Origin of the sequence: Streptomyces sp. ISL-43 (genome assembly GCF_018614195.1) — a bacterium.
Classification (GTDB): Bacteria; Actinomycetota; Actinomycetes; order Streptomycetales; family Streptomycetaceae; genus Streptomyces.
On record NZ_JAGGOT010000010.1, the window covers coordinates 1 to 112797 of the forward strand.

Annotated in this window: 104 protein-coding genes and 5 pseudogenes (1 of these 109 only partly in view); 46 read left to right on the forward strand and 63 right to left on the reverse strand. The window is 72.1% G+C overall.

Going from position 1 to position 112797, the window contains the following annotated elements; translation table 11 throughout:
• Positions 1-669 precede the first annotated feature (669 nt).
• Positions 670-1667 (forward strand): annotated as a pseudogene (gene trpS, locus J7F03_RS05815) (tryptophan--tRNA ligase).
• Positions 1668-1728: 61 nt separating this feature from the next.
• Here trpS and proC read toward each other — a convergent pair.
• The 5 genes from proC to J7F03_RS05840 form a co-directional block, all read right to left on the reverse strand.
• Complete coding sequence (gene proC / locus J7F03_RS05820) at positions 1729-2538, reverse strand: pyrroline-5-carboxylate reductase (protein WP_214947574.1); 810 nt, start codon at positions 2536-2538, stop codon at positions 1729-1731.
• Positions 2539-2655: 117 nt separating this feature from the next.
• Entirely contained in the window at positions 2656-3393 is a 738-nt protein-coding gene (locus tag J7F03_RS05825; protein WP_214947575.1) for an ABC transporter permease, read from the reverse strand.
• Positions 3390-4223, reverse strand: a complete 834-nt coding sequence (locus tag J7F03_RS05830) for an ABC transporter ATP-binding protein (RefSeq protein WP_214947576.1) — start codon at positions 4221-4223, stop codon at positions 3390-3392. Before J7F03_RS05830 ends, J7F03_RS05825 begins: the two co-directional genes overlap by 4 nt.
• Before the next feature lie 72 nt (positions 4224-4295).
• Positions 4296-4844: a hypothetical protein gene (locus tag J7F03_RS05835; RefSeq protein ID WP_214947577.1), complete on the reverse strand. Its 549-nt coding sequence runs from the start codon at positions 4842-4844 to the stop codon at positions 4296-4298.
• A gap of 94 nt (positions 4845-4938) precedes the next feature.
• The gene (locus J7F03_RS05840) at positions 4939-5241 is read right to left on the reverse strand and encodes an SH3 domain-containing protein (protein WP_214947578.1); all 303 of its coding nucleotides are present in this window, start codon (positions 5239-5241) and stop codon (positions 4939-4941) included.
• A gap of 106 nt (positions 5242-5347) precedes the next feature.
• On the opposite strand from J7F03_RS05840, the gene J7F03_RS05845 reads away from it, so the two are divergent.
• Positions 5348-7468, forward strand: coding sequence for a serine/threonine-protein kinase (locus tag J7F03_RS05845; protein WP_308379130.1), 2121 nt, complete (start codon positions 5348-5350; stop codon positions 7466-7468).
• 72 nt (positions 7469-7540) lie between these two features.
• On the opposite strand, the gene ilvD is transcribed toward J7F03_RS05845, so the two are convergent.
• From ilvD to J7F03_RS05865, 4 genes are all read right to left on the reverse strand, one after another.
• On the reverse strand, positions 7541-9391 hold the full coding sequence (gene ilvD / locus J7F03_RS05850; RefSeq protein ID WP_214947579.1) for a dihydroxy-acid dehydratase: 1851 nt from the start codon (positions 9389-9391) through the stop codon (positions 7541-7543).
• A gap of 137 nt (positions 9392-9528) precedes the next feature.
• Positions 9529-10152 (reverse strand): TetR family transcriptional regulator, encoded by a 624-nt coding sequence (locus J7F03_RS05855; RefSeq protein ID WP_214947580.1) that lies wholly within the window; start codon positions 10150-10152, stop codon positions 9529-9531.
• On the reverse strand, positions 10149-11018 hold the full coding sequence (locus J7F03_RS05860) for a sugar phosphate isomerase/epimerase (protein ID WP_214947581.1): 870 nt from the start codon (positions 11016-11018) through the stop codon (positions 10149-10151). Before J7F03_RS05860 ends, J7F03_RS05855 begins: the two co-directional genes overlap by 4 nt.
• A 36-nt stretch (positions 11019-11054) precedes the next feature.
• Entirely contained in the window at positions 11055-11993 is a 939-nt protein-coding gene (locus J7F03_RS05865; protein WP_214947582.1) for a Ppx/GppA phosphatase family protein, read from the reverse strand.
• Between the two features lie 63 nt (positions 11994-12056).
• Between J7F03_RS05865 and J7F03_RS05870 the strand changes: the two genes are divergently transcribed.
• On the forward strand, positions 12057-12956 hold the full coding sequence (locus J7F03_RS05870) for a hypothetical protein (RefSeq protein WP_214947583.1): 900 nt from the start codon (positions 12057-12059) through the stop codon (positions 12954-12956).
• An 83-nt stretch (positions 12957-13039) separates the two neighbouring features.
• Here the strand turns inward: J7F03_RS05870 and J7F03_RS05875 are convergent, their stop codons facing one another.
• The 3 genes from J7F03_RS05875 to J7F03_RS40850 all read right to left on the reverse strand — a co-directional run bounded on the left by J7F03_RS05875 (position 13040) and on the right by J7F03_RS40850 (position 16072).
• Positions 13040-13408, reverse strand: coding sequence for a hypothetical protein (locus J7F03_RS05875; protein WP_214947584.1), 369 nt, complete (start codon positions 13406-13408; stop codon positions 13040-13042).
• Positions 13408-14064, reverse strand: a complete 657-nt coding sequence (locus tag J7F03_RS05880) for a DUF6232 family protein (RefSeq protein ID WP_251071487.1) — start codon at positions 14062-14064, stop codon at positions 13408-13410. The genes J7F03_RS05875 and J7F03_RS05880 overlap by 1 nt, the downstream gene beginning before the upstream one ends.
• Before the next feature lie 127 nt (positions 14065-14191).
• Positions 14192-16072, reverse strand: a complete 1881-nt coding sequence (locus J7F03_RS40850) for a hypothetical protein (protein ID WP_308379135.1) — start codon at positions 16070-16072, stop codon at positions 14192-14194.
• Positions 16073-16254: 182 nt separating this feature from the next.
• On the opposite strand from J7F03_RS40850, the gene radA reads away from it, so the two are divergent.
• Complete coding sequence (gene radA / locus J7F03_RS05890; RefSeq protein WP_214947585.1) at positions 16255-17670, forward strand: DNA repair protein RadA; 1416 nt, start codon at positions 16255-16257, stop codon at positions 17668-17670.
• A gap of 241 nt (positions 17671-17911) precedes the next feature.
• Complete coding sequence (disA, locus tag J7F03_RS05895) at positions 17912-19036, forward strand: DNA integrity scanning diadenylate cyclase DisA (protein ID WP_214947586.1); 1125 nt, start codon at positions 17912-17914, stop codon at positions 19034-19036.
• 77 nt (positions 19037-19113) lie between these two features.
• Here the strand turns inward: disA and J7F03_RS05900 are convergent, their stop codons facing one another.
• A complete protein-coding gene (locus J7F03_RS05900) occupies positions 19114-19908 on the reverse strand; it encodes a hypothetical protein (RefSeq protein ID WP_214947587.1) in 795 nt (264 codons plus the stop codon).
• A gap of 161 nt (positions 19909-20069) precedes the next feature.
• On the opposite strand from J7F03_RS05900, the gene J7F03_RS05905 reads away from it, so the two are divergent.
• From J7F03_RS05905 to J7F03_RS41930, 7 genes are all read left to right on the forward strand, one after another.
• Positions 20070-20678, forward strand: coding sequence for a phosphatase PAP2 family protein (locus J7F03_RS05905; RefSeq protein ID WP_214947588.1), 609 nt, complete (start codon positions 20070-20072; stop codon positions 20676-20678).
• A 63-nt stretch (positions 20679-20741) separates the two neighbouring features.
• Positions 20742-21734 carry an A/G-specific adenine glycosylase gene (locus J7F03_RS05910; protein ID WP_251071488.1) on the forward strand — a complete coding sequence of 331 codons (993 nt, stop codon included), beginning with the start codon at positions 20742-20744 and terminating at the stop codon, positions 21732-21734.
• 87 nt (positions 21735-21821) lie between these two features.
• Entirely contained in the window at positions 21822-22382 is a 561-nt protein-coding gene (locus tag J7F03_RS05915; protein ID WP_053678383.1) for a SigE family RNA polymerase sigma factor, read from the forward strand.
• A gap of 38 nt (positions 22383-22420) precedes the next feature.
• The gene (locus J7F03_RS05920) at positions 22421-23077 is read left to right on the forward strand and encodes a hypothetical protein (RefSeq protein ID WP_214947719.1); all 657 of its coding nucleotides are present in this window, start codon (positions 22421-22423) and stop codon (positions 23075-23077) included.
• A gap of 40 nt (positions 23078-23117) precedes the next feature.
• On the forward strand, positions 23118-23825 hold the full coding sequence (gene cseB / locus J7F03_RS05925) for a two-component system response regulator CseB (protein WP_214947589.1): 708 nt from the start codon (positions 23118-23120) through the stop codon (positions 23823-23825).
• Between the two features lie 48 nt (positions 23826-23873).
• On the forward strand, positions 23874-25187 hold the full coding sequence (cseC, locus tag J7F03_RS05930) for a two-component system sensor histidine kinase CseC (protein WP_214947590.1): 1314 nt from the start codon (positions 23874-23876) through the stop codon (positions 25185-25187).
• 138 nt (positions 25188-25325) lie between these two features.
• The gene (locus J7F03_RS41930) at positions 25326-26531 is read left to right on the forward strand and encodes a LamG-like jellyroll fold domain-containing protein (protein ID WP_214947591.1); all 1206 of its coding nucleotides are present in this window, start codon (positions 25326-25328) and stop codon (positions 26529-26531) included.
• Between the two features lie 32 nt (positions 26532-26563).
• Here J7F03_RS41930 and J7F03_RS05940 read toward each other — a convergent pair whose 3' ends face one another.
• Positions 26564-27199: a M23 family metallopeptidase gene (locus tag J7F03_RS05940; RefSeq protein ID WP_214947592.1), complete on the reverse strand. Its 636-nt coding sequence runs from the start codon at positions 27197-27199 to the stop codon at positions 26564-26566.
• 349 nt (positions 27200-27548) lie between these two features.
• Between J7F03_RS05940 and J7F03_RS05945 the strand changes: the two genes are divergently transcribed.
• Positions 27549-30563: an NACHT domain-containing protein gene (locus tag J7F03_RS05945; RefSeq protein WP_308379140.1), complete on the forward strand. Its 3015-nt coding sequence runs from the start codon at positions 27549-27551 to the stop codon at positions 30561-30563.
• 109 nt (positions 30564-30672) lie between these two features.
• On the opposite strand, the gene J7F03_RS05950 is transcribed toward J7F03_RS05945, so the two are convergent.
• The gene (locus tag J7F03_RS05950) at positions 30673-33198 is read right to left on the reverse strand and encodes an ATP-dependent Clp protease ATP-binding subunit (protein WP_214947720.1); all 2526 of its coding nucleotides are present in this window, start codon (positions 33196-33198) and stop codon (positions 30673-30675) included.
• A 475-nt stretch (positions 33199-33673) separates the two neighbouring features.
• Here J7F03_RS05950 and J7F03_RS05955 point away from each other — a divergent pair, with 475 nt between their 5' ends.
• Positions 33674-34354, forward strand: coding sequence for an SCO3374 family protein (locus tag J7F03_RS05955; protein ID WP_251071489.1), 681 nt, complete (start codon positions 33674-33676; stop codon positions 34352-34354).
• Here the strand turns inward: J7F03_RS05955 and J7F03_RS05960 are convergent.
• The 12 genes from J7F03_RS05960 to J7F03_RS06015 form a co-directional block, all read right to left on the reverse strand.
• Complete coding sequence (locus tag J7F03_RS05960) at positions 34327-34671, reverse strand: Lsr2 family protein (RefSeq protein WP_112448615.1); 345 nt, start codon at positions 34669-34671, stop codon at positions 34327-34329. The genes J7F03_RS05955 and J7F03_RS05960 overlap by 28 nt on opposite strands.
• A 165-nt stretch (positions 34672-34836) precedes the next feature.
• Complete coding sequence (locus J7F03_RS05965) at positions 34837-35367, reverse strand: amino-acid N-acetyltransferase (protein WP_214947593.1); 531 nt, start codon at positions 35365-35367, stop codon at positions 34837-34839.
• Positions 35368-35376: 9 nt separating this feature from the next.
• Positions 35377-35832, reverse strand: a complete 456-nt coding sequence (locus J7F03_RS05970; protein ID WP_214947594.1) for a BlaI/MecI/CopY family transcriptional regulator — start codon at positions 35830-35832, stop codon at positions 35377-35379.
• A 135-nt stretch (positions 35833-35967) separates the two neighbouring features.
• Positions 35968-36141, reverse strand: a complete 174-nt coding sequence (locus J7F03_RS05975) for a hypothetical protein (RefSeq protein WP_214947595.1) — start codon at positions 36139-36141, stop codon at positions 35968-35970.
• Between the two features lie 13 nt (positions 36142-36154).
• Positions 36155-36778, reverse strand: coding sequence for a hypothetical protein (locus tag J7F03_RS05980; RefSeq protein WP_214947721.1), 624 nt, complete (start codon positions 36776-36778; stop codon positions 36155-36157).
• Positions 36779-36886: 108 nt separating this feature from the next.
• Positions 36887-37072, reverse strand: coding sequence for a DUF397 domain-containing protein (locus J7F03_RS05985; protein ID WP_214947596.1), 186 nt, complete (start codon positions 37070-37072; stop codon positions 36887-36889).
• 124 nt (positions 37073-37196) lie between these two features.
• Positions 37197-37946 carry a GntR family transcriptional regulator gene (locus tag J7F03_RS05990; protein WP_214947597.1) on the reverse strand — a complete coding sequence of 250 codons (750 nt, stop codon included), beginning with the start codon at positions 37944-37946 and terminating at the stop codon, positions 37197-37199.
• 124 nt (positions 37947-38070) lie between these two features.
• On the reverse strand, positions 38071-38880 hold the full coding sequence (locus J7F03_RS05995) for a type III pantothenate kinase (protein WP_214947598.1): 810 nt from the start codon (positions 38878-38880) through the stop codon (positions 38071-38073).
• Positions 38881-38883: 3 nt separating this feature from the next.
• A complete protein-coding gene (gene nadC / locus J7F03_RS06000) occupies positions 38884-39888 on the reverse strand; it encodes a carboxylating nicotinate-nucleotide diphosphorylase (protein ID WP_214947599.1) in 1005 nt (334 codons plus the stop codon).
• A 2-nt stretch (positions 39889-39890) separates the two neighbouring features.
• Positions 39891-41645: an L-aspartate oxidase gene (locus J7F03_RS06005; RefSeq protein ID WP_214947600.1), complete on the reverse strand. Its 1755-nt coding sequence runs from the start codon at positions 41643-41645 to the stop codon at positions 39891-39893.
• Positions 41642-42664, reverse strand: coding sequence for a pantoate--beta-alanine ligase (gene panC / locus J7F03_RS06010; protein ID WP_214947601.1), 1023 nt, complete (start codon positions 42662-42664; stop codon positions 41642-41644). The genes J7F03_RS06005 and panC overlap by 4 nt, the downstream gene beginning before the upstream one ends.
• Positions 42661-43599, reverse strand: coding sequence for a Rossmann-like and DUF2520 domain-containing protein (locus J7F03_RS06015; protein WP_214947602.1), 939 nt, complete (start codon positions 43597-43599; stop codon positions 42661-42663). The genes panC and J7F03_RS06015 overlap by 4 nt, the downstream gene beginning before the upstream one ends.
• A gap of 96 nt (positions 43600-43695) precedes the next feature.
• On the opposite strand from J7F03_RS06015, the gene J7F03_RS06020 reads away from it, so the two are divergent.
• Positions 43696-44943, forward strand: coding sequence for a low specificity L-threonine aldolase (locus tag J7F03_RS06020; RefSeq protein WP_214947603.1), 1248 nt, complete (start codon positions 43696-43698; stop codon positions 44941-44943).
• 34 nt (positions 44944-44977) lie between these two features.
• Here the strand turns inward: J7F03_RS06020 and J7F03_RS06025 are convergent, their stop codons facing one another.
• Positions 44978-45307 carry a hypothetical protein gene (locus J7F03_RS06025; protein ID WP_214947604.1) on the reverse strand — a complete coding sequence of 110 codons (330 nt, stop codon included), beginning with the start codon at positions 45305-45307 and terminating at the stop codon, positions 44978-44980.
• A 48-nt stretch (positions 45308-45355) separates the two neighbouring features.
• Here J7F03_RS06025 and J7F03_RS06030 point away from each other — a divergent pair, with 48 nt between their 5' ends.
• Positions 45356-46447: an IS630 family transposase gene (locus tag J7F03_RS06030; protein ID WP_214947605.1), complete on the forward strand. Its 1092-nt coding sequence runs from the start codon at positions 45356-45358 to the stop codon at positions 46445-46447.
• 32 nt (positions 46448-46479) lie between these two features.
• On the opposite strand, the gene J7F03_RS06035 is transcribed toward J7F03_RS06030, so the two are convergent.
• Positions 46480-46713, reverse strand: a complete 234-nt coding sequence (locus tag J7F03_RS06035; protein ID WP_214947606.1) for a hypothetical protein — start codon at positions 46711-46713, stop codon at positions 46480-46482.
• Positions 46714-47026: 313 nt separating this feature from the next.
• On the opposite strand from J7F03_RS06035, the gene J7F03_RS06040 reads away from it, so the two are divergent.
• Positions 47027-48151 carry a DUF5937 family protein gene (locus tag J7F03_RS06040; protein ID WP_214947607.1) on the forward strand — a complete coding sequence of 375 codons (1125 nt, stop codon included), beginning with the start codon at positions 47027-47029 and terminating at the stop codon, positions 48149-48151.
• 198 nt (positions 48152-48349) lie between these two features.
• Complete coding sequence (locus tag J7F03_RS06045; protein ID WP_214947608.1) at positions 48350-49900, forward strand: M28 family metallopeptidase; 1551 nt, start codon at positions 48350-48352, stop codon at positions 49898-49900.
• Positions 49901-49969: 69 nt separating this feature from the next.
• On the opposite strand, the gene J7F03_RS06050 is transcribed toward J7F03_RS06045, so the two are convergent.
• Complete coding sequence (locus tag J7F03_RS06050; RefSeq protein ID WP_214947722.1) at positions 49970-50893, reverse strand: SAM-dependent methyltransferase; 924 nt, start codon at positions 50891-50893, stop codon at positions 49970-49972.
• A gap of 163 nt (positions 50894-51056) precedes the next feature.
• Here J7F03_RS06050 and J7F03_RS06055 point away from each other — a divergent pair, with 163 nt between their 5' ends.
• Both J7F03_RS06055 and J7F03_RS06060 read left to right on the forward strand, forming a co-directional pair.
• Positions 51057-52256 carry a sensor histidine kinase gene (locus J7F03_RS06055; protein ID WP_214947609.1) on the forward strand — a complete coding sequence of 400 codons (1200 nt, stop codon included), beginning with the start codon at positions 51057-51059 and terminating at the stop codon, positions 52254-52256.
• Between the two features lie 3 nt (positions 52257-52259).
• Positions 52260-52955 (forward strand): response regulator transcription factor, encoded by a 696-nt coding sequence (locus J7F03_RS06060; RefSeq protein ID WP_214947610.1) that lies wholly within the window; start codon positions 52260-52262, stop codon positions 52953-52955.
• Between the two features lie 50 nt (positions 52956-53005).
• Here the strand turns inward: J7F03_RS06060 and J7F03_RS06065 are convergent, their stop codons facing one another.
• From J7F03_RS06065 to J7F03_RS06075, 3 genes are all read right to left on the reverse strand, one after another.
• Positions 53006-53491, reverse strand: a complete 486-nt coding sequence (locus tag J7F03_RS06065; RefSeq protein ID WP_214947611.1) for a hypothetical protein — start codon at positions 53489-53491, stop codon at positions 53006-53008.
• A gap of 232 nt (positions 53492-53723) precedes the next feature.
• On the reverse strand, positions 53724-55133 hold the full coding sequence (locus J7F03_RS06070) for a PH domain-containing protein (protein WP_374104275.1): 1410 nt from the start codon (positions 55131-55133) through the stop codon (positions 53724-53726).
• A complete protein-coding gene (locus tag J7F03_RS06075) occupies positions 55130-55621 on the reverse strand; it encodes a PH domain-containing protein (protein ID WP_214947612.1) in 492 nt (163 codons plus the stop codon). Before J7F03_RS06075 ends, J7F03_RS06070 begins: the two co-directional genes overlap by 4 nt.
• A gap of 31 nt (positions 55622-55652) precedes the next feature.
• Between J7F03_RS06075 and J7F03_RS06080 the strand changes: the two genes are divergently transcribed.
• The 3 genes from J7F03_RS06080 to J7F03_RS06090 all read left to right on the forward strand — a co-directional run bounded on the left by J7F03_RS06080 (position 55653) and on the right by J7F03_RS06090 (position 57701).
• On the forward strand, positions 55653-56795 hold the full coding sequence (locus tag J7F03_RS06080) for an NADH-quinone oxidoreductase subunit D (protein WP_214947613.1): 1143 nt from the start codon (positions 55653-55655) through the stop codon (positions 56793-56795).
• 112 nt (positions 56796-56907) lie between these two features.
• A complete protein-coding gene (locus tag J7F03_RS06085; RefSeq protein WP_214947614.1) occupies positions 56908-57519 on the forward strand; it encodes an arylamine N-acetyltransferase in 612 nt (203 codons plus the stop codon).
• Entirely contained in the window at positions 57492-57701 is a 210-nt protein-coding gene (locus tag J7F03_RS06090; protein WP_214947615.1) for a hypothetical protein, read from the forward strand. The genes J7F03_RS06085 and J7F03_RS06090 overlap by 28 nt, the downstream gene beginning before the upstream one ends.
• A 9-nt stretch (positions 57702-57710) precedes the next feature.
• Here the strand turns inward: J7F03_RS06090 and J7F03_RS06095 are convergent, their stop codons facing one another.
• Positions 57711-58010, reverse strand: a complete 300-nt coding sequence (locus J7F03_RS06095; protein ID WP_214947616.1) for a hypothetical protein — start codon at positions 58008-58010, stop codon at positions 57711-57713.
• A gap of 346 nt (positions 58011-58356) precedes the next feature.
• On the opposite strand from J7F03_RS06095, the gene J7F03_RS06100 reads away from it, so the two are divergent.
• From J7F03_RS06100 to J7F03_RS06110, 3 genes are all read left to right on the forward strand, one after another.
• Positions 58357-61794, forward strand: a complete 3438-nt coding sequence (locus tag J7F03_RS06100) for a BTAD domain-containing putative transcriptional regulator (RefSeq protein WP_308379144.1) — start codon at positions 58357-58359, stop codon at positions 61792-61794.
• 131 nt (positions 61795-61925) lie between these two features.
• The gene (locus J7F03_RS06105; protein ID WP_214947617.1) at positions 61926-62141 is read left to right on the forward strand and encodes a hypothetical protein; all 216 of its coding nucleotides are present in this window, start codon (positions 61926-61928) and stop codon (positions 62139-62141) included.
• A gap of 130 nt (positions 62142-62271) precedes the next feature.
• Complete coding sequence (locus J7F03_RS06110; RefSeq protein ID WP_214947618.1) at positions 62272-63525, forward strand: S9 family peptidase; 1254 nt, start codon at positions 62272-62274, stop codon at positions 63523-63525.
• On the opposite strand, the gene J7F03_RS06115 is transcribed toward J7F03_RS06110, so the two are convergent.
• The gene (locus tag J7F03_RS06115) at positions 63522-64454 is read right to left on the reverse strand and encodes an NAD(P)-dependent oxidoreductase (protein ID WP_214947619.1); all 933 of its coding nucleotides are present in this window, start codon (positions 64452-64454) and stop codon (positions 63522-63524) included. The genes J7F03_RS06110 and J7F03_RS06115 overlap by 4 nt on opposite strands.
• 127 nt (positions 64455-64581) lie before the next feature.
• On the opposite strand from J7F03_RS06115, the gene J7F03_RS06120 reads away from it, so the two are divergent.
• Entirely contained in the window at positions 64582-65202 is a 621-nt protein-coding gene (locus tag J7F03_RS06120; RefSeq protein WP_214947620.1) for a TetR/AcrR family transcriptional regulator, read from the forward strand.
• A 38-nt stretch (positions 65203-65240) separates the two neighbouring features.
• Here the strand turns inward: J7F03_RS06120 and J7F03_RS06125 are convergent, their stop codons facing one another.
• The 4 genes and pseudogenes from J7F03_RS06125 to J7F03_RS06140 form a co-directional block, all read right to left on the reverse strand.
• Positions 65241-66380, reverse strand: a complete 1140-nt coding sequence (locus J7F03_RS06125) for a hypothetical protein (RefSeq protein ID WP_214947621.1) — start codon at positions 66378-66380, stop codon at positions 65241-65243.
• 109 nt (positions 66381-66489) lie between these two features.
• Positions 66490-67481, reverse strand: a pseudogene (locus tag J7F03_RS06130) (ABC transporter substrate-binding protein).
• Positions 67482-67526: 45 nt separating this feature from the next.
• The gene (locus tag J7F03_RS06135) at positions 67527-68192 is read right to left on the reverse strand and encodes an ABC transporter permease (RefSeq protein WP_214947622.1); all 666 of its coding nucleotides are present in this window, start codon (positions 68190-68192) and stop codon (positions 67527-67529) included.
• Positions 68192-68920, reverse strand: coding sequence for an ABC transporter permease (locus J7F03_RS06140; RefSeq protein WP_214947623.1), 729 nt, complete (start codon positions 68918-68920; stop codon positions 68192-68194). Before J7F03_RS06140 ends, J7F03_RS06135 begins: the two co-directional genes overlap by 1 nt.
• Before the next feature lie 134 nt (positions 68921-69054).
• On the opposite strand from J7F03_RS06140, the gene J7F03_RS06145 reads away from it, so the two are divergent.
• Entirely contained in the window at positions 69055-70017 is a 963-nt protein-coding gene (locus tag J7F03_RS06145) for an ABC transporter ATP-binding protein (RefSeq protein ID WP_214947624.1), read from the forward strand.
• A 94-nt stretch (positions 70018-70111) separates the two neighbouring features.
• Here the strand turns inward: J7F03_RS06145 and J7F03_RS06150 are convergent, their stop codons facing one another.
• Positions 70112-71221, reverse strand: coding sequence for an esterase family protein (locus J7F03_RS06150; protein ID WP_214947625.1), 1110 nt, complete (start codon positions 71219-71221; stop codon positions 70112-70114).
• A gap of 153 nt (positions 71222-71374) precedes the next feature.
• Between J7F03_RS06150 and J7F03_RS06155 the strand changes: the two genes are divergently transcribed.
• The 6 genes from J7F03_RS06155 (at position 71375) to J7F03_RS06180 (ending at position 76356) form a co-directional block, all read left to right on the forward strand.
• Entirely contained in the window at positions 71375-73228 is a 1854-nt protein-coding gene (locus J7F03_RS06155; protein ID WP_214947626.1) for a phosphatidylglycerol lysyltransferase domain-containing protein, read from the forward strand.
• Positions 73229-73329: 101 nt separating this feature from the next.
• Positions 73330-74232 carry a dihydropteroate synthase gene (gene folP / locus J7F03_RS06160; RefSeq protein ID WP_214947627.1) on the forward strand — a complete coding sequence of 301 codons (903 nt, stop codon included), beginning with the start codon at positions 73330-73332 and terminating at the stop codon, positions 74230-74232.
• Positions 74229-74672 carry a nuclear transport factor 2 family protein gene (locus J7F03_RS06165; RefSeq protein WP_214947628.1) on the forward strand — a complete coding sequence of 148 codons (444 nt, stop codon included), beginning with the start codon at positions 74229-74231 and terminating at the stop codon, positions 74670-74672. The genes folP and J7F03_RS06165 overlap by 4 nt, the downstream gene beginning before the upstream one ends.
• Positions 74673-74803: 131 nt before the next feature.
• On the forward strand, positions 74804-75163 hold the full coding sequence (gene folB, locus J7F03_RS06170) for a dihydroneopterin aldolase (protein ID WP_030010912.1): 360 nt from the start codon (positions 74804-74806) through the stop codon (positions 75161-75163).
• Entirely contained in the window at positions 75160-75768 is a 609-nt protein-coding gene (gene folK / locus J7F03_RS06175) for a 2-amino-4-hydroxy-6-hydroxymethyldihydropteridine diphosphokinase (protein ID WP_214947629.1), read from the forward strand. Before folB ends, folK begins: the two co-directional genes overlap by 4 nt.
• A gap of 99 nt (positions 75769-75867) precedes the next feature.
• On the forward strand, positions 75868-76356 hold the full coding sequence (locus J7F03_RS06180) for a DUF3180 domain-containing protein (RefSeq protein WP_214947630.1): 489 nt from the start codon (positions 75868-75870) through the stop codon (positions 76354-76356).
• A 25-nt stretch (positions 76357-76381) separates the two neighbouring features.
• Here the strand turns inward: J7F03_RS06180 and J7F03_RS06185 are convergent, their stop codons facing one another.
• The 7 genes from J7F03_RS06185 to dacB all read right to left on the reverse strand — a co-directional run bounded on the left by J7F03_RS06185 (position 76382) and on the right by dacB (position 84375).
• A complete protein-coding gene (locus J7F03_RS06185) occupies positions 76382-76813 on the reverse strand; it encodes a hypothetical protein (protein ID WP_214947631.1) in 432 nt (143 codons plus the stop codon).
• 4 nt (positions 76814-76817) lie between these two features.
• Complete coding sequence (gene folE / locus J7F03_RS06190) at positions 76818-77426, reverse strand: GTP cyclohydrolase I FolE (RefSeq protein ID WP_214947632.1); 609 nt, start codon at positions 77424-77426, stop codon at positions 76818-76820.
• A 108-nt stretch (positions 77427-77534) separates the two neighbouring features.
• Positions 77535-79568 carry an ATP-dependent zinc metalloprotease FtsH gene (gene ftsH / locus J7F03_RS06195; RefSeq protein WP_214947633.1) on the reverse strand — a complete coding sequence of 678 codons (2034 nt, stop codon included), beginning with the start codon at positions 79566-79568 and terminating at the stop codon, positions 77535-77537.
• Between the two features lie 193 nt (positions 79569-79761).
• Positions 79762-80322, reverse strand: a complete 561-nt coding sequence (hpt, locus tag J7F03_RS06200; RefSeq protein ID WP_030158549.1) for a hypoxanthine phosphoribosyltransferase — start codon at positions 80320-80322, stop codon at positions 79762-79764.
• 66 nt (positions 80323-80388) lie between these two features.
• Positions 80389-81507 carry a tRNA lysidine(34) synthetase TilS gene (gene tilS / locus J7F03_RS06205; RefSeq protein ID WP_214947634.1) on the reverse strand — a complete coding sequence of 373 codons (1119 nt, stop codon included), beginning with the start codon at positions 81505-81507 and terminating at the stop codon, positions 80389-80391.
• A gap of 235 nt (positions 81508-81742) precedes the next feature.
• On the reverse strand, positions 81743-82894 hold the full coding sequence (locus J7F03_RS06210) for a zinc-dependent metalloprotease (protein WP_214947635.1): 1152 nt from the start codon (positions 82892-82894) through the stop codon (positions 81743-81745).
• Positions 82895-82932: 38 nt separating this feature from the next.
• Positions 82933-84375: a D-alanyl-D-alanine carboxypeptidase/D-alanyl-D-alanine-endopeptidase gene (gene dacB / locus J7F03_RS06215; RefSeq protein ID WP_308379151.1), complete on the reverse strand. Its 1443-nt coding sequence runs from the start codon at positions 84373-84375 to the stop codon at positions 82933-82935.
• 164 nt (positions 84376-84539) lie between these two features.
• On the opposite strand from dacB, the gene J7F03_RS06220 reads away from it, so the two are divergent.
• Positions 84540-85034 (forward strand): inorganic diphosphatase, encoded by a 495-nt coding sequence (locus J7F03_RS06220; RefSeq protein WP_214947725.1) that lies wholly within the window; start codon positions 84540-84542, stop codon positions 85032-85034.
• 191 nt (positions 85035-85225) lie between these two features.
• Positions 85226-86881 carry a threonine/serine exporter ThrE family protein gene (locus tag J7F03_RS06225; RefSeq protein ID WP_214947637.1) on the forward strand — a complete coding sequence of 552 codons (1656 nt, stop codon included), beginning with the start codon at positions 85226-85228 and terminating at the stop codon, positions 86879-86881.
• Here the strand turns inward: J7F03_RS06225 and J7F03_RS06230 are convergent.
• The 6 genes and pseudogenes from J7F03_RS06230 to J7F03_RS06255 form a co-directional block, all read right to left on the reverse strand.
• Positions 86814-87691 (reverse strand): annotated as a pseudogene (locus tag J7F03_RS06230) (DedA family protein). The gene J7F03_RS06225 and the pseudogene J7F03_RS06230 sit on opposite strands and share 68 nt — an antisense overlap.
• An 83-nt stretch (positions 87692-87774) precedes the next feature.
• Positions 87775-88533 (reverse strand): MerR family transcriptional regulator, encoded by a 759-nt coding sequence (locus J7F03_RS06235; protein WP_214947639.1) that lies wholly within the window; start codon positions 88531-88533, stop codon positions 87775-87777.
• Between the two features lie 89 nt (positions 88534-88622).
• A complete protein-coding gene (locus tag J7F03_RS06240; protein ID WP_214947640.1) occupies positions 88623-89135 on the reverse strand; it encodes a DinB family protein in 513 nt (170 codons plus the stop codon).
• Positions 89136-89226: 91 nt separating this feature from the next.
• Complete coding sequence (mrdA, locus tag J7F03_RS06245; RefSeq protein WP_214947641.1) at positions 89227-91314, reverse strand: penicillin-binding protein 2; 2088 nt, start codon at positions 91312-91314, stop codon at positions 89227-89229.
• Between the two features lie 221 nt (positions 91315-91535).
• Positions 91536-92993 carry an aldehyde dehydrogenase family protein gene (locus J7F03_RS06250; protein WP_214947642.1) on the reverse strand — a complete coding sequence of 486 codons (1458 nt, stop codon included), beginning with the start codon at positions 92991-92993 and terminating at the stop codon, positions 91536-91538.
• A 92-nt stretch (positions 92994-93085) separates the two neighbouring features.
• On the reverse strand, positions 93086-93964 hold the full coding sequence (locus J7F03_RS06255; RefSeq protein ID WP_214947643.1) for a helix-turn-helix transcriptional regulator: 879 nt from the start codon (positions 93962-93964) through the stop codon (positions 93086-93088).
• Positions 93965-94271: 307 nt separating this feature from the next.
• On the opposite strand from J7F03_RS06255, the gene J7F03_RS06260 reads away from it, so the two are divergent.
• Positions 94272-94781: an ATP-binding protein gene (locus tag J7F03_RS06260; protein WP_214947644.1), complete on the forward strand. Its 510-nt coding sequence runs from the start codon at positions 94272-94274 to the stop codon at positions 94779-94781.
• Positions 94782-94878: 97 nt separating this feature from the next.
• Here the strand turns inward: J7F03_RS06260 and J7F03_RS06265 are convergent, their stop codons facing one another.
• Complete coding sequence (locus J7F03_RS06265) at positions 94879-95115, reverse strand: DUF397 domain-containing protein (protein WP_214947645.1); 237 nt, start codon at positions 95113-95115, stop codon at positions 94879-94881.
• A gap of 170 nt (positions 95116-95285) precedes the next feature.
• Positions 95286-97338: pseudogene (locus J7F03_RS06270) on the reverse strand (FUSC family protein).
• Positions 97339-97472: 134 nt separating this feature from the next.
• On the opposite strand from J7F03_RS06270, the gene tatA reads away from it, so the two are divergent.
• Complete coding sequence (tatA, locus tag J7F03_RS06275; RefSeq protein ID WP_214947646.1) at positions 97473-97745, forward strand: Sec-independent protein translocase subunit TatA; 273 nt, start codon at positions 97473-97475, stop codon at positions 97743-97745.
• A gap of 26 nt (positions 97746-97771) precedes the next feature.
• Here the strand turns inward: tatA and J7F03_RS06280 are convergent, their stop codons facing one another.
• Entirely contained in the window at positions 97772-98938 is a 1167-nt protein-coding gene (locus J7F03_RS06280; protein ID WP_214947647.1) for a DUF2786 domain-containing protein, read from the reverse strand.
• Between the two features lie 189 nt (positions 98939-99127).
• On the opposite strand from J7F03_RS06280, the gene J7F03_RS06285 reads away from it, so the two are divergent.
• Positions 99128-100786 carry a bifunctional 3'-5' exonuclease/DNA polymerase gene (locus J7F03_RS06285; protein WP_214947648.1) on the forward strand — a complete coding sequence of 553 codons (1659 nt, stop codon included), beginning with the start codon at positions 99128-99130 and terminating at the stop codon, positions 100784-100786.
• Positions 100787-100894: 108 nt separating this feature from the next.
• On the opposite strand, the gene J7F03_RS06290 is transcribed toward J7F03_RS06285, so the two are convergent.
• From J7F03_RS06290 to J7F03_RS06310, 5 genes are all read right to left on the reverse strand, one after another.
• Positions 100895-102172, reverse strand: coding sequence for a hypothetical protein (locus tag J7F03_RS06290; RefSeq protein WP_214947649.1), 1278 nt, complete (start codon positions 102170-102172; stop codon positions 100895-100897).
• A gap of 138 nt (positions 102173-102310) precedes the next feature.
• Positions 102311-102826: a SigE family RNA polymerase sigma factor gene (locus tag J7F03_RS06295; protein WP_214947650.1), complete on the reverse strand. Its 516-nt coding sequence runs from the start codon at positions 102824-102826 to the stop codon at positions 102311-102313.
• A gap of 64 nt (positions 102827-102890) precedes the next feature.
• A complete protein-coding gene (locus tag J7F03_RS06300) occupies positions 102891-103400 on the reverse strand; it encodes a GNAT family N-acetyltransferase (protein ID WP_214947651.1) in 510 nt (169 codons plus the stop codon).
• Positions 103401-103802: 402 nt separating this feature from the next.
• On the reverse strand, positions 103803-104960 hold the full coding sequence (locus tag J7F03_RS06305) for a serine hydrolase (protein ID WP_251071490.1): 1158 nt from the start codon (positions 104958-104960) through the stop codon (positions 103803-103805).
• 188 nt (positions 104961-105148) lie between these two features.
• Positions 105149-105796 carry a TetR/AcrR family transcriptional regulator gene (locus tag J7F03_RS06310; RefSeq protein ID WP_308379156.1) on the reverse strand — a complete coding sequence of 216 codons (648 nt, stop codon included), beginning with the start codon at positions 105794-105796 and terminating at the stop codon, positions 105149-105151.
• Positions 105797-105907: 111 nt separating this feature from the next.
• Between J7F03_RS06310 and J7F03_RS06315 the strand changes: the two genes are divergently transcribed.
• The 3 genes and pseudogenes from J7F03_RS06315 to J7F03_RS06325 all read left to right on the forward strand — a co-directional run.
• Complete coding sequence (locus tag J7F03_RS06315) at positions 105908-106570, forward strand: NADPH-dependent FMN reductase (protein ID WP_214947653.1); 663 nt, start codon at positions 105908-105910, stop codon at positions 106568-106570.
• 99 nt (positions 106571-106669) lie between these two features.
• Positions 106670-108004 (forward strand): DHA2 family efflux MFS transporter permease subunit, encoded by a 1335-nt coding sequence (locus J7F03_RS06320; RefSeq protein ID WP_308379159.1) that lies wholly within the window; start codon positions 106670-106672, stop codon positions 108002-108004.
• A 116-nt stretch (positions 108005-108120) separates the two neighbouring features.
• A pseudogene (locus J7F03_RS06325) lies at positions 108121-108258 on the forward strand (HAD family hydrolase); the annotation flags it as partial.
• 67 nt (positions 108259-108325) lie between these two features.
• On the opposite strand, the gene J7F03_RS06330 reads toward J7F03_RS06325, so the two are convergent.
• On the reverse strand, positions 108326-108766 hold the full coding sequence (locus tag J7F03_RS06330) for an Lrp/AsnC family transcriptional regulator (protein WP_214947655.1): 441 nt from the start codon (positions 108764-108766) through the stop codon (positions 108326-108328).
• A gap of 127 nt (positions 108767-108893) precedes the next feature.
• Between J7F03_RS06330 and J7F03_RS06335 the strand changes: the two genes are divergently transcribed.
• Genes J7F03_RS06335 through J7F03_RS06345 form a run of 3 tightly spaced genes read left to right on the forward strand, consistent with a single transcriptional unit; the run spans position 108894 to position 110884 of the window.
• Complete coding sequence (locus J7F03_RS06335; RefSeq protein WP_214947656.1) at positions 108894-109811, forward strand: SMP-30/gluconolactonase/LRE family protein; 918 nt, start codon at positions 108894-108896, stop codon at positions 109809-109811.
• Positions 109812-109840: 29 nt separating this feature from the next.
• Complete coding sequence (locus tag J7F03_RS06340) at positions 109841-110599, forward strand: aldo/keto reductase (protein WP_214947657.1); 759 nt, start codon at positions 109841-109843, stop codon at positions 110597-110599.
• 27 nt (positions 110600-110626) lie between these two features.
• Positions 110627-110884 carry a transposase gene (locus J7F03_RS06345; protein ID WP_308379161.1) on the forward strand — a complete coding sequence of 86 codons (258 nt, stop codon included), beginning with the start codon at positions 110627-110629 and terminating at the stop codon, positions 110882-110884.
• Here the strand turns inward: J7F03_RS06345 and J7F03_RS42600 are convergent.
• Positions 110778-111566 (reverse strand): acyl-CoA thioesterase domain-containing protein, encoded by a 789-nt coding sequence (locus J7F03_RS42600; protein WP_374104277.1) that lies wholly within the window; start codon positions 111564-111566, stop codon positions 110778-110780. The genes J7F03_RS06345 and J7F03_RS42600 overlap by 107 nt on opposite strands.
• Before the next feature lie 551 nt (positions 111567-112117).
• Here J7F03_RS42600 and J7F03_RS06350 point away from each other — a divergent pair.
• Positions 112118-112797: the beginning of an MFS transporter gene (locus J7F03_RS06350; protein WP_251071491.1), read on the forward strand. 898 nt of this gene lie beyond the right edge of the window; 680 of the gene's 1578 nt are visible here — the first part of the coding sequence; the start codon lies at positions 112118-112120; the stop codon falls past the right edge of the window.

Below are 112797 nucleotides of genomic sequence, written 5' to 3' on the forward strand. Positions count from 1 at the left end.
TACTCACCCTCTCGGGCTTTCCTCCGGGCGCTTCCTTCGTTCTTGTGTTTCCGACTCTATCAGACTCTTTCGTGTCCGATTCCCGGTCGAAGCGGGTTTTGCTTTCCAGTTCTTCGCTTTCGCGTTTCCCTTTCCGGCGATTCCGACTCTATCAGATCCTTTCGGGCCTGACTCCCAGTCAACGGGATTTGCTGCTCGGGCCGTTGGGCCCTTGCGGCGAGTGAGACAGTAGCGGATTCCCTGCCCCCGAACCTAATCGGCGACTGCGTCCGTGGACGCGGATTCCTCATTCGCAAATACGCATGAAAACGAGACGACAAAGTGCGTCGTTCGTTCGAAATGTGTAGTGCGGGATGGCTGTCCGGGGACCGACCGGGGTCGGCGCTCACTTCGGACAACTCGAAGAATCTTACGGATCGGGTACAGGTGTGTCAACCCCTGCCTCGGCGCCACCCCCCGCGCTACTCTCTGCGCCATGACTACGCATGCGCTCATGCTCGACCTTCGCTGGTGGGCCGCCTGACGGCGGCCGACCATCCACGCGAGCACGCATGCGCTCGACGGCCGCCGCCCACGGCGGCCGTTTTCGTTTCTCCCCTCCCGGGAGTGGCTCGGTCGCCCGACGCGGTGGCTTCGAGACCCACACCGACACGAGCAGGGAGCAGGGACATGACGAGGATCTTCAGCGGGGTCAAGCCGACCGGGCATCTGACGCTGGGGAACTACCTGGGGGCGGTGCGGCAGTGGGTCGCCGCCGAGCAGAAGCCCGACGAGGCTCTGTTCTGTGTGGTCGATCTGCACGCCCTGACCGTCGAACACGATCCGGCGCGGGTGCGCCGGCTCAGTCGGCAGGCGGCGACGCTGTTGCTCGCCGCCGGGCTGACGGCCGAGAAGTGCACGCTGTTCGTACAGAGCCACGTGGACGAGCACGCGCGGCTGGCCTACCTATTGGAGTGCACGGCCTCCGACGGGGAGCTGCGGCGGATGGCGCAGTACAAGGAGAAGGCGGCGAAGGCGCAGGCCGTGGGGGAAGGCTACGGCTGTCGCTGCTCACCTATCCCGTGCTGATGGCCGCGGACATCCTGGCGTACCGGACCGACGAGGTGCCGGTCGGGGAAGACCAGCGCCAGCACGTGGAGCTGACCCGGGATCTGGCGGCGCGGTTCAACCAGCGGTACGGGCACGCTTTCACGGTGCCCAGGGCCACGCATCCGGTGGTGGCCGCGCGGGTCATGGACCTGCAGGATCCGACCTCGAAGATGGGGAAGTCCGGGGACGCGGGGCCGGGGGTGGTGTTCATGCTCGACGAGCCCGAGGCCGTGCGGAGGAAGGTGATGCGGGCCGTCACCGACAGCGGGGACGGCGGAGTCGTCTACGACCGGGCGGCGCGGCCGGGGGTCGCGAACCTGCTGGACATCCTCGCGGCGTGCACCGGGGGTGAGCCGGCCGCGCTCGCCGACGGGTACGCCGGGTACGGGGCGCTCAAGCGTGACGTAGCCGATGCCGTGGTGGAGCTGCTGCGGCCGGTGCGCGTGCGGCACGCGGAGCTGGCGGCCGATCCGGGGGCGGTGGAGGCGGTGCTGCGGGCGGGTGCCGGGAGGGCCCGGGCCTTGGCGCGACCGGTCGTCGACCAGGCGTACCGGGCGATCGGGCTGCTGGAACCCTGAGGGGCGCCCTGGTCGGGCATGGGTACGGGGCTGCGCGCGCAGCCCCGTACCGGCCGGGGTGTCAGCTGTTGCCGGAGGCGAGTTCGCGGCTGCGGTCGCGGGCCGCTTCGAGGGCGGCGATCAGGGCGGCCCGTACGCCGTGCTTCTCCAGCTCGACGATCGCGTTGATGGTGGTGCCGGCCGGGGAGGTGACGGCCTCGCGGAGCTTGACCGGGTGTTCGCCGCTGTCGCGGAGCATCACCGCGGCGCCGATGGCTGCCTGGACGATGAGGTCGTGGGCCTGGGCGCGGGGCAGGCCGAGGAGGATGCCGGCGTCGGTCATGGCTTCGACGAGGAAGTAGAAGTAGGCCGGGCCCGAGCCGGACAGGGCGGTCGCCGCGTCCTGCTGGGACTCGGGGACGCGCAGGGTCTTGCCGACGCCGCCGAAGATCTCCTCGGTGTGGGCGAGGTGCTCGGCGGTGGCGTGGCTGCCGGCCGAGATGACGGACATGGCTTCGTCGACGAGGGCGGGGGTGTTCGTCATGACGCGGACGACGGGGGTGCCGGGGGCGAGCCGTTCCTCGAAGAAGGAGGTCGGGACGCCGGCAGCGCCGCTGATGACGAGGCGGCCGGCGGGGACGTGCGGGGCGAGCTCTTCGAGGAGCTTGCCCATGTCCTGCGGCTTCACGGTGAGGATGAGGGTGTCTGCGCGCTTGGCGGCTTCGGCGTTGGAGACGGCCTCGACGCCGTAGCGGGCGACGAGCTCCGCCGCGCGCTCGGGGCGGCGGGCGGTGACGAGGAGCTTCGAGGCGGGCCAGCCGCCGCGGATCATCCCGCTGAGCAGGGCCTCGCCGATCTTGCCGGTACCGAGGACTGCGACTGTCTGGGTCATGCCCGATTCACCTCACCGAACTGTTGGTGCGTGTACGCGTACCGCGTGTGCGTCTCATCCTTGCACCCGGGCGGGGTGCGGCGGCGTGGTGTCCACGGTCCGGTCAGGGGGGTGCGGTCAGGGGGTGCGGCGTCGGAGGGTGGCGGCTCCGAGGGTGAGGACGAGGAGGGCGCACCCCGCGACGATGACGGCGTCGCGCACGAAGTCGGCGGTCATGTCGGTGTGGGTGAGGACCTGGGACATGCCGTCGACCGCGTAGGACATGGGCAGGACGTCGGAGATGCCTTCCAGGACCGGCTGCATGGTGTTGCGCGCCGCGAAGAGCCCGCACAGCAGGAGCTGGGGGAAGATCACGGCCGGCATGAACTGGACGGCCTGGAACTCGGACGCGGCGAAGGCGGAGACGAACAGGCCGAGCGCGGTGCCGAGGAGCGCGTCGAGCAGGGCGACGAGCAGGAGCAGCCACGGGGAGCCGATGACGTCGAGGCCGAGGACCCAGAGGGCGACGCCGGTGGCGAGCAGGGACTGGACGACCGCCATGGCTCCGAAGGCGAGGGCGTAGCCGGCGATGAGGTCGCCCTTGCCGAGCGGCATGGCGAGGAGGCGTTCGAGGGTGCCGGAGGTGCGCTCGCGCAGGGTCGCGATGGAGGTGATCAGGAACATCGTGATCAGCGGGAAGATGCCGAGGAGGCTGGCGCCGATGCTGTCGAAGGTCTGCGGGCTGCCGTCGAAGACGTAGCGGAGCAGGATCAGCATCAGTACGGGGACCAGCAGCATCAGCGCGATCGAGCGGGGGTCGTGGCGGAGCTGGCGCAGGACGCGGGCCGCGGTGGCGGTGGTGCGGGCGGCGTTCATCGGGTGCTCCCCTGGTCGGCGTCGGCACTGGCGTTGGCGTCGGCCTTGGCGTTGGCGTTGGCGTTGGCTTCGTCGACGAGGCGGAGGAAGCCCTCTTCGACGGTGTCGGCGTGGGTACGGGTGCGCAGTGCGTCGGGGGTGTCCTGCGCGAGGATGCGGCCCTCGCGCATGAGGAGCAGGCCGTGGCAGCGCTCGGCTTCGTCCATGACGTGGGAGGAGACGAGGAGGGTGGCGCCGCGGGTGGCGGCGATGTCGTGGAAGAGGTTCCACAGGTCGCGGCGCAGGACGGGGTCGAGGCCGACGGTGGGCTCGTCGAGGACGAGGAGTTCGGGGCTGCCGAGGAGGGCGACGGCGAGGGAGACGCGGCTGCGCTGGCCGCCGGAGAGGTTGCCGGCGAGGGCGGCGGTGTGGGTGGTGAGGTCGACGTCGGCGATGGCGCGGGTGACGGTCTGGTGGCGGCGGTCGGCGGCGGCCCGGCCGGGGTCGAGGATCGCGGCGAAGTAGTCGAGGTTCTGTCGGACGGTGAGGTCGTCGTAGACGGAGGGCGCCTGGGTGACGTAGCCGATGCGGGAGCGGAGCTCGGGGTGGCCGGCGGGGCGGCCGAGGACGTCGAGGGTGCCGGTGACGTGGGCCTGGGTGCCGACCACGGCGCGCATGAGGGTGGATTTTCCGCAGCCCGAGGGGCCGAGGAGGCCGGTGATGCGGCCTCGGGGGACGTCGAAGGCGAGGGCGTCCAGGACGGTGCGGGGGCTGCGGCCGGTGCCGCGGCGGACGGTCAGGCCGTGGGCGTTCACGGCGGGTGCCGCGGCGGCCGCTTGGTTATTCATCATGTGATGAATAATGCTCCTGGCCGTGCCCGGGCGCAACCGTCCGGACCGTCGGAGTCGGTACCGCTTCTCGGGTTACTTCTTGCGCTTGGGGCGGCGGGCGGCCGGGTTGCCGGTACGGGAGCTGCGCCGGCGGGCGAACTCGACCGAGGCGCGCTCGTACTCGGCGCGGCGCAGCTTCTCGCCGGGGGCCTCGACGAAGCAGCGCAGGAAGTAGGCGATGAGGCCGCCGATGAAACCGATCGCCTTGAGGCCCTTGAGGGCCGCCTCGTCGGAGGACGGGGCCGGGCGGCGGCTGAAGGAGTCCCAGGCCTTGGCGAAGGCGATGGAGCTCGCGATGGCGAAGAGGACGACGACCGAGATGCTGAGGAACGGGCCGACGTTGCCGATCTCCAGGCCCTCGTAGGAGAAGCGGAGCAGGAAGGCGCCGACGACCGCGGCGGCCAGCGCGCCGGCGGCGACCGCCACGCGGCGCAGGGCGTACCCGCCGTCGTGATCGACCCAGGTGGTGCCGAAGAACCGGATCGGCTCGGGCTCGGGGCCGGCGGTAACCGGGGCCTGGGCCGGCGTCGGTACCTCGGCGGCCGGCTCGGCGGGGGTCTGGTCTCGCTGGTCGTCGCTCACACCGGCGATTATCCCCCGCCGGCCGGTGCGGGCCCGGGGTGTCTCACGGGTCAGACCGCGCGGATGGTCCGGATGGACCTGGACGGCCTGGACGTCAGGCGCAGTGGTTGGCGACGTAGCCGTCGGTGCCCGTCTTCACGTAGGCGTCCGAGACGAAGAGGCCGTTGCCGATGCAGTCCCAGATGTTCGAGGTGCCGTACGGGCCGCTGACCCACTCGCCCGGGGTCTGGCAGCGGATGGTCACGCTCGCGCCGTAGGGCAGCACCTTCTCGACCGAGAAGTTCGTGCCCGGGCCGCTGCGGACGTTCACCCGGTAGCCCGGGGCGACCGGAAACGTCTGGTAGCCGGAGCCTGCGGCGAGGCCGGCTATTTGGCTCGATTCGTGCTCAACGGACATGACTGACTTCCCCCCATGGGTGCTGCCCTGCGCAACTCGCGCAGGGTAGCAGGACCTTGGAGATTCACACGGGCCATCGACTAGGCTCCGGCGGGGGTGGTGAGCGGTGCATTCGCTGCGCGCGGACTACGTGGGGTTTCCGGAGTATGCCGGGCAGTACCGGCTCGAGTCCGTGCTCGGCTCGGGCGGCATGGGCGTCGTCCACCTGGCCACCTCCGAGTCGGGGCTGAAACTCGCCGTCAAGATCGTGCACGCCGAGCACGCCGTGGATCCGGAGTTCCGGGCCCGGTTCCGGCAGGAGGTCGCGGCCGCCCGGCGGGTGAGCGGGGCATTCACCGCGCCCGTCGTGGACGCGGACCCCGATGCCGAGCGCCCCTGGATGGCGACCCTGTTCATCGATGCCCCCACGCTCGCCGAGCGGGTGCGCGAGCGCGTGCTGGAGCCCAGGGAGCTGACCCGGCTCGCCGCCGGACTGGCGGAGGCGCTGCGGGACATCCACCGGGCGGGGGTCGTGCACCGGGACCTGAAGCCCAGCAACGTGCTGATGGCCCCGGACGGGGTGCGCGTCATCGACTTCGGCATCTCGCGGCCGGCCGACAGCGATCTGCGGACCGAGACCGGGAAGCTGATCGGGACCCCGCCGTTCATGGCGCCGGAGCAGTTCCAGCGGCCGCGCGAGGTCGGGACCGCGGCCGACGTGTTCGCCCTGGGGGCCGTGCTGGTGCACGCGGCGACCGGGCGGGGGCCCTTCGACTCCGACAGCCACTATCTCGTGGCGTACCAGGTGGTGCACAGCGAGCCCGATCTGACCGGGCTGCCGGAGCGGCTCGTACCGCTCGTCGCGCAGTGCCTGGCGAAGGATCCGGCACAGCGGCCGAGCGCCGGCGCGCTGATCGCGGCGCTGCGGGTGCTGGCCTACCCGACGGACCTGGACACTCAGGCCTTCGTCCCCAGGCCGAGGCGGCCGGCCGAGGCGGAAGAGGTCACGCACCGGCGGGACCGGATCGCGGGACCGGACCCGGCGCCCGCGCCCCGGCGCGGCCGGCTGACCCGGGCGGCCGCCCTGGCGGGGATCGGGCTGCTGCTCGCGGGCGGGGCGGTCGCCGCGTACGTGCTGACCGGCTCGGACGGCGGGCAACCGGGGCCGGCCACCGCCCAGCGGACGGACTCGCCGGGGCCGGCGGCGGTCCCGGTCGCCGCTCCGTGGCAGATGTCGCTGGGCGACCGGGCCGCGGCGTGCTCCTGGCAGGCGGCGGCCCTCTACTGCTCGGGGGCCGGTCTCACGGCGGCCCGGATCGACCCGGCCGACGGGGCGGTGCTGTGGTCGGTGCACTCCGCGCAGGGCGCCGCGAAGACAGCCGCCCCGCTGTACGGCGGCGGGCTCGTCCTCACGGCGCCGGCGGGCAGCCGGCTGCTCCAGGCGCTGGATCCGGCGACGGGCGCGGAACGGTGGCGGCGGAACCTGCCGTCCGGCGCGAAGGCCGTGTCCGCCGGTGCCCTGGTCGTCGTCACGGGGGCGGATGGGAAGGCCACCGCGCTGGACGCGGCCACCGGGGCGGTGCGGTGGGCCAAGGACATCGGCGGGCTCGGATCCGTCTGGTGCGCGGGGCCGCAGGAGGCGGACGGCGCGGTCGCCGCCCTCTACGTCTCCACCCCGGCCGGGGACGGGAAGTCGACGCAGGTCGCGGAGGTCGACCCGGCGAGCGGGGCGCTGCGCGGGCAGGTGCGGGTGGCCGGGACGGTGGAGCCGTTCGCGGTGGCGGGCGGCAGCCTGCACCTGCTGGACAGCGACGCGGAGCTGATGACGCACGCGGTCGTACGCGTCGACCTGCGCTCCCGTGCGGTCCGGACGACGAGGCTGCTGGCTCCGCTCCTCCAGGCGCAGGCGGCGGCCGGACCGGACGGGGAGGTGTACGTCTTCGGCACCTCGGGGGCACTGGCCGCCGTGGGCCGGGAGCGGGAGGAGTGGCGGCTGGAGACCGGGATCAGCGCGGCCTCGCGTCCCGTGCCGGGCGACGGCCGGGTCTACCTCACCGCCCTGGACGGGCGGCTGCTCGCCGTGGACACCGCGAGCAGGCGGCTCGCCGGGCAGACGAAGCCCCGTATGGGCAGCGACAAACAGGCGGCGAACCTGCCCGCGCCCGCGGTCGGGAGCGGGCGCGTGTACGCGTCGGCGCCGGACGGGAGCGTCTTCGCCGTGCCGGCCGGGGATCCGGCCGGCTGGTGAAACGCGGCTGCCCCGCCCGAGGGATCGGGCGGGGCAGCTGCCGTACGGGGCGGGGCGGGGCGGTGCGAGGCGTCAGGAAAGACGGCTCACGTCGCGGACCGCGCCCTTGTCGGCGCTCGTCGCCATCGCGGCGTAGGCGCGCAGGGCCGCCGAGACCGTGCGCTCGCGGTTCTTCGGGGCGTAGACGCCGCCGAGGGCCTCGTGGCGGGCCGCCACCGTGGCGTCGTCGACGAGGAGCTCGATGGTGCGGTTGGGGATGTCGATGCGGATCCGGTCGCCGTCCTCGACGATCGCGATGTCGCCGCCCGAGGCCGCCTCCGGGGAGGCGTGGCCGATGGACAGGCCGGAGGTGCCGCCGGAGAAGCGGCCGTCCGTGACCAGGGCGCAGACCTTGCCGAGGCCCCGGCCCTTGAGGAAGGACGTCGGGTAGAGCATCTCCTGCATGCCGGGGCCGCCGCGCGGGCCCTCGTAGCGGATGACGACGACGTCGCCCTCCTTGATCTCCTTGCGGAGGATCTTGTCGACGGCCTCGTCCTGCGACTCGCAGACCACGGCCGGGCCCTCGAAGGTCCAGATCGACTCGTCGACGCCCGCGGTCTTCACGACGCAGCCGTCGGCCGCGATGTTGCCGCGCAGGACGGCGAGGCCGCCGTCCTTGGAGTACGCGTGCTCGACGGAGCGGATGCAGCCGCCCTCGGCGTCGAGGTCGAGGGTCTCCCAGCGCTCGGACTGGGAGAAGGCGGTGGCGGAGCGCTTGCAGCCGGGGGCCGCGTGCCACAGCTCCATCGCCTCGGCGGAGGCCGTTCCGGAGCGGGCGTCCCACTTGGCCAGCCAGTCCTCCAGGCCCTCGGAGTGGACCGAGGTGACGTCCTTGTTCAGGAGGCCGCCGCGGTGCAGCTCGCCGAGGATGGCGGGGATGCCGCCGGCCCGGTGGATGTCCTCCATGTAGTACGTGCCGCCGGGCGCCACGTTCGGCGCGACCTTGGACAGGCACGGGACCCGGCGCGAGACCTCGTCGATGTCGTGGAGGTCGTAGTCGAGCCCGGCCTCCTGCGCGGCGGCGAGCAGGTGCAGGATCGTGTTCGTGGAGCCGCCCATGGCGATGTCGAGGGCCATGGCGTTCTCGAAGGCCTGGCGGGTGGCGATGTTGCGCGGCAGGACGGACGCGTCGTCGCCCTCGTAGTACCGCTTGGTGATCTCGACGACCGTGCGGCCGGCGTCCTCGTACAGGGCGCGGCGGGCGGTGTGCGTCGCGAGGACGGAGCCGTTGCCGGGCAGGGCCAGGCCGATGGCCTCGGCGAGGCAGTTCATCGAGTTGGCGGTGAACATGCCGGAACAGGAGCCGCAGGTCGGGCAGGCGTTCTCCTCGATGCGGAGCACGTCTTCGTCGGAGATGTTCTCGTTCGAGGCGTCGACCATCGCGTCGATCAGGTCGAGCTTGCGGACGGTGCCGTCGACGAGGGTGGCCTGGCCGGCCTCCATCGGGCCGCCGGAGACGAAGACCACGGGGATGTTCAGGCGCATCGCGGCCATGAGCATGCCGGGGGTGATCTTGTCGCAGTTGGAGATGCAGATCAGGGCGTCGGCGCAGTGGGCCTCGACCATGTACTCCACGCTGTCCGCGATCAGGTCGCGGGAGGGCAGGGAGTACAGCATGCCGGCGTGGCCCATCGCGATGCCGTCGTCGACCGCGATGGTGTTGAACTCGCGGGGGATCGCGCCGGCGGCGCGGATCGCGTCGGAGACGATGCGGCCGACCGGGGCCAGGTGGGTGTGTCCGGGGACGAACTCGGTGAAGGAGTTGGCGACCGCGATGATCGGCTTCCCGATGTCCTCGCTCGCTACGCCCGACGCACGCATAAGGGCGCGTGCGCCCGCCATGTTGCGGCCGTGGGTGACGGTGCGGGACCTCAGCTCGGGCATCGGGTTCACTCCCCATGTGTGCGGTGGCGCGTGAACGCCTGCCGCGACTGTGGATACGGCTCGGTTACGAGGCTACGCCCCTCGCCCGCGATGCGGACACCATGTCCGGATGACGGGACGGGCGGCTCAGTACTCGGTCACTCTTCCGTGAGGTAGCGCTGGAGGGTGGGGGCCACCAGTTCGATGATGGTCTCCGGGTCCGCCGACGCGAGGGGCTCGACCTGGACGACGTAGCGCAGGATCGCGATGCCGACCATGTGGGAGGCGGCGAGCTCGGCGCGGAAGGTCGGGTCGGGGACGTTGAGGTCGGCGGCGATCCGTTCCAGGAGCCGGTGCAGGATCAGCCGGCGCAGCACCTTCGCGGCGGCCTCGTGGGTGAGGGCCGAGCGGATCACGGCGAGGAGCGGGGTCCGGGTGACCGGGTTCTCCCAGATGCCGAGGAAGTAGCGGGCCAGGCGCTCGCCGATGCCGTCGGGTCCTTCCGCGAGGAGCTTGGGGACGACGAGGGCGGGCTCCATGCTGAGCTCGATCACGGCGGCGAAGAGGTCGTCCTTGCTGCCGAAGTAGTGGTGCACCAGTGCCGGGTCCACGCCGGCGGCCTTGGCGATCCCGCGTACGGAGGTCTTGTCGTAGCCGCGCGCGGCGAACTCGGCGCGGGCCACGAGGCGGATGCGCTCCTGGGTGCCGGGGCCGTCGTCGGCCTCGTCCTGGCGGGGGCGGCCGGGGCCGCGGCGGGGGCGGGGACCCTCGGCGGCGGTCACGGGCGCGCCGGGGTGGTGGGCGACGCCGGGGAGCCGGGGGACGACGGGGTCGTGGGGGAGGCCGCGGACGTCGCGAGGTGGAGGCGGGTGAAGGCCAGGGCCTCGGCGAGGTCGGCCTCGCGCTCGGCGGAGGACATCGCGCGGCGGGTGTTGACCTCGATGACGACATGCCCGTCGAAGGAGGTGGCGGCGAGCCGCTCCAGCAGCTCGGCGCAGGGCTGGTTGCCGCGGCCGGGGACGAGGTGCTCGTCCTTCGCGGAACCGTTTCCGTCGGCGAGGTGGATGTGTGCGAGCCGGTCGCCCATCCGGTCGATCATCGCCGTCGCGTCGGTGCGGGCCGTCGCGGTGTGGGAGAGGTCGACCGTGAAGTGGCGGTAGTCGTCCTTGGTGACGTCCCACTCGGGCGCGTAGGCGAGCATCTCGCGGTCGCGGTAGCGCCAGGGGTACATGTTCTCGACGGCGAACTTGGCGTCGGTCTCGTCCGCCATCCGCCAGATGCCGGTGACGAAGTCGCGGGAGTACTGGCGCTGCCAGCGGAACGGCGGGTGCACGACGACCGTGGACGCCCCCAGCTTCTCGGCCGCCGCCTGGGCGCGCTGGAGTTTGGTCCACGGGTCGGTGGACCAGACGCGCTGCGTGATGAGGAGGCAGGGGGCGTGGACGGCCAGGATCGGGACCCCGTGGTGGTCGGAGAGGCGGCGCAGGGCGTCGACATCCTGGCTCACCGGGTCCGTCCAGACCATGACCTCCACGCCGTCGTAGCCGAGGCGCGCGGCGATCTCGAAGGCGGTCGCCGTCGACTCCGGATAGACGGAGGCGGTGGAGAGGGCGACTTTCGCGGTCGGGACCCGGACTGGTTTTGCCACGGGGACAGGGTATCGGGGGCGCGCCCCCGGCATCCCTCACACCCCGGGCGGCGGCAGGTGGTCCAGGCGGCGCAGGATGACGCCCTCGCGCAGCGCCCACGGGCAGATTTCGAGGGACTCCACGCCCAGGAGGTCCATCGCGCCCTCCGCGACCAGCGCGCCCGCGAGCAGCTGGGAGGAGCGCCCCTCGGAGACCCCGGGGAGCACGGACCGCTGGTCGGTGGTCATCGCCGCCAGCCGGGGCACCCACTCCTCCAGGGACTTGCGGGTCAGGTCCCGCTGGACGTACAGGCCGTCCGCCGAGCGGGCAGCGCCCGCGATGCGGGCCAGCTGCTTGAACGTCTTCGACGTCGCCACCACCCGGTCCGGGGTTCCGAAACGGCTGAACTCGCCGACCGTCCGGGCGATCTGCGCCCGCACGTGGCGCCGTAGGGCGCGGACGGCCTCCGGGCCCGGCGGGTCGCCCGGCAGCCAGCCCGCCGTCAGGCGTCCGGCGCCCAGCGGGAGGGAGACGGCCTTGTCCGGGTCCTCGTCGATGCCGTACGCGATCTCCAGCGAGCCGCCGCCGATGTCCAGGACGAGGAGCTTGCCCGCCGACCAGCCGAACCAGCGCCGCGCCGCCAGGAAGGTCAGGCGGGCCTCGTCGTCACCGCTCAGCACCGGGAGGTCGATGCCGGTCTCCGCCTTGACCCGGCTCAGGACCTCGTCGGCGTTCGTGGCCTCCCGTACCGCGCTCGTCGCGAAGGGGAGTACGTCCTCGCACCCCTTGTCCTCGGCGGCCTGTACGGCGCCCGCGATGGCGGAAACCAGTCGCTCGACGCCCTCCGGCGTGACCGCGCCGTACTCGTCGAGCAGCTCCGCCAGCCGCAGTTCCACCTTGTGCGAGTGCGCCGGGAGAGGGCGCGCACCGGGGTGCGCGTCCACCACCAGCAGATGGATCGTGTTCGAACCCACATCAAGGACACCGAGTCTCATGGGAGGAAACGCTACTGGGCCGAAGGCGTAGGGATGGAGTAAGGGGCGCTTAGGCTTGAGTTTGTGCCAAATACGAAGAAGGCCAACAAGTCCAAGTCACGGCCGGACAAGCAGTCGGACAAGCAGTCGGACAAGCTGTCGGACGAGCGGCCGGACAAGACGAAGCCCGCGAAGCCCACGAAGGCCTCCCAGGCGAAGAAGGGCGTCGTAGGCGACGAGAAGGGGCTCGACTTCCCGCGTGCCTGGGTGGAGTTTCCCGACCCCGCCGACGAGGAGCAGGTCTTCCGCTGCGACCTCACCTGGCTGACCTCGCGCTGGACCTGCATCTTCGGCAGCGGCTGCCAGGGCATCCAGGCCGGCCGGGCGGACGACGGCTGCTGCACGCTCGGCGCGCACTTCTCCGACGAGGACGACGAGAAGCGGGTCGCGGAGAACGTGGCGCGGCTCACGCCGGAGCTGTGGCAGTTCCACGACGTCGGCAGCGAGACCGGCTGGACCCAGCACGACGACGACGGGGAGAAGCAGACACGCCGCTGGGACGGCGCCTGCATCTTCCTGAACCGGCCCGGCTTCCCGGCCGGCGCGGGCTGCTCCCTGCACATCCTGGCGCTCAAGAGCGGCCAGGAGCCGCTGGAGACCAAGCCGGACGTGTGCTGGCAGCTGCCCATCCGACGGACCTACGACTGGATCGAGCGGCCCGACGACACGCGCGTGCTGCAGGTGTCGATCGGGGAGTACGACCGGCGCGGCTGGGGTCCGGGCGGCCACGACCTGCACTGGTGGTGCACGTCGGCCACGTCCGCGCACGGCGCCGGGGACCCGGTGTACGTGTCGTACCGCGCCGAGCTGACGGAGCTGATGGGCAAGGAGGGGTACGCGGAGCTCGTGCGGCTCTGCGAGGCGCGGCTCGCCTCGCTGCTGCCGATGGCCCCCCACCCCGCCGACCCGGTCGATCCGGCGTAGGCCTGGGCTTGCGCCCGCGCGGCGCCCGGGTCCGGATGAAGGGGCCCGGGCGGCGCTAGGCCTAGCCCAGGCCTAGCCCAGGCCTAGCCCAGGCCCAGCATTCCCAGGATCGCGGTGACCAGGTCGGCCACGGGCCGGCCGATCTCGCCGGCGAGGGTCGCGATGCCGAGGACGGCCATCAGCGCGCTGTGCCGGGCCTCCGGCGGGCTCTCCTGCGAGGTGATCACGGACAGGTTGCTCTCGATGGCCCCGGCGCTCGCGGGCGCGACCTGGGCGCGCAGCTCGTCGAGCAGGACGGCGAGCTGCCGGACGGCCTCCTGCGGGGTGAGGGGCGCCTGCGGGGTCCCCGCTCCCACGGTCGGGGACTGGATCTTGACGATGCCCGTGTTGTTCGTGCCGTCGTTCATGTGGACCACGTCGCCGAAGTGGTACGAGCCCTCGCCGCTGCCCATCAACGCACCGTCCCTATGTTGCCCATGCCGCCGGTCACGTTCACGTTGTCGCCGAAGTGGTAGCGCCTGAGGTCCACTTCCAGCCGCTCCACCCGCACGGAGAACTCCGCCTCCGGGTGTTCGATGGCGTGGACGATGTGCCCGACCAGCTCGCGCAGCGCCGCCCTCTGCTCCAGGGTCACGACGGCGACGGCCGTTCCGGAGGTCTCCACGGTCATGGCGTAGCGGTCCGGCCGGGTCAGCCGGAACACGAGCTGTGAGAGGAGGGCGATCGCCGCCACGACGATGATGAACCCGGCCCCTCCCGATTCGCCGTCCGGCTCCTTCATGAAGGCCTGGAGCGCGAAGACGATCACGACCGCGATCGCGAGCCACTTCAGGGAGTCCAGGAGGATCTGCCCGCGGTCGGGTTTCAGCACGAAGGTCCGGACCCGGACGATGTTGCTCAGGGGGTACGCCGCCTCGCCCACCCACAGCAGGCGGTTGCTGACCCGCAGGTCCACGCTGGATCCGCCGTAGGCCGGCGGTGGTGCGGGTGCCGGCGCGGCCGGGGGCGGCAGCGCCGCGCCGGCCTGGAGTGGAGCCGATGGCGGCCACCGCGGCGGCTGCTGCGGCGGCGTCGGTGCGGGTGGTGGCGAGACCCCGTTCGGCTCCATGACTCCCCCATGTGGATGCCCAGGTCGTTGCGTGAGGACCATTAAGACATCCACCGGCTGTCACGCAACCATCAGGTTCTCGCCAACTCGCCTGAGAATCAGGCAAGTTGGCGAGAACCTGACCGCGCTACGCCGGCCCCTGCGTCGGACTCGACGCCGGGGTCGGGGACGGTGAGCCCGCACTCTCCGACGGTGTCGGGCTCGGCGTCGGGGTGGGCGTCGGAGTCGGAGTCGGCGTGGGGGTGGGCGTGGGAGTCGGCGACGGGACCGGGTCGGTCGGCGTGGGCGTCGGGGTCGGCGCGGGACGGCCCCGACCCTGGATGGAGATGACGGCGCCGGCCGGGTCCACCCCGACCCGGGCGCTCCAGGCCCCGACGGGCTGGGCTTCGGAGTCCACGTTGATCTTCAGGGTGACCGATTCTCCTGGGGCGAGCCGGCCCGAGGTCTGGCTCGCGCGCAGCCACGGGGCGTCGGACCACAGCCGCCAGCCGACCGGGGCGCCGCCCGACGCGGTGAGCGTCAGCAGCGTGGTCGATCCGCGCGAGGCGGCGGTCGCGGTCAGCCGGCCGGGGGCTCCGGGCGCGCCCGGGGTGGCGGAGGGCGCTCCGCTGCTGATGACCTCGACGGAGACGTCGGGGGCGGCGGTGCCCGGGGCGAAGTCGGGGCCGTCGGTGACGACGGCGGCGTTGCCCGCGTTCTCGTAGGCCGCCAGCGGGCGGCCGTCGGTGCGCGGCAGTGGGAGCTCGGCCTCGCTCGCCGAGATGCGGGTGGCGCCGTTGCCGACGGATTCCCCGGTGCTCGGCGCGCCCCGGTACGCCGCCCACAGGGCCAGGACCGGGGCCGCGACGACGGTGGCGACCACGGTGGTGGTCACGGCGCGGGCGCGCAGCCGGTCGCGGCGGGCCGCGCGGTCCTTGGGGTCCATCGGGAAGCCCGTGCGGCCGAAGCGCGGGCCCGGCCCGCCGCCCCGGCGGCTGCCGGAGCGGAGCATCGCGGCGCGGACGGCGGTGCGCGGGGCCGGGACCAGCGGGAGGGGTGCGGTGTCGATGCCGCCCGAGCCGGGCCAGGGGCCGCCGGCGCCGACGCGTTCGGCGACGCGGCGGCAGCGCGGGCAGTCGTCGACGTGCCGGACCAGTTCGGCGCGCAGGGAGGAGGACAGCAGGACGTACCCGTCTCCGCCCTCGCCGTCGTCGCCGGTGAGCCGGGACACCGTCGGGCAGCTGCCGGTCTCCACGACGGCGAGGGCGGCGCGGGTGCGCTCGACCTCGCAGGCGGCGCCGGAGAGCAGCTCGCGGGCGGCGGCCGGGGGCGTGCCGAGGACTGCGGCGAGTTCGAGGACGCCGAGGCGGTGGCGGACGGCGAGTTCGAGGGCCTCGCGCTGCTCGGGGGAGGTGCCGGCGGCCTCCGGCCAGGCGAGGCGGGCGAGCTCGGTGCGGTGGTAGGCCGATACGTCGAGCGTGCCCGTACAGGGGGGCGTAGCGACGGAACCGGATCCCTCGGCGGAACCTGCGGCCGTCTCGGCGGATGCCGCGAACGCCGCGGATCCCCTGGATCCCCCGGAGAACGCGGGGTCGGAGGCCTTCGGCGCGGCGTTCGCGGCCGCGTTCACGTCGGCGGCCGCGGGGCCGGGTTCACGGCCCGGACCCGTGTGCCCCGGTGTACGCCGGGCGGAATGCGCTCCCCCGTACCCGTGCCGCGTACGCCGTCGCTCGGCCAGCCGCCGCAGGCAGGCCCAGCGCGCGAGGGCGTACAGCCAGGCGCGCCGGTCCCCCTCGTCGGGGCAGCGGCCGGGGTGCCGTTCCGCGACGGCGAGGACGTCGCCGAGTACATCGGTGGCGGTGTCGTGGTCGCACAGGACCGAGAGGCAGTACGTGAACAGGCCGTCCAAGTAGGGCTCGTGCCGGAACGGTGGCGGCTGCTCCACCCTGGTCCCCTCGGGGGGCGTGCGCCCGTGCGCCCGGTGTGCGCCGGTGCGCGGTGCGGGGTGTCCCTGGTTGCTGCTCGTCACTCGGCGACCGTAGGCGGCGCGCCGGTGGCGCTCCGGAAGCCTTACCCGCTTTTAGCCCTTACGGGTGAACAGATCGGCTGTCTGCTGACAGCGCCCCTGACGGTGCACGCCACGGCGGACGGACGCGGGCCCGGGAGCAGCGCCCGCCGGTGCTGTCGGTGGGTGCGGCTACGGTGGGCCGCATGGCTGCCCGTACATCTCGTTCATCCGCCAAGGACCGGCCGTCCTACCGTTGTACCGAGTGCGGGTACTCCACCGCCAAGTGGCTGGGCCGGTGCCCCGAGTGCCAGGCCTGGGGCACCGTCGAGGAGCTGGGCGGCGCGCCCGCCGTGCGGACCACCGCGGCCGGCCGGGTCACCACGGCCGCCGTGCCGATCGGGCAGGTCGACGGCCGGACCGCGACCGCGCGCAGCACCGGCGTGGACGAGCTGGACCGGGTCCTGGGGGGCGGGCTGGTGCCCGGGGCCGTCGTGCTGCTCGCGGGCGAGCCGGGCGTCGGCAAGTCGACGCTGCTGCTCGACGTCGCGGCGAAGGCGGCCAGCGACGAGCACCGCACGCTGTACGTCACGGGCGAGGAGTCGGCGAGCCAGGTGCGGCTGCGGGCCGACCGGATCAAGGCGCTCAGCGACCACCTCTACCTCGCCGCCGAGACCGACCTCTCCGCCGTCCTCGCGCACCTGGACGCGGTGAAGCCCTCGCTGCTGATCCTGGACTCCGTGCAGACCATCGCCTCTCCGGAGATCGACGGCGCGCCCGGCGGCATGGCGCAGGTCCGTGAGGTGGCCGGGGCGCTGATCCGGGCCTCCAAGGACCGCGGGATGTCCACCCTGCTCGCCGGGCACGTCACCAAGGACGGGGCGATCGCCGGTCCCCGGCTGCTGGAGCACCTCGTCGACGTCGTGCTGAGCTTCGAGGGCGACCGGCACGCGCGCCTGCGCCTGGTGCGCGGCGTGAAGAACCGCTACGGCGCTACGGACGAGGTCGGCTGCTTCGAACTCCACGACGAGGGCATCACCGGGCTCGCCGACCCGAGCGGGCTGTTCCTGACCCGGCGCGCCGAGGCCGTACCCGGCACCTGCCTGACGGTGACCCTGGAGGGCAAGCGGCCCCTGGTCGCCGAGGTGCAGGCGCTGACGGTCGACTCGCAGATCCCCTCGCCGCGCCGGACCACCTCCGGGCTGGAGACCTCGCGCGTGTCGATGATGCTGGCGGTCCTGGAGCAACGCGGCCGGATCACCGCGCTCGGCAAGCGGGACATCTACTCCGCCACCGTGGGCGGGGTGAAGCTGACCGAGCCGGCCGCCGACCTGGCGATCGCGCTGGCCCTGGCCTCGGCGGCCAGCGACGTACCGCTGCCGAAGAACCTGGTCGCCATCGGCGAGGTCGGCCTCGCGGGCGAGGTCCGCCGCGTGACGGGCGTGCAGCGGCGGCTCGCGGAGGCGTACCGGCTGGGCTTCACGCACGCGCTGGTCCCGGGGGATCCGGGGAAGGTGCCGGCCGGGATGAAGGTGACGGAGGTCGCCGACATGGGCGACGCGCTACGGGTCCTGCCGCGCGGGCGGTCGCGTACGCCGGCGAAGGACCGCGACGCCGGCTAGGTCTCCCTTTCGGATCTTCTCGGCCGAGCCCGCGGTGTCTGGTGCCGTGCGTGGCAAGGCGGAGGGGCGCTCGTGTACCGGACGTACTCGGGCGCCCCGACCGCAGGTCAGGGGGCCCGGACGGGGTGCTCCTCGGCCCGGCCGCGCCAAGGCACGGCGGGGGCGTGAGCCGCGCCGGTAGACTTTGGCCTGGTCCGCCCGGCCGTACGCAGGCGGTACAACCCGCGACCGGAGGAGTGCAGTGGCAGCCAAGGACGGGGCAGCAGCATCCGGGAAGTCGGGCGCGAGCTCCAAGCAGGAGGCCATGATGCGTGCCTCGCTGAGCGCGGTCGCACCTGGTCAGCCGCTGCGTGACGGGCTCGAACGGATCGTCCGCGGCAACACCGGAGGCCTCATCGTCCTCGGCATGGACAAGTCCGTCGAGGCCATGTGCACGGGCGGGTTCGTCCTGGACGTGGAGTTCACGGCGACCCGGCTGCGCGAGCTGTGCAAGCTCGACGGCGCGCTGATCCTGGACAAGGACATCACCAAGATCCTGCGGGCGGGTGTCCAGCTGGTGCCGGACGCCTCCATCCACACGGAGGAGACGGGCACCCGGCACCGGACCGCGGACCGGGTCTCGAAGCAGTGCGGCTTCCCGGTGATCTCGGTGTCGCAGTCGATGCGGCTGATCGCGCTGTACGTGGACGGCGAGCGGCGCGTGCTGGAGGAGTCCGGGGCGATCCTGTCGCGGGCGAACCAGGCGCTGGCCACGCTGGAGCGGTACAAGCTCCGCCTGGACGAGGTGGCGGGGACGCTGTCGGCGCTGGAGATCGAGGACCTGGTCACGGTCCGCGACGTGACGGCGGTCGCGCAGCGGCTGGAAATGGTGCGGCGCATCGCGACGGAGATCGCGGAATACGTGATCGAGCTGGGCACCGACGGACGACTGCTGTCGCTCCAGCTGGACGAGCTGACGGTCGGGATCGAGCAGGAGCGGGAGCTGGTGATCCGGGACTACGTCCCCGAGCCGACGGCGAAGCGTTCCCGCACGGTGGACGAGGCGCTGCCGGCGCTGGACGCGCTGACGCATCCGGAGCTGCTGGAGCTGGCGATCGTGGCGAAGGCGCTGGGCTACACGGGGTCGCCGGAGACGCTGGACTCCGCGGTGTCCCCGCGCGGGTACCGGCTGCTGGCGAAGGTGCCCCGGCTGCCCGGGGCGATCATCGAGCGGCTGGTGGAGCACTTCGGCGGGCTGCAGAAGCTGCTCGCCGCCAGCGTGGACGACCTGCAGACGGTCGACGGCGTGGGCGAGGCCCGTGCCCGCAGCGTCCGCGAGGGCCTGTCCCGCCTGGCGGAGTCCTCCATCCTGGAGCGGTACGTCTGAGCGGGCACGCCTGAGCCGCTGCGTCCGACCCCGGCCCGGCGGAGCCGACCCGGCTCCGCCGCGGGCCGTGTGCCGCGTCAGTCCTGCTTCAGGACGAAGGAGGTCCGGGCCACCGGCATACCGGGGGACTTGACCTCGACCACGTACGTGTCCGCGGCCGCCACCCCCGCCGGAGGCGCCTGGCACTGGGCGGCCGCGCTGAAGTGCCGGTCCCATTCGAGGGATTGCCTGGTCTCGCCCTGCGACGGCACCCGGAAGAACAGGTTGCCGGCGCCCGTCGGGCAGTCCGCCGAGGACCAGACCGGCTTGGCGTTGCTCGCCTGAGTGATGGTCAGCACCGCCTGCTTCGGGCCGAGATCGACCTTGCAGGTCGTGCCGGAGACGTTGCGCGCGATGAGTTCGAGGCGGGGCTTCTCGTTCGCCTCGTACTCGTTCTTCACGCTCTTGACCTCCCACTGCAGCGCGCTGGGCGCGCAGGTGGGCACCGGCGAGTCCGCCGGGACGGTCTGGTTCGGTGCGGAGCCGCCCGCGCCGCCCGGGTCGGCCGCACCCGGCTCGCCGTTCTTGCCCGCGCCGGGGCTCGCGCCGGCGCCGGAGCCCGTACCCGTGCCTCCGCCTCCCGAGCCCGACTCGCCGCGCCCGCCCGGGGCCTGACTGATCGCCGGGCCCGATCCGGAGGGTCCGGGGGTGATCTGGGTGACGGGATCGGAGCCGCCCTGGCCCTTGCCGTTGTCGCTCGTCTTCCCCCCGCCGGAACCGACGGTCCATACGGCGAGGAGCGCGAGGAGCGCGGCGACGGACGCCAGCACGGCCCTCCGTCGCCAGTAGATGGAGGAGGGGAGCGGCCCGACCGGATTGCGCAGAGATCCCACGGACGGAACTTTACGAGAGTTCGAGGCGCGATCCGTGCCCCACATGCCGCGCACTCGGCTTGTTTTGCCGATGATCATCCCGCTGGGGGGGGCGGGAGCGCCGAAAATCGGCCAAGAGGTCTGATGAGGGCATTATTCCGTTTTGAGTACCGTCAGTCACCATGGACAGTTCCGGCCTCTACCTCGACGTCACCGATTTCGCCCGCTCCACGCCCGCCTGGGTGCAATCGGCCTTCGAGGTCTGGACGAAATACGGGCTGTTCGTCTTCGGCGCCCTCTTCATCGCGGTGTGGTGGCGATCGCGCGGGCGCAACGACCCTCGCGCCGTCGCCCTGGCCGTCCTCGCGCCGCTCGTCACCGCCCTGGCCTACGCCGCCTCCGAGCTGGTGAAGGCCGCCGTGGACGAGGAGCGCCCCTGCCGGGCGGCGGCCGGGGCGGCGGCCTCGCTGATCAAGTGCCCGGCCGCCGGCGACTGGTCCTTCCCGAGCAACCACTCCGTCATCGCGGGCGCCGCCGCCGTCGGGCTCGCCCTGGCCCTGCCCCGCCTCGCGCTGCTGACCGTCCCGCTGGCGCTGCTCATGGCCTTCTCCCGCGTCTTCGTCGGGGTGCACTACCCGCACGACGTGGCGATGGGCCTGCTGCTGGGCGCGAGCCTCGCCGCGCTGGCCGTCGCCGCGCTCACGGGCCCCACGGCCAGGGCCGTCGCCGCCGTGCGGGCGGGCGGCGGGCGCGCCGCCGTCCTGATCACCGGCCCGGGCCCGGCACGCTAGGGGGTGTCCGGCCGATCAGGCCGGACACCCCCGGGGACGAAACGTGTCAGGATGCCGTCTGCCATGACTGCATCCCCCGCACCTCCCGCCGCGCTGCACACCCCCGTCATCGCGTGGTTCGACACACACGCCCGCGATCTGCCCTGGCGCCGTCCCGAGGCCGGGCCCTGGGGGGTGATGGTCAGCGAATTCATGCTCCAGCAGACCCCCGTCAACCGGGTCCTGCCGGTCTACGAGCACTGGCTCGCCCGCTGGCCCCGCCCCGCCGACCTGGCCGCCGAGGTCCCCGGCGAGGCCGTACGTGCCTGGGGGCGGCTCGGCTACCCGCGCCGGGCCCTTCGCCTGCACGGCGCGGCCGCCGCGATAACGGAACGGCACGGGGGCGACGTACCGCGCGAGCACGCGCAGCTGCTGGCCCTGCCCGGGATCGGCGAGTACACGGCGGCAGCCGTGGCCTCCTTCGCGTACGGGCAGCGGCACGCGGTCCTCGACACGAACGTGCGCCGGGTCTTCGCCCGCACCGCGACCGGGGTCGAGTACCCGCCGAACGCCACGACCGCCGCCGAGCGGCGCCTGGCGCGGGCCCTGCTGCCCGAGGACGAGCACACCGCGGCCCGCTGGGCAGCGGCCTCCATGGAGCTCGGGGCGCTGGTGTGCACGGCCAAGAACCCCGACTGCGGGAGCTGCCCGGTGGCCGGGCTGTGCGCGTGGCGGCTCGCCGGCAAGCCCGCGCACGAGGGGCCGCCGAGGCGCGGGCAGACGTACGCCGGGACGGACCGGCAGGTGCGCGGCAAACTCCTCGCGGTGCTGCGCGAGGCGGTCGGCGCGGTGCCGCGGTCCGTCCTCGACACCGTCTGGGACGAGCCCGTGCAGCGGGCCCGCGCCCTGGACGGGCTGGTCTCGGACGGGCTGGTGGAGCCGCTGGCCGGGCGGATGTACCGGCTGCCGGCCGGCCCCGCCGAAGCTGACTCGCAGATTCCGCTTGGACCGGAGAAACCGCAGCTCACGGGCGCTGTTACACAACCTATGGGTGTCCGTGCGCCCACCGAAGGCTGACCCGCACAGGCCCGTGACAACGCCTCCGTACCTTCGAACTCGTAAGGCAGCGGATCAGCGGTTGAACGTCAGCGGAGGCGGTCTGAGATGGCGCACGGCGAGGTACTCGAATTCGAAGAGTACGTACGCACCCGGCAGGACGCGCTGCTGCGCAGTGCGCGTCGCCTGGTCCCGGACCCGACCGACGCCCAGGACCTCCTGCAGACCGCCCTCGTCCGCACCTACGGCCGCTGGGACGGCATCGCCGACAAGTCCCTCGCCGATGCCTACCTGCGCCGCGTCATGATCAACACCCGTACCGAGTGGTGGCGTGCCCGCAAGCTCGACGAGGTCCCCACCGAGCAGCTCCCCGACGCCTCCGTCGAGGACGGCTCCGACCAGCGCGCCGACCGCGCCCTGCTCATGGACATCCTCAAGGTGCTCGCGCCCAAGCAGCGCAGCGTGGTCGTGCTGCGACACTGGGAGCAGATGAGCACCGAGGAGACGGCCGCGGCGCTCGGCATGTCGGCGGGAACCGTGAAGAGCACTCTGCACCGCGCGCTGGCCCGCCTCCGTCAGGAACTGGAGAGCCGGGACCTGGACATGCGCGCGCTGGAACGCGGTGACCACACCATCCGGTACGAGGGGCGTGAGCGGTGCGCGGCCTGAATGGCCAATGCCTGAACGGCAAGAGCTCGGTGGTACTGATGTCGGCGGGGACCATCGTCCTCGCCGGCACCGCGCTGTTCGCGGCCGGCTGTACCACCGGGGGTACGGGGCTGCGTGACGGCGGCCCGGCCCGTACCGAGTCGGTCGCCAAGACCGCCGCGCCGTCCTCCGCGCCCTCCGAGCACGGGTCGGTCGCACCCGCCACTCCCCTCGCGCCGCAGGCCTCCGGCAAGCCGGGCAAGATCGACCCGATCGCGCTGCTCATGGCGGACCCCAAGGTCGGCGCCGAGGTCAAGCGGGACCTGAAGCCCTGTACGGGCAAGGAGTACCCGGTCGACGTCAGCTACGGGAAGATCACCGGCGGTCCGGCGGTCGACATCGTGGTCAACGTCCTGTCCTGCGCCGACGCGCTGGGCCGCGGCTCGTACGTGTACCGGGCGGACGACGGAAAGTACGAGAATGTGTTCTCGGACGAGCAGCCGCCCGTCTACGCCGAGATCGACCGGGGCGACCTGGTCGTGACCAAGCCGGTCTACGGGAAGAGCGACACACTCTCCTATCCGTCGGGCGAGGACCTGATCACGTACCGCTGGAACGGGGAGAAGTTCACCGAGCAGGACCGGGTGCACACCGATTACAGCAACGTGGTCGACGGCGGGGTGGCCCCCGCCCCGGCCGTCAGCCCGAAGAACTGAGCCGGAAGAACCGAGTACCGAGGCGAGGCGAGGCTCCCGCATGGCAGATACCCATGTCCTGTTCGTGGAGGACGACGACGTCATCCGTGAGGCCACGACCCTGGCGCTGGAACGCGACGGGTTCGTGGTCACCGCCATGCCCGACGGGCTGTCCGGCCTGGAGTCCTTCCGGGCGAACCGGCCCGACATCGCGCTGCTCGACGTGATGGTGCCCGGCATGGACGGCGTGAGCCTGTGCCGCCGCATCCGCGACGAGTCCACCGTCCCCGTCATCATGCTGTCGGCGCGCGCCGACTCCATCGACGTGGTCCTGGGCCTGGAGGCGGGCGCCGACGACTACGTCACCAAACCCTTCGACGGCTCCGTGCTGGTCGCCCGGATCCGTGCGGTGCTGCGCCGCTTCGGCCACGCCGGCGGCCCGCAGGGCGGCGGCGGAGGCGACGACGGCGACTCCGGCGAGCGCGGGGTGCTGGTCTTCGGGGACCTGGAGGTCGACACGGAGGGCATGGAGGTGCGCAAGGCGGGCGCCTCGGTGGCGCTGACGCCCACCGAGATGCGGCTGCTGCTGGAGTTCTCCACCTCCCCCGGCACCGTCCTCTCGCGCGACAGGCTGCTGGAGCGGGTCTGGGACTACGACTGGGGTGGCGACACCCGCGTCGTGGACGTCCACGTCCAGCGGCTGCGCACCAAGATCGGGCAGGACCGGATCGAGACGGTCCGGGGTTTCGGATACAAGCTGAAGGCCTGATGCCTTGAGAAGACAGAACGCGGGAGCGAACGCGGGGATGAAGCCTGAATGAAGCGGTTCACCCTGCGGACCGGAATCCGCTGGAAGATCACGCTCGCCATCGCTTCCGTGGGCGCGCTCACCGCCGTCGCACTGAGCCTGGTGGTGCACAGCGCTGCCCGCGTGTCGATGCTGGAGAGCGCCCGCGAGGTGCAGCTGGACCGGGTGCAGTTCATCTCCCGCAACGCCGAGGCCGGCCGCAAGCCCCCCATGGGCGCCAAGCTCAACGACCCCGACCTGCCCGCGGACCTGCGCGAGAAGGCCCGGTCCGGGCGGCGCGGCACCTACATCCAGGAGAAGCCGCACGGACTGCCCGAGGTGTGGGCCGCCGTACCGCTCGGCAACGGGCAGGTGCTCTCGCTCCACACCCAGTTCCGGGAGAGCGCCAACATGGTGCGCGACCTGGACCGGGCGCTGGTCGTCGGCTCCCTCGCCGTGGTGATGGGCGGTTCGGCGCTCGGCGTGCTCATCGGCGGCCTGTTCTCGCGCCGGCTGCGCAAGGCCGCGGCCGCCGCGCAGCGGGTCGCGCACGGGGATCCCGAGGTACGGGTGCGGGACGCCGTCGGGGGCGTCGTACGCGACGAGACCGACGACCTGGCGCGGGCCGTCGACGCGATGGCGGACGCGCTCCAGCAGCGGCTGGAGGCCGAGCGGCGGGTGACCGCAGACATCGCGCACGAGCTGCGCACCCCGGTGACGGGCCTGCTCACGGCGGCGGAACTGCTGCCTCCGGGCCGGCCGACCGAGCTCGTACGGGACCGCGCGCAGGCCCTGCGGGCGCTGGTCGAGGACGTGCTGGAGGTGGCCCGGCTGGACAGCGCGTCCGAGCGGGCGGAGCTCCAGGAGGTGGCGCTGGGCGAGTTCGTGAGCCGCCGGGTCACCTCCCTGATGCCGGAGGCGAGCGTACGGATCGTCGCGGACGAGATCGTGAGCACCGATCCGCGCCGCCTGGAGCGGATCCTCGGCAACCTCCTCGCCAATGCCTCGCGGTACGGGCGGGCGCCGGTCCAGGTCGACGTCGAAGGCCGGGTGGTCCGGATCCGGGACCACGGGCCGGGCTTCCCCGAGGCGCTGCTGCGCGAGGGGCCGAGCCGGTTCCGGACCGGGTCGACGGACCGCGCCGGGGTCGGCCACGGGCTGGGGCTGACCATCGCGGAGGGGCAGGCGAAGGTGCTCGGCGCCCGGCTGACCTTCCGCAACGTGGCGGCCCCGGGCGGCTTCGCCCGCGAGGGCGCGGCGGCGGGCGCGGTGGCGGTGCTGTGGCTGCCCGAGCATGCCCCGACGGCGACGGGGAGCTTCCCCGTCCTCCCCCCGGCGGACTGAACGGGGGCGGGATCGGCCCGGAACGGGGGGCGGGATCGGCCCGGAACGGCCCGGATCGTCCCGGATCGGCCGTGATCGGTTCCGTATCGCGACCATCGGCTGTTCGATTGCGGACGCCGATGTTTTAGCATCCGATCCATGACTGACGGTACGGATCGCCCGCACAGCCCCCAGCCCGAGCCCAACGCCCAGAACCCCGGCGGCTACGGCTACCCCCAGGGGCAGATACCCGCCGGCGGGTACGGCTATCCGCAAGCCGGGCAGCCCGGGGGCTACGGCTACCCGCCCGCCCCGGCCGAGCCCGGCGCGTTCGGCCCGCCGCCCGGCGGCCCGACGGAGCCTCCCGGCGGCTACGGCTTCCCGCAGGCGGGTCCGTACCAGCAGGGACCGGGCGCCCCGCTGCCCGGAGACTTCCCGGCCCAGGCCCAGTTCCAGCCGCCGTCCGACGAGCCGGACTGGGGCGCGCTGGCGGACGGGGCCGCACGGGAGCGCCGTACGAAGCGGCTGTGGGCGATCGGCGGCGGGGTGACCGTACTGGCCCTGCTGGCCGGTGGCGGCGCCTTCCTGCTGCTGGGCGACGGCGGGGGCTCCGACGACGAAGCGAAGGCGAGCGAGTCGACGTCGGCCTCGCCCTCGCCCTCGGTGAGCGGCTCCAAGGCGGCGGTGGACAACACGCCGACCGTGGCGGAGGACCCGACGCGACTGCGGGACCGCAGCGGCAAGTCGCACCTGAAGATGGGCGCGGAGGCCTCCGTGGCCCCGGTCGACAAGCGGTTCGAGTTCCGCACGACGGGCACCGCGAACTCGTACGCCGAGTCCGAGAAGGCCCTCGTCGACGTGTCCAAGAGCTTCACCGTCACGGCCCGCGTCTCGAACAGCGCCCCGAAGGGGCGGCAGATCGCCGTCAGCCAGGGCAGCGAGAAGACGTTCTCCTTCGAGCTGGGCTCGGACGAGGTGAACGGCAAGCCGGCGTGGATCTTCCGGGTCCAGACGGACGCGGCGGGTGCGGACGCTACGGCCAAGACCGTCGTGGCCGAGGGCCGCAAGATGGACAACACCATGACGGAGCTGACCGGCACCTACAACGACACGACCAAGATGATCACGCTGTTCGTCGACGGCAAGCAGATCAACGAGGCCAAGGTCCCGGTCGTCGTCAAGGCTCCCGGGCCGCTGCAGCTGGGCCGCACCCGCGCTCAGGACAACTGGGCCGGGGCCTGGACCGGCGCCGTGGACAGCGTGCGGATCTACCGGATCGCGCTGTCGCCCGAGCAGGTCAACGACCAGAAGCCGGGCAAGCTCGACGCGTCGATCAGGCCGATCGGCTCCTGGCTGCTGTTCTGATCCCGGACGGGATCAGACGCTGACGCCGAGGATCAGACGCTGACGCCGAACTGGCGCAGGAAGGCGACCGGGTTCACGGCGGAGCCGTAGTTCGGGGTGGTCCGGATCTCGAAGTGGAGGTGCGGGCCGCTCGAGTTGCCGGTGTTGCCGGAGAGGGCGATCCGGGCGCCCTTGGCGACCTTCTGGCCGATCTTGACCTGGATCTTCGAGAGGTGCGCGTACTGCGAGTACGTGTTGTTCGCGTGCTTGATCACGATGGCGTTGCCGTACGCGGGGCCGTCGCCGCCGCCGTTCGGGCCGGCCTTGACGACGACGCCCGCCGAGACGGCGTCGACCGGGGTGCCGACGGGGACGGCGAAGTCCTGGCCGGAGTGCTTGTGCGACCACATGCTGCCGCCCTTGCCGAAGGTCGCCGAGAGCGTGTAGCGCGACACCGGCTTCTCCCAGGCGGGGGCCGGCTTCACGGCGGCGGGGGCCGGCTTCACGGCGGCGGCCGCGGCCTGCGCGCCGGCCTGCGCGGCCACCAGCTCGGCGGTGCCGCTCAGGGCGGTCTGGGCCTCGTCGGCGAAGGCGGCGGTCGTCCCGGCTCCGAGCGCCAGGGCCGCACCGAGAGCGGTGGCGCCGGCGGCGATACGGATACGACGGGTGCTGACGCGCTTCGCGGACATGAAGGAGACCTCCGGGGCCGGGGACAAGGACGGTGCTTCGGGCAAGAAACGACCCGGCACTCCGCTCGGGGTGCCGGGCTTGCTCGCCATCCTTGGTAACCCGTCCCCCCGAACTTCCCCAAACCCCCCGATTACTACCGGGGCTCGTAGGTGCGGGGAGGGTCGCCAGGCCTGTTGACCGCCTCTTTACTGGGTTGAGGGTGGGGCAAATTGGACATCGATCTCTACGAATGTTCCTAGTAGGTCCGATTTGCCCTGTGCGGCTTGTCACCGGCGCGGGACCTCTGGCGGGCCCCCTTCGCGACCAAAGACCTGCGCCCGATTCCACCTGGAGCTACGCTCACGCCTCGTGGACGCATCCGTGATGGGGATCCGGCTGGCCTCGGGGGTCGTGACCCCCCTCGTGAGGAAGCTCTTACGGGGGGAGGGCGCCGGCGCCGGCCTCGTCGACCAGCCCGTGCGGATCTCCGCCTACGTCTCCCTGCGCGAGCAGCGCGCCCTGTCCCGGGACGACCTGCGCCGGCTCGCCGACAAGCTGGTCGCCCAGGCCCTGCGGGCCCCCGGCGAGCAACCGCTGCCGCCGGGCGAGGAGGCGGGCGTCGCGGCCGCGCTGGCCGTCACCCTCCACGCGCTGGGGGACCTCACCCTGCAGGACGCCCAAGCCGTCGAGATGGGCGAGCGGGCCTTCGCCGCCGAACTGCGCCGCGCCGCGCCCGCGACGGGCCTGGGACGGGACGCGGAGCTCTTCCACGACCGGCTGCTGGAGTTCACCTGCCTGCACATCCTGCACTTCTTCACCACCCGCTCCACCTACATCCCCCGCGCCCTGGTCGAGAGCGCCCGCCGCCAGGCCGAGACGATCGCCAAGATCGACGCCGTGCTGGCCCGGCTCCCCCGCCAGGACGGCCGGGACAGGGACTTCGAGGCCAGGTACCGCACGTACCTCGCCAAACGGCACAGCAGCCTGACGATCTTCGGGCTGGACCTGCCCCCGGGCTCGGCGCGCTGGCCGCTGGACGCGGCGTACGTGAGCCTGGAGGCGACCCGCTTCCGCCGCCCCCGGCGCCTGCGCGGAGGCGGCGGCAGCGCCGACGTCGGCCGCGACGGGGGTATCCCGGGCCCGGCGCACGGGCCCCACGCCACCCTGACCACCGACGAGGTGCTGGAGCACGAGTCCCGCGTCCTGCTGCGCGGCGAGGCCGGCTCCGGCAAGACCACGCTGATCAAGTGGCTGGCCGTCTGCGCCTCCCGGGACGGAGCCGACGCCGGCCCCGTCCCGTACGTACTGCCCCTGCGGACCCTGACCCGGCACGGGGAGCGGCTGCCCGCCGCCAAGGACTTCCTGGCCGCCACCGCGCTCAGCGGGCAGTCCCCCGAGGGCTGGGAGGACCGGGTCCTGAGCGCCGGGCGCGGCCTGATCCTCGTCGACGGCATCGACGAGATCCCGGAGGCCGAGCGGGCCCTGGCCCGCGGCTGGCTCACCGATCTGCTCGCCGCCTACCCCGGCAACCGCTGGCTCGTCACCTCCCGCCCCTCGGCGGTCCGGCAGGACTGGCTGGCCGACGAGGAGTTCACCGACCTGACCCTCGCACCCATGAGCCGGGCGGACGTGGCCGCCTTCGTCACCCGCTGGCACGGGGCGGCCGAGGCCGGCGAGGACCTCCGCGGCCAGCTGCTGGAAGCCCTGGCCACCAAGCCCGAGCTGGCCCGGCTCGCCACCAACCCGCTGCTGTGCGCCGTGATCTGCGCCCTGCACCGCGAACGCCGGGGTTTCCTGCCGTCGGGCCGCAAAGAGCTCTACACCGCCGCCCTGTCGATGATGCTGCTGGGCCGCGACCAGGAGCGGGAGCTGCGCCTGCCCCGACTGGCCGAGGAGCCGCAGGTCCAGCTCCTGCAGCGGCTCGCGTACTGGCTCATCCGCAACGGCCGCACCGAGATGGGCCAGGGCCGGGCCAGGGCCCTGATCACCGGCGCGCTGCCCGCCGTACCGGCCGCGCAGGCCCTGGGCGACGGCCCGGCCGTCCTCACGTACTTCGTGGAGCGCAGCGGTCTCCTGCGGGCCCCCACGGAGGACACCGTCGAGTTCATCCACCGCACCTTCCAGGACTTCCTGGGGGCCCGGGCGGCCCTGGACGAGGGCAGCCTCGGTGAACTGACCCGGCACGCGGACGACGACCAGTGGGAGGACGTCATCCGCATGGCGGTCGCCCAGGGCCGGCCCCGAGAACGGGCGGCGATCATCGGCGACCTGCTGATCCGCGACTCCGACCGGGCCGTGCTGCTGGCCCTGGCGTCGCTGGAGTACGCGGCCGAATTGGAGCCCGAGCTCCGCGAGGAGGTCCGGACGGCCGCCCGCCGGCTCATCCCCCCGAAGGACGAGAGCGCCGCCCGGGCGCTGGGCCGGATCGGGCCGCTGGTCCTGGGCCTGCTGCCGCGGTGCGGGGAGACCGGAGACGACGACGCCTACCTGTCGGTGATCGCGGCCCGGGAGGCGGGGAGCGAGGCGGCCGTCGGATACCTCGCCGGCTACTGCCGCCATCCCGACGACCGGGTCCGCGAGACGCTGACCCGCGGGTGGCAGCGGTTCGACACCCGCCAGTACGCGGCCGAGGTGCTCGCGCGCATGGACCCGCCGCCCCGCGACCTCGTCATCGAATCGGACTCCCTGCTCGCGGCGCTGTCCGGCTTCACCGGCCCGCCCGACCTGTTCATCGACCACAAGGTGACCCGGGGCGCCCTGACGCGCTTCCTGGCCCGGCAGCCGGTGTCGGGCCTGACCCTGTGGAGCTTCTCCGGCGGGACCGACGCGGAGTTCCTGCGCGGCCACACCTCGCTGCGGCGGCTCACCGTCAACTTCTGGTCCGACCTGCGGGACCTGGGTCCGCTGCACGGACTGCCCCTGGAGGACGTGGTCCTCCACCTGGGCAGCCGAACGCCCCTGGGCCCGGCCATCGCGGCCTGGCCCCGGCTGCGCAGGCTCAAGCTGCACTCGGGGCACGGCCCGTGGTCCTTCCGGGACTTCTCCCCCGAAGCCCGCCCGGAGGTGATCGACCTGCCCGACGCGGACCCGGACCTGTCCGGCCTGGGACGGCTCACGAGCTTGCGGCGGCTGTGGCTCGGCTACGACTGGCGCCCCGGCGGAAGGGCCGCGTGGGCGGAACTCTCGGCGCTGGAGAACCTGCGGGAGATCGCCGTGCACCCCGAGGCGCTGGCCGGCCTCGCCGATTTCGCGGACCTGCCCTCGCTCAGGACCGTGATGCTCTACGACGACGACAAGGAACTGGATACCGAGGTCGGGCAACGGCTGCGGCGCCGCTTCCCGCAGGCGGAGCTGGACATCGCGCCGCAGTTGTACGACATCTGACCGGACGCGGGGCATCCGAGCGGCCGCCGTACGGGAAAAGGGGCGGCCCCGGAACCTTTCGGTCCCGGGGCCGCCCCTTCGTACTGCTACCGCTGCCCGCGATGAGCGCTTACGCGCCCTTCGACAGGTCCGGGCCGGAGCCCGTGGCCTCGATCGGGGGAAGGTCCGAGATCGGAGTCTTCTCCTCACCGCGGAAGGTGAACTTGGCTTCCTCGCCCTCACCCTCCTTGCCGACGACCACGATGTGACCGGGGCGCAGCTCGCCGAAGAGGATCTTCTCCGACAGGATGTCCTCGATCTCGCGCTGGATCGTGCGGCGCAGCGGTCGGGCACCCATGATCGGGTCGTAGCCGCGCTTGGCGAGCAGCGCCTTCGCGTCCGCGCTGAGCTCGATGCCCATGTCGCGGTCCTTCAGGCGGTCGTCCACCTTGGCGATCATCAGGTCGACGATCTGGACGATGTCTTCCTCGGTGAGCTGGTGGAAGACGACCGTGTCGTCGACACGGTTGAGGAACTCGGGCCGGAAGTGCTGCTTGAGCTCTTCGTTGACCTTCGCCTTCATCCGGTCGTATCCGGTCTTGGTGTCTCCCACGGCCGCGAAGCCGAGGTTGAAGCCCTTCGAGATGTCCCGCGTACCCAGGTTGGTCGTCATGATGATGACCGTGTTCTTGAAGTCCACGACCCGGCCCTGGGAGTCGGTCAGGCGACCGTCTTCCAGGATCTGGAGAAGGGAATTGAAGATATCCGGGTGCGCCTTCTCGACCTCGTCGAAGAGGACGACGGAGAACGGCTTCCGGCGGACCTTCTCGGTCAGCTGGCCGCCCTCTTCGTAGCCCACGTAGCCGGGGGGCGATCCGAAGAGACGGGAAACCGTGTGCTTCTCGCTGAACTCCGACATGTCGAGGGAGATCAGCGCGTCCTCGTCGCCGAAGAGGAATTCGGCGAGCGTCTTGGAGAGCTCGGTCTTACCGACACCGGACGGGCCGGCGAAGATGAACGAGCCACCCGGGCGCTTCGGGTCCTTCAGACCCGCACGGGTACGGCGGATCGCCTGGGAGAGCGCCCTGATGGCGTCCTTCTGGCCGATGACGCGACGGTGGAGCTCGTCCTCCATGCGCAGGAGTCGCGAGGACTCCTCCTCGGTCAGCTTGAACACCGGAATGCCGGTCGCGGTCGCCAGGACTTCGGCGATGAGCTCGCCGTCGACCTCGGCGACGACGTCCATGTCGCCGGCCTTCCATTCCTTCTCGCGCTTGGCCTTCGCCGCCAGCAGCTGCTTCTCCGAATCACGGAGGGAAGCCGCCTTCTCGAAGTCCTGGGAGTCGATGGCCGACTCCTTGTCGCGACGCACGTTCGCGATCTTCTCGTCGAACTCGCGGAGGTCCGGCGGCGCGGTCATCCGGCGGATGCGCATCCGGGAGCCGGCCTCGTCGATCAGGTCGATCGCCTTGTCCGGGAGGAAGCGGTCCGAGATGTACCGGTCGGCCAGGGTGGCCGCCTGCACGAGGGCCTCGTCCGTGATGGAGACGCGGTGGTGGGCCTCGTAGCGGTCGCGCAGGCCCTTGAGGATCTCGATGGTGTGCTGGAGGGAAGGCTCCGCCACCTGGATCGGCTGGAAACGGCGCTCGAGAGCGGCGTCCTTCTCAAGGTGCTTGCGGTACTCGTCGAGCGTCGTGGCACCGATGGTCTGGAGCTCACCACGGGCCAGCATGGGCTTCAGGATGCTGGCGGCGTCGATCGCGCCCTCGGCGGCGCCCGCACCCACGAGGGTGTGGAGCTCGTCGATGAACAGGATGATGTCGCCGCGGGTGCGGATCTCCTTGAGCACCTTCTTGAGGCGCTCCTCGAAGTCACCGCGGTAGCGGGAACCGGCGACCAGTGCACCCAGGTCGAGGGTGTAGAGGTGCTTGTCCTTGAGGGTCTCGGGCACCTCGCCCTTGACGATCGCCTGGGCGAGGCCCTCGACGACGGCGGTCTTGCCGACGCCGGGCTCGCCGATGAGGACCGGGTTGTTCTTGGTCCGGCGGGACAGGACCTGCATGACCCGCTCGATCTCCTTCTCGCGCCCGATGACCGGGTCGAGCTTGGATTCACGGGCGGCCTGCGTGAGGTTGCGGCCGAACTGGTCCAGGACGAGCGAGGTCGAGGGCGTGCCCTCGGCCGGGCCGCCGGCCGTGGCCGACTCCTTGCCTCCGCCGGAGTAGCCGGAGAGCAGCTGGATGACCTGCTGCCGGACTCGGTTGAGATCGGCGCCCAGCTTCACCAGGACCTGGGCGGCGACGCCCTCGCCCTCGCGAATGAGGCCGAGCAGGATGTGCTCGGTGCCGATGTAGTTGTGGCCGAGCTGGAGGGCCTCTCGGAGCGAAAGCTCCAGGACCTTCTTCGCCCGCGGGGTGAAGGGGATGTGGCCGGACGGGGCCTGCTGCCCCTGGCCGATGATCTCCTCAACCTGCTGGCGAACAGCCTCGAGCGAAATCCCGAGGCTCTCCAAGGCCTTAGCGGCGACACCCTCACCCTCGTGGATCAAGCCCAGGAGGATGTGCTCGGTGCCGATGTAGTTGTGGTTGAGCATCCGGGCTTCTTCCTGAGCCAGGACGACAACCCGCCGCGCGCGGTCTGTGAACCTCTCGAACATCGTTTATCGCTCCTCAGAGCGGTCGGGCAGTTCGGGGTCGGTCCCCGCCCTGTCCTTCCGCATGCTAGTCCCGCGGGGCGGGACAGCTCATTCCAACTGCCGACATCCGTCCGCGGCTCACCCTCACGTCCGTGGGAAAACCCGGCTGTAAGTGCCGACAACTGCTCCAACCCGATGGTGCGAGACGATGTTCCCGCAGGCCAGGCAGATACCCGTCACACGTGTACGCCGATGGCGAACGGAAGCGGGTCGCAGACACCGCAAATCAGCGTGTCGCCCCGATCCACTAGGAATGTCTTACCCCGTAAGCACTGACAGTTCACGCCAGTGACGCAGGATCCCTCCGCTACGGGCGAACACGTCCGCGTCCCGAATGTGGGACTCCGCCACGCCGGATGTTTACGTTCCGCATTGGGATGCGTGCGCAACGTCACATCGCGCGTAACCCCGGAGCGTTTCGGGAGTTGCTCCGGTCATGGCTCTCACCGCGCCGCCCGTCACCGTCCCGCTCCCCCGCGCCCCGTCCGGACATCCCCGGGCCGAGGACGACCCGGCCTCCTGGACGGCCGCCTGGTACGAGCGCGAGCTCGGCTGGAGCGTCGTCGGCGGACCCCCCGTCCAGCTGGCGACCGGGGTGCGGTTCGACGTACTGGAGCTGCCGGCCGATGCCGGGACCGCGGTGCTGCGCTCACGCGTCGCCACGGGTCCGGTGGCCGTCATGGGACGCAAGATGCGGTTCCTGGTGGCCGCGGGGAGCGCGGACGAGCTGGAAGGGCTGCTCGTCTGGCTGGAATGGGGCGGGGTCGCCCTGGATCTCGCCGCCCTGGGTACGGGTGGCCGGATCACGGCTCCGGTTCCCCCGGGACCCCCCGTCGCGGGCACGGCCGACGACGCGGATCCGCAGGGAAGTCCTCGGGGGGCCGCCGTGTGGCTGCGGCCCCCCGAGCAGGGGTGTGAGGCACTGCTTCCCGCCCTGCCCGCTCCCGGGCAGGGCTCTTGCGGGTCCGCGCGCGGACCCGATCTCGTACGCCTGGTCGCGGCGGCGGCGACGGAATGTCACCGGGCCCGCCTGCGCCGGCGTACGGCCCCCGCGGGGCGTGCCGGTGTGGTGGACCGGCCCGCCGCGGGTCAGACCTTGCGGTCCTCGAACGCCTGACGGATTTCCGCGGGAACGCGGCCGCGGTCATTCACGCTGTAGCCGTTTTCCTTGGCCCACGCGCGAATGACGGCGGTGTCCGGGTTTCCGGCCGAAGCGGCGACGGCGCGCCCCTTGGTGCGGCCGGTCGCGGCGCCGCGGCCACCGGTACGGCGTCCGCCCTTGGTGTACGGGTCGAGCAGGCCGCGGAGCTTTTCAGCGTTGGCGGTGGTGAGGTCGATCTCGTAGGTCTTGCCATCCAGAGCGAACGTCACCGTCTCGTCCGCCTCGCCGCCGTCGAGGTCGTCGACAAGAAGGACCTGAACCTTCTGTGCCACCGGGATTTCCTTTCATCGAAAAGCAGTACGCGGAAAGGAAACCGCTTTTGCCTGGAAAACACAAACCCCCGGTGAGAGGTTCGGGTCCGCAACGGGTCGGGAAACGTGCGCGATTCGGACATAGGCCACACGCACGGTGGCACCGGGAAATCCCGCTGTGATCGATCAGAGGTGCAGAAGCATCCGACTGTTGCCCAAGGTGTTCGGCTTCACTCGTTCGAGACCGAGGAACTCGGCGACACCCTCGTCATAGGAACGCAGCAGCTCCATGTAGACATCGGTCTCGACGGGGGTCTCGCCGATCTCGACGAAGCCGTGCTTCGCGAAGAAGTGGACTTCGAAGGTCAGGCAGAAAACCCGGCTCACACCGACCCGGCGGGCCGTCTGCAACAACTTGTCGAGCACCAGATGACCGACTCCGGCGCCCTTCAACTCGCGGTCGACGGCAAGAGTGCGGACTTCGGCCAGGTCTTCCCACATCACGTGGAGCGCACCGCAGCCGACGACCTGACCGTCGGTGTCGCGTTCGGCGACCCAGAACTCCTGGATGTCCTCATAAAGCACGACCGGCGCTTTGTCGAGCAGGATGCGCTGCTGCACGTACTGGTCGAGCAGGCGGCGCAGCGCGGGAACATCACCGGTGCGCGCTCGGCGGATCGTCACTGTTTTTGCATCTGCAGCGGAAAACTCACCCATGCCCGGACGTTATCGCCCCGGCTCGCTCCGCCGCCCGCCGGAGTCGTCTTCGGCGTCGGCGGCGGGCGCCGGGGTCCCGGCGGACTCCGCCGGCTCTTCGGGGACGGCCGGCTGCACGATCCGTACGGCGTCCCGCAGGGCCTCGCGCTGCTCCGCCGACATCATGCCGAAGAAGGCCACGAGGGCAGCGGCCGGGTTGTCGCTCGTCGACCAGGCTTCGTTCATCAGTGCGGCCGAGTAGGCGGCACGGGTGGAGACCGCCGTATACCTATAGGCGCGGCCTTCCGCTTCCCGGCGGACCCAGCCCTTCTGGTGAAGATTGTCCATAACGGTCATGACCGTGGTGTACGCGATGGACCGTTCCTGCTGGAGGTCTTCCAGGACTTCGCGAACGGTGACCGGGCGGTTCCACTGCCACACCCGCGTCATGACTGCGTCTTCGAGTTCTCCCAAGGGGCGAGGCACAGCAGCACGATAGTGCGGGATGCGGTGAATTGCCCGGCTATTCGGGCGGCAAGGCGCGGCGAAATCCGGGGTTCCCCCCGGTGAAGGGGAAGGGCGTACGGCTCGGGGAGCCGTACGCCCTTCCCCTTGGCAGGGTTACTTCTGAGGCTGGGACTGCCGGGTGGCCTCGGCGCGGGCGAGCACGGCGTCTACCGCCGCGTCCTCCTTGGCCTTGTTGGCGCCGCCCTGGCTCTTCACGATCGTCACGACGAGCGCGACGAAGAACACGGCCATCACGAAGGGGGGCACGAGCGCGGAAACGTAGTCCATGCCCCCAGCCTAGCTACCCGGCCGCGCGCCCGGCCTCCGGGGGCGCCACGGGCTTGCGGCGCGGCGGGAAGACCTCGCCCGGGGTCGGGATCGGGCGCGCGGGCCGGTCGTCGGGCTCGGGCTCCTGCGGGCGCGACGGCTCCTTCTCCTTGCCGGAGCCGGAGCCGGTCCCCGTGCCCGCGCCGGAGGCGGAGCCGGTGGGGCCGGAGCCCGTCCCGGCACCGCCGGCGATGGCCAGCAGCCGGGTCCGCGGGGCGGGCGCGGTGGACAGCCGGCGGCGTACGGAGCGCTCCGCGATCCCCTGGGCCCGCTCCAGCACGGCGGCCGCGACCGGGTTGGCGCGCAGGGCCCGCAGGGCGGCGAGGTCGTCGGGCACGGGCTCGTAGCCGGCGGCCAGGGCGTCCTGGAGCAGCTCCAGGTAGCCGGTGAGGCTTCCGGGCAGCGCGGCTCTGTACCGGGCCAGGTCGGCGAGGAGGAACGCTCTGAGCCGCCCCGCCTCCTGGACCGCTTCGTCCACCGACTGCGCGAGGCGCAGGCAGTCCTGGACCTCGGCGGCCGTCAGAGGGGCCGTGGAGGACTGGAGGGCGTGAGCGAGCGAACGCCTGAGCACGTGAAGCTCAACAGCGCTGAACGCCATGCCGCCGCGGGATCCGTAGGGCGTGGGCATGGGCCGAAGATACGCGCTAATCGGACAAAATCCCCTGAGGGAACCTGGGCGCGGCGCGGCGGATCCTCGGCCCGGTCGTCAGCCGGACTCCTTGACCACGCGGAGGAAGTCGGCCCAGGCGGCCTGGGTGGTGGCGAGAACGAGGTGGGCCGGGTCGGCGCGGTCGGCCACGCGGACCAGGGTGCCGGGCGCGGCGCTGACGTACACGCAGGTGTCCCCCTCACCACAGAAGGAGGACTTCTGCCAGGCGGTCCGAGTGGTCATGGTTGTCTCCTCCGCTCACAGGCGCTCGTGGCGCCGTGGACGAGCTCCCGGTACTTCTCGTGGCGACCGTATCCCCGCGGCGGCCGCACTCCGGCCATTTCCGGGGAAATTGCTCCGCCGGCGCTCAGGGGCCGGTAAGGCCGGGCGGATCTTCCGGGGCCAGCGGGATCTCGTAGGCGATCTCCGTGTGCCGGTCGGCGACCACGATGTCGGCGGTCTCCACCGCGCGCCCGTCCGCCGCGTAGTGCGTGCGCTCGATCTCGGTGATCAGGTCGCCGACGCCGATGCCGAGCAGGCCGGCCTGCCGCCGGTTCGCGCGCGCCGGGCGCGGGACCTCCAGCGCGGAGGTGACCGTGACGCCGATCGCGCGCATCCGCTCCACGACTCCGGCGCCCTTGTGGGGGCCCATCTCGGGCAGGACGACCGGGGTGCCGCCGGTGAGGGCCATCGGCTCCCAGGACTCGCAGACCTCGAAGGGCCCGCCCTCGCCGGAGAAGGCGTAGGTGGTGACCACGCACGGGTCGCCGGGGGCGATGCCCAGGCGTGCGGCGATGCTCCCGGTGGCCTCGACCCGGGCCTTGGTGTGGGACTCCGTGCGGACCTTCCCGGACGCGCCGGGTCCGCGGCGGTGGGGGCGGACGACCCGAAGCCGCTGCCGCGGGACGCGGACGTAGGTGCCGGCGCCGGGCCTGCCCTCCACGAGGCCCTCGATGACGAGGAGTTCCAGCGCCCGCTGGGCGACGGACTGCCCGACGCGGAATTCGGCGGCGAGCCGCGCCCGCGAGGGGAGTCTCGCGCCAACGGGCCATTCCGCGGCCCGGATCCGGGTCCGCAGCGCGTCGGCCACCTTCGAGTACGCCGTGTCGCGGGGCATTTCGGGCCGTCCTGTGCTCGTCGTGTACGCGCCGCCTGGGCTGCCCAACCTAACCCGGCGGCGAGACGCGAGCGGCCCCGGCCCTCGGGGGGCGGGGCCGCTCGCGGCACTCTGCCGAACCGGGTCAGTCGAAGTTCGGCGCGTTGCGCTCGTAGACCAGCCGCAGGCCGATCAGGGTGAGCCACGGCTCGTGGTCGTCGATCACCGAGGCCTCGCCGAGGACGATCGGGGCCAGGCCGCCCGTGGCGATGACGCGGACGTCGTCCGGGGCGCCGGCCGGGCCGGCCAGCTCCTTGGCCATCCGGGTCACGATCCCGTCGACCTGGCCCGCGAATCCGTAGACCACGCCCGACTGCATCGCCTCGACCGTGGACTTGCCGATGACGTTGCGCGGGCGGGCCAGCTCGATCTTGCGGAGCTGGGCGCCCCGGACGCCGAGGGCCTCCATGGAGATCTCGATGCCCGGGGAGATCACCCCGCCCACGTACTCGCCCTTCGCGGACACCGCGTCGAAGGTGGTCGCCGTGCCGAAGTCGACGACGATCGCGGGGCCGCCGTAGAGCTCGACGGCCGCGACCGCGTTGATGATGCGGTCCGCGCCGACCTCCTTCGGGTTGTCCATGAGGATCGGGACGCCCGTCTTGATGCCCGGCTCCACCAGCACGGCCGGGACGTCCCCGTAGTAGCGGCGGGTCACCTCGCGCAGTTCGTGCAGCACCGACGGCACCGTCGAGCAGATCGCGATGCCGTGGATGCCGTCGCCGAGCTCGCTGCCGAGCATCGGGTGCATGCCCATCAGGCCCTGCATCAGCACGGCCATCTCGTCGGCCGTGCGACGCGGGTCGGTCGAGACGCGCCAGTGCTCGACGATCTCGTCACCGTCGAACAGGCCAAGGACCGTATGGGTGTTGCCCACGTCGATGGTGAGGAGCATCGGTTAGACCGCCTCGCGCAGATCGAGGCCGATGTCCAGGATCGGGGAGGAGTGGGTGAGGCCGCCGACCGCGAGGTAGTCGACGCCGGTCTCGGCGTAGGCGCGGGCGTTGTGCATGGTGAGGCGGCCCGAGGACTCCAGCACCGCGCGGCCGTGCACCAGGGCCACGGCCTCCTCGGTCTCGATCGGCGTGAAGTTGTCGAGCAGGATCAGGTCGGCGCCCGCGTCCAGGGCCTCACGGACCTGCTGCAGGGTGTCGACCTCGACCTCGATGGGCAGGTCGGGGAACTGCTCGCGCACGGCCTTGAAGGCCTCGCGGACACCGCCCGCCGCGATCACGTGGTTGTCCTTGACCAGAGCCGCGTCGGACAGGGACATCCGGTGGTTGACGCCGCCGCCGCAGCGGACCGCGTACTTCTCCAGGCAGCGCAGGCCGGGGGTGGTCTTGCGGGTGTCGCGGACCTTGGCCTTGGTGCCCTCCAGCTCGTCGGCCCACGCGCGGGTCGCCGTGGCGATGCCCGACATCAGGCAGAGCAGGTTCAGCGCGCTGCGCTCGCCGGTGAGCAGGTCCCGGGTGCGGGCCCGCACCGACAGCAGCACCTGGCCGGGCTCGACGCGCTCGCCGTCCTCGACGTGCCGCTCCACCTCGAACTCGTCGGTGCAGACGACGGACAGGACGGCCTCGGCGACGCGCAGTCCGGCGACCGTGCCCGCCTCGCGGGCGGTGAAGTCGGCGGTCGCGACGGCCTCCTCGGGGACGGTGGCGACGGTGGTCACGTCGACCCCGCCGTCGAGGTCCTCGGAGATCGCCATGTGCGCGATGTCCTCGACCTCGACCGGGTCCAGACCGGCGTCCGCGAGCAGCTGGGCCAGCGCCGGGTCGAGGCCGGTCTCCTCGCCCTCGCCGCAGGCGCAGTCGTCGCCGCAGCCGCCGCCCCCGCTCTGGCCGAGGAGGGGAAGCTCTTCGTGGTCGTGGTCGTGGTCGTGGTCGTGCTCGTGCGTGCTCACGGTTACCGCTCCAGGCTGTCGGGGCTCAGGGGGATCTGTACGGACGGGAAGTCCGCCGAGTCGGTGGGGGTGACGACCAGTGCCCGCCGCTCGGTCGCCGACAGGCGTACGACGAGGTGGCGGCGCCAGTGCGCGTCGTCCCGGTCGGGGTGGTCCTCGCGCCAGTGGCAGCCGCGGGTCTCCGCGCGCCGCTGGGCGGCGGCGACCAGGACGCGGGCCACGCACAGCAGGTTGGTGGCTTCCCAGGTCTCGGTGCCGGGGACGGCCGTCTTGCCCTGGGTCTCCAGCTCCGTCAGGGCCTTCGCGTACAGGGCTTCGAGTGCGGCGGCGGCCGTGCGCAGCGATTCCGCGGAGCGGAGCACGCCGGCGCCGTCGGTCATGATGCGCTGGATCTCGTAGCGCGCCTCGGCGGGCTGGAGGGGGCCGGTGGCCGGGACGGGGATGCCGGGGCCGTTGCCGGCGGGCTCCCCCGCGGCGGCGATGACGGCGTCGGCGATGCGCTCGGCGAAGACCAGGCCTTCCAGCAGGGAGTTGGAGGCGAGGCGGTTCGCGCCGTGCACGCCGGTGCAGGCGACCTCGCCGCACGCGTACAGGCCGGGGACGGTGGTGCGGCCGTGCAGGTCGGTCCGTACGCCGCCGGAGGCGTAGTGCGCGGCCGGGGCGACGGGGATGGGCTCGGTGACCGGGTCGATGCCGTGTGAGCGGCAGGCGGCGAGGATGTTGGGGAAGCGCTGCTCCCACATCCGGGCGCCGAAGTGCCGGGCGTCCAGGTACATGTGCTCGGTGCCCTGCTCCTGCATGCGGCGCGTGATGCCCTTGGCGACGATGTCGCGGGGCGCGAGCTCGGCGAGCTCGTGCTGGCCGGTCATGAAGCGGACGCCGTCGGCGTCGACGAGGTACGCGCCCTCGCCGCGCACGGCCTCCGACACCAGGGGCTGCTGGCCTTCGGCGTCGGCGCCGAGGAAGAGCACGGTGGGGTGGAACTGGACGAATTCGAGGTCGGAGACCTGGGCGCCGGCCCGCAGTGCGAGGGCCACGCCGTCGCCGGTGGAGACGGACGGGTTGGTCGTCGCGGAGAAGACCTGGCCCATGCCGCCGGTCGCGAGGATCACGGCGGGCGCGTGGACGGCGCCGACCCCGTCGTGCTGGCCCTCGCCCATGACGTGCAGCGTGACGCCGGCGGTACGCCCCTGCGCGTCCTGGAGGAGGTCCAGGACCAGGGCGTTCTCGACGGTCTCGATGCCGGCCGCCTGGACGGCTTCGACGAGCGCACGGGAGATCTCGGCGCCGGTGGCGTCGCCGCCGGCGTGCGCGATGCGGCGGCGGTGGTGGCCGCCCTCGCGGGTCAGCTCGATCTCGCCGGTCTCGGCGGAGGTGTCGAAGACGGCGCCGGTGGCGATCAGCCGGCGTACCGCGTCCGGGCCCTCGGTGACCAGGAGCCGGACGGCGGCCTCGTCGCACAGGCCGGCGCCCGCGACGAGGGTGTCGTCGAGGTGCTGCTCGGGGGTGTCCCCGTCACCGAGGGCGGCGGCGATGCCGCCCTGGGCCCAGCGGGTGGAGCCGTCGTCGAGCCGCGCCTTGGTGACCACGACGGTACGGCGGCCGGCGGCGGCGCAGCGCAGCGCGGCGGTCAGGCCCGCGACGCCGGACCCGACGACCACGACATCGGCGTCGACGGACCAGCCGGGGGCCGGGGCGTGCAGCCGTATGCCGGTGCTGGTGCCCGCCGTTGCGGGGCCTCTGCCTGGGGTACTCACGCGTGTGCTCCGAACTCCAATGGGATGTTGTCGATCAGCCGGGTCGCGCCCACCTTCGCGGCGACGGCCAGCACGGCCCGGCCGGTGAAGCCGGGGCCGGCCTCGGTGAAGTCCTGGGGGTCCACCAGCGCCAGGTAGTCCAGTACGAGGGGCGGGTCGTGCCGGCCCGCCTCCTGCAGGACGTGCCGCGCGGCGGCCCGTACGGCGTCCGGAAGCCCGGCGCCCGCCGCCGAGACGGCGTGGGCGTCGGCGGAGGCGCGGATCTCGCCGAGCCGGGCCAGGCCGGTGGCCCGCTCGTCGCCGGCCGGGGGCGCCTGGGCCTCGGCGCGGGCGCGGAGCGCGGCCTGCGCGGCGAGCCGGTCCTGGCCGGCGAACAGGGCGCGGGACAGGGCGAGGGCGGTACGCCGCTCCGTGGCGGAGAGGTAGCGGTTGCGCGAGGACAGCGCGAGCCCGTCCTCCTCGCGGACGGTCGGTACGCCGACCACTTCCACGGGGAAGTTGAGGTCGGTCACCATCCGCTGGATCAGGGCCAGTTGCTGCGCGTCCTTCTGGCCGAAGAAGGCCAGGTCGGGACGGGTGAGGTGGAGCAGCTTGGCGACGACGGTCAGCATGCCGTCGAAGTGGCCGGGGCGGGTGCCCCCTTCGAGGCGTCCGCCCATCGGGCCGGCGCTGATCCGGACCTGGGGGTCTCCGCCGGGGTAGACCTCGTCGACGGCGGGGGCGAACACGGCGTCGGCTCCGGCCTCTTCGGCGATGAGCAGGTCGGCGTCGAGGGTGCGCGGGTAGCGGTCGAGGTCCTCGTTCGCCCCGAACTGGAGCGGGTTGACGAAGACCGTGACCACGACCTGGCCGGTGGGGCCGACGTGCGCGCGGGCGGTGCGGACCAAGGTGGCGTGGCCCTCGTGGAGGGCGCCCATGGTCATGACGACGGCGCGGCGGCCGGCGGTGGCCTCCAGGGCCGTGGTGGCTGCGGCGCGGGGGAGCTCGTGCAGCGCGTCGGCGGTGTCGAGGAGGATCACCGGTCACCGCCTTCGGGGTCGCGGCCGTCGAATTCGAATCCCGCGCCGTCGGCGAGGACACCGAGCAGGTCCTCGGCGAGTTCGGGCTTGAGCAGACCGTGCGCGAGGGCGCGGTCCGCGGTCGTGCGGGCCATCGCGAGGTAGCCGGCGACGCTGCCCGGGGCGTGCCTGCGCAGCTCCGAGACGTGCGCGGCGACGGTGCCCGCGTCGCCGCGGGCCACCGGGCCGGTCAGGGCGGCGTCACCGGAGCGCAGGGCGTTGTCGAGGGCCGCGCCGAGCAGCGGGCCGAGCATCCGGTCGGGGTGCTCGACGCCCGCCTTGGCCAGCAGCTCCATGGACTGGGCGACCAGGGTGACCAAGTGGTTCGCGCCGAGGGCGAGGGCCGCGTGGTAGAGCGGGCGGTTCACCTCGGCGATCCACTCGGGTTCCCCGCCCATCTCGATGACCAGGGCTTCGGCGGCGAGCCGCAGCTCGTCGGGGGCGGTCACCCCGAAGGAGCAGCCGGCCAGCCGCTGGACGTCGACCTCGGTGCCGGTGAAGGTCATCGCGGGGTGCAGGGCCAGCGGGAGCGCGCCCGCGCGGCGGGCCGGGTCCAGCACGGCGACCCCGTACCGCCCGGAGGTGTGGACGAGGAGCTGGCCGGGGCGGACCGCGCCGGTCTCGGCGAGGCCCTGCACCAGGGTCGGCAGGGCGTCGTCGGGGACGGTGAGCAGGACGAGGTCGGCGGCCTGGAGGACCTGCGCGGGCGTGACGACCGGCACGTCCGGCAGCATCCGCTCGGCGCGGCGGCGCGAGGCGTCGGAGACCCCGGACACGGCGACGGGGCGGTGCCCGGTCTGCTGGAGGGCGCGGGCCAGCGCGGGGCCGACCCTGCCGGCTCCGACGACACCGACGGTGAGCCTGGCGGGGCGCTCCGCCTGAGGGGATGTGTTCACGCGGGGAAGGCCTTCCGTTCCAGTCCGCGGGGGGTACCGGACGATACGTCGCCATGCTAGCTCCTGGCGTGTCGCCCGGTCGGCGATGATCGGGGCATGAGCGAGGACACGGTACGGGCGGCGGACGGCGCGGCGGACGGGGTGGCGGTCGGGGTGGCGGTCGGGCCGGGCCGGGAGGCGGCGGACGGGGCCGACGGGCCGGACGAGGCGGACGAGGCGGCCCTGCGGGCGGACCTGGTGGCCGAGCGGCTGGTGGCCGCGGGGCGGGCGGCGCGGCGGAAGCTGTCGCACAGCCTGCGGGAGGCGACGGTCGGCGAGCTGATGGCGGACCTGGGCGGGATGGCCCCCGACCCGGACGAGCCCGGCGACATCTACGGCGACGGCGTCGTGGCCCGGCTGGAGCGGCGGGTCGCGGAACTGCTGGGGACCGAGGACGCGGCGTTCTTCCCGACCGGGACGATGGCCCAGCAGATCGCGCTGCGCTGCTGGGCCGGCCGGACCGGGAACCCGGTCGTCGCCCTGCACCCGATGAGCCATCCGGAGCTGTGGGAGGGCGGCGCGCTGTCGGTCGTCTCCGGGCTGCGGACCGTCCACCCGACGGGCGAACCGCGCCAGCCGGCCGCTTCCGAGGTCGCGGAGCTGTCCGAGCCGTTCGGGACGCTGATGCTGGAGCTGCCGCTGCGCGACGCGGGCTTCCTGCTGCCGACGTGGGACGAGCTGTCGGCGGTGGTGGCGACCGCCCGGGAACTGGACGCGGTCGTCCACTTCGACGGCGCCCGGCTGTGGGAGACGACGGTCCACTTCGGCCGCTCCCTGCCGGAGATCGCCGCGCTCGCGGACTCGGTCTACGTCTCCTTCTACAAATCGCTGGGCGGCATCAGCGGGGCTGCCCTCGCCGGATCCCGCTCGCTCGTGGCGGAGGCCAGGGTCTGGCGCCACCGGTACGGGGGCCAGATCTTCCGCCAGTTCCCCGCCGCGCTGTCCGCACTGGCCGGGCTGGAACGGGAGCTGCCGAAGCTCCCGTCCTACGTCGCCGGGGCGCGGGTGGTGGCGGCCGCGCTGTCCTCGGCGCTGGCCGCCTCCCCCGAGGTCCCCTGGTTCCGGGTCAACCCGCAGGTGCCGCACACCCACCAGTTCCAGGTGTGGCTCCCTTACGACGCGGACCGCCTCACCGAGGCGGGCGTCCGGCTGGCGGAGGACACGGGCACGGTCCTCTTCCGCCGCTGGTCCCCCGACGGCCCGCCGGGCCTCTCGGTGACGGAACTGGAGGTCACGGAACCGGGCCTGTCCTGGACCCCGCAGGACGTGACGCACGCGGTCGCAGACTTCGTAGCCCGCCTCTAGTGCTGCTCCGCGTTAGTTCGTGGAGGGGTGTTAGTCAGGCTGGCTGGTCGCCGAGGTAGAGGTAGCAGGCGCAGTCCATGCAGTCTTCGGGGTTGCCGAAGGGTAGGCCGGTGGGCAGGAGGTTGTCCTGGTAGGTGCCTCGGCTGGCCAGGTGAAGGGCGAAGCCCCAGGTGTGCAGGACGCCGGTGAAGCGCAAGCGACATAGGGGGATCTGCTCGCCGTCCTTGAGTTCGCCGGTCACGTAGGCGAATCCGGTGCGGAAGCGGACGTCGACGCGGGCCAGTTGCGGCCACCGGTCCTTGGCGTGGTCGTTGAGGCGGACGCGCAGGTGGTGCTGCATGGAGTCGGGTGGGTTCTTCGGCACGGGCCCCATCCTGCCCGGTGCGCCGACGGCCCGCCATGATCATCGATCATGAACACGTGCACGCTCGTGGGTGGGGCGGTTGCGGCGGTTGCCGTGGCCTTGGACGAGACCGCGCGCAAGGTGCTGGAGCGGCTGGCTGTCTCCGCGAAGGCCCAGGTCCGCCAGGCCCTGCGTGCCCGGATCGTGCTCGCGGCGGCAGACGGGCTGGCCAACGCCGAGATTGCCCGTGAGCTGGGCATCGCGGTGAACACCGTCCGCAAGTGGCGCGGACGCTTCGCCCAGCACGGCACCGACGGCTTGAAGGACGCCAGGCGCTCGGGCCGGCCCAAGATCTACGACGACCGGGTGCGCGTGGCGATCGTGGCCGCCGCGACCAGCGCCCCGCCGCACCCGGTTGCCACCTGGACCCATCGGGCGATCGCCGAGCGGGTCGCGGGCACTGTCTTCGCGGCCATCTCTGCCTCCCACGTCGGGCGGATACTGGCGGACTTGGACCTCAAGCCGCACAAGGTCCGCGGCTGGCTCACCCGCCGCGACACCCCCGACTTCTGGCAGCGCGCCGAACACATCTGCGACCTCTACCGCGACCCGCCCGCCGGCGCGCTCCTGCTGTCGATCGATGAGAAGACCGCGATCGCCGCCCGCTCCCGCAAGCACCCCGGCCGCCCCGCCACCATGGGCCAGGCGGCCCGCCAGGAGTTCGAGTATGTCCGCCACGGCACCGCCTCCCTGGTGGCCGCGCTCGACGTGCGCACCGGCGAGGTCCTCACCGAGGTCATCGCCCGCAACAACGCGACGACCTTTACCGGCTTCCTCGACCGGATCGACACGCTCATCCCGCGGGGCACGGATATCCACGTGGTGCTGGACAACGGCTCCTCGCACACTGCCAAGCACACCAAGGCGTGGTTCACGGCCCATCCGCGCTGGACAGCGCACTTCACCCCGCCCCACGCCTCCTGGCTCAACCAGGTCGAGCTGGTCTTCTCCGCCCTGACCCGCAGCGTCCTGCGGCACGGCGACTTCACCAGCCGCGACGACCTCATCGACAAGTTGGACAGCTACATCATCAACCGCAACGAAACCGCGAAGCCCTTCCGCTGGACCTACGACGGCACCCCGCTCAAGGAAGCAGCCTGACCAGCCACGACCCCGGGGGGATCAAATGCCCATCACCAGCCCATGTCCTTTGCGACATCTGCTTGCGCCGCAGCGATCTCCTCGGCCGTGACTTCGGGAACGTCGGTGTCCTGCTCGAACCGGCCCAGCAAGTCCATCAGAGCCTGCTTCTGCGCGGGGTGCCCGATCGGGACCGTGTTGAGATCCACGCTCATCAGCCAGTCGAATAGCACTACCGCGTCGGCACGCCACAAGCTGACGGTCACCACGGGCAGGTCCGGATCCATGCACGACATACTGCCCGATCGACTGGGACAACGTGATCACGCAGACGCGGCAGCCCTTCCAACACCCCTCCACGAACTAACGCGGAGCAGCACTAGTGCTGTGGCCGGCGCGGGCCGGCAGGGCGGGGCGGGCCGCCGTACGGCGAGTGCGCCGGCGGATGGCCTCGCAGACGGGCGTCAGCCGTCCGGCCGCGCGCCCCGGGCGGTGGCCGCAGGCGCGGGCAGGGTCACCGTCACCCGTCCGGGTGGGGCCCGGGGGACCGCGGACGCGTGCCCGTCAACCGCGCGGCCGACGCACCTGCAGAATGATGCGATGAGCGTCACCATCGACATCACCGGGCTCCCGCCGGAGCGGATCGGCTTCGCGCCGTCCCCGCTCGCGGAGCTGTGCATGACGTTGCACGCGCTCTCCCAGCCCGGCCACCACCCCGGGCTGGCCTCCTGGACCGCCACCACCGCCGCCGCGCTCGATCCCTGCCTCGCGGACCGGCTGCTGGAGGGCGACTTCATGTGGCGCAGCTCCTTCGCCGACATCTTCATGCCGTTCGCCGGGATTCCCGGCGGCTCCGGCCGGCCGGGCGCGACGCTGGCCGAGGAGCTCGACGTCATGGACCGGCTGGACGACGAACGGTTCGTGTCGGCCGCGCTGGAGCACTGCCGGCTGGCGATGTACGACGACGGCGGCGGGCCTTCGCCGCTCGCCGACCCGCTCGCCCGGGCCAGGGCGCTGGAGACGGCCTCCGCGCGCGGGCCGCGGCAACTGGCCTTCGCGGTGCGGGTGCTCGACGACACCGCCGGCGTCCGGGTGTGGCTGCGCCGGCTGCTGGAGGACTGCGACGAGGCGTTCTTCGCCGAGACCTGGCGCCGGGTCGAGCCCCGGCAGAGCGCGGACGCCCGCCACAAGACGGAGCTGCTGCGCCGCAAGGGGCTGCCGGCCGCCCTCAAGGAGATCTCCGCGGCTCTGAGCGTCGACGAGGGACTGACCACCGTCTCGGTGGACAAGATGACGCGGGGTTCCACGACCGCCTCCGACCCCCGAATAGGCGACGGCCTGCTGTTCGTGCCGACGAACTTCGGCTGGCCGCACCTGCTGGTGCTGCACGCCCCCGGCTGGCGCCCGGTCATCCACTACCCGCTCGGCTCTCCCGAACTGGCCTCCTCCCCGGGGTCGGTGGAGCTGTTGCAGCGGCGGATGGAGGCGCTCGCCCATCCGATGCGGATGATGCTGTGCCGCAGCCTGGCGCGCGCTCCGTACACGACGGGCGAGCTGGCGGCCGCGTACGGGATCACGGCGCCGGAGGTGTCCCGCCACCTGGCGGTGATGAAGAAGGCCGGGCTGCTCCACACACGCCGCCAAGGGCGTTATGTCCAACATCAGTTGGATCTGGCGGCAGTGGCCCGTATCGGCTCCGACTTCATCGAGGGCATCCTCCGGTAGGCACTCCGGCAGGCCTCGGGCACTGAGCGGAGCGGGCATTGGCCGGTTTCCGACGGCACGGAAACACCGATATCCGGATTTCATGAACCGGAAACAGCGAAACCTCTGGCCATGGCGGCTCCTTGGTGTCTAACGTGCGTCCACCGCTGCCACCCACGTAACGCACCTGCCCTCTGCACCTGCCGTGGAAGGACTTTCATGCCCTCTCGCCGTATAGCCGCAGCCACCGCCGCCCTGGCGGCCGCGGCCCTCGTCTCCCCGCTGCTCCTCGCGGGGCCCGCCGGTGCCACCGGCAGCCCGCAGAGCGACGCCGCCAGGGGTGACGCGCTGGCAAGGAAGCTGGTCAAGGACTCGACCGGCAAGGGTGCCAACAATCATCTGAAGGTGTTCCAGGCGATCGCCGACTACAACAAGGGCACCCGCGTGGCGGGTTCCCGGGGCCACGTGCAGTCGGCCCAGTACGTCGAGGCCGTCATGCGGGCGGCCGGATACAAGGTCACGAAGAACGAGTTCGAGTTCGTGTACGTCGAGACGATCGCCGAGACCCTGAAGGTCAACGGCCCGGCCGGCCGCGACGTCCCGATCAAGCTGATGACGTACACCGCCAGCGGACCCGCGAACGGCGTGACGGCGCAGATCGCCGTCACCCCGGTCGACGCCGACGGTACGAACGGCTGCGAGGCCGGCGACTTCGCCGCGGGCGCCTTCACCGGCAAGGTCGCGCTGATCAAGCGCGGCGGCTGCGCCTTCGCGGTCAAGCAGCAGAACGCGGCGACGGCCGGCGCGGTCGGCGCCATCGTCTACAACAACACCGAGGGCGCCCTGAACGGCACCATCGGCTCGGCGGACGCGGGCAAGGTCCCGACCGGCGGTGTCACGCTGGCCGAGGGCGAGCGGCTCGCCGCCGACGCCGCCGCCGGGCCGGTCGAGGTCACCCTCGACATCCGCGAGTTCCGGGAGAACCGCAAGACGTACAACGTCATCGCGGAGACGCGGGGCGGCGACGAGAACAACACCGTCTTCCTCGGCGCGCACCTCGACTCCGTCGCGGCGGGCCCGGGCATCAACGACAACGGCTCCGGCTCGGCCGGCATCCTCCAGGTCGCGCAGCGGCTCGCGAGCAGCCAGTCGAAGATCAAGAACAAGGTCAAGTTCGCCTGGTGGTCGGCGGAGGAGTTCGGCCTGCTCGGCTCCGAGGCGTACGTCGACGGGCTGAGCGACGCGCAGAAGAAGCAGATCAAGCTCTACCTGAACTTCGACATGATCGCCTCGCCGAACGCCGCGTACTTCGTCTACGACGGCGACGACTCGGACAAGGTCGGCGCGGGCCCCGGCCCGGAGGGCTCGGCACAGCTGGAGAAGGGGATCAACGACTTCCTCGACTCCAAGAAGGTCCCGCGCGAGGGCACCGACTTCTCGGGCCGCTCGGACTACGGCCCCTTCATCGCGGTCGGCATCCCGTCGGGCGGTACGTTCACGGGCGCCGAGGGCATCAAGACGCCGGAGCAGGCCGCGAAGTTCGGCGGGCAGGCGGGTGTCGCGTACGACGTGAACTACCACGGCGAGGGCGACACCATCGCGAACATCGACCAGAAGGCGCTCGACATCAACGTCGACGTCATCGCGGACGCGGTCGGCCACTACGCCTACGACCTGGCCCCGCTGTCGCGGCCGGTCCCGTCGCAGCCGACCACCGGCTCGGGCAGCGGCGGCGGCCTCCACGAGGGCCACGACGAGGTCACGCAGTAGCACCTGACGGCTCCGCCGGCCCGGGGGGCGCGGCTGCCGGGGGCGCGGCCCCCGGCAGCCGCGCCGCCGTCACCCCGGCCAGGGGCCGACGTCCACCGGCTGGACCAGCCAGCCGAAGTCGCCGAGGCCGCCGCGGGCGGTGAGCTCCGCCGCCTCCCCGGCGGAGCTCAGCGCCCGGACGTACGCCGCCGGGTCCTGCGAAGCCAGCGCGAGCGGGGGGCGGGCGCCGCTGACTCCGAGGGCGGTCAAGGCCTCCCGCTGCGTCAGCAGGACCGCCCCCGGCCCCGCGCACGCGTCCAGCGCCACGTGCGCGGTGACGTCGCAGCTGCCGTCCGGGACCGGCGCGACCTCCCGCCCGGCCCGGAATCCGGTCAGCGTCCCGTACGGCGGCCGGGTGTCCCGGGTGTGGGCGTAGTCCACCGCCACCGCGAGCCCCCGCTCCACGGTCGCGACGGCCGCCGCCCAGGCCTCGTCACGCGGCCGCCCGATCTCCGCGCGGCCCGCGCCGGGCCACCACCGCTCCAGCCAGGCCAGGTCCCGCCCGTCCGGGGAGTCGCCCGCGCTCTGCGTACCGTCCCGCGCGACCTCCACGTAAAGCCCGTCCTCGACGATGTCCAGCGGCACGTTGTCGAGCCATTCGTTGGCGAAGAGCAGCCCCCGCGTCCCGCCGGGCGGCTCGCCGGTCCACCGGATCCGCGGGTCCAGCCCGTCCGGCCGCCCCGCGCGCTCCACCCCGTACGGCCGCACCCGCGCGGCCGTCTCCGGCGGCAGCTCGGCCAGCACCCCGGTCAGCAGCTCCCCGCGTCCGGCCCCTACGTCGACCAGGTCCAGCTCCTCCGGACGGCCGAGGGCCTCGTCCACCCACAGGAGCAGCCGGGCCACGGCCCGCGCGTAGAGCGGCGAGGCGTGCACGGAGGTGCGGAAATGCCCGGCGGGCCCGGGCCCGCCGGGGCGTACGTAGAAACCGTCGGGCCCGTAGAGCGCGCTCTCCATCGCCGTCCGCCACCGGACCGGACCCACCGCCACCGTGCCTTCGCCCTGAGTGCTCACCGCAGAAAGGTTATGTTCGCCTCCACCTTCGGGAGTACTCCCCCGGGATGCGGATCGCACCTGTGGTTGACTCCAGCACCTATCTCCTTTCCCTACTCTGGGTTACGTGCAGCGCCTCTACGACTTCCTCCGCAGACACCCGACGGGCGTCGACAGCTTCTGGGCTGTCCTCTTCTTCGGGTTCTCGATGGCCGTCGTCGCCTCGACGCACCAGACCACGAGCGCCGCGCTGCTCGCCACACCGTCCGTGGTGGCGTTGAGCGCAGCCGTCGCGCTGCGCCGCAAGTGGACCGTTCCCGTGTTCTGGCTCACCCTCGCCGCCGGCCTCTACCAACTGGCCCTGGGCTCCATCGCGAGCTTCTACGACTTCGCGATGCTCGCCGTCCTCTTCACGGTCGCCGCCGCCGACGTGCCGCGCTGGGTCTCGCGCACCGCCCTCGGCTGGGGGCTGCTCGCCTCCCCCCTGTACTTCCTGCGCGTCGGCGTCGACAAGGGGACCAATGTCGTCGACAGCGTCTTCTTCGTCCTGTTCATGATGGTTCCCTTCGCGCTCGCCTGGGTGATGGGCGACTCCCTGCGCACCCGCCGCGCCTACTACGCCCAGCTCGTCGAGCGCAACCAGCGCCTGGAGAACGAGCGCGCGGCCCAGGCCAAGGTGGCCGTCGCCGCCGAGCGCGCCCGGATCGCCCGCGAGCTGCACGACGTCGTCGCGCACAACGTCTCGGTGATGGTGGTCCAGGCCGACGGCGCCGCCTACGTGATGGACGCGGCCCCGGAGCAGGCCAAGGAGGCCCTGCAGACCATCTCCGGCACCGGCCGCCTCGCGCTGGCCGAGATGCGGCGGCTGCTGGGCGTACTGCGCACCGGCGAGCCGCAGGAGTCCGAGGACTACGTGCCGCAGCCCGACGTCGAGCAGATCGAAGTCCTGATCGAGCAGGTGCGGGCGGCCGGGCTCACGGTCGACTTCGAGGTCGAGGGCACCCCGCGCAAGCTGCCCAGCGGCGTCGAGCTGACCGCGTACCGGATCGTGCAGGAGGCGCTGACGAACACGCGCAAGCACGGCGGCCCGGCCGCGAAGGCCAGCGTGCGGCTCGTCTACTTCGACGACGGGCTCGGCCTGCTGGTCGAGGACGACGGCCGGGGCGCGGCCCACGAACTGTACGAGGACGGCGGCGCGGACGGCGCCGGACACGGACTCATCGGCATGCGCGAACGCATCGGTATGGTCGGGGGCACCCTGGACGCGGGCCCCCGGCCCGGCGGCGGCTTCCGGATCAGCGCCCTGCTCCCCCTCAAGAAACGGTGACCGATGTCCTTCCCCTCCAGCTCCTCCATCCGCGTGATGCTGGTCGACGACCAGGTGCTGCTGCGCACCGGCTTCCGGATGGTGCTCGCCGCGCAGCCCGACATGGAGGTCGTCGCCGAGGCCGGCGACGGCCTGGAGGCGCTGGAAGTGCTGCGGGCCACCAAGGTGGACGTGGTGCTGATGGACGTCCGCATGCCCCGGCTCGACGGGGTCGAGGCGACGCGGCGCATCTGTGAGCCCGACGAGCACCCCAAGGTGATCATCCTGACCACCTTCGACCTGGACGAGTACGCCTTCTCGGGTCTGAAGGCGGGCGCGAGCGGCTTCATGCTCAAGGACGTCCCGCCGGGCGAACTGCTGGCCGCGATCCGCTCGGTGCACAGCGGCGACGCGGTCGTCGCCCCGTCCACCACGCGCCGGCTGCTCGACCGCTTCGCGCCGATGCTGCCGACGAATTCGGCGGAGCCGCGCAACAAGGACGTCGACCGGCTGACGGAGCGCGAGCGCGAGGTCATGCTGCTGGTCGCCCAGGGCCTGTCGAACGGCGAGATCGCCGCCCGCCTGGTCCTGTCGGAGGCCACGGTCAAGACCCACGTGGGCCGCATCCTGACCAAGCTGGAGCTGCGTGACCGCGTCCAGGTGGTCGTCCTGGCCTACGAGACGGGCCTCGTGCGCGCCGGGGGCGGCGGAGCGGCGTAGCCGCGCCGCGGCCCCCCGGCGGGGCGTGCTAGTGCTGCGACCGGAAAGGTCTACCGGGTCGCGGCGCCCGGCACGGCACCTCGCCGCGTTGTCGGACCACGGAAGTACGTCCAGAAGCGCTGCACGAACTCGCAGGTGCCCGGGACGACGGCGTCGAGGGTGGCCGGGTCGGCGAGCAGCATGTCGAAGTCGCCGGGGTTCTCGCCGCAGTTGATCCGGTCGAATCCCCCGTTGCGGCTGAGGATGGTGTCGTTGCCGCCGCGTCCGTCGAAGGTGAGGGTGGTGCCGGGCGAGGCGTTCCAGCCGTCCGAGTCGGTGAGCCGGTCGGGGCCGCTGCCACCGACGAGGACGTCGTCCCCCTCGCCGCCGACGAGGTCGCTCGGGATCGGGGTGTTGTTGGTGGCCACGTCATCGCGGTCGCCCATCGACGCCTGGATGCGGCTCACACCGGCCCCCGAGCCGCAGCGGACGGTGTTGGGGTTGCCGAACTGGACACAGCCGGGGCCCGGGGTCAGGGGATTCGCCGAGTCGCTCACCTGAAGGAATCCGCGATGCGTGCGGTGCGGAGGAGGTTCGTGCTGCAGTCCTTCGGTTGCCGAACGCGGACCGGGGCGAGGGTCCGTCGGTCCTGAGCGCTACCCGGAGCAACCGTCAGGTTCATAGTATTTACGCAGAGTTACCTCGACGGCCGTACGCAAGACCCCGTCCGGCCGCCGCCGAGCGGCGTACGGCGGCGAGGCCACGCCCGGCCGGCGGGCCGCCGCCGTGTCAGGTCATCCAGCGGTCCGGGCGGGCGCTCGCCCGGGAGGTCCGGGAGCGGGCCGCCTGGGCGTACAGCAGCGCGTCGGCCTCGGACGCCGCGCGCAGGCGGGCCGTGACCGTGGCGTTCGCACCGGTGTCCACGTGGACGTCGGCCACGCCGCGGGCCCGCTCCCAGGGGCCCTGGGAGCGGCGCACGCTCTGCACCTTGGCGTGCGGGACGATCTCCGTACGCCGGCACAGGCGGCCGCGCCGGGCCGCGAACACGTCCTCGGAGACGGCCAGCCCGTATCCCTTCCACCACACCGGCACCACCCAGCGCGACCCGGACCGGGGCGACGGCGCGAAGACGAGGCCCGCGAGGTCGACACCGGGCAGGACCCGCGCGACGACGGCGTAGGCGGCGGCCCGGGTGGCCACCGGGACCAGGACGTCGTTCTTCGAGCCGGCCACCGCCAGCTCCACCCGGACCCAGCCGCGCCGCCGCCACAGCAGCGGCTCGACGATCCGTACGGTCTGCACGCGCCCCGGCGGCACCGTCTCGTGAGCCCGGTCCAGCAGTCCGTGGTCCAGGCGCAGCCCGTCCGGGGACTCGGCGACCGTCCAGTCGTACTCGGCGAGGTACCGGCCGGCGCTGCCCTTCCAGACCGCGCCCAGGACCGGGAGCAGGGCGACGGCGGCCGCCCACGGGCTGGAGCTGAGCCACCACACCGCGACCGGGGCGGCGAGCCCGCCGGCCACGCCCGCCACCACGGACAAGGTGAGCAGCAGCGACACCGCCAGGTCGCGCGGGCTCACCCGCAGCAGCTCCCGCTCGGGGGCCTCGCCCACGACGACGGCCTCCGCCGGAGCGAAGCCGGCCGCGCGGGCCAGCAGCTCGGCGCGGAGCGCGACGGCGTCGCTCTCGCCCAGGAAGGCCAGCTCGTCCTTGTCGTCGGTGCCGATCACGTCGAGGCGGAGCTTGGCCACGCCGGCGATCCGGGCCAGCAGCGGGCGGGTGACGTCGACCGCCTGGATCCGGTCGAGGCGGATGTGGGCGGTACGGCGGAAGAGGAGCCCGCTGCGGATGCGCAGTTCGGTGTCGGTGACGGCGTAGTGCGTGAACCACCAGCTGAGGAAGCCGTACACGCCGAAGACGAGGACCAGCGCGGTGAGCGCCACGACCCGCAGGAGCGCGGAGACGGCGCTCACCCACTCGGTGACGTTCTCGCCCTGCTGGGCGAGGATGCCGACGGTCGCGGCGATCGGCACCCAGGCGCGGCGCAGGGGCGTGAGGAAGTGCAGCCGCCGCTCGGACGCGGGCGCTTGCGGCCCGGGCACGGACGTGGACGCGGACACGGTCGTGGACGCGGTCGCGGACTCGGACCCGGACCCGGACCCGGGAGCTTCGGCCGCGGACAGCTCGGACTCCCCGCTCACAGCCCCGCCGACCTTGCCTCGCCGAGCTCGGTCAGCCGGTCGCGCAGCCGCTCGGCCTCCTCGGGCGCGAGCCCGGGGATCTTGGCGTCCGTCGCCGCAGCGGCCGTGTGCAGCTGTACGGAGGCCAGCCCGAAGCGGCGCTCCAGCGGCCCCGAGGTCACCTCGACCAGCTGCATCCGGCCGTACGGGACCACGGTCTCCTCGCGCCACAGCACGCCCCGGCTGATCAGCAGGTCGTCCGCGCGCTCGGCGTAGCGCCAGGAGCGCCAGTTCCGGCCGAGCATCACCCAGCCCCAGCCCAGGACCGCCAGCCACAGCGCGCCGGCCGCCGCCCACACCGGGCCGGCCGCCAGTCCCAGCACGAGGGCCGTCACCAGGGCGAACAGCCCCGTCCACACCACCAGCAGGAGCCGCCGCAAGGTGAGCAGCCCGCCCGGCAGCCCCACCCACTCGGGTCGGCTCGTCTCATCCGTTGTCCCGGTTTCCATTCCCCCAGGGTAGGACTGCGACAATGCCGCCATGACGGAGACCACGGTCGGCATCGGCGGCGCGGCGGAGAGCACCGACATGGTGCTGAACATCGGCCCCCAGCACCCTTCCACGCACGGCGTGCTGCGCCTGCGCCTCGTCCTTGACGGCGAGCGCATCGTCAGCGCCGAACCGGTGATCGGCTACATGCACCGGGGCGCCGAGAAACTCTTCGAGGCCCGGGACTACCGGCAGATCGTGATGCTCGCGAACCGCCACGACTGGCTGTCCGCGTTCTCCAACGAGCTGGGCGTGGTCATGGCCGTCGAGCGGATGCTCGGCATGGAGGTCCCCGAGCGGGCCGTGTGGATGCGCACGCTGCTCGCCGAGCTGAACCGGGTCCTGAACCACCTGATGTTCCTCGGCTCGTACCCCCTGGAACTGGGCGGCATCACCCCGATCTTCCACGCGTTCCGCGAGCGCGAGGAGCTCCAGGCCGTGATGGAGGAGATCTCCGGCGGCCGCATGCACTACATGTTCAACCGCGTCGGCGGTCTCAAGGAGGACCTCCCGGCCGGCTGGCTCGGCCGCGCCCGCGCCGCCATCGCCGACGTCAACACCCGCATGGACGTCTACGACAAGCTGGTCCGCGGCAACGAGATCTTCCGCGGCCGCACGCGCGGCGTCGGCGTCCTGTCCGCCGAGGCGGTGCACGCGTACGGGGTCTCCGGCCCCATCGCCCGCGCCTCCGGCGTCGACTTCGACTTGCGCCGCGACGAGCCGTACCTCGCCTACGGCGAACTCCAGGATGTGCTGAAGGTCGTCACCCGCACCGAGGGCGACTGCCTGGCCCGCTTCGAAGTGCTGCTGGAACAGACCCACAACGCGCTGGACCTCGCGGTCGCCTGCCTGGACCGGATGGCGGACCTGGCGCCCGGCCCGATCAACCAGCGCCTGCCGAAGGTGCTGAAGGCGCCCGAGGGCGAGACGTACGCGTGGACCGAGAACCCGCTCGGGATCAACGGCTACTACCTGGTCTCCAAGGGCGAGAAGACCCCGTACCGCCTCAAGCTCCGCTCGGCGTCGTACAACAACATCCAGGCCCTGGCGGTCCTCCTGCCCGGACAGCTGGTCGCGGACATGGTCGCGATCCTCGGCTCGCTCTTCTTCGTGGTCGGCGACATCGACAAGTAGCGGAAAAATCACGGCAGATGACACCAGGGCCGTGCCTAGGCTGGGCGGATGACCACTGACTCGACCGGCACGTACGCCGGCTACCTGCGGCGGCTCGGCGTCTCCGATCCCGGTGCGCCCTCCACCGAGGCGCTGTTCGCTGCAGCGGGCCCATCTGGAGCGCGTCCCCTACGAGAACATCGACATCCAGCTCGGCCGGCCGCCCGGCATAGACCCGGAGCTGTCCGCCCGCCGCTTCGGCGCCGGGCGGGGCGGCTACTGCTTCCACCTCAACGGCGCCCTCGCCGCGCTGCTGGAGCACCTCGGCTACGACGTGACCCGCCACGCCGGCGGCGTGAACGCGGATCCCGAGGATCGCGGGCTGAGCGGCGGGCACCTCACCCTGACCGTCCGGGTCGACGGGGCCGAGTACTACGTCGACGCCGGGCTCGGCGACGGCCCGTACGAGCCGCTGCCGCTGCGCGTGGGGACGTACGAGCAGGGGGCGTTCCGGTACGGGATCGAGCGGCTGGCCCCCCTGGACGGGGAGGGGCCGGGGTGGACCCTGCGCACCCCGGACGGCCACATGGCGAGGATGAACTTCCGCTCCGCGCCGGCCGTGACCGCCGACTTCGAGGTCATGCACGCCTGGCTCTCCACCGCCAGGACTCCCCCTTCGTCCGCACCCCGGCCGTGTTCCGGCGCGACGGCGCCACCGTGGACACGCTGCGCGGGCGGATCCTGACCCACAAGGACGCCGTGAAGGGCACGAGCAAGCGGGAACTGGCCACGCAGGAGGAGCTCTTGGACGTCCTCACCACCGTGTTCGGGCGCGAGATCGACGACTTGACCCCGGCGGACCGGTCGGCGCTGTGGGCCCGGGTGAGCCTCGCCCACGAGACGTGGCGGGCGGGCCGGGAGGGCTAGACCGCCTGGTCAGGAGCGCCTGCGCAGGAGCTGTACGGCTATGCCGGTGAGGACGCCGCCGGTCGGGATCGCGGCTATCGCGCCGGCCGCGTGGCCGACGGCGTCCAGGACCAGGGCGAGGGACCAGAGGACGGCGCAGGCTCCGGCGGACACGGTGACGACCATGAGCAGCGGGCCGGTGCGGTCCGGGGTCGCCGGCGGCGACGGCGCCGGCGTCCCGGCGGTCGGGAGCGCGGGAGGCTGCGACTGCGCGTGCGACTGCGACTGCGGGGCCGGCGGGGTGTGGGTCGGCGGTCGGACACGGCGCACGGGGCTCTCCTTGCTGTCGGCGGTGCGGGACGACGCCGCGCTGTCCGCGGTGCCGGGGTGGCGGGGTGGCGCCGCCCGCCGGTTCCCCCCGGCACCGGCGGACGGCGGCTCGTGTCACGCGTACACCGCGCCGCCCGTGGACGGTTCGCCGTGGCGGCGTGCGTGGTGCGCTCGCCTCGTGACTCCGTCAGCTTGCCGAAGGGGGAAGTGACGGAATCTTGAGGAAACCTGGACGTGCGGATCACGGGCCCGGAAGTATGCCCGGACAGGGCCTGGGCCGAGACGACCTGGGACACGGGGCTCTCGCGCCCTCCCCCCAATGACGTAGCGACGGAGGGACAGACCCGTGGACATCCGGTTGATGGGACCGGTACGCGCCTGGTTAGCCGGCCAGGACGTGGACCTCGGCCGGCCCCGCCAGCGGTGCGTATGGGCGGTGCTCCTCATGGAGCCCAACCGCGTGGTGCCGATCGAGACCCTCATCGACCGCGTCTGGGGTGAGCATCCGCCCGCCGCCGTACGGAACGTCCTCTACGGCTACGTCGCCAGGCTGCGGGCCGCGCTGCGGCGGTCCGACGCGGCTTCGGACGGTGTGCGGCTGGACCGTGGTCCGGGCGGCTACGTGCTCCGGGTCCCGGTCGAGCGGGTGGACCTGTACCGGTTCCGGGCCCTCGTCGGCCGGGCCCGTGCGGCGGAGGCCGGCAACGACGGGCAAGGCGACGAGCAAGGCGACGGGCAGGGCGACGGGCAGGGCGACGAGCGGGCCGCCGGGCACTGGGAGCGGGCCCTGGAGCTGTGGTGCGGTGAGCCGCTGGCCGGCCTGACGGGTGTGTGGGCGGAGGGGACGCGGGCCAGGCTGGAGAGCGAGCGCGTCGAGGCGCTGCTGCGGTACCACGAGGTGCAGTTGCGCAGAGCGCGCCATCAGGAGGTCCTCCCGCGGCTGCGGGAGGTGGCGGCGGGCCATCCGCTCGACGAGCGGATGGCCCGCCAGCTGCTGACGGCGCTGTACCGGTGCGGGCTCTCGGCCGAAGCCCTCCAGTACTACGAGGGCCTGCGCAAACGGCTCGCCGAGGAACTGGGGGTCGACCCGGGGCCGGAGCTGCGGGCGCTCTACCGGCTCGTCCTGCGCAACGACCCCGAGGTGCCGGCCGCGCCGACCCGGGTATCGCCGGCGACGCCGGCGGCGGTGTCCCTTCCGGCGCCGGCCGAACTCCCCCACGACACCGCCGGTTTCGCGGGGCGAGCCGACCAACTCGCGCACCTGCACTCCCTGCTTCCGCCCGAACGGACGCAAGGGCAGGGGCAGGGGCACGGGCAGGCAGAGGCGCCCGGGCAGGGCTCCGGCCGGGGCGACGGCCGGGACGACGGCCGGGACGACCGCACGGTCCGGGACCTCGAGTCGAGCCGCCCCCGCCCCGCGAACACGGTGGTCATCTCCGCGATCGGCGGCGCCGCGGGCATCGGCAAGACCGCTCTGGCCGTCCACTGGGCGCACCAGGTGCGCGATCGATTCCCCGACGGCCAGGTTTTCGTCAACCTGCACGGGTTCGATCAGGACCGGGAGCCGCTCCGGCCCGGCGAGGCCCTGGAGCTCCTGCTCCGGAGCCTGGGGCTCGCGGCCTCGGAGATCCCCTCGAACGAGGAGGCCCAGGCCCGCGTGTACCGGACCCTGCTGGCCGGCCGGCGGCTGCTCGTCGTACTGGACAACGCGGCTTCGGCGGAGCAGGTCCGGCCGCTGCTTCCGGGCAGCCCCACCTGCTGTGTCATCGTCACCAGCCGTAACCGGCTCGGTGATCTCGTCGTCCGCGACGGGGCGCACTCCCTGCCGCTGGACCTCCTCCTGCCCGCCGAGGCCCGCGCGCTGCTGCGCGAGGCCCTCGGCGCGGCCCGGCTGTCCGCCGAGCCGGTCGCGGCCGCCGAGCTGATCCGGCTGTGCGGCAGCCTCCCGCTGGCGCTGCGCGTGGCGGCTGCCCGGCTGGCGGGCGATCCGGGTCTGCGACTGTCCGATCTGGTCGGTGAGTTGTCCGAGGGCAGCCGGCTGGAGGCGCTCGAACCGGACGGCGACGGCGGCTCGCCCCTGCGGGCGGCCTTCTCCGCCTCGTACCGGGTGCTGCCCCCTGACGCGCGCCGGCTGTTCCGCCTGCTGGGCCTCTTCCCCGGGTCACGGTTCACCGCCGAGATCGCGGCGGCCCTCCTGGGTTCGCCTCCGCTCCGGGCGAGGCGCCTGCTCAGCGTCCTGAGCGCCGCCCATCTGATCGAACCCGAGGCGGCGGGCCGATACCGCTTCCACGACCTCCTCAGCGAGTACGCGCAGGAACGCGCGCGGGTGGAGGAGACCGCGGCGGAGCGTGACGCCGCGCTGGAACGGCTCCTGGTCTGGTACGTGGACGCCGCCCGCAGCGCTTCGGGAACCTGGTTCTTCCCCGAGCCGGTCCACCCCTTCGGTTCGGGCGATCAGCACGGCCTGCCCTCTCCGGCGGGAGCCGCGCAATGGCTGGAGGCGGAGCGGACCAACCTCCTCGCCGTCATCCGGCACGCCGGCCGGCACGGCCCCCGTCCCGCCGCCTGGCACCTGACCGCCGCACTGTTCGGCTACTTCTGGCTCCACCTGCCGCGGGCGATGTGGCAGGCCGCGGTGGAGCCGGCGCTGGAGGCCGCGGTGGCCGAGGGCGACCTGTACGGCCAGGCCGCCATGCACAGCAGCCTCGGAGTGATCCATTGGGACCGGGGGCACGCGGGGCGGGCCCTGGGGCACCATGCCCGCGTACGGGAGATCAGCCGCGAGCTCGGCTGGGCGACGGGCGAGGCGGCCGCGCTCGGCGGTACGGGACTCGTGGAAATGAGCATGGCGCGCCTCGACGACGCGCACGAGCACCTCGGTACCGGGCTGCGGATCGTCCGGGGGGCCGGGAACCTCCACCTGGAGGCCCTCGCGCTGGTGGGCCTCGGGGTGACCTGCCGGGACCTGGGCCGGCTCCACGAGGCGGCCGGCCACCTCGAACTGGCCATCACGAGGAACGGGCAGATCGGCTGGCAGGACGACAGCCTGGCGCTGCAGAATCTGGGCGGGGTGTACTGGGAACTCGGCCGGCTGGCCGAGGGCCTGGAACTCCTCGGTCCGCTGGCGGCGGCCGACGGCCGACGCGGGTACCGCAATGGCCGCGCGATGATGCTCGACGCCGTAGCGAAGATCAACATCGAGCTCGGCCACCACCACGAGGCTCTGGAACAGGCGGAGCGCGCCCTCGCCATGGTCGAGGAGGTGGGACGGCGCTGGATCCAGGCCGGCATCCTCGGCACGGTCGCCGCCGCCCACCGCAAGCTGGGACGCCTCGACGCGGCGCTGCGGGCCGAAACGCGGGCGCTGGCCCTCGCCGGCGAGGTGCGCCACAGCCGTACGGAGGCGGACATCCTCCTGGGCCTGTCCACCACACACCGGCTCCTGGGCCGCGGCGAGGAGGCCCGCCGCAATGCCGAGCGGGCTCTGACCCTGGCGCGCACGCACTCCTTCCACGTCGTGGAGGGCCAGGCCCTGACGGCCCTGTGCGAGTGGGCGGCCTCCGAGACCTCCCACGCGGCAGCCCTCGCCTTCGGCCACGAAGCCCTGCCCATCCACCGCCGCACGGGACACCGCCTGGGCGAGGCCAAAACCCTCGCGGCACTGGCCCGCTCCCTGCACACGTCCGGCGACCCGGCGGCCGGACCCACGGGGCGTATGGCGCTGCGGTTCTTCGGTGACGTGGGCGTCCCCCTGAGCGACTACGCGGACCTCGCCCCCTCCTGACCACCGCCGACCGGGCCGCCCCGGCCGCGCACGGCGAACGCGGGGCGGGCCGGATCGGATCAGACCGAGCCGGACCGAGCCGGGCCGGGCCGAGCCAGGGCGATGTGCTTGGAACAGGGCAGACTTGGGGCATGTCCCACTCACCCCGCCGGGCCTGCCCCTCCTGCGGCCGCGACTGCGCCGTCACCGCCGGCCGGATCGCCCGCCACGACCCGCCCGCGAGCCGGGGCCGCGGCGATCTCGTCTCCTGCCCCGGCTCCCGTGCCCGGGTGGTCCTCGGCGCCCGCGCCCCGACACTGGACGGCTTCACCCTGGCCCCTCACCCGGGCCAGCTCCCCCTGTTCTAGGGGGCGGAACACCGACCGGCCCGGTCGGGACATCAGGGTGCCGCACGCCGGCGGGGCGGGGGGACAGCACCCGTAACGGGGTTGGGGCCGCCGGATGTTGGGGCCGCGGGCGGCGTCGTAGCTTCGGATCATGACGCCCCAGCAGAAGCAGAGCAGCAGCACCCGTCAGTGGCTCCGGCGCTCCGCCGCGGCCGTGGCCCTCGCCGCCGTCCTCGGCGGCGTCGCCGCCCCCGCCGCCCTGGCCGCCCCCTCGAAGGCCGGCGCCACGCAGAGCGGCGCCACCCGCGGAAACCTCCTCTCCGCCACTCCCCTGGACCGCCTCGGCCGCGCCGACGTCGCCGCCCAGCTCTCCGCCGTCGGCATCGACGCCTCCACCGTCCGCTACGGCATCGCCGCCTACCGCCTCACCTACGCCACCGTCGACCCCCAGGGCCGTCCCACGACGGCCACCGGCCTGCTGGTCCTCCCCCAGGACGGCCCGCGCCGCCTCGACCTGGTCTCCGACACCCACGGCACGGTCGCCCCCCGCGACGACGCCCCGTCCGGGGGCGCCGGATACAACCGGCTCACCCCGTACCTGCACGCTTCCGCCGGCCGCGCCGTCGCCGCCCCGGACTACCTGGGCCTGGGCGGCGGGCCCGGCCGCCACCCGTACATGGACACCCGGTCCTCGGTCACCGCCTCCGTCGACATGCTGAAGGCCTCCCGCACCGCGGCCGCCCGGCTGGGCCGCTCCGTGACCCGGGACGTGTACGCCACCGGCTTCTCGCAGGGCGGCCAGGTGGCGATGGCGCTGGGCCGCGAACTCTCCCGCGGCCGGGACGGCTTCCGGCTGCGCGCACTGGCCCCGATCGCCGGCCCGTACGACCTGTCCGGATCCGAGCTGCCCGGCATATCCGACGGCCGGGTCGAACCCCGTACCGCGGTGTTCTACCTCTCCTACTTCCTCACCGCGCAGAACCGGCTGCACCCGCTCTACGAGGACCCGTCCGAGGTGTTCCGCGCGCCCTATGCACAGGCTGTGGAAGGCCTGTTCGACGGGAACCACCGGGAGCAGGACATCGTGGCCGCGCTGCCCGCGTCGCCGCAGGAGCTGCTCACCGCGGAGTGGGCCGAGAACATCCGCGCCCCGCACGGGGCCCTGCGTACGGCCCTGGAGGTCAACGACGGCGCCTGCGACTGGAAGCCCGCCGCCCCCGTCCGCCTCTACGCGGGCTCGGCCGACACCGACGTGCCCATCGCCAACTCCCGTGCCTGCGCGGCGGACCTGGCCCGCCACGGGGTCCGGGCGAAGGTCGTCGACCAGGGCCCGGACACCGACCACTTCGCCTCGGCGATCCGCTCGGCACCCCAGGCCGTCCGCTGGTTCGACTCGCTCCGCTAGGCCCTGGCCTGGGCCATCCGCGACACCTGGGCCGTGCCCTCCAGCAGCCCGATCAGCCGCGAGCTGCTGTCGGCCCCGAAGCCCGCCCCGACACCGCGCCGGTAGAGCTCGGCGTGCGCGGCCAGGATCCCGGTGTCCACACCGGAGTCGGCGGCTGTGTGCAGGACGTGCTCGACGCTCGCCGCGCACATCGCGAGGCGCTCGTACGTGCCTTCGTGCGCGCCCGCGTCGACGAGCGGGGCGGAGCCCTCGTAGAACCCGCGCATCGTGTCGGCCGTGTACGCGGCGTACGGCAGGACGTCGGCCGCCGTCAGGCCGTTGGCGCGGGCGACCGCGAGGGCCTGGTACCAGCCGGTGTACGCGGTCCAGAACATGATCATGTTGAGCTGGTAGTAGAGCTGCGCGTAACCGGGGTCGGCGCCCCGGTAGTCGGTGGCGGCGAGCACGTCGAGCGCGGCGCGGTGGCCGTCGTACACCTCGCGCGGTCCGCTGACGAAGACGGACGACCCCTCCTGGCCGATCCCGGTCGGCGGGACGTTGACCCCTCCCGTGAGGTACGAGGCTCCGCGCCGCTCGGCCCACCGCGCGGCGGCCCGCGCCTTGTCGGGGACGTCCGAGGACAGGTTGGCCAGCACCCGGCCGGTGAGGTCGGCGTCCGCGAGGGCCTCGTACATGGCGTCCACGTCGATGAGGCTGAGGACGGTGAGCGCGCTCGCCGCGACGGCCTCGGCGGCGGACGCGGCGGGGCGGGCGCCGCGCGCCAGAAGTCCGGCGTCCTTGCCGGGGCTGCGGTTCCAGACGGTGACCTCGTATCCGGCGTCCAGGTAGGCGCCGGCCATGGCCCGCCCCATGGGGCCCAGCCCCACGACCGTGACGGTGTCGCGCTGTGCCGGGTCCTGCTGGTGGCTCTGGCTCTGGCTCTGGTTCATGGCGGAGCTCTCCCCGTGTCGATGCGCCTCTGCTTCTAGAACGAACGCTCTATCCAGCACTCGGTGCGACCGTAGCACGGGACTAGAACGAGCGCTCTATCCAGAAGCGGAGGTAGGATCGCCCCCTATGGCAGCATCAGCAGCAGGAGCGACGGACGAGACGGCGACGCCGAAGACGGCACTGGGGACCCGCGACCGGCTGGTCCGCACCGCCTCCCGTCTGATGCAGCGCGGCGGTTACGAGAACACCCCGGTCAAACAGCTCGTCCGCGAGGCCGGAGCCACCCTGGGCTCGCTCTACCACTTCTTCCCGGGCGGCAAGCAGGAGCTCGCGGTGGCCGCGATCGCCTACGGCGACGAGGAGTTCACGGAGCTGATCCGCGCCGGGCTCTCCACGCACCCCGACCCGGCGCGGGCCGTCGAGGCCGTCGCGGTGCTGCTCGCCGACGCCCTCGCCGCCTCGGACTGGCGCGACGGCTGCCCGGTGACGACCACGGCCCTGGAGACGGTCGGCCGCATCCCGGAGCTCCAGACGGCCTGCGCCCAGGCCTTCGCCCACTGGCAGGAGATCGTGGCGGACAAGCTCCTGGCCTCGGGCCACCCCGAGCCGCAGGCCCGCGATCTGGCCTCGACCGTCATCAACACCCTGGAGGGCGCCGAGACCAGCGCCCAGGTCACCCAGAGCCGGACCCCGCTCCTGGTGGCGGGCCGCCACCTGGCCCGGCTGGTGGCCTCGTACGCGAGCTGAGGCCGATCCGGGTCCGCGCGCGGACCGGGAGAGCGCCGCTACGAAATCGCGGTACGCAGCTGCGCCACGTCGATCGGCTCGGTCTCGTCATGGGCCGTCAGGTCGATGACCTGGCCCACCGCGCGGTGCTCGGCGGTGGCCGGCTTGAACTCCGGCTCCGAGCCGCCCTGGACGGACTCCGCCTTGTGGACCGCGAGGACCTCCGCGCCGACCACGTCGGCCAGGTCCTCGTTCTGGACGGACTCGATGACCGCGCGGACCTGCGCCGCCGTCTTCGTACCGAAGAAGTCGAAGCCGCCCATCGCGCGCGAGGCCGCCCGGCGCTGCGGGTCGTACGGGGCCACCGCGGCCGCGAGCCTGCGCGCGGGAACGGCGGCCGCCGGGCCGGTCGGCGCGGGCCGTGCGTGCGCCTCCGGAGCGGCGGGCCCGGCCGGAGCCTCGTGGGTCTGCGGAGCGGCGGCAGCGGCCGGTACGGCAGCGCCCGGTGCACCGGCAACGGCAGCCGGGACCAGCGCCTGAGCCTGGGCGGGGGCCGGGACGGAGGCCTCGGCCGGGGCCTGGGCCGACGCCCCCGCCTCCGCCTCCGCCTCGCGGGCCAGCGCCGCCAGCGCGGCGTTGGCGCGGGCGAAGCCGACCGGGGTGGGCGCGCCGGCCGAGGTGCGCTCCTCGGAGACGGCCGGAAGTTCCTTGGGGGGCGAGGCGGCCTCGATGGCCGGGGTCACGGCGGCCTCGATGGCCAGCAGCCGGCGCCGCTCCAGGGCGCTCGCCCGCTCGGTCTCGGCGGTCGCGTACCGCCGCAGCAGCGAGGCGTGTTCACCGCGCAGGCCCGCGAGCTCGACCCGCTTGGCGCGCAGCTTGGCGTCGAGCTTGCCGCGCAGCACCCGGGCCTCTTCGAGGTCGGATTCGAGCTCGGCTATCCGCTCGTCCGTCTTCCACTCGTCCTTGACCCGCTCGCGCCCGAGCTCCGCCACCCGGCGCCCGGCCGCGCGGTCCCAGGAGCGCATGACGACGGCGCCGGTGACGCCGGCGGCCGCGGTGAGGGTCACGAGCAGGCGCAGCGCCATCGGTTCCGCGAGCAGCCAGGCCGCCGCGGCCCCGGCGGCGGACACACCGGCGACGGTCGTCGGCGTGAGCAGCCGGTGAAGAGGTTCGGGATTGCGGTGGCGTCCACGGGGCATGGCCTGAAATTTACAGGGCGTGGACAGGGTGTGGGGTAGCTGCCCGGGAATCTGTTCCCGAGCAGTTACCCGCGCGGTTAGCCGACTTTCCGCACCAAAGGCCCAACTGTTACTTCTTCACCAGGCCTTTGGACTCCAGATAGGCCTTCGCGACATCCGCCGGCTTGGCACGCTCGGAGTCGACCTTGCGGTTCAGGTCGACCAGGTCCGCCGTGGTGAGCACCTTGGTGAGCTTGTCGAGGGCGGCCGCGATCTCGGGGGCGCCGGCGTCCTTGGCGTTGACCACCGGGAGGACGTTGTCGGCGTTCTGGAGCTTCTTGTCGTCTTCCAGCAGGACCAGGCCGAAGCTGTCGAGGGTGGCGTCCGTGGTGGTGGTCAGGACGAGCTGGTCCGCTCCGTCCTTGACCGCCTGCTGGCCTGCGGGGTTCCTACACCCTTCGGGTCGATACCGGAAACGTCGATTCCGTATGTCTTCTTCAAGCCGAGTGCGCAGAAGGGGCGCACGGCGCATTCGTCGGCCGCCGCGATCTTCACCTTGAGACCGGACTTGCCGAGGTCGGAAAGGGTCTTGAGATTGTTCTTCGCAGCGAATTCCTTGGTCACGGCGAAGGCGTTCTGGTCGACCGCCGCGCCCGCCGGCAGCGCCTTCAGCCCCAGCGGGCCCGCCAGCTTCTCCAGGGCCGCCACCGTCGCCACCACGTCGCTCGACGCGACCGGCTTGTCGGTGGCCTCCTTCGAGCCGCTCACCTTGGCGTTGAGGAACTCCGCGAGGGTCGCCGCGTACTCCGGGACGACGTCGATCTCGCCCTTCTCCAGCGAGGGTTCGTACAGCTCGCGGTTGTTGACCGTGGTGATCGAGGTGGAGTAGCCGGCGTCCTTGAGGAGCTGCGCGTACAGCTCGGCCAGCACGTTGGACTCGGTGAAGCCGGCCGCGCCGATCACCAGCTTGCCGCCCTTGCCGCCCTCGGCCGGCCCGGAGGCGGCGGACGAGGAGCCGCCGTCCTTCGTCTTCTCCAGGCTGTCGCCGCCGCACGCGGCGAGCGATGCGGTCAGGGCGACGGCACCCAGGGCCGCGCCGAGGGCGCGTGTGGACTTGCTCATCTCAATCTCCTTCTCAGGGGCGGGGGAAACGGCCGAGGGGCGTCGTCAGCGGGCGGCAGCGCCCGGCAGCAGCCGGTCGGCCGCCACGAGCGCGCCCTCGACCAGCAGCGCCAGCGCCGCGACGAGCACGGCCCCCGCGACGACTTGCGGGGTGTTGTACGTGTTGAATCCGGCCGTGATGATCCGGCCGAGCCCGCCTTGGCCGACCATCGCGGCGATGGTGGCCGTGGCGATGACCTGGACGGCGCCCGAGCGCAGACCCGTCATCACCAGGGGGCGCGCGAGCGGGAGTTCCACCCGCCAGAAGAGCTGGCCGCCGGACATGCCCATGCCGCGGGCTGCCTCCACCACCGAGCGGTCGACCTCGCGCATGCCGACGTAGGCGTTGGTCAGGAGCGGCGGGATGGCGAAGAGCACGAGCGCGGCGATGGTCGGCAGGTATCCGGCGTTGCGCAGCGGCGAGACCATGAACAGCGCCAGGACCGCGAAGACGGGGACGGCCCGGCCGATGTTGGAGACGTTGACGGCGAGGCCGCCGCCCTTGCCGAGGTGGCCGAGCCACAGTCCGACCGGGAGGGCCACCGCGCAGGCCAGGGCCAGGGCGATCCCACTGACGTACGCGTGCTCGCCGAGCCGGTGCCAGACGCCGCTCTCCCCGGACCAGTTGGCCCCGTCGGCCAGCCAGTCCCAGGCCTGCCCCAGCACTCCCATCAGGCCCCCTCTGCGATGCGGGCGCCGCGCGCGGAGCGGGTCGCGCGGGCGCCGCCGGGACGGGTCGCCCGGGTCCAGGGCGTGAGCAGCCGCTGGACGCCGAGGAGCAGCAGGTCCGCGACGAGTGCGAGCAGTACGCACAGCACCGAGGCGGTGAGCACCTGGGCCTTGAAGGAGCTGTTCACGGCGGGTGCGATGAGGTTGCCGAGGCCGCCCTTGCCGACGATGGAGCCCACCGTGGTCAGCGCGACCGTCGAGACGGTGGCGATGCGTACGCCGGCCAGCAGGGCGGGGAGCGCCAGCGGCAGTTCCACCTGCCACAGCAGCCGGCCGGGGCCGTAGCCCATCCCGCGCGCGGCTTCCCGTACCTCCTCGGGGACGGATTCCAGGCCGGCCAGCACGTTGCGGACGAGGATGGTGAGCGAATACAGCACGAGCCCGGTCACCACGAGCGCCGCCGAAAGGCCGAAGACGGGCAGCAGCAGGGAGAACATGGCGAGCGAGGGGATCGTGTAGAGCAGGGTGGTGACGCCGAGCACGGGGGCCGCCCAGCGGCGGCCGCGGCGGGCCAGCAGCGCGAGCGGCACGGACACGGCGAGGCCGATCAGGACCGACACACCCGTGATCCAGACGTGTTCGAGGGTGGCGTCGGTGAGCTCCTGGGACCGGGACGTGACGTAGTCCCAGCAGATCCAGTCGTTCGCCACCAGGCAGCTCTGCCCGGCCATGCGCTCCTCACCCCCCGTCACCGAACGTACGTAGGAGCGACCCTAACCCGCAGTGCCGACAATGACCGGAATCCTTCGCACTCGGGCAACACACCCTTCACAAACCGGCCGCGCGCGTAAGGAAGGATGGCGATGTGATCCGATTCGAGCATGTGACCAAGCGCTACCCCGACGGGACGACGGCCGTCTCGGACCTGTCCTTCGAGGTCGCGGAGGGCGAACTGGTCACCCTGGTGGGCCCGTCCGGCTGCGGCAAGACGACCACCATGAAGATGGTCAACCGGCTCATCGAGCCGACCTCCGGCCGGATCCTGGTGGACGGCGAGGACATCGCGGCCACCGACCCGGTCGAACTGCGCCGCCGCATCGGCTACGTCATCCAGCAGGTCGGGCTGTTCCCGCACAAGACGGTGCTGGAGAACACGGCCACCGTTCCGCAGCTGATCGGCACCCCGAAGGCCAAGGCCCGCGCGCGGGCGGCCGAACTCCTCGACCTGGTCGGGCTGGACCCGGCCGTCTACGGGGGCCGCTACCCGGAGCAGCTGTCCGGCGGGCAGCGCCAGCGCGTCGGCGTGGCCCGCGCGCTCGCCGCGGACCCGCCGGTGCTGCTGATGGACGAGCCGTTCGGCGCGGTGGACCCGGTGGTGCGCGAGCGGCTGCAGAACGAGTTCCTGGCGCTGCAGAAGACGGTGCGCAAGACGATCCTGCTGGTCACGCACGACCTGGAGGAGGCCGTCCGGCTCGGGGACCGCATCGCGGTCTACGGCGAGGGCACCATCGAGCAGTTCGCCCGCCCGGCGCGGGTACTGGGCGCCCCGGCGACCGAGTACGTGGCCGGCTTCGTCGGCGCCGACCGGGGGCTCAAGCGGCTCGCCGTCACCCCGGTCGCACGGGGCGACCTGAGCGCCGCGGACGGAAAGGCCCCCACCGCCGAAGTGGCGCTGGGGGCGACGCTGCGCGAGGCGCTCGCGCTGCTGCTGCAGGAGGACTCGGGCCGGATCGGGGTCACGGATCCGGACTCCGGCGCCCTGATCGGCGTACTCACCCCGGAGGGGGTGCACGGGGCACTGCGCCGGGCCGGGCTGCGGGAGTCCTGACCGCGACCGGGCTCGGGCGAGCCCGGTCCGCGCCTTCATCGAGCACGGTCCGGGCCCGGTCCGCTTCCCGCTCCGGGCCCGGACCTCGCCCGGTTCAGGCCTGGATGCGGCCGCTCATCCACACCAGCATCGGCGGGATCTCGCGGCGCCACGTGTTGAAGTTGTGGCCGCCGCTGTCGAGGATGATCGAGGAGACCCGGTCCGGGCCCTTGACCAGCTTGATGAACTTCTTCGTGTCGCCGAGGTTCGGCTCGCCCGTCTCGCTGCTGGTGACGAGGAAGGACGTGCCGGTCGGCTTCTTCGCCTTGACGGACTCCAGCACGTTGGCGCGCGCCTTGAGCTTCTCGTCCCCGTGGAAGAGGTCACCGGTGGTCGGGTCGTCCGGGGCCTCGTAGTACGCGGACAGACCCGCGGCGGCGCCGAAGGTCTGCGGGTAGTGCGCGGCGATCTTCAGGGCGCAGTAGCCGCCGGTCGAGTTGCCGATGAAGCCCATGTTCTCCGGCTTCCTGCCGACCCGGAAGGTGTCCTGGATGGCGCGGGGGAGGTCCTCGGCGAAGAAGGTCTCGGTCTGCGGGCCACCGGGTATGTCCACGCACTCGGTGTCGCGCGGGGGCGCGATCGTCGGGCGGAGCATGACCAGGATCATCGGCTTCATCTTGCCCGCCTTGGCCTGCTTGAAGGCCGTCATCGGGTAGTTCAGCCCTTTGATCAGGTTCTCGGCCGTTCCCGGGTAACCCGTGAGGATGATGGAGGCCGGGAAGTTCCGGTCCTTGTGCTGCGGCTGGAAGTACTCCGGCGGCAGCCACACGTACCCGGGGCTCGTTATCTTCGACTTCTGGCCGGTTATGGCCACTTTCAGGATCTGACCGCCCACCTGCGGCTTGGCTCCGCCGGGCACGTCGAGCTTCTGCTTGTCGACGATCTTGATGTCGTCGCTGCTCATCCCGTGGTCGACCACCTTGCCGATCGACGTCTCCTGGCCGAAGAGGTCGGCCCAGGAGCCGTAGAAGAGGAACGACTTGTTGGCCGCGAGACCCACCGCCGAGAACAGCGCCAGCTGCGCCGCCAGGAGGAGGCCGATGCGGCCGAGGACCGAGCGCCAGGAGCGGCCCGAGAGCTTCGGCCAGAACCACACCGTGGCCGCGAAGAGCAGCACACCGGCGATGATGGCCAACGCCAGAACCGTATTACTGGTGAGACCCATGAGCAGTGAGTCGACTTTCTATGGCAGGACTGGTTTTTTTCTCGACGGAAGAGTGAACCCGCGCCCCCTCGATGTCGTCCTAGGGGACGCACCACACACCGGAGGCTGTCGCGGCCTTCGGCCACATGATCTCTCGCGGAGCAACGGGAAGCGATGTCTAGCAGGATAGATGGCGATAAGTCGGGACAGGTTCCGAAGCGGGTCGGCAGGATCCTCCGTGGCCCACGACCGGAGGCCGTCCCCGGCCTGGTGGGCACGGCCGTCATGGTCGTCGGTCTGCTGGACATCGCCGCGGGAGTCTTCCCGCGCTTCAGGCACAGCCGTATCCATGCCGTAACCGAGGTGCTGCCCGGCTCCTTCGGTCCCTTCGCCGCGGCCCTGGCCCTCAGCGCGGGCGTCCTGCTCCTGCTGCTCGCCCACGGGCTCAAGCGCCACAAGCGCCGCGCCTGGCGGGCCGCCGTGGTGCTGCTGCCGGCCGGCGCCGTCGCACAGTTCACCTACCGCCACTCCTTCGTCGGCGTGGTGATCGCGGCGGTGCTCCTCGGGCTCCTGCTGCGCCACCAGAGTGAATTCAAGGCGCTCCCGGACCCGCGCAGCCGCTGGAAGGCGCTCGCCAACTTCGTCCTGATGAGCGCCGGCTCCATCGGGCTCGGTCTGATCATCGTCAACTCGCACCCGGGCCGCGTGGTCGGCGAACCGGGCGTGTACGAGCAGATCAGTCACGTCGTCTACGGGCTCTTCGGCTTCGAGGGTCCCGTCGACTACGCCGGCCGCGTGTCCTGGACCGTCGGCTACTCGCTCGGCGCCCTCGGCATGCTGACCGCCGTCACCACCATCTACCTGGCCTTCCGCCCCGAGCACCCGGCCGCCCGGCTCACCGCCGACGACGAGGTCAAGCTGCGCGAGCTGCTCGCCAAGCACGGCGGCCGCGACTCCCTCGGCCACTTCGCGCTCCGCCGCGACAAGGCCGTCGTCTTCTCCCCCAGCGGCAAGGCCGCCGTCACCTACCGCGTCGTCTCCGGCGTCATGCTCGCCTCCGGCGACCCCGTCGGCGACGTCGAGGCCTGGCCCGGCGCCATCGAGCGGTTCATGGAGGAGGCCAAGGCCCACTCCTGGACCCCCGCCGTCATGGGCTGCAGCGAGACCGGCGGCGAGGTCTGGACCCGGGAGACCGGGCTCGACGCCCTGGAGCTCGGCGACGAGGCGATCGTCGACGTCAAAGACTTCTCCCTCTCCGGCCGGGCGATGCGCAATGTCCGCCAGATGGTGAAGCGCATCGAGCGCAACGGCTACACCACCAAGGTCCGCCGGGTCAGCGAGCTGACCGAGACCGAGCTGAAGCAGGTGCGGGGCGCCGCCGAGGCCTGGCGCGGCACCGACACCGAGCGCGGCTTCTCCATGGCGCTGGGCCGGGTCGGCGACCCGGGCGACGGCGACTGCTACATCGCCACCGCGCACCGCGTCGAGGAGGGCGACACCTCCCCCTTCGGCGACCTGAAGGCAGTCCTGCACTTCGTCCCGTGGGGCAAGGACGGCATGTCGCTGGAGCTGATGCGCCGTGACCGCGCCGCCGACCCCGGCATGAACGAGCTCCTGATCGTCGCCTCCCTGGAGGCTTCCCCGGCGCTGGGCATCGAGAAGGTCTCGCTGAACTTCGCGATGTTCCGCTCGGCGCTGGCCCGCGGCGAGAAGATCGGCGCCGGCCCGGTGCTGCGGATGTGGCGCAGCCTGCTGGTGTTCCTCTCGCGCTGGTTCCAGATCGAGTCGCTGTACAAGTTCAACGCGAAGTTCCGCCCCCGCTGGGAGCCCCGCTTCGTGGTCTTCCGCACCACCCGCGACCTGCCCCGCATCGGCTTCGCCGCGATGCAGGCGGAGGGCTTCGTGACGCTGGCCCTGCCCCGCCTGTTCGCCGGCCGCCGCCGCCCCAAGCCGGTCCGCACCTGCGCCCACCACCACGTGCGCGCGGCGCTGCCCGCCCAGCCCGAGCGCGAGGTCCAGGCCGCCTGAGCGTCCGTACGCCGTCCAGGGCCCCCGGAGCCGACAGGCTCCGGGGGCCCTGCCGCGTTAGAGGGCCCTGCCGCGTCCGGGCCAGCCCATACCCTGGAGGCATGAACACGAAGCGCGCGGCCGCCGAGCGGGGCCGGGTCCAAGGGCTGCCGGAATGGGACCGCTGCGGGGTCATGGGCGTCGTCAACGTCACGCCCGACTCCTTCTCCGACGGCGGCCGCTGGTTCGACACGACCGCGGCCGTCAAGCGCGGCCTCGACCTCGCCGCCCAGGGCGCCGACCTCGTGGACGTCGGCGGTGAGTCCACCCGCCCCGGCGCCTCCCGCGTCGACGAGGAGGAGGAGCTGCGCCGGGTGGTCCCCGTCGTCCGGGGCCTCGCCTCCGAGGGCGTCGTCGTCTCCGTCGACACCATGCGCGCCTCCGTCGCCGCGCAGGCCGTCGCCGCCGGCGCGGCGCTCGTCAACGACGTCAGCGGCGGGCTCGCCGACCCCGGCATGATCCCGGCCGTGGCCGCCGCCGAGGTGCCGTTCGTCGTCATGCACTGGCGCGGCTTCAGCGACGGCATGAACAGCCTCGCCGTCTACGACGACGTCCTCGCCGAGGTCACCGCCGAACTGCGGACCCGCATCGACGCGGTCGTCTCCGGCGGTGTCGCCCCCGAGCGGCTCCTCGTCGACCCGGGTCTGGGCTTCGCGAAGAACGCCGAACACGACCTGGCCCTGGTCGCCCACCTGCCCGAGCTGCGCGCGCTGGGCTTCCCGCTGCTGGTCGCCGCCTCGCGGAAGCGTTTCCTCGGCCGGGTGCTGGCCGGCGCCGCCGGCGCCTCCCCGCCGCCCGCCCGCGAACGCGACGCCGCCACCGCGGCCGTCTCCACGATCGCCGCACAACAGGGCGCCTGGGCTGTCCGGGTGCACGAAGTACGGGCGAGCGCGGACGCGGTTCGGGTGGCCCGTGCCGTGGAAGGGGCACTGCGTACCCGCAACGACGAGGAAGGGGCCCGGTGAGCCAAAGCGACATCGAAGCCGTCGAAGAGGTCAACACGGCCTTCTACGAGGCCATGGAGCGGGGGGACTTCGACGCTCTGTCGGCGCTCTGGCTCGAAGACGAGATCTCCTGCGTGCACCCGGGCTGGCCGGTGCTCTCGGGACGCGGCGAGGTGCTGCGCTCGTACGCGCTGATCATGTCCCACACCGAGTACATCCAGTTCTTCCTGACCGACACCAAGGTCGCCGTCATAGCCGACACCGCCCTGGTGACCTGTACGGAGAACATCCTCAGTGGCGGGCCCGCCGAGGACGGCGGGGAGCTGGGCCCGCTCGTCGGCCAGCTCGTCGTCGCGACGAATGTGTTCCGACGCACACCGGAGGGCTGGCGGCTCTGGTCGCACCACGGTTCTCCCGTGCTCACGGACTCCGACGAGGACGACGAGGAGGAGCCCTCCTGACCCCTCCGTCGGGGCCCGGAGTATTTCGCAGGTAAATTCGAAGATGGACGACGCCGACCGCACTCGGCTTTGGCCCATGGATCCGGGGAGTCCCGGACCGGAAGAACCTACGAAAAGCAGGAGTGATTCGCGTGGATCGTGTCGCGCTGCGCGGCCTCAAGGCTCGCGGGCACCATGGCGTCTTCCCCCGGGAACGCGAGGAAGGCCAGACCTTCATCGTCGACCTGGTGCTGCACCTCGACACCCGCCCCGCGGCGGCCGGCGACGACTTGGCGAAGACCGTGCACTACGGGGTCGTCGCCGAGGAGGTCGTCGACGTGGTCCAGGGCGAGCCCGTGGACCTGATCGAGACCCTCGCCGAGCGGATCGCCCAACAGTGCCTCAAGCACGAGGCGGTCGCCCAGGTGGAGGTCGTCGTCCACAAGCCGGACGCGCCCATCACCGTCCCCTTCGACGACGTGACCATCACGATCACCCGGAGCCGCGCATGAACAACGGAATGAACGCCCAGAGCGACCCCACAGTCCAGCCCGTACCCGCCTCCGTGGTCGAAGCCGTCGACGCGGCGGACGTCACGCTGTCCAACCCCAAATGGGCCGTCATCGCGCTCGGCGCGAACCTGGGCAACCGGCTGGAGACCCTGCAGGGCGCCATCGACGCCCTCGGGGACACCCCCGGGCTGCGGGTCAAGGCCGTCTCCCCCGTGTACGAGACCGAGCCGTGGGGCGTGGACCCGGGCTCGCAGCCCTCGTACCTCAACGCCGTCGTCTCGGTGAAGACCACCCTGCCCCCCAGCTCGCTGCTGGAGCGCGGCCAGGCCATCGAGGAAGCCTTCGACCGCGTCCGCGAGGAGCGCTGGGGACCCCGCACGATCGACGTCGACGTCATCGCGTACGCCGACGTGGTCTCCGCCGACCCGGTCCTCACCCTGCCGCACCCGCGCGCCCACCAGCGCGCCTTCGTGCTGGCCCCCTGGAACGACATCGACGCCGAGGCCGCGCTCCCGGGTCACGGGACGGTCGCCGATCTGCTGGCCGGGGTCGGCCTCGCGGGTCTCACCCTCCGAGGCGACCTGGAACTGCGCCTCCCCGAGTAGCGGCCCGCCCCCGCGGGGTGAAACACGACGCCTGCCCTCGCCCGGGGAGCCGAAGACTTAGGATCACCGGGGGACGCACAGAAAGCGGGGAACAGGCACGTGAAGCAACTGAGGCCGGCGGTTCTGGCGGGTATTTTCGCGATCGCCGGAGTGCTTTCCTGGGCCGGCGCCCGGCTGTGGAACTCCTACGGCTCGCTCCCGGGCGTCCCGCTCGCCGCCCCCATCGTGCTCGGCGCCATCGCGGTGGTCCTGCTGGCGACGGCCCTGTCGCTGCGCGCCCGCCTGAAGGCGCAGCGCGAGCGGATGCCGGGCGCCAAGGGCGTGGAGCCGCTGATGGCGGCCCGCGCGGTGGTCTTCGGCCAGTCCAGCGCCCTGGTCGCGGCCCTGGTCGCGGGCGCGTACGGCGGCGTCGGCGTGTTCCTGCTGACGGACGCCCTCGACGTCCCGGCCCGCCGCGACCAGGCCTGGTACGCCGGCTTCTCGGTCCTGGCGGGCGCCGCGGTCGTCGCGGCCGCCCTCTTCCTCGAACACGTCCTGAAGCTCCCGGACGACGAGGACCCCGACCACCAGGCCACCGCCCGGGCCTGAACGGCCCGGGCGGCAGCGGCAGGTCTCAGCGGAGGGCGGGATCCATGGAGTGGCGCGGCCCCAGCCACTCCCAGAGCCGCAGCGGCGCCGGCCCCCGGTCCTCCCAGTCACAGAACTGCAGGTCGAACATGACACCGCGGCCCGCGAGGACGGTCACCTCGCCGTCGTAGCCGCCCTCCGCGTTGAAGAGGGACGCGCCGGCGACCGAGTCCACGCTCTGCTCCATCGGCACGGCCGCCACGGCGTCCCCGTCGACGCTCAGGTACACGCACGGACACGGGCAGTCGCTCTTGTTCATCCGCGTGTGCGGGATCTGCGCCCGAAAGCCCCGCTGCGCCTCTGAATCCCCGTCGAACAAGAGCTCCAGGACCCGCCGGACCTCCTCGCTCAACGGCTCCCAGACGTCCTCGTCCCCGTCTCCGGCAGCGCCCGCTGCCGCGTCCTCCCCCACGGCCATCAGGTCAGCGCGCCATGATGAGGCTCATCGCCTCGTTGCGGGTGGCGGGGTCGCGCAGCTGGCCGCGGACGGCCGAGGTGATGGTCTTCGCCCCGGGCTTGCGGACACCTCGCATGGTCATGCACATGTGCTCGCACTCGATGACCACGATGACCCCGCGCGGGTCCAGGATCTCCATGACCGACTCGGCGATCTGGGTCGTCAGACGCTCCTGCACCTGGGGGCGGCGGGCGTAGACGTCCACGAGGCGGGCCAGCTTCGACAGGCCGGTGATCTTGCCGTCGATGGACGGGATGTAGCCGACGTGCGCCACGCCGTGGAAGGGCACCAGGTGGTGCTCGCACGTGCTCATGACCTCGATGTCCTTGACCAGGACCATCTCGTCGTGGCCGAGGTCGAAGGTCGTCGTCAGGACGTCCGCCGGCTTCTGGTACAGGCCGGCGAATATCTCCTTGTACGCCCGCGCCACCCGGCCCGGGGTCGCCAGCAGGCCCTCGCGGTCGGGGTCCTCGCCGACCGCGATCAGGAGTTCGCGGACGGCCGCCTCGGCGCGCTTCTCGTCGAACTCGCCGATCGTGCCCTCGCCACCGGTCAGGGTCACTGGGTCGGTCATCTGCTCCTCGTTCCTGTGTTCGCTCGCGGCCGTGCAAAAGTGCCGCGCCCCCCAGGCTAGAACCTGGGGGGCGCGGCATCCATTCCGGGAGGGTCGGTCGTCCACCGGCTACTCGGAACGCTCCTCCGAGGAGGGCTCCGGGGACTTCTCCACGGACACGGCCGACGAGGCCGAGGCCGCCGACGTACCGTTCGCCGCGTTCGTCAGCTGGAGCTCCTTGGGAGAGAGCACCGGCGGACGGGTCGACGGGGTGCGGTGCGAGGAGCCGGTCCACGCCGGGCGGGCCGGGCGCTTCACGATCGTCGAGAAGACCTCGGCGATCTGCTCCTTGTTGAGCGTCTCCTTCTCCAGCAGCGCGAGAACGAGATTGTCGAGCACGTCGCGGTTCTCGACCAGGATTTCCCAGGCCTCGTTGTGCGCGGTCTCGATGAGCTTCTTGACCTCTTCGTCGACCAGTGCCGCGACCTCTTCCGAGTAGTCCCTCGGGTGCGACATCTCGCGGCCCAGGAACGGCTCGGTGTTGTCTCCGCCGAACTTGATCGCGCCGAGGCGCTCGGTCATGCCGTACTGGGTGACCATCGCGCGGGCCGTTGCCGTGGCCTTCTCGATGTCGTTCGCGGCGCCCGTGGTCGGGTCGTGGAAGACCAGCTCCTCGGCCGCGCGCCCGCCCAGCATGTACGCCAGCTGGTCGAGCATCTCGTTGCGCGTGGTCGAGTACTTGTCCTCGTCGGGCAGGACCATGGTGTAGCCCAGGGCCCGGCCGCGGGACAGGATCGTGATCTTGTGGACCGGGTCGGAGTTCGGGGAGGCCGCCGCGACCAGGGCGTGTCCGCCCTCGTGGTACGCGGTGATCTTCTTTTCCCGGTCCGACATGATCCGGGTCCGCTTCTGCGGACCCGCCACGACGCGGTCGATCGCCTCGTCCAGTGCGTGGTTGTCGATCAGCTTCTTGTCCATACGGGCGGTCAGCAGGGCCGCTTCGTTCAGGACGTTGGAGAGATCGGCACCGGTGAAGCCGGGCGTACGACGGGCAACCGCGCCCAGGTCGACGTCCGGGGTGACCGGCTTGCCCTTCTGGTGGACCTTGAGGATCTCCAGACGGCCCTGCATGTCCGGGCGGTCGACCGCGATCTGGCGGTCGAAGCGGCCGGGGCGCAGGAGGGCCGGGTCGAGGATGTCCGGACGGTTCGTGGCGGCGATCAGGATGACGCCGCCCTTCACGTCGAAGCCGTCCATCTCGACCAGCAGCTGGTTGAGGGTCTGCTCGCGCTCGTCGTGACCGCCGCCGAGACCCGCACCGCGGTGCCGGCCGACGGCGTCGATCTCGTCGACGAAGACGATCGCCGGGGCGTTGGCCTTGGCCTGTTCGAACAGGTCGCGGACACGCGAGGCACCGACACCGACGAACATCTCGACGAAGTCGGAACCGGAGATCGAGTAGAAGGGGACACCGGCCTCGCCCGCGACGGCACGCGCCAGCAGGGTCTTGCCGGTGCCGGGCGGGCCGTACAGCAGCACGCCCTTGGGGATCTTGGCGCCGACGGCCTGGAACTTCGCCGGCTCCTGGAGGAATTCCTTGATCTCGTGGAGTTCCTCGACGGCCTCGTCCGCGCCCGCGACATCCGCGAACGTCGTCTTCGGGGTGTCCTTGGTGATGAGCTTGGCCTTGGACTTCCCGAACTGCATGACCCGGGAGCCGCCACCCTGCATCTGGTTCATCAGGAACAGGAAGACGACGACGATGAGCACGAAGGGCAGCAGCGAGAGCAGCACGCTGAGGAACGGGCTGGTCTTGTCCGGTGCGACGGAGTACCCGTCGGGGATCTGACCGGCTTCGTACTTGGTCTGGAGGTTCTGGGCGAGCTGGACGCCCTGGTCTCCGATGTAGTTGGCCTGGAACTTGGCGCCGGAGTTGTCTCCGAGCTTCTGGTCCTTCTTGAGGTCGATCTTGATCATCTGGCTGTCGCCGGTGGTCAGGCGCGCCTGCTGCACCTGGCCACTGTTGATCGCCTTGATGACCTCGCTCGTGTCCACCGACTTGTAGCCGCCGCCGGAGCCGACGACATTCATCAACACGACCACGGCGAGGACGGCCAGCACGATCCACATGACCGGCCCACGGAAGTATCGCTTCACGTCCATCCATACGGGGCGCTAGGCACCCCGTCCCTCCTGCCCGTAGGTAAATGCTGCTCTGAGTAAAGACTGTTCTTCGGAATGTACCCCTGTATTGTCACCCGCTGCCTCATGGGACGGCTGACAGACCTGCCTTTCCATGCTCCAACGGCGGGAAGCGCTCCAGGGTTCCCCTGACCGGACAGTTGGTCCGGGTGGATCAGCCGCCGTAGACGTGGGGCGCGAGCGTGCCGACGAACGGCAGGTTGCGGTACTTCTCCGCGTAGTCCAGGCCGTAGCCCACGACGAACTCGTTCGGGATGTCGAAGCCGACCCACTTCACGTCGATCGCGACCTTCGCGGCGTCGGGCTTGCGCAGCAGCGTGACGACCTCCAGGGAGGCCGGCTGGCGGGAGCCCAGGTTCGACAGCAGCCAGGACAGGGTCAGACCCGAGTCGATGATGTCCTCGACGATCAGGACGTGCTTGTCCTTGATGTCGGTGTCCAGGTCCTTGAGGATCCGGACCACGCCCGAGGACTGGGTCCCGGCGCCGTAGGAGGACACCGCCATCCAGTCCATGGTGAGCGGGGTGGACAAGGCACGCGCCAGGTCCGCCATCACCATCACCGCGCCCTTGAGGACGCCGACGATGAGCAGGTCCTTGCCCGCGTACTCCGCGTCGATCTTCGCGGCCAGCTCGGCCAGCTTCGCGTCGATCTCTTCCTTGGTGATGAGCACCGACTGGAGGTCGCTGCCCATGTCCTTCTCGTCCACCCGCATCACTTTCGTTGTCGGCTGGGGCTCCGGGGAGTGACCCCGGAGGACTCAGCCGTGTTTCAGCACCAATCAGCCCTGCCGGATGACCAGTCTGCCACCCTGCCGCTGGGCCTCGACCCGGCCGGGCAGGTTGATGGCACCTTGGCCGCGCCAACCGGTGATGAGCCGGTCGACTTCCTCGATGTGGCGGGCGAAGAGGGAGCCTGCGGGGGACCCCGCCGCGACGACGGCCCGGCGCAGCACCCGGCGGCGGACGGCGGGGGGCAGCGCGTACAGCTTGGCGCACTCCAGGCGGCCGTCCTCGTCCCGTACGCCGCTCTCCGCCTCGGCGGCCCAGGCGTCCAGGGCGTCGGCGTCGTCGCGGGAGAGCTGGGCGGTGCGGGCGAGCGCCTCCACGACTCCCTTGCCGAGCGCCTTCTCCAGGGCGGGCAGTCCCTCGTGGCGCAGCCGGGAGCGGGTGTAGGCGGGGTCGATGTTGTGCGGGTCGTCCCAGACGGCCAGGGACTGGACCATGCAGGCCTTGCGGGCGGTCTGCCGGTCCACCTGGAGGAACGGCCTGCGGTAGCGGTGACTGCGGCCGCGGGAACCGGGGTCGCCCGGACCGCCCGACACCTCCGCCATGCCGGACAGCGAGCGGATGCCGGAGCCGCGGGCGAGGCCCAGCAAAACGGTTTCGGCTTGGTCGTCGCGGGTGTGGCCGAGCAGCACGGCCACGGCTCCCAGCCGGTCGGCGGCCTCGTCCAGGGCCGCGTAGCGGGCATCGCGGGCGGCGGCCTCGGGCCCGCCGTCGCGGCCGACGCGCACGGCGACGGACTCGACCGGATCGAGGCACAGCGCGGTCATGCGGGAGACGACCTCGGCCGCGCGCAGGTCGGATCCGGCCTGGAGCCCGTGGTCGACGGTGATGCCGCCGGCCCGGATTCCGAGTTTGGGGGCCTCGAAGGCGAGGGCGGAGGCGAGCGCCATGGAGTCGGCGCCGCCGGAGCAGGCGACGAGGACGAGCGGGGCGCCGTCGGGGAGGACGTGGTGGGGGGCGGGTCCGTAAGGAGCTCCGGGGGCGCCCGGGGGGCGGCCGGGGCGACCCACGCGGGGAGAGGGTGCGGGTCGGTCGGTGAGATCGGTGAGGACGTCGTGGAGTGCGCGGCGGACCGCCAGGCGTATCGCCGCGACCGCAGGATGGGGACCCATGTCCGGTGCCCTTCGGTGGAGTTCGGATGCCTCGGAGGCGCTTGGGAGGCGTTGGGGGAGGGTGGTGCGCCGGGGTGCTGCCCGGCCACCCCCACTGACGGGGGTTGTCACTCAGAGTGCGATGATGGTGACAGAACCGAGCCGTTCCCTGAGCATTGCACGCCCTTCCACGCCCCACGGTCCCTCGGACGGGTGATGCTGTTTCCCCCAGAGGGACATCTTCACGCCTCTCGGGTCACACCTCTTCGCTCGCCTCGCTCTGCTCGCTCCCCTTGCGGTGGACCCGGGCCACCCAGTCGGCGGGCTTGGCGATCTCCGCCTTGGTCGGCAGGGTGTTCGGCGAGGTCCACACCCGGTTGAAGCCGTCCATGCCGACCTGGCCGACGACGGCGCGCACGAACCGCTCCCCGTCCCGGTACTGGCGCAGCTTCGCGTCGAGGCCGAGGAGCTTGCGCAGGGCGGCGTCGAGGCGGCCCGCGCCGCTGGCCCGGCGCTGCTGGAACTTCTCCCGGATCTCGGCGACCGAGGGCACCACCTCGGGCCCGACCCCGTCCATGACGAAGTCGGCGTGGCCCTCCAGCAGGGACATGGCGGCCGTGAGCCTGGCCAGCACCTCGCGCTGCTCGGGGGTCTGGACGAGCTCGACGAGGGAGCGTCCCTCGTCACCGCGCTCGGCGTCGGGGCGGGCCCCGGCGAAGGACTGGGCGGCCTCGCGCAGCCGCTCCAGCACGGTCGCCGGGTCGACCTCGGTGGCGCCCAGGAACGTCTGGATTTCGCCCTCGAGGTGCTCGCGGAGCCACGGGACGGCCGTGAACTGGGTACGGTGCGTCTCCTCGTGCAGGCAGACCCAGAGCCGGAAGTCGTGCGGATCGACCTCCAGCTCCCGCTCGACGTGCACGATGTTCGGCGCGACGAGCAGCAGCCGGCCGCCGGTGGCCGAGCCCGGCAGGTCGAGCGCGGCGGGCGCGAAGGTCTCGTACTGGCCGAGGACCCGGGAGGCCAGGAAGCTGAGCAGCATCCCCAGCTCCACGCCGGTGACCTTGCCGCCGAACGCGCCGAGGACGGCGCCGCCGGGGGTGCCGGCGCGGCGCTCCTGCATCTTGCCGAGCAGCGGTGCCAGGAGTTCGCGGAAGCCGGCCACATTGGCCTTCACCCAGCCGGCCCGGTCCACGACGAGGACGGGGGTGTCGGGCGGGGCCGAGCCCTCCGGCATCATCCGGGTGAACTCGCGCACGTGCCGTTCGGAGGTCTTGGCGTGCCTGCGCAGCTCCGCGACGACGGCCCGCGCCTCGTCCCGGCTGACCTCCGGGCCGGGCCGTACCAGCCGGGTCGCGGTCGCCACCGCGAGGTTCCAGTCGACCAGCTCCGCACCACTGATGCTCGTCATGCGTCAACCGTACGTGGACCCGCCCGCGGACGGGATCCCTATGACCCCCCGGCCACGGCTGCCGCGAGCTTGTCGAGGCCCTTCTCTGCGGCTCCCGCGTCGGTGGTGTTCGCCGTCAGGAACGCGAAGGCCAGCAGTCGGCCGGAGGGGTCGACGACGGTGCCGGCGAGGGAGTTCACGCCGCTCAGGGTGCCCGTCTTGGCCCGGAGCAGTCCGGCCGCCGGGGAGCTGCCGGCGTTGCGGGTGCGCAGGGTCCCGGTGAATCCGGCGACGGGCAGTCCGGTGAGGACGGGCCGCAGCTCGGGCCGCTGCGGATCGGCGGCCTTGGCCAGGAGGGCGGTCAGCAGACCGGCGCTGACCTTGTCGGCGCGGTTGAGCCCGCTGCCGTCGGCGAGGTGGGAGCCGGAGGTGTCGACGCCGAGCGAGGCGAGCTTGGCGCCGAGCGTCTTCTCGACGCCTTCGAAGCTCGCGGGCGCTCCGGAGGCCAGCGCGGTCTGGCGGGCCAGCGCCTCGGCGATGTCGTTGTCGCTGTAGGTCAGCATCCGCTCGACGAGCCCGGCGAGCGGCGGCGACAGGGTCGCGGCGAGCGGTACTGCGCCCGCGGCGGCCTTGGCCATGGCGGGCTCGCCGGTCACCTTCACCCCGCGTTCGGCCAGCAGGGCGGCGAAGGCGCGGGCGGTGTCCCGGGAGGGGTCGTCACTGCGCTTGACGGTTCCGGAGAAGGACTCGTCGGGGCGGCCCTCGTCGGCCGTCAGGGCCGTGACCGGGGCGATGTTGTCGTTGACGCCGATCGGGTGGCGCACGGGGCCGGCGTAGAGGGAGTCGTCGTAGCCGAGGGCGACGCTGTCGGTGCCGGCGGCCTTGAGTGCCTGGGCGGTGTCGGCGGCCAGTGCGACGAGGCTGCCGCCGGAGCCGGCGGGGGCCTTCTTCTTGGCGGTGAGCGAGGGGTCGCCGCCGCCGACCAGGATGATCTTGCCGGGGGCGGCGCCGGGGTTAACGGTGGTGCGGATCCGGTGCTCGGGGCCGAGCGCGGCGAGCGCGGCCGCCGCGGTGGCGATCTTGACGGTGGAGGCGGGGGTCATGGCCTCCCTGGATCCGGACTCGTACAGGACCTGCCCGGTGCCGGTGTCGACCACCGAGGCCGCGCGGACGGTTCCCAGGGCGCGGTCCGCGAGCAGCGGACGCAGCGCCGCGGCGAGGGACCCGGAATCCACCGCCTCGGCCCGGCTGCCCGTGGCGGCCGCGCCGGACGGTACGCCGGCCAGCACACCGGGTGCGCTGGGGGCCGCCTGGGGCAGCCCACCGGCCCCGTCACCACCGTGATCTGCGCCACCCGTACGGCCCCAAGAGGCGGCCTCGTCCCGCTCGGCCTTACGCTGGCCGGAGTCCCATGGACCCGCGGCGGCCACCGCCGCGGCCGACAGGGCGAGGCCGGCGACGGCCGACACCGCGATGAGCTGCCAGGTCTTGACCAATGGCACCTCGGACCAGCCCCTTTCGCGATCACACATATGCGTGAGGGACACTTAACCATTGCGTCTTGCCGCGAGCATGGCACCCCACCCGGCAGGGCTGGGTCGGCCGCGCACGCAGGTGAATCAAACGCAGTCTCGAAGCAATGAAGCTGATCATGGAGGAGCAGGACGTGGAGTTCGACGTCACCATCGAGATCCCCAAGGGTTCGCGGAACAAGTACGAGGTGGACCACGAGACCGGCCGGATCCGCCTGGACCGTCGCCTCTTCACCTCGACCAGCTACCCGGCCGACTACGGCTTCGTCGAGAACACCCTCGGCGAGGACGGCGACCCGCTGGACGCGCTGGTCATCCTGGACGAGCCCACCTTCCCGGGCTGCCTGATCAAGTGCCGCGCGATCGGCATGTTCAACATGACGGACGAGGCGGGCGGCGACGCCAAGCTGCTCTGCGTGCCGGCCTCCGACCCGCGTGTCGAGCACCTGCGCGACATCCACCACGTGTCCGAGTTCGACCGCCTGGAGATCCAGCACTTCTTCGAGGTCTACAAGGACCTGGAGCCGGGCAAGTCGGTCGAGGGCGCGAACTGGGTCGGCCGCACCGAGGCCGAGGCCGAGATCGAGGCTTCGTACAAGCGCCTCGAGGCGCAGGGCGGCCACCACTAGGTTCTGCCTGGTGACACGCTGACATCGCGGGCGGTACCCCTTCACGGGGTGCCGCCCGTCGTCGTTCCCGGACGCGGGTGCGGTCCCGGGCTGGTCCCGGTGCCGGTGCTGGTGCCGGTGCCGGTGCCGGTTTCGCCGTGGATGAAACGGTTCCGCATACTGATACGGGCTGGCCGGGGACTGGAGGACGCGTGGCGGAGGGCGAAGCATCCGGGACCGAGGACCGGAAGCCGAAGTCGGACGAGGCGCACAGTGCGTTCTCCGTGCCGCAGGGGGTCGGAGTGGAGCCGGAGGCGGCCGAGGAGGACCAGCCGACCTCGGAGTTCGCCGTCCCCGACGGGCTCGCCTCGGTGGCCGTGGAGCCCGACGAGGGCTCCGCCTTCGCCACCCCGCACACCTACAGCGCCGCGCACTCCCCGCCCGCCTACACCGGCCCCCCGGGCTTCCCCGTGTCCCGGCTGGAGTCCCCCTGGCAGGACCGCATGCGCACGATGCTGCGCATGCCGGTCGACATCCGGCCGGTCCCGGAGCCCGCGCAGAAGCCGGCCGCGGAGACCGGGCCCGCCGTGGGCCGCGTGCTCGACCTGACGCTGCGCATCGGCGAGCTGCTGCTCGCGGGCGGCGAGGGCGCCGAGGACGTGGAGGCCGCGATGTTCGCGGTGGCCCGCAGCTACGGCCTGGACCGCTGTGAGCCGACGGTCACCTTCACCATGCTCTCCATCACCTACCAGCCCTCCCTGATGGACGACCCCGTCTCGGCGAACCGCACCGTCCGCCGCCGGGGCACCGACTACAACCGGCTCTCGGCCGTCTTCCGCCTCGTCAACGACATCAGCGCGCACGAGGTCGACATCTCGCTGGAGGACGCGTACCGCCGGCTCGCCGAGATCCGCCGAAACCGGCACCCGTACCCCGGCTGGATGCTCACCGCCGCCGCCGGGCTGCTGGCCGGCGCGGCCTCCACGCTGGTCGGCGGCGGGGTCCTCGTGTTCTTCGCGGCCGCACTCGGAGCGGTCCTCGGCGACCGGCTCGCCTGGTTCTGCGCCGGGCGCGGACTGCCGGAGTTCTACCAGTTCGTGGTCGCGGCGATGCCGCCGGCAGCGATGGGCGTGGCCCTGAAGCTCACCGAGTTCGACGTGCTCTCCTCCGCCGTGATCACCGGAGGGCTGTTCGCCCTGCTGCCGGGGCGAGCCCTGGTCGCGGCCGTTCAGGACGGCCTGACCGGCTACTACATCACCGCTTCGGCCCGGCTGCTGGAGGTCATGTACCTCTTCATCGGCATCATCATGGGCGTCCTGGTCGTGCTCTACATCGGCCTGCAGTTCGGCTCGTCGCCACAGCCCGAGGACGTCCTCCAGATCACCCAGCGGCCCCTGATCCAGATCGCCGCCTCGATGGTGCTGGTGTTCACGTTCGCGATCCTGCTCCAGCAGGAACGTTCCACCGTGTTGATCGTGACGCTGAACGGCGGCGTCGCCTGGGTGGTCTACGGGGCCCTGCACCACGCCGGCAACATCCCCTCGGTGCCGTCCACCGCGATCGCCGCCGGGCTGGTCGGCCTCTTCGCGCAGCTCCTGTCCCGCCACCGCCTCTCCTCGGCGCTGCCCTTCGTCACGGCCGCCATCGGCCCGCTGCTGCCGGGCTCGGCGACCTACTACGGGCTGCTGCTGATCGCCGAGAACCGGCTGAACGAAGGGCTGGGCTCGCTCACGAACGCCGTGGCCATCGCGCTCGCCATCGCGATCGGCGTCAACCTCGGCTCGGAGATGTCGCGCCTGTTCATGCGGATCCCCGGCGCGGCCAGCGCGGCCAAGCGCCGCGCGGCGAAGCGCACCCGCGGCTTCTAGCGCCGGACCGCTTCAAGGCCGCCTCGGGCCCCGGACACGCCGGTGCCCCGCGGACCGGGCGATCCGGGGTCCGCGGGGCACCGTACGGGGCTGTGCGTGGTGTCAGCGCTTGGCGTGGCGGCCGCCGCGCGGGCCCGGGGCCGGGGCCTGCGGGTCGTCCTCGGCGGCGGGCTGCTCGCCGCCCTCCCCCGCGGTCTTCTTCTCCTTGCGCGCCTTCAGCACCTCGAAGATCACCGGGATCACGGAGATCAGCACGATGCCGATGAAGATCGGCTCGATGTTCTTCTTGATCACTTCGAACTGTCCGAGCTGGTAGCCCAGGACCGTGACGCCCGCGCCCCACAGGACGCCGCCGATGACGTTGAACATCAGGAAGGTGCGGTACTTCATCGCGGTCGCGCCCGCGACCATCGGCGCGAAGGTCCGGATGATCGGCACGAAGCGCGCGAGCACGATGGCCTTGGGGCCGTGCTTCTCCATGAAGTCGTGCGCCGCGTCGAGGTTCTCGCGCTTGAAGAGCCTGGACTGCGGCCGGTTGAAGATCTTCGGACCGAAGACCTTGCCGATCATGTACCCGACCTGGTCGCCCAGGATCGCGGCGACCACGATCAGCGTGCACACCAGCCACAGCGGCTGGCTGATCGTGCCGCTCGCGACGAACAGGCCCGCCGTGAAGAGCAGCGAGTCTCCGGGCAGGAAGGCGAAGAGACCGGATTCCGCGAAGACGATGACCAGGATGCCGATCAGGCCGAAATGCCCGATCAGATACTCCGGGGAGATCCACTCAGGACCGAGCGCAAGCGTGTTCACGAGTTCCGGGCTCTCCTGGATCGGGGGGATGTCCGTCCAATTATGAACGCACACCGCCCCCGGCTGGTTCCACGGAGGGGCGCCTACGCCTTGCGGACCGCGTTGGCCGTGATCGCGTCCCGCAGGTGCCGGGCCATGCCGGGCCGGATCTTCTCGTAGTACGCGGTGAAGCGTTTATCGGCCACGTACATCTCCCCCAGCCCTTCGTGGATCGTGTAGTGGCAGTCGAAGAACCACTTGGTGAGGTGCTGCCGGTGCTCCTCGGCCAGGTCCATCGCGCGCTCGTCGTCCGCGGCCGCGCCCTGCGCCATGAGCGCGGCGTAGCGGGCCCCCCACGCCGTCGTCTCCGCCTGCTGCCGCTTCCAGTCGTCCTTGGTGTAGCGGGCCACCCGCTTCTGCGACTGCTCGTACGTCCAGGTTCCGCCGAAGCGCTGCTCGGCCTCCTCGTTGTACCGCTCGGGGTCGTCGTTCCCGAAGACCTCGAACTTCTCCTCGGGCGTGAGGTTGATGCCCATCTTCTTCGCCTCCATGGCGTGCTCAACGGCCTCGGCCATCTGCTGGAGCCGGGCGATCCGGTCGGTCAGGAGGGCGTGCTGCCGGCGCAGGTGCTCCCTCGGGTCCGATTCCGGATCGTCCAGCAAGGCCGCGACCTCGTCGAGCGGGAAGCCGAGCTCCCGGTAGAACAGGATCCGCTGCAGCCGGTCGAGGTCGGCGTCGTCGTACCGCCGGTGTCCCGCCTGGCTGCGGCCGCCCGGTGAGAGCAGCCCGATCTCGTCGTAGTGGTGCAGCGTGCGCACCGTGACTCCGGCGAATCCGGCGACCTGGCCCACCGAGTAGCCCATCGCTCCCGCTCCTCTGGTTGGGTACGCCCTTCACTGTGGCCCCTCACGTGGCGTGAGGTGCAAGCCCGCGATGTGCGCCGGGCCGGCCGCTACCCCATGGCCTTGGTGCCGTCCAGGCTCTCGCGGATGATGTCCGCGTGGCCCGCGTGCCGGGCGAACTCCTCCACCAGGTGCAGCAGCATCCAGCGCATCGAGACCTTGCCGTCCTTGGGGAACCAGGGGGCCTCGGGCAGCGGGAAGGTGTCGTCCAGGCTGGGGACGGTGGCGATGAAGGCCTCGGTCTCCGCCACCACCTCGTCCCAGAAGGCCAGCACGGACGGGACCGTCTCGTCGCCGACCAGCCGGAAGGACTCCGTATAGGTCTCCCGGGTGCGGCTCTGCGGGTTCGGCTGCTGCCGGGCCAGGAACACCCAGTTCTGCTCGCACTCGGCGGCGTGCTTGAGCAGGCCGGAAAGGGACAGCTCGCTCGCGCTCGGGCGGCTCGCCGCCTGCTCCTCCGTGAGCCCCAGCACCGTTTCACGGAGCCCGGTGCGCTGAGCCTGGACGAAGGAGAGGAGCGTGCCGCGCTCGTCGCCGGGGACCTCGGTGGAAAGCTGAGCCATGGTTCCTACCGCCTCTTCTGTGCCGTGCGCCATCTGCTGATGAGAAACACGCTACGGAGCCTTGCGGTCAGATTCTGTCCTCAATTGCCGCTCACTGCCCGGCAATTTCACCGTCCTGCCGCATCGGGGGCAGTGTGGTGGCGGGCTCCGGCAGGAGGGCCTTGGAGAGGTCCTGGTTGCCCTTCTCGTCCAGGCCGTACATCGCCTCGTAGATCTTGCGGACGGCCGGGCCCGAGGCTCCGGAGCCGGTGCCGCCCTGGGAGATCGTCATCACGATCGAGTAGTCCTCGGTGTAGGAGGCGAACCACGAGGTGGTCTGCTTGCCCTGGACCTCGGCCGTACCCGTCTTCGCGTGCATCGGGATCTGCTTCTGCGGCCAGCCGCCGAAGCGCCAGGCCGCGCTGCCGGTGGTGGCCACGTCGGCCAGGGCGCCGTCGATGTTGTCGCGCAGCTTCGCGTCCATCGGGAGCTTGCCCTGCTCCTTCGGCGCGATCTCCTTGGCCGAGGTGCCGTCGGCGCTGACCACGGCCTTGCCGATGCTGGGCTGGTGGAGGGTGCCGCCGTTGGCGATGGCCGCGTAGACGGAGGCCATCTGGATCGGGGTGACGAGGGTGTCGCCCTGGCCGATGGAGTAGTTGATCGCGTCGCCCTCGCGCAGCTGGTTGCCCTGGCGGCAGTTCTCGTAGGCGATCTTCTCGGCGTAGGAGCCGTCCTTCCTGCCGTCGCGGCACCAGGCGGCCTTGTTCGCCTCGAAGAAGTCCTTCTTCCACTGCCGGTCGGGGACCCGGCCGGGGACCTCGCTGGGCAGGTCGATGCCGGTGCGCTTGCCGAGGCCGAACTCGTGGGCGGTCTTGAAGAACCAGTCGCCGGGCTGGGCCTTGGGCTTGATCCCGCCGTCCTTCTTCCACTCCTTGTCGGCGATGGCGTAGTAGACGGTGTCGCAGGAGACTTCCAGGGCCTTGCCGATGGTGATGTCGCCGTAGCCCTGGGACTCGAAGTTGGTGAAGACCTGGCTGCCGACGGAGTAGGAGCTCGGGCAGCCGTAGCGGGCGTTGAAGGGGTAGCCGGCGTTGACCGCCGCCGTCGAGGAGACCACCTTGAAGATCGAGCCGGGGGCCGCCTGGCCCTGGATGGCGCGGTTGAGCAGCGGGTAGTTCGACTCCTTGTCCGTGAGGGAGGCGTAGTCCTTCGCGGAGATACCGCCGACCCACGCGTTCGGGTCGTACGTCGGGTTGGATGCCATGGCGACGACGCGGCCGGTCTTGGCCTCCATGACCACGACGGCGCCGGAGTCTGCCTCGTAGTTGCGGCGCGTGTTCTTGTCGTACCCCTTGCGGGCTTCGATCATCGCGTTGTTCAGCTCGCGCTCGGCCACCGCCTGCACCCGCGAGTCGATGGAGGTGACGATGTTCGCGCCGGGCTGCGACTTGTCGCTCACGCCCGCGCCGATGACCCGGCCGAGGTTGTCCACCTCGTAGCGGGTGATGCCCGCCTTGCCGCGCAGTTCCTTGTCGTAGGTGCGCTCCAGGCCGCTGCGGCCCACCTGGTCGGAGCGCAGGTACGGGGAGTCGGAGTTCTTCGCCTTGGTGATCTCGTCGTCGGTCACCGGGGAGAGGTAGCCGAGCACCTGGGAGGTGTTGGCGCCGTCGGGGCCGGCGTAGCGGCGCAGGGCGGTCGGCTCGGCGGTGATGCCGGGGAACCGCTCGGCGTGCTCCCGTATCTCCAGGACCTGGTCGGTCGTCGCCTCGTCGGTGATGGGGATCGGCTGGTACGGGGAGCCGTTCCAGCAGGGCTTGGGGGTCTTGGCGTCGCACAGCCGGACGCCGTCGATCACGTCCTGGGGGACGAGGCCCAGGACACCGGCGAGCTCGGTCAGGGCCTGCTTGCCGCGGTCCTTCATCTTGGAGAGCTCGGTGCGGCTGGCGGAGACCACCATGCGGGTCTCGTTGTCGGCGAGCGGGATCCCGCGGGAGTCGAGGATCGCGCCGCGCACGGCGGGCTGGACGACCTGCTGGGTGTGGTTGTTCTTCGCCTCGTCCGTGTACTCCTGGCCATTGCGTATCTGCAGGTACCAGAGGCGGCCGCCGAGGGTCAGCAGCAGTGAGAACACCACGATCTGGATCATGATGAGCCGGTTCTGGACCCGGGGTGTGCGCCCGGTCTCCGGTATGTTGCTCAACTCGGCTCTCCCCGGGACTGGTCCTCGCCTGACCCGCCCGAGTCTAAGCGGCCTCGAGGAAGCGGAGCACGTCCCCGCGCCGCCCGGCACGGCACCTCGCCGCGTCGTCTCGACAACCGACTACGTCCAGTACAACGGCCCTGGTCCGCCTTGCGGTGCACCGCACCGGACAACGCGGAAACGCCCCCGATTCCCCGAGACCGCTTCGATCCCCTCCCGGTCTAGAACGGGAACTGCGTCCGGCCGTGCTGGACCGAGATCCATTTCTGCGTGGTGAAGGCCTCGACCGTGGCCTCGCCGTTCAGCCGGCCCATGCCGGAGGCCTTCTCCCCGCCGAACGCGGCCAGCGGCTCGTCGCCGATGGTGGAGTCGTTGACGTGGATCATCCCGGTCTCGATGCGCCGGGCGAAGCGGACCCCGCGCTCGACGTCGCGCGTGTGGACGGCGCCGCTGAGGCCGTACGGGGTCGCGTTGGTGAGGCGGACCGCCTCGTCCTCGCCGTCGAAGACGACCAGCAGCGCGACGGGGCCGAAGATCTCCTGGCCCAGCAGCGGCGAGTCCTCGGGGAGTCCGGCCAGCACGGTCGGCTCGACCAGGTTGCCGCGCGTAGAACCCCGTACGAGAGCGCGGGCCCCGGAGGCGACCGCGCGGTCGACGAGCGCGGTGAGGGCATCGGCCTGGAAGGAGTTGATCAGGGGGCCGATGTGGGTGTCGGCGTCGTGCGGGTCGCCGGTCTTCAGGCCGCGCACGCGGGTGGTGAACTTCTCGGTGAACTCCTCGGCGACCGAGGCGTCGACCAGGATGCGGTTGGCGGCCATGCAGACCTGGCCCTGGTAGACGAAGCGGCTGAAGACGGCCGCGTCCACCGCGTAGTCGAGGTCGGCGTCGTCGAGGACGACGAGCGCGCTGTTGCCGCTGAGCTCCAGGACGGTCCGCTTGAAGTGGCGGGCGGCGACCGCGCCGACGTGCCGGCCGACCCGGTCGGAGCCGGCGAAGGAGATGACCTTGGGGACGGGGTGGGTCAGGAGCGCGTCGCCTATCTCGGCGATGTCCGTGACCAGGATGTTGAGCAGGCCGGCCGGGAGCCCGGCCTCCTCGAAGATCTTGGCGATGACTCCGCCGCCGATGACGGGCGCGTTCTGGTTCGGCTTGACGACCACGGCGTTGCCCAGGGCCAGGGCCGGGGCGACCGACTTCAAGGTGACCAGGAAGGGGAAGTTGAAGGGGCTGATCACGGCGACGACCCCGACGGGCAGGCGCTGGACCCGGTTCTCCTTGCCCTCGACCGGCGAGGGCAGGATGCGGCCCTCGGGACGGACGGCCAGCTGCATGGACTCGCGGATGAACTCCTTGGCGAGGTGGACCTCGTACTCGGCCTTGGGACGGGTCCCGCCGAGCTCGTCGATCATCGCCTCGACGATCTCCTTCTCGCGCTCCTCGGTGATCCGCAGGGCGCGTTCCAGGACGGCTCGTCTGGTGTAGGGGCTGGTGGCGGCCCATTCCTTCTGTGCCCGCTCGGCCGCCCGGTACGCCTGGTCCACCTGCTCGACGGTGGCCACCGTGATGGCCGCGAGCTTCTCCCCGTTGTACGGGTTGACGTCGATGATGTCCCACGAACCGGTGCCGGCCAGCCATTCGCCGTCGATGTACTGGTGGGCCAGGTCGTCGAATATGGACATGCCATCCCTTACTGCGAGCGCGCGTCCTTGCGCTGCACCGGAGACCCAACGGTCATCGTCATGCACTGATCAGACGTCATACTACGTGCGAATCAAGACAGTTGAAGGAGACCGCGGAGGAGATCCCGGGTCTGGTCGGGGTCGGGGCAGTCGGCCTGGAGGCGCAGCATCGCCCGTTCGTACTGCGCCACTTCCTCGTCTTTGTCGAGGTAGAGGGCGCTGGTGAGCTGTTCCAGATAGACGACGTCCTGGAGGTCGGACTCGGGGAAGCGCAGCAGGGTGAAGGCGCCGCTCTCGCCGGAGTGTCCGCCGAAGGAGAACGGCATGACCTGGAGCTGTACGTTCGGCCGCTGCGAGACCTCGATGAGGTGCTCCAGCTGACCGCGCATCACATCGCGGTCGCCGTACGGGCGGCGCAGCGCGGCCTCGTCGAGCACCGCGTGGAAGACGGGCGCGCTCTCGGAGACCAGGACCTTCTGGCGCTCCAGGCGCAGCGCGACGCGGCGGTCGATCTCGGCGCGTCCGGCGCCGGGCATGCCGCGGCTGACGACGGCCTGGGCGTAGGCCTCGGTCTGCAACAGGCCGTGCACGAACTGGACTTCGTAGATGCGGATGAGGGAGGCGGCGCCTTCCAGTCCGATGTACGTCTGGAACCAGCCGGGCAGGACGTCTCCGTAGCTGTGCCACCAGCCGGCCACGTTGGCCTCGCGGACCAGCCCCAGGAGGGACTCCCGCTCCGTGCCGTCCGTGACTCCGTAGAGCGTGAGGAGGTCCTCGACGTCTCTGGCCTTGAAGCTCACCCTTCCCAACTCCAAGCGGCTGATCTTCGATTCGGATGCGCGGATCGAGTAGCCGGCTGCCTCACGGGTGATGCCGCGGGATTCTCGGAGTCGCCTGAGCTGCGAGCCCAGGAGGATGCGGCGCACCACAGAACCACTGGCTTCTGCGGTCACTAGTCCTGCCCTCCCCACATTTCGGATGTCGGCGCTTGACCACTGCACCGTTTGATGGCTGCGTCGCAGAGGCCCCCGTGCCCCTCAGGGCCCGCAGTCTGCCACCAAAACGCATCGGCCCGTACTCGTTCTGTAACGGAATCCGCCCCGCCGTAAAAGAAGTCCGTAAGTATGCGTAGGAAGAAATGAGCAAGAACCGTCACGGGAGCGGACAGGTCCGGCGCGTGCACGTGCATCTGCCCTTGCATCCGGCTTCCGCATTCGGAAGCATGGTCCCGCGCACCTGCGTGCCCCGCAGTTCTTTCGAATCCCGGGAGTGCCTCGCATGGGGACGAATGGATCGACCATGCTCGAGCCGTTACGGCAGGGGCTTCCCCCGGTCGACCCCACGGCTGTCTCCGGGTCCGCTTCGTGCGCTCTGCCCGCCCGCTACGACGCGGTGCGCGGAGCACGCACCTTCACCCGTTCCACCCTCGCGCAGTGGGGCCTCGACGAACGCTTCGACGACGTGGCACTGGTCGTCTCCGAACTCGTCACCAACGCCCTGCGCCACGCCCTCCCGGACGATTCCGGGCCGTCGGCGGGCGAGAGCGAGCCGCCGGTGCGGCTGCACCTGATGCGGTGGAGCACCCGGCTGGTGTGCGCGGTGCGGGACCCCAGCGAGGACCGGCCCGGCGGGAACTTCACTCCGGAGGCCGCGGAGCGCAACTGCGACCTGGAGTCGGGGCGCGGGCTCTTCCTCGTCGACTCCTACAGCGACAGCTGGGGCTGGCACCCGCTCGCGGGACGGCTGACCGGCAAGGTCGTCTGGGCGCTGTTCACTCTCCAGGGCTGAACCGCCACAAATACGGCAACCGGCCGGGATCGATCATTGCGATCGGTCCCGGCCAGTGCACGTGCATGGCTTGAATCTTGGCGGTTCCTCAGCTTTTTCAGCTGATCAGGTGATCGAACTCGCCGTCCTTGACGCCCAGCAGCAGCGCTTCTATCTCGGCCGGCGTGTACACGAGCGCCGGTCCGTCCGGGAAGCGTGAGTTGCGCATGGCGACGTCGCCGCCCGGCAGTTTGGCGAACTCCACACAGGAACCTTGGGAGTTGCTGCGTCTGCTCTTCTGCCAGGTCACCCCGTCAAGCTCTGCAGCTGCCATCCCGTTGTACGCGTGGTCCACAGGAAGCCCCCGATAGTGCAGATGTCAACTGCACGGGATCATAGCTGTGTTCAAGACGGCATGCATGGGCAGATGCACGTGCACGAGCGGAGGGCCAGGCACCGCTAGGGACACGGCCCCCGGCCCGGCCCGGTTCAAGGCGCTGTTCAAGGCGCTGTTCAATGCTCTGTTCAATGCTCTGTTCGCGGCCGGGTGCGCAGCGCCTCGGAAATCTCGTCCAGCGAGTCCAGCAGCTGCTCCGCCGCCCCGCGCAGCACCCCCGGCTCCGGGGCGTCCCAGTCGGCCAGCACCGCGCGGACCTCCTCCCACTCGGGGACCCCGCGCTCCCGTACCGCCCGCGCGCCCGCCTCCGTCGCCGAGCGCAGCGCCCGGGCCAGGGCGGCGGCGCCCGGGACCGGAGCCTGGCCCCGGTCCGGGAAGTGCGCCTCCAGCAGCATCGCGTGGCGGCCCAGCGCGGCCAGGGCCCGGCCCGCCTCGTCGGCGGCCGACCGGGAGATCCCGCGGTGGCGCACCGGCTCCCCGGCTGCCCGGTCCACCGCCTCCTCCCAGGCGACCCGGGCGTCGCGGACCGCCAGCAGCGCCTCCCGCACGTCGCCGCGCCGGGCCCCGGCCGGGTCGGCGTACTGCCCGAGCACGGCCGCCGCGTACCGCCCGTCGGCGGCCACCCAGTCGGCCAGGCGGCCGCGCAGCCGCGGGGTCTCCCAGGCCGGGTAGACGGCGTAGGAGACCATCGCGAGGATGCCGCCGACCAGGGTGAGGGCAACCCGGTCGGGCACGGTCTGGTCCCAGCGGACGCCGCCCATGCCGAGCAGGAAGACGACGTAGGCGGAGACGAAGACCATCGAGACGGCGTAGCCGGTGCGCATCAGCGTGTACATCAGGCCCGCGCTGATCACGGCGAGGAGCCCGGACAGGTACATCCCCGGATGCGCGAGCTGCACCACGGCGGTCGCGACGGCCACCCCGACCAAGGTGCCGCCGAAGCGGGCGACGGCGCGGGTGTAGGTCTGCGTGAAGTCGGGCCGCATCACCATGACGGAGGCCATCGGAGCCCAATAGGCGTGGCCGAGCGGCAGCGCGTGGCCGATGAGGTAGCCCGCGCAGGCGACCGCGGTCACCCGCAGCGCGTGCCGCAGGATCGGGGATCCGGGCCGCAGTTCGGCCCGTACGGCGGCAAGCACCATCGGCGCGAGCGCCGGCAGGCTGGGCCGCAGCATCGACTCCCCGGGGTCGGCGGTGCGCCCCGAGCCGGGCTCGGCGGTATCCAGTACGTCGTCCAGCAGGGCCGCGAGCCGGTGCGCGGCCCGCAGCGGCGCGCCCCGCAACAGGTCCTCGGTGTCAGGGGCCTTCAGCACGGCGAGGGCCGGCGCGGGCAGCCGTACGGGCTCCCCGTGCCGGATCGCCAGCGCGGCGGCGTCCAGCACCGCCCCGGCCGCCGCGAGCAGTTCCCGTACCCGGTCCCGCGCCGGGCCCTCCCCGGGAGCCCCGACCGCCGGGTCCGCCAGCGAGGCCAGCACCGGCCGGATCCGCTCCGCGAGCCCGCGCGCACCGTGCAGCTCGGCGGGGCGCCGGCGGGCCTGGCGGGAGGTGACGGTCGCGGCGTCCCGCGCCCGCATCAGCGGCTGCGGGTCGAAGGAGGCGACGGGGTCGTGGCGCAGCCGGCGCGCGTAGTCGGCTTCGGCGGCGAGCGCGTCGGCCAGGGCGTCGCGCTGGGCGCCCCAGCGGCGGACGGGGAAGAGGACGATCAGCAGTGCCTGGACCACCCCGCCGGCGGCGATCATCGCGGCGTGCCCGGCGGCCTGTGGCACGGAGGTGGGCAGGGTGACGGTGACGAGCATGATCGCGACGTTGCCCGAGGCGATCATGCCGGCGGTCGGCCCGGCCGCCCACATCAGGCCCGCCGCGAAGCTCCACACGGCGAGCAGCAGCATGAAGGCCAGGGTGTGCGAGGACCCGACGAGGTAGCCGACGAAGGTGGAGACGGCCAGGGTCAGTCCGGCGGCGAGCGCCAGGACGGGGCGCGGCCGCCAGCTCTTCTGGAAGGTGGCGACGGCCGCCATGTACGCGCCGAAGGCGGAGCTGGCGGCCGCGCCGGGCCAGGCTCAGGCCGATGACGAGCGCGAGGCCGGCGGCGGCGCGGACGGCGACGAGGGGCTGGAGACGGGTCCGCTCGACCGTCAGACCGGATCGGGCGGTGTCCTTCAGCGCCCGGACCCAGCTCATGGCACCGAGGGTAACCGGCCGTCCGCTTTCAGGTCTTCTTCAGACATCGGCTGATCCATGGCGTTTTCGCCGGACAACGCCGATCATCGGCCCGTCGGCACCGCGCCGGCATCCTTCGCGAGACGGGAGCACACATGCTCAGGAACGCCCTGGAACCTTGGCACGTCGCCATCCTCGTACTCCTCTGCCTGATGCTCTTCGGCTCGAAGAAGCTGCCCGAGATGGCGCGGGGGCTGGGCAGGTCGGCGCGCATCCTGAAGGCGGAGGTGCGGGCGCTGCGGGAGGAGCCCGGCGGCTCCCCTTCCACGGGACGGGAGCCCGGCGGCTCCCCTTCAACGGGACGGGAGCCCGGCGGCTCCCCTTCAACGGATCGGGAGCCCGGCGGCTCCCCTTCAACGGATCGCTGAGCGGGAGATCGTGGCCCCCCGCGGACTCACTTCCGCAGGGAGGGACGCCTGCCGTCCGCCATGTGCGCGCGGTCGGCGGCCGCCGTGCCGTCCTCCCAGCCCGCGAGGTCGGTGGCCCCGCGCAGCCGGGTCGTCGTGGTGCGGGGGAACATCTCCTCGGCCCGCGAGGTGACCGCCACGTCCCGGGCGACCAGGGCGGGCAGGTAGTCGGGGGCCTCGGCCACCGTGTGCTCGGCCGTCTCGGCGAGGCGCTGGCCGAGCCGGCTCGCGTAGGCGAGGAGGAAGGACTGCCGGAAGGTCTTGGTGCGCTTGCGCCCGCCCGCCCGCTGGCCGGCCTCGGCGCGAGTCATGGCGGCGGTGCCCTGCACGAGCAGCGAGGTGTAGAGGAGCTCGACCGCCTCCAGGTCGCTTTCGAAGCCGACGACGGTGGAGAACTCGTAGGCGCTGTTCCACACGGCCCGGCAGCGGTTGGCGCTCGCCACGGCGTCCAGCAGGACCGCCTTGGCCTCCTCGTACGGCGCCTCGACGCCGATCCGGCAGGCGCCGGGGATCTGCTTGACGCCCGTCTTCACCGCGAGCAAGGCCTCGTCGACGGTGTGCCGGGCCATGAGCTCCTGCGCCTTGGCGCTGAGGGCCTCCGCCTCCTCGGGGAAGGTGGTCGCCTCGGCCTTCGCGAGGAGCGCCCGGATCCGGCCGAGCATGCGGGGCTCGATGTGCGCGTGTTCGAGTACGTCGGTCGCGTCCCCCGGCAGGGGTCCCACGGGCTCTACGGACGGCAGCCGGATCAGCAGCCGGAACACCTCCAGGACGGCCCCGGCCAGGGTGAACCGGTCGGTCCGCTCCCGCGCCACGAGCTGGTCCCCGTAACGGGCGTCGTCCTCCCACCACGGCTCGGCGTCCGTCCACCGCTCGGGCAGCCGCGCGTACCGCCTCGCCTCGGCGGCGACCAGGTCCTCGCAGATCCGCGCGTGCACCGGAGTCAGGTCCCGCCGCACGAGCCGCAGCACGTCCTGCGGCCGCCACCCCCGCTCCCAGGCCTGCCGTACGTACGCCTCCCCGCGCGCGAGCAGCGCCTGCCCGACCCCGCCCCACCGCTCCCCATCGCCCACGAGCACCGAAGCCCCGGCATCCAGCCCGGCGTCATCCTGCCTGTACAACGCGGCCTCACAGGCCCGGTCGACGATGTCTCTCACCCCTCCAGCTTGGCACGCCGGCCCGGCTGCCCCTGCCGCAGCCCCTGGGGCCGGGGGAAGTCCCGGGGAACGGGGGAAGGGCAGGGGGACAGGCCCCGCAGAACAACGGCGGAGCAACGGCAGGGCAACGGCAGGGCGACCCGCGCGGCGCGAACCGCACTGTCAGCCCCCGGTGGGACACTCGCACTCATGAGCGAGCACACCCCCCGGTGGGCCCTCGCCGAGGACGGCGACGGCCGGTGGCACGCCACGCCACTGGACCCCACCGCGGGCGGAGCCCGCATCACCACCACCGACCCCGCCGAGGCGATCCGCGCGGCCCCCGCCGGCACCCGCTGGATCTGGCGGTCCACCGCCGCCGTCTACCCCCGCCTCCTCGCCGCCGGCACCCGCGTGGAGCGCTGCCACGACATCGAGGACGCCGAGCTCCTCCTCCTCGCCCACGAGGGCCGCCTCGGCGAACCCCGTTCCGCGGCCGCCGCCTGGGCCCGCCTCACGAACGCGCCCGTCCCGCCCGACCCCCCGCAGCGCGCGGCGGAGCCCGGCACGCAGAACTCCCTCTTCGACCCCCAGCCGGCCCCCGTCCCCCTGGACGCCCTCGTCGCCATCCACGCCGACCAGGCGAAGCGGCTGGAAGCCACCGCCCACCCCGACCGGATGCGGCTGCTCGTCGCCTCGGAGTCGGCCGCCTTCCTCGTGGCCGCCGAGATGAACCGCGCGGGCCTGCCCTGGCGGGCCGACGTACACCGGGCGCTGCTCACCGAGCTGCTCGGCGAGCGGTACGCGGGCCGCGGCCAGCCCCGCCGGCTCGCCGAGCTCGCCGACGCCGTCTCCTCCGCGTTCGGCCGCCGTGTCCGGCCCGAGCTGCCCGCCGACGTCATCAAGGCCTTCGCGGAGGCCGGGATCAAGCTCAAGTCCACCCGCCGCTGGGAGATCCAGGAGCTCGACCACCCGGCGGTCGCCCCGCTCGTCGAGTTCAAGAAGCTGTACCGGATCTACACCGCCCACGGCTGGTCCTGGCTCGCCGACTGGGTCCATGACGGCCGCTTCCGCCCCGAGTTCATCCCCGGCGGCACCTACACCGGCCGCTGGGTCACCAACGGCGGCGGCGCCCTGCAGATCCCCAAGGTGATCCGCCGGGCCGTCGTCGCCGACCCCGGCTGGCGGCTCGTCGTGGCCGACGCCGACCAGATGGAGCCGCGGGTCCTCGCCGCGATCTCGCGCGACCCCGCCTTCATGGAGGTGGCCGGCCGCCCGGAGGACCTGTACACCTCCATCTCCCGCCAGGGCTTCTCCGGCGACCGGGACATGGCCAAGCTCGCCGTCCTCGGCGCGGTGTACGGGCAGACCTCCGGCGACGGCCTGAAGAACCTGGCCGCGCTGCGCCGCCGGTTCCCCCGGGCCGTGGCGTACGTGGACGACGCGGCGAAGGCGGGCGAGGAGGGCCGGCTCGTACGGACCTGGCTCGGCAGGACGTGTCCGCCGCCGGCCGACGCCGGGGAAGCCGAGGAGGCTCCCGACGGCTGGGTCCCGAGCTATGCCTCGACCGACGCCCGGGCGCGGGGGCGCTTCACCCGCAACTTCGTGGTGCAGGGCAGCGCCGCGGACTGGGCGCTGCTGCTGCTCGCGGCCCTGCGCCAGTCGATCGCGGCGGCGGGGATGCGGGCGGAGCTCGTGTTCTTCCAGCACGACGAGGTCATCGTGCACTGCCCGCAGGAGGAGGCACAGGCGGTGGTCGCGGCGATCCGCGCGGCGGGCGAGCTCGCGGGCCGCATCACCTTCGGCGAGACGCCGGTCCGCTTCCCGTTCACGACGGCGGTGGTCGAGTGCTACGCGGACGCGAAATAGCGCGCCCCGGCCCCCGGCCGGAGCCGGAAAGCCGGGGCTGAGGCCGAGCACAGGGCCGAGCCCGGGGCCGAGCCCGGGGCCGAGCCCGGGGCCAGGCCCCGCCCCTGGCTACTGCCCGTACTCGGACCACTTCGGGCTCGTCGCGATCTCCCTCAGCCGCTGCATGCTCAGCGCCGGATCCTTCCGGGTCGGCGCCCCCTTCATCGTGGTGGTGTTGTACGCCGACACGATCACCCGGGTCCCGTTCTTCCGGAGCACCTCCACGCTCCACCAGTCCGCGCCCGCGGCCTCGCCGCGCCGCTGATGGGTCACGATCTTCGTCCCGTCCGGCAGCGTCTCCGCGCCCGTGAACAGGTCCGCCCACGTGCCCGGCCGGTCCTTGCTGTCGGGCTGGATCTGGAGGGCGGCCAGTGACTGGCCCTTGCCGTCGTCGAGCACCACGTAGCCCAGATCGACCCCGTCGTCGTCCTTGCTCGCGACCGGGATCCCGTATCCGCTCACCAGCGCGCCCAGGATGTCCACGGCCGTCTTCCCGGACCGCCCCGGCTCGGCCGCCGGCGCCGGCTTGGCCGCCGGCAGGTCGTTCAGGGCCGGGTGCCACAGCGGGGACGTGGCGAGCGTCTTCAGCTGCGCGAGCGTCAGCGGCGGCTCGGGCCGGGTGGTGGCCGAGCCCTTCTCGGTCGCCGCGTTGTACTCCTGCGCGTCGACGAGGAACCCCTGCGGGGTCACCACGGTGGCGCGCCAGAGCTTGGTGTCCGCCCGGCGGTCGGGGTACTCGTAGCCCTGGAAGAGCATGATCCGCGAACCGTCCCCGAGCGTCTCGGAGGTGCAACTGTCGTAGTTCAGCGTGGTCTTGGAGGGGCACTTGAGCATGTCGTCGGCCCCCTCGCTCTTCGGGTCCATCCGGGTGAGGCTCAGGCCGATGCGGCCCTTGCCCTTGCCGTCGTCGAAGACGCCGTCCACCATCGGGCCGCGCTCGTCGCCCGTACCCCGCGCACTCGCACCGGTGACCTTCCCCTGCGGCAGCAGCTCCTTGAACACCTCGATCATCCGCTCCTCGGAGACGGCCCCGGTGCCGACGTTCTCCTTCAGCGCCCGCTCGCGCATCTCTCCCGGTGACAGCGATGTCGCCGGGGGCGAGGACGGGACGGCCGCCACGTTCGCCGGGCCGGCGGCGCCGCCCGAGCCGAACAGTCCGCCCGTGTAGGCGCCGGCCCCGCCGATCACCGCCAGGGCGAGCGCCGATCCACCGGCCACGGCGGCCCGGCGTCGGGCCACCATCCGCCGCCCGCGCCGTTCCCCGGCGCCGACGAGGTCACGGCCGTCGGCCGTGAAGTCTTCTCCCGCGCGCCGGAGGGCTTCACCGAGCTCATCTTCAAAGGGCATGCGGAATCAGACCTTCCGTCCAGAGGTGTCGTGGAACGAGGCACGTGCGCGAACGAGGAGAGGAGAAGAAGAGGGAAGAAGGGGAGAGGAGGAGCGGAGGCGGCGGGCACCCGGCAGCGCGCGGGCCGGGCCGACCGCTCAATGGCCCGCGAACTCCGCGAGTGATCCGCCCAGTTGCTCCCGCAGCCGGCCCAGCGCCCGCGAGCTCCTGGTGCGCACGGCCGCCGAGCTGACGTTCATCGCGTCGGCGGTCTCCTCGACGCTGCGGTCCTCCCAGTACCGCAGCACCAGTACCGCCCGGTCCTTCGGCGCCAGCCGCCCCAGCGCCTCCAGCAGGGTCAGCCGCAGCACGGGATCGGCGCCGCCGGCCGCCTGAGCGCCCGATTCGGGGAACTCCCCGACCGGGCGCTCCCCCGTCGACCGGCGGCGCTGGTGCGTCAGGAAGGCCCGTACCAGCACGGTTTGCGCGTACGCCGCGGGATTGTCTATCCGGGTGATGCGCCCCCAGAGCAGGTACATCCGCCCCAAGGTCTCCTGTACGAGATCCTCCGCGAGATGGGTGTCACCGCTCGTCAGCAGGCAGGCAGACCGGTACAGGTGTGCCGATCTACCTTCCGCGAACTCACGGAACCCGTCTCTGCGTCCCTGCCGCATCGCTCCCCCTCGCGTCCGTCCCACCCCATTGACGCGACGGGGCAGCGGAATGTTTCAGCAGCTCTCAGACGGCTTCGGAAAGGTCGTGGAAGTACATGTGGAACTCCTCGCGGACGAAGCCCTCCGCCTCGTACAGCCCCTGCGCGATGTGGTTGTCGTACGCCGTCTCCAGCTGCACGCCCGACACCCCGGCCTCCCGCGCCCGGCGGAGCACCTCGCGCAGCAGCGCGCGGCCCGCGCCCGTACGGCGGCCGGACGGGGCGACGTACAGATCGTTCAGCACCCACGCGGGACGCATCGAGAGCGAGGAGAAGGTCCGGTAGACCTGGGTGAAGCCGACCGTGCCGGCTCCCGGGACGTCGGCGAGCAGGACGAAGGAGTCGCCGGCCTTCAGCCGCTCCGCCAGGAAGGCGCGGGGGCGGTCCGGGTCCTCGACCTGCACCTCGTAGAAGTCGAGGTAGCCGCGGAAGAGTCCGGCGGCGGCGTCCAGGTCCGCCTCGCCCGCCTCGCGCAGCACCACCCCGGCCGCGCTCTGCGCAACCTGGGCTTCACGCTGTGTCTTGCGACCGTTCATTGCTCTCCCTCGTCCGCTCCCGCGCGCCGTATCCATTGTGCGCGGGGGGTCACAAACCACCGCCGCCGCCCTACGCTACGGCCGGGCCGGCAGGGGACCGGCTCCACAACGGGGGCACCACATGACACCGCGGCCATCGGCGCGAGCGGCCCCGCCGACAAGGAGCGGGCCGGGACGGGGACGGGGAGGCGGAGGGCCGGGACTCCGAGAGCGAGGACGCCGGGGGCTGGGACACGGGCGGGGACGCGAAGGCGCACACCCCGCGCTCCGCCGACGTGGCGTACGTACGGGGGCGACGCCTGGTCCTGCGGTGCGGGGAGCACGCGCTGATGCTGGAACTGCCGCACGCCGCGGACCATTCGGTGCTGCCGGCACTCGCCGAGGCGGCGGCCCGTCGGACGGTCAGTCCTTCCCGGTGACGGGCTGCGCCGGCAGAGTGTAGACGTGCTGCGGGGTGACGATCTTGGTGATCGCCTCGCCGAACAGCGTGCTCGGCTCCTCGCCTTCGGCGGAGATGTCCGTGTTGAGCAGGACGACCAGGGTGGCCTTCGACTGCGGGTCGTAGACGGCCAGCGTCTGGTATCCGGGGATGGAGCCGTTGTGCCCGATCCATCCTTGGACGTTGAAGATGCCCAGTCCGTAGCCGGTACCCGGGAGGGCCGGTACGACCTTGAGGCGCTGGGCCTGCGTGGCGGGGGTGAGCAGCTCACCCGTGGCCAGTACCTCGGCCCACTTCCGCAGGTCCGAGAGGTCGGAGATGATCGCTCCGGCGGCCCAGCCCCAGGAGGGGTTCCAGTCCGCGGCGTCCTCGGTCTTCCCGGACGCGGTCTGGTCCGTGTAGCCCTGGGCGTGCGGATCGGGGAACTCCGCGCCGGTCGGGAAGACGGTGCGCTTCAGCCCGGCGGGTTCGATGACCTCCTTCGTGATGTAGTCGGCCAGCTTCTGTCCGCTGACCTTCTCCACGACGAGGCCGATCAGGATGAGGTTGGTGTTGCAGTAGTAGAACTCCGCGTTCGGCTCGAAGAGCACCGGGTGCTTGAAGGAGTACGCGAGCAGCTCCTGCGGGGTGAACGGCCGCTGGGGATCGCTGGTCAACGCCTTGTAGAAGCCGTCGTCGGCGGAGTAGTTGAACAGCCCGCTGCGCATCCCGGCCAGCTCGCGCAGGGTGATGCGGTCGCCGTTCGGCACCCCGTCGATGTACTTGCCGATGGGGTCGTCCAGCCCGATCTTCCCGTCGTCGACGAGCTCCAGCATCGCGGTCACGGTGAAGGTCTTGGTCTCGCTGCCGATGCGCATGTTGAGGTCGTCGGTCATGGGCTGCCCGGTGGCCTTGTCGGCCACGCCGAAGGTCCGTACGTACTCTCCCTTGCCCGGCGCCGACAGGGCCACTTGGACCCCGGGCACCTTGGCCTCGTCCATCACCTTCCGGATGGCGTCGTCCAACTGCCGCGCCACGGCGGGGGTGAGCTGCGGAAACTCTTCGGACGCGGCCGAACTGCTGGCCGCCGGGGGTGTGGGCGCGTCCACCGCGTACCCGACACCGGCCCCCACGGGCACCATCAGGAGCCCCACTGCGGCTGCCCCCACAGCCGCCCTGCGCAACCGTGTCGCTCTCATCCGTCCAACGTAACCCCGCCTCCACGCCCGGGCGACAGGAGTACGGGAGGCCCCTGGGCGGAGGGGCGGAGGGGGCGCACTGGGGGCGCATACGAGGGCGTGTGGAGGGCGTACCGGCGCGCGGGTGGAGGTCAGGCGGCGCGGTAGGCGCGCAGGAACGCGGCCACGCCCCCCTCGACCAGGCGGTCGACCTGAGGCTGGGGCAGCGGGAGGACGCCGTAGTGGGAGAGCTGCACGATCGAGTGGGAGACCAGCGCCGTGAAGTGGGCGCCCGCCATGGCCGCGTCGCCGTGCACGTCGAGCAGACCGGCGGCGGCCATACCCGCCATCGCGTCGGCGAGCGCGCGGCCGACGGGGCCCGGGCCGGCGTTCGTCCAGGCCTCCAGCAGCTCGGCCGGTACGTGGTCGGCTTCGGCGTGGATGTGGCGGACAAGTGCGAAGTGGTCCGGATAGTCGGACATGAGGGCGGCGAAGGCGTGGGCGAGGGCGCCCAGGTCGCGCTCCAAGTCATCGGGGTGGGGCGGGCGTTCCGGGTCGAGGAGGACCTCGATGCGGGCGATCTGGGCGTCCCGCACGCGGCCCGAGGTCCAGGTGACGACGGTACGGAAGAGCTCCGCCTTGCCGCCCGGAAAGTGGTTGTAGAGCGTGCGGGTCGACACGCCGGCCGCGGCGGCGAGCATGTCGACCGAGGCGCGCGCGTAGCCCTCGCGGCCGAAGACGCCGCAGGACGCGCTCGCCATGGCGATCTGCTTCTCCAGCCTTCTGCTGCTGCCGGTCACTCCGCCTCCTCAAAAAGTACAACGGTCGTTGCAATTCTTACAACGCACGTTGTACTTTACCGGAGGAGCGGCCGCACCGAGCGGTCGCCCCGCCGACGAGGGGACACCGCCATGCCTGCCACCACCTCCACCGCCTCCACCACCACTCCCACCGCCGCCCTCTCCGCCGCCGCCCTCTCCGCCGAGGACGCGCCGCTGCGCGTCGCCGTGGTCGTCGGCAGCGTCCGCGAGGGCCGCCAGGCCCCCGCCGTCACGGAGTGGTTCCTCGGCGCCGCGCGGGCCCACGGCGGCCTGGAGCTCGACGTCATCGACCTCGCCGACATCGACCTGCCGCTGGCCATGCCCGGCTGGGGCGGCTCCCCGAACCCGCGGGCCGCGGCCGCCCTGGCGTACGTGACCCCGCGGCTGGCCGCCGCCGACGCCTTCGTCATCGTCACCCCCGAGTACAACCACAGCTTCCCGGCCGCCCTGAAGAACCTCATCGACTGGCACGACGGGCAGTGGCACGCGAAGCCCACCGGCTTCGTCTCCTACGGCGGCCTCGGCGGCGGACTGCGCGCCGTCGAACAGCTCCGGCTGATCTTCGCCGAGCTGCACGCCATGACCGTGCGCGACTCCGTCAGCCTGCACGGGCCGTGGTCAGGGCTCGGCGAGGACGGCGTACCGCGCGACACCGCCGTGTCCGAGGGCGCCGTCAAGGGCATGCTCGGCCAGCTGGCCTGGTGGGGCCGGGCGCTGCGCGCCGCCCGCGCGACCCACCCGTACCAGGGCTGAGGGAGCGACGGGATGAGCACCCGGACCACACCTCCGACAACCGAAGCGGCCCCTCCGCCGGATCTCACGGCGGTCCGACTCCGCCGCACCGTGGGCGTCGTGATCGTCAGCTCGGTCATGTCGGTGCTCGACATGACGATCGTCAACGTCGCGCTGCACCGCCTGTCCGACGCCTTCGACGCACCGCTGGCGACGATCCAGTGGACCGCCGGCGCGTACACGCTGGCGCTCGCCGCCGTCATCCCGGTCGCGCCCTGGGCGATGGGGCGGATCGGCCCCAAGCGCACCTATCTGACGGCCCTCGCCCTCTTCACCCTCGGGTCGCTGCTCGCCGCGTGCGCCTGGGACGCCGGGAGCCTGATCGCCTTCCGGGCGGTACAGGGCCTCGGCGGCGGACTGCTCATGCCCGTCGGCATGGCCATGGTGATGCGCGGCGCGGACCCGGCCCGGCTCGGGCGGGTGATGGCGCTGCTCGGCCTCCCGATCATCGTCGGACCGGTGATCGGGCCGGTCCTGGGCGGCTGGCTGGTCGACGTGGCGTCCTGGCAGTGGATCTTCCTGGTCAACCTGCCCGTCGGGGCGGCGGCGCTGGCCCTCGCCGCGAAGCTGCTGCGCCCCGACGCACCGCGCGACCCGTCCGCCGCCCCCGCGCCCGGGCTGGACGTCCCGGGCCTGCTGATGCTCTCGCCCGGACTCGCCCTGCTCCTCTTCGGCCTGGCGCGGGGCGCGGAGCGCGGCACCCTCACCGCACCCGGCGTGCTCCTGCCCGCCCTCACCGGCGCCGCGCTCGTCGCCGCCTTCGGCCGCCGCGCGCTGACGGCCCGCGAGCCGCTGCTCGACCTGAGGCTGCTGCGCGACCGTACCTTCGGCGCCGGTGTCGCCACGCTCGCGCTGTTCACCTGCGGCTACTTCGGCTCGATGCTGCTGGGCCCGATGTACTGGCAGCAGGCGCGCGGCACGAGCGCGACAGCGGCGGGAATGCTGGGCGCACCGGTCGGCCTGGTCGTGGGCCTGACGATGCAGATCGCCTCGCGCCGCATCGACAAGGTCTCCCCGCGCCGGCTGATCCGTGCCGGGATCGCGACGGGGGCGCTGGGCATGGCCCTGACGGCACTCCAGACCGGAACGCCCGACGTAGCGGCCTGGCGGGTCGTCGGCGCGTCGATGGTGATGGGCGTCGGCGCCGGCATGGTCCTGATGCCGGCGATGACCACCGCGAGCCGCGGCCTCCCGAAGGCCCGCATGACCGCGGCGAGCACCATCCTGAGCATCAACGCCCAGATCTGGGCCTCGGTGGGAACGGCGCTCACCTCCGTGGCCCTGAGCACGGCAGGCACCACCCCGCCCGGCTTCCGCACCACATACGCGATCGCCGCAGCTCTCCTTGCCCTGGCCCTCCTCCCCACTCCCTCCCTCCCCACCCGCCACCCCTGACCACGGCCCGCCCTCGTCGACGAAGCGAACCGCGCATGACCACCCGCGCGCCCTGCCTACCCTGTGGGGATGATCCATCCGATTGAGCTCGTGATATTCGACTGCGACGGCATGCTGGCCGACAGCGACCCCGCGCCGCGGGGATGCGGGCCTTCGGCTACGCCGGCGGCCTGACCCCCGCCGAGTGGCTCGCCGGGCCCGGCACGGTCGTCTTCCACGACATGCGGGAACTTCCGGGACTGCTCGAGCGGTAGGCCTCGCCGCCGTACCCGGGACCCGCACCCCGAGGTCCCGCCCGCCACCGCGGTCCACGGACCCACCTCAGGCCTCCGCCGACACCGGCCTCTCGAAGAAGGTCTCCAGGGCCACCGTCGCCTGCGTGCCGCTGACCCCGTCGATCGCGTACAACCGCCGCAGCACATCCTGGAGTTGCTCGGTCGTCCCGGTCCTGACCTTCACCAGGACCGATGCGCTGCCCGCGATGATGTGGGCCTCCTGCAGCTCGGGGATCGCCGCGAAGCGCTCACCGGAGTCGCCCATCCAGGCCGACGAGTCGACCATGACGAAGGCCAGCACCCCGGCGCCGACCGCGGCCGGGTCGACGTCGATCGTCGTGCGGCGGATCACCCCCGACTCGCGCAGCTTGCGCACCCGTTCGTGAGCCGCGCCCGCGGAGAGCCCGACCGCCTTGCCCAGGGCCGCGTACGCCTGCGAGGCGTCCTCCTGCAGCAGGTTCAGCAGCTTCCGGTCCACATCGTCCATGACACTCCTCCCGAACCACTCCATCAAATCTCTTGCCCTGACCATACGTCATCCTGCAATACTCACTTCCGACAGGATGGCGTTCAGCGGTTGAAGTGAAGTACGGAACGACTGAAGGAGAACGGACATGGCCACCGGCCGCCCCGCGCTGTACGAAGTACTCGACGACAGGTTCCGTACGGAGAAGTGCGCCGCGGGCGATCTTCAACTGGAGACCCTCCACGTGGGCTCCCGCTGGGCCGAGGGCCCGCTGTACATACCGGCCTGGCGCCAGCTGATCTGGAGCGACATCCCGAACGACCGGATGCTGCGCTGGGACGAGACGACCGGCGCGGTCAGCGTCTTCCGCTCGCCCGCCGGCCACCCCAACGGCAACACCCTGGACCGCCAGGGCCGCCTGATCACGTGTGAGCAGGGCAATCGCCGGGTCACCCGCACCGAGCACGACGGCTCGGTGACCGTGCTCGCCGACCGCTACCAGGGCAAGCGGCTCAACAGCCCGAACGACGCCACCGTCAAGTCCGACGGCTCGATCTGGTTCTCAGACCCGGACTTCGGGCTCACCAGCGACTACGAGGGCGTACGCGGCGAGCCCGAGATCGGCGCCACCAACGTCTACCGGATCGACCCGGACACCGCCGAGGTCAGGCTCGTCGCCGACGGCTTCAGCGGCCCGAACGGCCTGGTCTTCTCGGCCGACGAGCGCGAGCTCTACGTCTCCGACAGCCGGGCCAACCGCATCCGGGCCTTCGAGGTGCACGAGGACGGCACCCTCTCGAAGGGCAGGATCTTCGCCGAAGGGGCCAAGGAGGGCCGCTTCGACAACATCCGCTTCGACGACCGGGGCCACCTCTGGGCCGCGGCCATGGGCGGCGGCGTGCACTGCTACGCACCGGACGGGACCCTGCTCGGCCGCATCCTCGTACCCAACACGGTCTCCAACATCCGCTTCGGCGGCCCGAGGGGCAACCGCCTCTTCATCACGGCGAACGACACGCTCTACTCCCTGGTCATGGGGGTCAAGGCCGCACCGACGGCCGCCTGAACCCCGCCACTTCCCCGGAGGATCACCGCATGCGGCAGCGGGCGTTGGGCAGGACGGGCCGCGAGGTGTCCGTCGTCGGACTGGGGACCTGGCAGCTGGGAGGGGGCTGGGGCGATGTGCGCGAGGAGGACGCCTTCGCCCTGCTGGACGCGTCCGTCGCGGCGGGCGTGACGTTCTTCGACACGGCCGACGAGTACGGCGACGGCCGCAGCGAGCGGCTGATCGGCGGCTACCTGCGGGATCGCCCGGATGCCGACGTGTTCGTCGCGACGAAGACGGGGCGTCGGGCGGAGCAGCGGGCCGCCGGCTACACGCTGGAGAACTTCCGGGCCTGGACGGACCGTTCGCGGGCCAACCTGGGCGTGGACACGCTGGACCTGGTGCAGCTCCACTGCCCGCCGAGGGTGCCGCTGGCTTCCGGCCTGCTCTCCGGCAAGTACACCAAGGACACGGTGTTCCGGCAGGACGACCACCGCGCCTACAACCGCCACGGCGAGGCCTTCGACCGGGGCGAGACCTTCGCGGGCGTCGACTTCGAGTCCGGCGTCGAGGCGGCGGCGGAGTTCGGGGCCCTCACACCCCGGGGCGCCACCCCGGCACAGACCGCACTGCGCTGGATCATCCAGCAGCCGGGCGTGACCACGGTGATCCCGGGCGCCCGCTCCCCGGAACAGGCCCGCGCCAACGCGTCGGCCACAGCCCTCCCCCCACTACCGCCCGCGACACTGAAGGCCATACGCGCCCTGTACGACCACCGCATCCGCCCCCAGGTCCACCACCACTGGTAGCACCGGACACCGTCGAGCGCTGCGAGGGTGGTGATTACGGTGGCCGGCGTGCCAATCCGCTGCGCCTTCCTCACCGCCACCCCGCTGAAAGTCGCCCTGTCCAAGCTGGTCAACAGCCTCAAGGGCGTCGGCTCGCGGCGCCTCAGCCAGCAGTACACCGGGCAGGTCAACCGCGCCATCACGCACGGCCAATTCTGGTCCCGACCATACTTTGCCGGGAGCTGCGGCGGGGCGCCGCTGACCGTCGTACGTCCGTACATCGAGAGCCAGCAGCGACCCGCATGACCGTGGCCGGTCGCAAAACTCGGCTCACTGCGGCCCGGCCCGGCCAAGACCTGTCAGTTTTCCTGCCACCAAGTGGGGGGAACCCCGCGTCCGGGCACCTCTCCGGCGCCGGCACCGCCGGGGGTGGCGACGCCTGCACCGTCGGCTCGGCCACCCCGGCGCCGAACAGGGCCGTCCCAAGCGCCACCGGCCGCTCGTGCTGAAGGATCACGGAACGGACGACGGCGCTGGACCTCGACCGGCGCACCACGTCCGATCGCACGAGGAGCCCGCGGTCGGACACCGGCGCGAGGAACGAGCTGTGCAGCGCCCTGGGCACCAGGCCCGCGGGCAGCCCCTCGCCCGCGTTCCGGAGCATGCTCCGGTGGAAGGACCGCCGCGCTGCCGACGGGATGGGCGGACCGCAGGTAGCAGACGGCGCTTCCCAGCAGGTGCGCGGCATAGCCACGGTGAGCATTTCAGGGCTGTTGGGGGCGACCAGAACGGCTATGACATCCCCTTTCCGTACGCCGTTGTCACGCAGCGCATGGAATATCTCGAGGACGGAGCGGTTCAGTTCGGCACCGGAGATCCCCTGACCGCGCCAGTGAAGAACAGGACGATCCGAATCCAATGAGCACACCGAGAGAATGTCCGATACACAACTGTCGCTCCCGCTCCACCATTGGCGCTGCAGGGTCATCCCCCTGCCTCTCCATGCGTACCCCGGCGACTTCCGTTCCGCTGACCCGGGTGAATTCCGATCCTCCCATTCGGAAGATATGCGGGGAAGAACGTTCGGCCTGCTGAACCGGCAGGCCGAAAGGGCCGTCCGCACGGAGTACCCGTCTGGGTACTCCGCCGCTCCCGGCGGCTCCCACCCCGCGCCCCGCGTCCCCGGTGCGGCGCACGGCGCGGGACACAGGGCGGGACAGGGCAGAAGACGGCGTGGGGCACGGAATTCGCGCGAGGTCAAACAACGGGATCAGAAATTGACAGGATGCTTGGCGACATGCCCCCGGGAGCGCACTAAACCACCGGTCCGGTCACCTCTTCAAGAATTGACAGAGCGCTTGGCGGCATGCCCTCGGGGGCGCCGCAAAAATCTCCGACCGTTAGGGCCGCCCGAGAATTGACACACGCCCGACGGTTGCCTACGGTCCGCTCGTCAGCTTTTCCGGACCGCATCCGAAGGTATTCATGACCACATCCGCGTTGCCGAAGTCCAGGCAGCAGTCGATTCTTGCCGTTCTCATGGTGTGTTCACTGCTGATCTGGCTGGACAACACCGTCCTGAGTACCACCCTGGAGACCCTCGCGGATCCGGCCCGTGGGCTGAACGCCGGCCCGGCCGAGCTGCAGTGGGCCACCGGCTCGTACACGCTGGCCTTCGCCACCTTGATGTTCACCGCGGGCGCGCTGGGCGACCGCTTCGGCCACCGGGCCGTGCTCTCGACGGGCCTGGTGGTCTTCGCCGCGTCCTCTGTGTGGGCGGCGTACGCGGGCGACGCGGGGCAGCTGATCGCCGCCCGGGCGGCGATGGGCGTCGGCAGCGCGCTGATCATGCCGGCCAACCTGGCCATCCTCATGTGGACGTTCACCGGCCCGGCTCGGTCGACCGCGATCGCCATCTCCTCGACCTCCGCCGGTGTCGGCATGGCCGTGGGCCCGGTGCTCGCCGGGGTGCTGCTCGACCACTTCTGGTGGGGCTCGGTCTTCCTGGTCAACGTCCCGGTCGTGGTCCTCGCGCTGATCGGCATCGCCCTGCTGGTCCCGGACTTCCGCAGCCCCGTGGTGCGACCGCTGGACCCGGCCGGGATGCTGCTGTCGATCAGCGGCCTCGCGGCGCTCGCCTACGGAGTGATCCGCGCGGGTCAGGTGGCGGCCTGGGGCCGTACGGACGTCTGGGCGCCGATCGTCCTCGGACTGGTCCT

What these genes read in the sequence shown, in the direction of transcription:
- tatA (WP_214947646.1), top strand. Translation starts at nt 97,473, where the DNA reads ATGCTCAGGAACGCCCTGGAACCTTGGCACGTCGCCATCCTCGTACTC.
- J7F03_RS06260 (WP_214947644.1), top strand. Translation starts at nt 94,272, where the DNA reads ATGGGGACGAATGGATCGACCATGCTCGAGCCGTTACGGCAGGGGCTT.
- J7F03_RS05825 (WP_214947575.1), bottom strand. Translation starts at nt 3,393, where the DNA reads ATGAACGCCGCCCGCACCACCGCCACCGCGGCCCGCGTCCTGCGCCAG.
- J7F03_RS06030 (WP_214947605.1), top strand. Translation starts at nt 45,356, where the DNA reads ATGAACACGTGCACGCTCGTGGGTGGGGCGGTTGCGGCGGTTGCCGTG.
- J7F03_RS06150 (WP_214947625.1), bottom strand. Translation starts at nt 71,221, where the DNA reads ATGGGTCTCACCAGTAATACGGTTCTGGCGTTGGCCATCATCGCCGGT.
- J7F03_RS06285 (WP_214947648.1), top strand. Translation starts at nt 99,128, where the DNA reads ATGAGCGAGCACACCCCCCGGTGGGCCCTCGCCGAGGACGGCGACGGC.
- J7F03_RS41930 (WP_214947591.1), top strand. Translation starts at nt 25,326, where the DNA reads ATGACTGACGGTACGGATCGCCCGCACAGCCCCCAGCCCGAGCCCAAC.
- J7F03_RS06155 (WP_214947626.1), top strand. Translation starts at nt 71,375, where the DNA reads ATGTCTAGCAGGATAGATGGCGATAAGTCGGGACAGGTTCCGAAGCGG.
- J7F03_RS05875 (WP_214947584.1), bottom strand. Translation starts at nt 13,408, where the DNA reads ATGGGCAGCGGCGAGGGCTCGTACCACTTCGGCGACGTGGTCCACATG.
- J7F03_RS06290 (WP_214947649.1), bottom strand. Translation starts at nt 102,172, where the DNA reads ATGCCCTTTGAAGATGAGCTCGGTGAAGCCCTCCGGCGCGCGGGAGAA.
- J7F03_RS05910 (WP_251071488.1), top strand. Translation starts at nt 20,742, where the DNA reads ATGACTGCATCCCCCGCACCTCCCGCCGCGCTGCACACCCCCGTCATC.
- J7F03_RS06075 (WP_214947612.1), bottom strand. Translation starts at nt 55,621, where the DNA reads ATGGAAACCGGGACAACGGATGAGACGAGCCGACCCGAGTGGGTGGGG.
- J7F03_RS05865 (WP_214947582.1), bottom strand. Translation starts at nt 11,993, where the DNA reads ATGAGACTCGGTGTCCTTGATGTGGGTTCGAACACGATCCATCTGCTG.
- J7F03_RS06120 (WP_214947620.1), top strand. Translation starts at nt 64,582, where the DNA reads ATGGCAGCATCAGCAGCAGGAGCGACGGACGAGACGGCGACGCCGAAG.
- J7F03_RS06035 (WP_214947606.1), bottom strand. Translation starts at nt 46,713, where the DNA reads ATGGATCCGGACCTGCCCGTGGTGACCGTCAGCTTGTGGCGTGCCGAC.
- J7F03_RS06315 (WP_214947653.1), top strand. Translation starts at nt 105,908, where the DNA reads ATGCCTGCCACCACCTCCACCGCCTCCACCACCACTCCCACCGCCGCC.
- J7F03_RS06210 (WP_214947635.1), bottom strand. Translation starts at nt 82,894, where the DNA reads ATGACGAGCATCAGTGGTGCGGAGCTGGTCGACTGGAACCTCGCGGTG.
- J7F03_RS06135 (WP_214947622.1), bottom strand. Translation starts at nt 68,192, where the DNA reads ATGGGAGTGCTGGGGCAGGCCTGGGACTGGCTGGCCGACGGGGCCAAC.
- J7F03_RS05965 (WP_214947593.1), bottom strand. Translation starts at nt 35,367, where the DNA reads ATGGGTGAGTTTTCCGCTGCAGATGCAAAAACAGTGACGATCCGCCGA.
- J7F03_RS06115 (WP_214947619.1), bottom strand. Translation starts at nt 64,454, where the DNA reads ATGAACCAGAGCCAGAGCCAGAGCCACCAGCAGGACCCGGCACAGCGC.
- J7F03_RS05955 (WP_251071489.1), top strand. Translation starts at nt 33,674, where the DNA reads ATGGCTCTCACCGCGCCGCCCGTCACCGTCCCGCTCCCCCGCGCCCCG.
- J7F03_RS05975 (WP_214947595.1), bottom strand. Translation starts at nt 36,141, where the DNA reads ATGGACTACGTTTCCGCGCTCGTGCCCCCCTTCGTGATGGCCGTGTTC.
- J7F03_RS06250 (WP_214947642.1), bottom strand. Translation starts at nt 92,993, where the DNA reads ATGTCCATATTCGACGACCTGGCCCACCAGTACATCGACGGCGAATGG.
- J7F03_RS05940 (WP_214947592.1), bottom strand. Translation starts at nt 27,199, where the DNA reads ATGTCCGCGAAGCGCGTCAGCACCCGTCGTATCCGTATCGCCGCCGGC.
- J7F03_RS06235 (WP_214947639.1), bottom strand. Translation starts at nt 88,533, where the DNA reads ATGGGCTACTCGGTGGGCCAGGTCGCCGGATTCGCCGGAGTCACGGTG.
- ftsH (WP_214947633.1), bottom strand. Translation starts at nt 79,568, where the DNA reads ATGGACGTGAAGCGATACTTCCGTGGGCCGGTCATGTGGATCGTGCTG.
- folE (WP_214947632.1), bottom strand. Translation starts at nt 77,426, where the DNA reads ATGACCGACCCAGTGACCCTGACCGGTGGCGAGGGCACGATCGGCGAG.
- J7F03_RS06330 (WP_214947655.1), bottom strand. Translation starts at nt 108,766, where the DNA reads ATGGACGATGTGGACCGGAAGCTGCTGAACCTGCTGCAGGAGGACGCC.
- J7F03_RS06240 (WP_214947640.1), bottom strand. Translation starts at nt 89,135, where the DNA reads ATGGCTCAGCTTTCCACCGAGGTCCCCGGCGACGAGCGCGGCACGCTC.
- J7F03_RS05995 (WP_214947598.1), bottom strand. Translation starts at nt 38,880, where the DNA reads ATGCTCCTCACCATCGACGTGGGCAACACCCATACGGTCCTTGGCCTG.
- J7F03_RS05990 (WP_214947597.1), bottom strand. Translation starts at nt 37,946, where the DNA reads ATGCCCCGCGACACGGCGTACTCGAAGGTGGCCGACGCGCTGCGGACC.
- J7F03_RS05905 (WP_214947588.1), top strand. Translation starts at nt 20,070, where the DNA reads ATGGACAGTTCCGGCCTCTACCTCGACGTCACCGATTTCGCCCGCTCC.
- J7F03_RS05830 (WP_214947576.1), bottom strand. Translation starts at nt 4,223, where the DNA reads ATGATGAATAACCAAGCGGCCGCCGCGGCACCCGCCGTGAACGCCCAC.
- hpt (WP_030158549.1), bottom strand. Translation starts at nt 80,322, where the DNA reads ATGCGGGTGGACGAGAAGGACATGGGCAGCGACCTCCAGTCGGTGCTC.
- J7F03_RS06060 (WP_214947610.1), top strand. Translation starts at nt 52,260, where the DNA reads ATGTCCTTCCCCTCCAGCTCCTCCATCCGCGTGATGCTGGTCGACGAC.
- proC (WP_214947574.1), bottom strand. Translation starts at nt 2,538, where the DNA reads ATGACCCAGACAGTCGCAGTCCTCGGTACCGGCAAGATCGGCGAGGCC.
- J7F03_RS06340 (WP_214947657.1), top strand. Translation starts at nt 109,841, where the DNA reads ATGCGGCAGCGGGCGTTGGGCAGGACGGGCCGCGAGGTGTCCGTCGTC.
- ilvD (WP_214947579.1), bottom strand. Translation starts at nt 9,391, where the DNA reads ATGCCCGAGCTGAGGTCCCGCACCGTCACCCACGGCCGCAACATGGCG.
- J7F03_RS05840 (WP_214947578.1), bottom strand. Translation starts at nt 5,241, where the DNA reads ATGTCCGTTGAGCACGAATCGAGCCAAATAGCCGGCCTCGCCGCAGGC.
- J7F03_RS06295 (WP_214947650.1), bottom strand. Translation starts at nt 102,826, where the DNA reads ATGCGGCAGGGACGCAGAGACGGGTTCCGTGAGTTCGCGGAAGGTAGA.
- cseC (WP_214947590.1), top strand. Translation starts at nt 23,874, where the DNA reads ATGAAGCGGTTCACCCTGCGGACCGGAATCCGCTGGAAGATCACGCTC.
- J7F03_RS06140 (WP_214947623.1), bottom strand. Translation starts at nt 68,920, where the DNA reads ATGGCCGGGCAGAGCTGCCTGGTGGCGAACGACTGGATCTGCTGGGAC.
- J7F03_RS06300 (WP_214947651.1), bottom strand. Translation starts at nt 103,400, where the DNA reads ATGAACGGTCGCAAGACACAGCGTGAAGCCCAGGTTGCGCAGAGCGCG.
- J7F03_RS05980 (WP_214947721.1), bottom strand. Translation starts at nt 36,778, where the DNA reads ATGGCGTTCAGCGCTGTTGAGCTTCACGTGCTCAGGCGTTCGCTCGCT.
- cseB (WP_214947589.1), top strand. Translation starts at nt 23,118, where the DNA reads ATGGCAGATACCCATGTCCTGTTCGTGGAGGACGACGACGTCATCCGT.
- J7F03_RS42600 (WP_374104277.1), bottom strand. Translation starts at nt 111,566, where the DNA reads ATGACCCTGCAGCGCCAATGGTGGAGCGGGAGCGACAGTTGTGTATCG.
- tilS (WP_214947634.1), bottom strand. Translation starts at nt 81,507, where the DNA reads ATGGGTCCCCATCCTGCGGTCGCGGCGATACGCCTGGCGGTCCGCCGC.
- J7F03_RS06185 (WP_214947631.1), bottom strand. Translation starts at nt 76,813, where the DNA reads ATGGCCGTGGGGGAGGACGCGGCAGCGGGCGCTGCCGGAGACGGGGAC.
- J7F03_RS05950 (WP_214947720.1), bottom strand. Translation starts at nt 33,198, where the DNA reads ATGTTCGAGAGGTTCACAGACCGCGCGCGGCGGGTTGTCGTCCTGGCT.
- radA (WP_214947585.1), top strand. Translation starts at nt 16,255, where the DNA reads ATGGCTGCCCGTACATCTCGTTCATCCGCCAAGGACCGGCCGTCCTAC.
- J7F03_RS06080 (WP_214947613.1), top strand. Translation starts at nt 55,653, where the DNA reads ATGACGGAGACCACGGTCGGCATCGGCGGCGCGGCGGAGAGCACCGAC.
- folP (WP_214947627.1), top strand. Translation starts at nt 73,330, where the DNA reads ATGAACACGAAGCGCGCGGCCGCCGAGCGGGGCCGGGTCCAAGGGCTG.
- J7F03_RS05985 (WP_214947596.1), bottom strand. Translation starts at nt 37,072, where the DNA reads ATGACCACTCGGACCGCCTGGCAGAAGTCCTCCTTCTGTGGTGAGGGG.
- J7F03_RS06335 (WP_214947656.1), top strand. Translation starts at nt 108,894, where the DNA reads ATGGCCACCGGCCGCCCCGCGCTGTACGAAGTACTCGACGACAGGTTC.
- J7F03_RS06020 (WP_214947603.1), top strand. Translation starts at nt 43,696, where the DNA reads ATGAGCGAGGACACGGTACGGGCGGCGGACGGCGCGGCGGACGGGGTG.
- folK (WP_214947629.1), top strand. Translation starts at nt 75,160, where the DNA reads ATGAACAACGGAATGAACGCCCAGAGCGACCCCACAGTCCAGCCCGTA.
- J7F03_RS06045 (WP_214947608.1), top strand. Translation starts at nt 48,350, where the DNA reads ATGCCCTCTCGCCGTATAGCCGCAGCCACCGCCGCCCTGGCGGCCGCG.
- J7F03_RS06125 (WP_214947621.1), bottom strand. Translation starts at nt 66,380, where the DNA reads ATGCCCCGTGGACGCCACCGCAATCCCGAACCTCTTCACCGGCTGCTC.
- J7F03_RS06305 (WP_251071490.1), bottom strand. Translation starts at nt 104,960, where the DNA reads ATGGTGCCCGTGGGGGCCGGTGTCGGGTACGCGGTGGACGCGCCCACA.
- J7F03_RS05915 (WP_053678383.1), top strand. Translation starts at nt 21,822, where the DNA reads ATGGCGCACGGCGAGGTACTCGAATTCGAAGAGTACGTACGCACCCGG.
- J7F03_RS05920 (WP_214947719.1), top strand. Translation starts at nt 22,421, where the DNA reads ATGTCGGCGGGGACCATCGTCCTCGCCGGCACCGCGCTGTTCGCGGCC.
- J7F03_RS06105 (WP_214947617.1), top strand. Translation starts at nt 61,926, where the DNA reads ATGTCCCACTCACCCCGCCGGGCCTGCCCCTCCTGCGGCCGCGACTGC.
- J7F03_RS06110 (WP_214947618.1), top strand. Translation starts at nt 62,272, where the DNA reads ATGACGCCCCAGCAGAAGCAGAGCAGCAGCACCCGTCAGTGGCTCCGG.
- J7F03_RS06050 (WP_214947722.1), bottom strand. Translation starts at nt 50,893, where the DNA reads ATGGAGAGCGCGCTCTACGGGCCCGACGGTTTCTACGTACGCCCCGGC.
- J7F03_RS05880 (WP_251071487.1), bottom strand. Translation starts at nt 14,064, where the DNA reads ATGGAGCCGAACGGGGTCTCGCCACCACCCGCACCGACGCCGCCGCAG.
- J7F03_RS06040 (WP_214947607.1), top strand. Translation starts at nt 47,027, where the DNA reads ATGAGCGTCACCATCGACATCACCGGGCTCCCGCCGGAGCGGATCGGC.